The 115,343-nt window shown below is 50.3% G+C and carries 111 protein-coding genes, 3 tRNA genes and 1 riboswitch (1 of these 115 running past the window's edge); of the genes, 58 read left to right on the top strand and 56 right to left on the bottom strand.

Going from position 1 to position 115,343, the window contains the following annotated elements; genetic code table 11:
* Positions 1–222, top strand: partial view of an MFS transporter gene (locus ACP7IZ_RS09380; protein ID WP_426848872.1) — the end only. 1,089 nt of this gene lie to the left of the window's left edge; only the last 222 of its 1,311 coding nucleotides appear in the window; the start codon falls outside the window, past its left edge; the stop codon is at positions 220–222.
* Positions 223–236: 14 nt separating this feature from the next.
* On the opposite strand, the gene cobU is transcribed toward ACP7IZ_RS09380, so the two are convergent.
* On the bottom strand, positions 237–791 hold the full coding sequence (cobU, locus tag ACP7IZ_RS09375; protein WP_426848871.1) for a bifunctional adenosylcobinamide kinase/adenosylcobinamide-phosphate guanylyltransferase: 555 nt from the start codon (positions 789–791) through the stop codon (positions 237–239).
* A gap of 61 nt (positions 792–852) precedes the next feature.
* On the opposite strand from cobU, the gene cobT reads away from it, so the two are divergent.
* Together cobT and cobS are read left to right on the top strand one after the other, a co-directional pair.
* Positions 853–1,902 carry a nicotinate-nucleotide--dimethylbenzimidazole phosphoribosyltransferase gene (gene cobT / locus ACP7IZ_RS09370; RefSeq protein ID WP_426848870.1) on the top strand — a complete coding sequence of 350 codons (1,050 nt, stop codon included), beginning with the start codon at positions 853–855 and terminating at the stop codon, positions 1,900–1,902.
* Positions 1,899–2,732, top strand: a complete 834-nt coding sequence (gene cobS, locus ACP7IZ_RS09365; RefSeq protein ID WP_426848869.1) for an adenosylcobinamide-GDP ribazoletransferase — start codon at positions 1,899–1,901, stop codon at positions 2,730–2,732. Before cobT ends, cobS begins: the two co-directional genes overlap by 4 nt.
* Here cobS and cobD read toward each other — a convergent pair.
* Positions 2,729–3,847 carry a threonine-phosphate decarboxylase CobD gene (gene cobD / locus ACP7IZ_RS09360; RefSeq protein ID WP_426848867.1) on the bottom strand — a complete coding sequence of 373 codons (1,119 nt, stop codon included), beginning with the start codon at positions 3,845–3,847 and terminating at the stop codon, positions 2,729–2,731. The two genes, cobS and cobD, sit on opposite strands and share 4 nt — an antisense overlap.
* Between cobD and cbiB the strand changes: the two genes are divergently transcribed.
* Positions 3,846–4,835, top strand: coding sequence for an adenosylcobinamide-phosphate synthase CbiB (gene cbiB, locus ACP7IZ_RS09355; RefSeq protein ID WP_426848866.1), 990 nt, complete (start codon positions 3,846–3,848; stop codon positions 4,833–4,835). The two genes, cobD and cbiB, sit on opposite strands and share 2 nt — an antisense overlap.
* Positions 4,832–5,470, top strand: a complete 639-nt coding sequence (gene bluB, locus ACP7IZ_RS09350) for a 5,6-dimethylbenzimidazole synthase (RefSeq protein ID WP_426848865.1) — start codon at positions 4,832–4,834, stop codon at positions 5,468–5,470. Before cbiB ends, bluB begins: the two co-directional genes overlap by 4 nt.
* Positions 5,471–5,484: 14 nt before the next feature.
* On the opposite strand, the gene ACP7IZ_RS09345 is transcribed toward bluB, so the two are convergent.
* The 7 genes from ACP7IZ_RS09345 to ACP7IZ_RS09315 form a co-directional block, all read right to left on the bottom strand.
* Entirely contained in the window at positions 5,485–7,005 is a 1,521-nt protein-coding gene (locus ACP7IZ_RS09345; protein ID WP_426848901.1) for a cobyric acid synthase, read from the bottom strand.
* 14 nt (positions 7,006–7,019) lie between these two features.
* A complete protein-coding gene (gene cobO, locus ACP7IZ_RS09340; RefSeq protein ID WP_426848900.1) occupies positions 7,020–7,646 on the bottom strand; it encodes a cob(I)yrinic acid a,c-diamide adenosyltransferase in 627 nt (208 codons plus the stop codon).
* On the bottom strand, positions 7,643–8,257 hold the full coding sequence (locus ACP7IZ_RS09335) for a histidine phosphatase family protein (protein ID WP_426848864.1): 615 nt from the start codon (positions 8,255–8,257) through the stop codon (positions 7,643–7,645). The genes cobO and ACP7IZ_RS09335 overlap by 4 nt, the downstream gene beginning before the upstream one ends.
* Positions 8,258–8,367: 110 nt before the next feature.
* Positions 8,368–9,729 (bottom strand): cobyrinate a,c-diamide synthase, encoded by a 1,362-nt coding sequence (locus ACP7IZ_RS09330; protein WP_426848863.1) that lies wholly within the window; start codon positions 9,727–9,729, stop codon positions 8,368–8,370.
* Positions 9,726–13,190 carry a cobaltochelatase subunit CobN gene (gene cobN, locus ACP7IZ_RS09325; protein ID WP_426848862.1) on the bottom strand — a complete coding sequence of 1,155 codons (3,465 nt, stop codon included), beginning with the start codon at positions 13,188–13,190 and terminating at the stop codon, positions 9,726–9,728. The genes ACP7IZ_RS09330 and cobN overlap by 4 nt, the downstream gene beginning before the upstream one ends.
* Before the next feature lie 19 nt (positions 13,191–13,209).
* Positions 13,210–14,262: a cobalamin biosynthesis protein CobW gene (gene cobW, locus ACP7IZ_RS09320; protein ID WP_426848861.1), complete on the bottom strand. Its 1,053-nt coding sequence runs from the start codon at positions 14,260–14,262 to the stop codon at positions 13,210–13,212.
* On the bottom strand, positions 14,259–14,687 hold the full coding sequence (locus ACP7IZ_RS09315) for a DUF1636 family protein (RefSeq protein ID WP_426848860.1): 429 nt from the start codon (positions 14,685–14,687) through the stop codon (positions 14,259–14,261). The genes cobW and ACP7IZ_RS09315 overlap by 4 nt, the downstream gene beginning before the upstream one ends.
* Before the next feature lie 180 nt (positions 14,688–14,867).
* A riboswitch (cobalamin riboswitch) is annotated at positions 14,868–15,101 on the bottom strand.
* A 154-nt stretch (positions 15,102–15,255) separates the two neighbouring features.
* Here ACP7IZ_RS09315 and ACP7IZ_RS09310 point away from each other — a divergent pair.
* The 3 genes from ACP7IZ_RS09310 (at position 15,256) to ACP7IZ_RS09300 (ending at position 18,780) form a co-directional block, all read left to right on the top strand.
* Complete coding sequence (locus tag ACP7IZ_RS09310) at positions 15,256–15,774, top strand: MarR family winged helix-turn-helix transcriptional regulator (protein WP_426848859.1); 519 nt, start codon at positions 15,256–15,258, stop codon at positions 15,772–15,774.
* On the top strand, positions 15,764–18,019 hold the full coding sequence (locus ACP7IZ_RS09305) for an FUSC family protein (protein WP_426848858.1): 2,256 nt from the start codon (positions 15,764–15,766) through the stop codon (positions 18,017–18,019). The genes ACP7IZ_RS09310 and ACP7IZ_RS09305 overlap by 11 nt, the downstream gene beginning before the upstream one ends.
* A gap of 137 nt (positions 18,020–18,156) precedes the next feature.
* A complete protein-coding gene (locus ACP7IZ_RS09300) occupies positions 18,157–18,780 on the top strand; it encodes an acetate uptake transporter (protein WP_426848857.1) in 624 nt (207 codons plus the stop codon).
* Positions 18,781–18,836: 56 nt separating this feature from the next.
* Here ACP7IZ_RS09300 and ACP7IZ_RS09295 read toward each other — a convergent pair whose 3' ends face one another.
* Positions 18,837–19,856, bottom strand: coding sequence for an enoyl-CoA hydratase/isomerase family protein (locus ACP7IZ_RS09295; protein ID WP_426848855.1), 1,020 nt, complete (start codon positions 19,854–19,856; stop codon positions 18,837–18,839).
* A 65-nt stretch (positions 19,857–19,921) separates the two neighbouring features.
* Here ACP7IZ_RS09295 and ACP7IZ_RS09290 point away from each other — a divergent pair, with 65 nt between their 5' ends.
* Both ACP7IZ_RS09290 and ACP7IZ_RS09285 read left to right on the top strand, forming a co-directional pair.
* A complete protein-coding gene (locus ACP7IZ_RS09290; protein ID WP_006117307.1) occupies positions 19,922–20,425 on the top strand; it encodes a flavin reductase in 504 nt (167 codons plus the stop codon).
* Between the two features lie 40 nt (positions 20,426–20,465).
* Positions 20,466–20,615 carry a hypothetical protein gene (locus ACP7IZ_RS09285; protein WP_162853393.1) on the top strand — a complete coding sequence of 50 codons (150 nt, stop codon included), beginning with the start codon at positions 20,466–20,468 and terminating at the stop codon, positions 20,613–20,615.
* Positions 20,616–20,634: 19 nt separating this feature from the next.
* Here the strand turns inward: ACP7IZ_RS09285 and ACP7IZ_RS09280 are convergent, their stop codons facing one another.
* Genes ACP7IZ_RS09280 through ACP7IZ_RS09270 form a run of 3 tightly spaced genes read right to left on the bottom strand, consistent with a single transcriptional unit; the run spans position 20,635 to position 23,137 of the window.
* Positions 20,635–21,429: a metal ABC transporter permease gene (locus ACP7IZ_RS09280; protein WP_426848854.1), complete on the bottom strand. Its 795-nt coding sequence runs from the start codon at positions 21,427–21,429 to the stop codon at positions 20,635–20,637.
* The gene (locus tag ACP7IZ_RS09275) at positions 21,429–22,235 is read right to left on the bottom strand and encodes a metal ABC transporter ATP-binding protein (protein ID WP_426848853.1); all 807 of its coding nucleotides are present in this window, start codon (positions 22,233–22,235) and stop codon (positions 21,429–21,431) included. The genes ACP7IZ_RS09280 and ACP7IZ_RS09275 overlap by 1 nt, the downstream gene beginning before the upstream one ends.
* Positions 22,235–23,137, bottom strand: coding sequence for a metal ABC transporter solute-binding protein, Zn/Mn family (locus ACP7IZ_RS09270; RefSeq protein WP_426848852.1), 903 nt, complete (start codon positions 23,135–23,137; stop codon positions 22,235–22,237). Before ACP7IZ_RS09270 ends, ACP7IZ_RS09275 begins: the two co-directional genes overlap by 1 nt.
* A 130-nt stretch (positions 23,138–23,267) precedes the next feature.
* Between ACP7IZ_RS09270 and ACP7IZ_RS09265 the strand changes: the two genes are divergently transcribed.
* Both ACP7IZ_RS09265 and ACP7IZ_RS09260 read left to right on the top strand, forming a co-directional pair.
* On the top strand, positions 23,268–23,831 hold the full coding sequence (locus ACP7IZ_RS09265) for a Fur family transcriptional regulator (RefSeq protein ID WP_426848851.1): 564 nt from the start codon (positions 23,268–23,270) through the stop codon (positions 23,829–23,831).
* Between the two features lie 188 nt (positions 23,832–24,019).
* The gene (locus tag ACP7IZ_RS09260; protein ID WP_426848850.1) at positions 24,020–24,373 is read left to right on the top strand and encodes a hypothetical protein; all 354 of its coding nucleotides are present in this window, start codon (positions 24,020–24,022) and stop codon (positions 24,371–24,373) included.
* Positions 24,374–24,534: 161 nt separating this feature from the next.
* On the opposite strand, the gene ACP7IZ_RS09255 is transcribed toward ACP7IZ_RS09260, so the two are convergent.
* Positions 24,535–25,233, bottom strand: a complete 699-nt coding sequence (locus tag ACP7IZ_RS09255) for a histone (RefSeq protein WP_426848849.1) — start codon at positions 25,231–25,233, stop codon at positions 24,535–24,537.
* Positions 25,234–25,551: 318 nt separating this feature from the next.
* Here ACP7IZ_RS09255 and mtnA point away from each other — a divergent pair, with 318 nt between their 5' ends.
* The 4 genes from mtnA (at position 25,552) to ACP7IZ_RS09235 (ending at position 29,508) form a co-directional block, all read left to right on the top strand.
* A complete protein-coding gene (gene mtnA / locus ACP7IZ_RS09250; RefSeq protein WP_426848848.1) occupies positions 25,552–26,649 on the top strand; it encodes an S-methyl-5-thioribose-1-phosphate isomerase in 1,098 nt (365 codons plus the stop codon).
* Between the two features lie 118 nt (positions 26,650–26,767).
* A complete protein-coding gene (gene ybaK / locus ACP7IZ_RS09245) occupies positions 26,768–27,283 on the top strand; it encodes a Cys-tRNA(Pro) deacylase (protein ID WP_332340066.1) in 516 nt (171 codons plus the stop codon).
* A gap of 145 nt (positions 27,284–27,428) precedes the next feature.
* A complete protein-coding gene (locus tag ACP7IZ_RS09240) occupies positions 27,429–28,355 on the top strand; it encodes a DUF2272 domain-containing protein (RefSeq protein WP_035352356.1) in 927 nt (308 codons plus the stop codon).
* 112 nt (positions 28,356–28,467) lie between these two features.
* Positions 28,468–29,508: a cysteine synthase A gene (locus tag ACP7IZ_RS09235; RefSeq protein ID WP_426848847.1), complete on the top strand. Its 1,041-nt coding sequence runs from the start codon at positions 28,468–28,470 to the stop codon at positions 29,506–29,508.
* A gap of 72 nt (positions 29,509–29,580) precedes the next feature.
* On the opposite strand, the gene guaA is transcribed toward ACP7IZ_RS09235, so the two are convergent.
* Complete coding sequence (gene guaA / locus ACP7IZ_RS09230) at positions 29,581–31,182, bottom strand: glutamine-hydrolyzing GMP synthase (protein WP_019087904.1); 1,602 nt, start codon at positions 31,180–31,182, stop codon at positions 29,581–29,583.
* 219 nt (positions 31,183–31,401) lie between these two features.
* On the opposite strand from guaA, the gene ACP7IZ_RS09225 reads away from it, so the two are divergent.
* Together ACP7IZ_RS09225 and ACP7IZ_RS09220 are read left to right on the top strand one after the other, a co-directional pair.
* Complete coding sequence (locus ACP7IZ_RS09225) at positions 31,402–31,854, top strand: hypothetical protein (RefSeq protein ID WP_426848844.1); 453 nt, start codon at positions 31,402–31,404, stop codon at positions 31,852–31,854.
* Between the two features lie 73 nt (positions 31,855–31,927).
* Positions 31,928–32,004: transfer RNA gene (locus tag ACP7IZ_RS09220), tRNA-Arg, on the top strand.
* A gap of 113 nt (positions 32,005–32,117) precedes the next feature.
* On the opposite strand, the gene ACP7IZ_RS09215 is transcribed toward ACP7IZ_RS09220, so the two are convergent.
* Together ACP7IZ_RS09215 and ACP7IZ_RS09210 are read right to left on the bottom strand one after the other, a co-directional pair.
* Positions 32,118–33,518, bottom strand: coding sequence for a sugar porter family MFS transporter (locus ACP7IZ_RS09215; RefSeq protein WP_426848843.1), 1,401 nt, complete (start codon positions 33,516–33,518; stop codon positions 32,118–32,120).
* 80 nt (positions 33,519–33,598) lie between these two features.
* On the bottom strand, positions 33,599–34,846 hold the full coding sequence (locus ACP7IZ_RS09210; protein ID WP_426848841.1) for a transglycosylase SLT domain-containing protein: 1,248 nt from the start codon (positions 34,844–34,846) through the stop codon (positions 33,599–33,601).
* 265 nt (positions 34,847–35,111) lie between these two features.
* Between ACP7IZ_RS09210 and ACP7IZ_RS09205 the strand changes: the two genes are divergently transcribed.
* Complete coding sequence (locus ACP7IZ_RS09205) at positions 35,112–36,707, top strand: L-lactate permease (protein WP_414145083.1); 1,596 nt, start codon at positions 35,112–35,114, stop codon at positions 36,705–36,707.
* An 86-nt stretch (positions 36,708–36,793) separates the two neighbouring features.
* Here ACP7IZ_RS09205 and ACP7IZ_RS09200 read toward each other — a convergent pair whose 3' ends face one another.
* Positions 36,794–37,096 (bottom strand): putative quinol monooxygenase, encoded by a 303-nt coding sequence (locus ACP7IZ_RS09200; RefSeq protein WP_426848840.1) that lies wholly within the window; start codon positions 37,094–37,096, stop codon positions 36,794–36,796.
* 149 nt (positions 37,097–37,245) lie between these two features.
* Between ACP7IZ_RS09200 and rfaD the strand changes: the two genes are divergently transcribed.
* The 5 genes from rfaD to ACP7IZ_RS09175 are packed head-to-tail and all read left to right on the top strand — an operon-like array spanning position 37,246 to position 41,967.
* Positions 37,246–38,226, top strand: a complete 981-nt coding sequence (gene rfaD, locus ACP7IZ_RS09195) for an ADP-glyceromanno-heptose 6-epimerase (RefSeq protein ID WP_089179563.1) — start codon at positions 37,246–37,248, stop codon at positions 38,224–38,226.
* Between the two features lie 24 nt (positions 38,227–38,250).
* Entirely contained in the window at positions 38,251–39,090 is an 840-nt protein-coding gene (gene lgt / locus ACP7IZ_RS09190; RefSeq protein WP_063354605.1) for a prolipoprotein diacylglyceryl transferase, read from the top strand.
* Positions 39,091–39,098: 8 nt separating this feature from the next.
* Positions 39,099–40,127, top strand: coding sequence for a class I SAM-dependent methyltransferase (locus tag ACP7IZ_RS09185; RefSeq protein ID WP_426848837.1), 1,029 nt, complete (start codon positions 39,099–39,101; stop codon positions 40,125–40,127).
* A complete protein-coding gene (gene pgeF / locus ACP7IZ_RS09180; protein ID WP_426848836.1) occupies positions 40,124–40,909 on the top strand; it encodes a peptidoglycan editing factor PgeF in 786 nt (261 codons plus the stop codon). The genes ACP7IZ_RS09185 and pgeF overlap by 4 nt, the downstream gene beginning before the upstream one ends.
* A complete protein-coding gene (locus ACP7IZ_RS09175) occupies positions 40,906–41,967 on the top strand; it encodes a hypothetical protein (protein ID WP_426848835.1) in 1,062 nt (353 codons plus the stop codon). The genes pgeF and ACP7IZ_RS09175 overlap by 4 nt, the downstream gene beginning before the upstream one ends.
* 48 nt (positions 41,968–42,015) lie before the next feature.
* On the opposite strand, the gene ACP7IZ_RS09170 is transcribed toward ACP7IZ_RS09175, so the two are convergent.
* Entirely contained in the window at positions 42,016–43,377 is a 1,362-nt protein-coding gene (locus ACP7IZ_RS09170) for a transglycosylase SLT domain-containing protein (RefSeq protein WP_426848834.1), read from the bottom strand.
* A 189-nt stretch (positions 43,378–43,566) separates the two neighbouring features.
* On the opposite strand from ACP7IZ_RS09170, the gene ACP7IZ_RS09165 reads away from it, so the two are divergent.
* From ACP7IZ_RS09165 to ACP7IZ_RS09155, 3 genes are read left to right on the top strand one after another with little or no spacing between them, the layout of a single operon-like run.
* Positions 43,567–44,430, top strand: a complete 864-nt coding sequence (locus ACP7IZ_RS09165) for an ABC transporter permease (protein ID WP_426848833.1) — start codon at positions 43,567–43,569, stop codon at positions 44,428–44,430.
* Positions 44,427–45,284 carry an ABC transporter ATP-binding protein gene (locus tag ACP7IZ_RS09160; RefSeq protein WP_426848832.1) on the top strand — a complete coding sequence of 286 codons (858 nt, stop codon included), beginning with the start codon at positions 44,427–44,429 and terminating at the stop codon, positions 45,282–45,284. Before ACP7IZ_RS09165 ends, ACP7IZ_RS09160 begins: the two co-directional genes overlap by 4 nt.
* Before the next feature lie 3 nt (positions 45,285–45,287).
* Entirely contained in the window at positions 45,288–45,635 is a 348-nt protein-coding gene (locus tag ACP7IZ_RS09155) for a YnfA family protein (protein ID WP_426848831.1), read from the top strand.
* Positions 45,636–45,639: 4 nt separating this feature from the next.
* Here ACP7IZ_RS09155 and ACP7IZ_RS09150 read toward each other — a convergent pair whose 3' ends face one another.
* The 4 genes from ACP7IZ_RS09150 to ACP7IZ_RS09135 all read right to left on the bottom strand — a co-directional run bounded on the left by ACP7IZ_RS09150 (position 45,640) and on the right by ACP7IZ_RS09135 (position 49,054).
* Positions 45,640–46,701 carry a transporter gene (locus tag ACP7IZ_RS09150; protein ID WP_426848830.1) on the bottom strand — a complete coding sequence of 354 codons (1,062 nt, stop codon included), beginning with the start codon at positions 46,699–46,701 and terminating at the stop codon, positions 45,640–45,642.
* A gap of 145 nt (positions 46,702–46,846) precedes the next feature.
* Complete coding sequence (locus ACP7IZ_RS09145) at positions 46,847–47,134, bottom strand: hypothetical protein (RefSeq protein WP_426848829.1); 288 nt, start codon at positions 47,132–47,134, stop codon at positions 46,847–46,849.
* A 176-nt stretch (positions 47,135–47,310) separates the two neighbouring features.
* Positions 47,311–48,381: a histidinol-phosphate transaminase gene (hisC, locus tag ACP7IZ_RS09140; protein ID WP_426848828.1), complete on the bottom strand. Its 1,071-nt coding sequence runs from the start codon at positions 48,379–48,381 to the stop codon at positions 47,311–47,313.
* Between the two features lie 100 nt (positions 48,382–48,481).
* On the bottom strand, positions 48,482–49,054 hold the full coding sequence (locus ACP7IZ_RS09135) for an ankyrin repeat domain-containing protein (RefSeq protein WP_426848827.1): 573 nt from the start codon (positions 49,052–49,054) through the stop codon (positions 48,482–48,484).
* Between the two features lie 338 nt (positions 49,055–49,392).
* Between ACP7IZ_RS09135 and tkt the strand changes: the two genes are divergently transcribed.
* The 8 genes from tkt (at position 49,393) to ACP7IZ_RS09095 (ending at position 58,693) form a co-directional block, all read left to right on the top strand.
* A complete protein-coding gene (gene tkt, locus ACP7IZ_RS09130) occupies positions 49,393–51,495 on the top strand; it encodes a transketolase (protein WP_426848826.1) in 2,103 nt (700 codons plus the stop codon).
* 84 nt (positions 51,496–51,579) lie between these two features.
* Positions 51,580–54,435 (top strand): bifunctional transaldolase/phosoglucose isomerase, encoded by a 2,856-nt coding sequence (locus tag ACP7IZ_RS09125; RefSeq protein ID WP_426848825.1) that lies wholly within the window; start codon positions 51,580–51,582, stop codon positions 54,433–54,435.
* A 21-nt stretch (positions 54,436–54,456) separates the two neighbouring features.
* Positions 54,457–55,455 carry a phosphogluconate dehydrogenase (NAD(+)-dependent, decarboxylating) gene (gene gnd, locus ACP7IZ_RS09120; RefSeq protein WP_426848824.1) on the top strand — a complete coding sequence of 333 codons (999 nt, stop codon included), beginning with the start codon at positions 54,457–54,459 and terminating at the stop codon, positions 55,453–55,455.
* Between the two features lie 36 nt (positions 55,456–55,491).
* Positions 55,492–56,379, top strand: coding sequence for an HAD family hydrolase (locus ACP7IZ_RS09115; RefSeq protein ID WP_426848823.1), 888 nt, complete (start codon positions 55,492–55,494; stop codon positions 56,377–56,379).
* Positions 56,376–57,122, top strand: coding sequence for a 6-phosphogluconolactonase (gene pgl / locus ACP7IZ_RS09110; RefSeq protein ID WP_426848822.1), 747 nt, complete (start codon positions 56,376–56,378; stop codon positions 57,120–57,122). Before ACP7IZ_RS09115 ends, pgl begins: the two co-directional genes overlap by 4 nt.
* A 16-nt stretch (positions 57,123–57,138) precedes the next feature.
* Positions 57,139–57,852: a ribose-5-phosphate isomerase RpiA gene (rpiA, locus tag ACP7IZ_RS09105; RefSeq protein WP_426848820.1), complete on the top strand. Its 714-nt coding sequence runs from the start codon at positions 57,139–57,141 to the stop codon at positions 57,850–57,852.
* Positions 57,853–57,862: 10 nt separating this feature from the next.
* On the top strand, positions 57,863–58,447 hold the full coding sequence (locus ACP7IZ_RS09100; RefSeq protein WP_426848819.1) for a gluconokinase: 585 nt from the start codon (positions 57,863–57,865) through the stop codon (positions 58,445–58,447).
* An 18-nt stretch (positions 58,448–58,465) separates the two neighbouring features.
* Positions 58,466–58,693 carry a hypothetical protein gene (locus ACP7IZ_RS09095; protein ID WP_006115827.1) on the top strand — a complete coding sequence of 76 codons (228 nt, stop codon included), beginning with the start codon at positions 58,466–58,468 and terminating at the stop codon, positions 58,691–58,693.
* Positions 58,694–58,714: 21 nt separating this feature from the next.
* Here ACP7IZ_RS09095 and ACP7IZ_RS09090 read toward each other — a convergent pair whose 3' ends face one another.
* The gene (locus ACP7IZ_RS09090; RefSeq protein ID WP_426848818.1) at positions 58,715–58,927 is read right to left on the bottom strand and encodes a hypothetical protein; all 213 of its coding nucleotides are present in this window, start codon (positions 58,925–58,927) and stop codon (positions 58,715–58,717) included.
* Positions 58,928–59,023: 96 nt separating this feature from the next.
* Here ACP7IZ_RS09090 and ACP7IZ_RS09085 point away from each other — a divergent pair, with 96 nt between their 5' ends.
* From ACP7IZ_RS09085 to ACP7IZ_RS09045, 9 genes are all read left to right on the top strand, one after another.
* The gene (locus tag ACP7IZ_RS09085) at positions 59,024–60,046 is read left to right on the top strand and encodes an ABC transporter substrate-binding protein (RefSeq protein WP_426848817.1); all 1,023 of its coding nucleotides are present in this window, start codon (positions 59,024–59,026) and stop codon (positions 60,044–60,046) included.
* Between the two features lie 84 nt (positions 60,047–60,130).
* Positions 60,131–61,897 (top strand): chloride channel protein, encoded by a 1,767-nt coding sequence (locus ACP7IZ_RS09080; RefSeq protein ID WP_426848816.1) that lies wholly within the window; start codon positions 60,131–60,133, stop codon positions 61,895–61,897.
* A gap of 125 nt (positions 61,898–62,022) precedes the next feature.
* A complete protein-coding gene (locus ACP7IZ_RS09075) occupies positions 62,023–63,054 on the top strand; it encodes an NAD(P)H-quinone oxidoreductase (protein WP_426848815.1) in 1,032 nt (343 codons plus the stop codon).
* A gap of 145 nt (positions 63,055–63,199) precedes the next feature.
* Positions 63,200–63,898, top strand: coding sequence for a YggS family pyridoxal phosphate-dependent enzyme (locus tag ACP7IZ_RS09070; RefSeq protein ID WP_426848814.1), 699 nt, complete (start codon positions 63,200–63,202; stop codon positions 63,896–63,898).
* Between the two features lie 113 nt (positions 63,899–64,011).
* Positions 64,012–65,994 carry a potassium transporter Kup gene (locus ACP7IZ_RS09065; protein ID WP_426848812.1) on the top strand — a complete coding sequence of 661 codons (1,983 nt, stop codon included), beginning with the start codon at positions 64,012–64,014 and terminating at the stop codon, positions 65,992–65,994.
* Positions 65,995–65,998: 4 nt separating this feature from the next.
* Positions 65,999–67,153, top strand: coding sequence for a radical SAM family heme chaperone HemW (hemW, locus tag ACP7IZ_RS09060; RefSeq protein WP_426848811.1), 1,155 nt, complete (start codon positions 65,999–66,001; stop codon positions 67,151–67,153).
* Positions 67,154–67,197: 44 nt separating this feature from the next.
* Positions 67,198–67,632, top strand: a complete 435-nt coding sequence (locus ACP7IZ_RS09055) for a DUF1489 family protein (protein WP_426848810.1) — start codon at positions 67,198–67,200, stop codon at positions 67,630–67,632.
* 539 nt (positions 67,633–68,171) lie between these two features.
* Positions 68,172–68,247, top strand: a tRNA-Glu gene (locus ACP7IZ_RS09050).
* 144 nt (positions 68,248–68,391) lie between these two features.
* Positions 68,392–68,520, top strand: coding sequence for a hypothetical protein (locus ACP7IZ_RS09045; RefSeq protein WP_426848809.1), 129 nt, complete (start codon positions 68,392–68,394; stop codon positions 68,518–68,520).
* Positions 68,521–68,847: 327 nt separating this feature from the next.
* On the opposite strand, the gene ACP7IZ_RS09040 is transcribed toward ACP7IZ_RS09045, so the two are convergent.
* The 3 genes from ACP7IZ_RS09040 to ACP7IZ_RS09030 all read right to left on the bottom strand — a co-directional run bounded on the left by ACP7IZ_RS09040 (position 68,848) and on the right by ACP7IZ_RS09030 (position 72,004).
* Positions 68,848–69,021, bottom strand: a complete 174-nt coding sequence (locus ACP7IZ_RS09040) for a hypothetical protein (RefSeq protein WP_426848807.1) — start codon at positions 69,019–69,021, stop codon at positions 68,848–68,850.
* Between the two features lie 165 nt (positions 69,022–69,186).
* Entirely contained in the window at positions 69,187–70,944 is a 1,758-nt protein-coding gene (locus ACP7IZ_RS09035; RefSeq protein ID WP_426848805.1) for a Hint domain-containing protein, read from the bottom strand.
* Between the two features lie 853 nt (positions 70,945–71,797).
* The gene (locus ACP7IZ_RS09030) at positions 71,798–72,004 is read right to left on the bottom strand and encodes a hypothetical protein (protein WP_426848804.1); all 207 of its coding nucleotides are present in this window, start codon (positions 72,002–72,004) and stop codon (positions 71,798–71,800) included.
* An 84-nt stretch (positions 72,005–72,088) separates the two neighbouring features.
* On the opposite strand from ACP7IZ_RS09030, the gene ACP7IZ_RS09025 reads away from it, so the two are divergent.
* Both ACP7IZ_RS09025 and ACP7IZ_RS09020 read left to right on the top strand, forming a co-directional pair.
* Positions 72,089–73,090, top strand: a complete 1,002-nt coding sequence (locus tag ACP7IZ_RS09025) for a helix-turn-helix transcriptional regulator (protein ID WP_426848803.1) — start codon at positions 72,089–72,091, stop codon at positions 73,088–73,090.
* Between the two features lie 164 nt (positions 73,091–73,254).
* Positions 73,255–74,280, top strand: coding sequence for a PD-(D/E)XK nuclease family protein (locus ACP7IZ_RS09020; RefSeq protein ID WP_426848802.1), 1,026 nt, complete (start codon positions 73,255–73,257; stop codon positions 74,278–74,280).
* 222 nt (positions 74,281–74,502) lie between these two features.
* Here the strand turns inward: ACP7IZ_RS09020 and urtE are convergent, their stop codons facing one another.
* From urtE to urtA, 5 genes are read right to left on the bottom strand one after another with little or no spacing between them, the layout of a single operon-like run.
* Complete coding sequence (gene urtE / locus ACP7IZ_RS09015) at positions 74,503–75,198, bottom strand: urea ABC transporter ATP-binding subunit UrtE (RefSeq protein WP_426848801.1); 696 nt, start codon at positions 75,196–75,198, stop codon at positions 74,503–74,505.
* A gap of 38 nt (positions 75,199–75,236) precedes the next feature.
* The gene (gene urtD / locus ACP7IZ_RS09010) at positions 75,237–75,977 is read right to left on the bottom strand and encodes an urea ABC transporter ATP-binding protein UrtD (RefSeq protein ID WP_426848800.1); all 741 of its coding nucleotides are present in this window, start codon (positions 75,975–75,977) and stop codon (positions 75,237–75,239) included.
* Positions 75,974–77,113 carry an urea ABC transporter permease subunit UrtC gene (gene urtC, locus ACP7IZ_RS09005; RefSeq protein WP_426848799.1) on the bottom strand — a complete coding sequence of 380 codons (1,140 nt, stop codon included), beginning with the start codon at positions 77,111–77,113 and terminating at the stop codon, positions 75,974–75,976. The genes urtD and urtC overlap by 4 nt, the downstream gene beginning before the upstream one ends.
* Positions 77,110–78,714 (bottom strand): urea ABC transporter permease subunit UrtB, encoded by a 1,605-nt coding sequence (urtB, locus tag ACP7IZ_RS09000; RefSeq protein WP_426848797.1) that lies wholly within the window; start codon positions 78,712–78,714, stop codon positions 77,110–77,112. The genes urtC and urtB overlap by 4 nt, the downstream gene beginning before the upstream one ends.
* The gene (urtA, locus tag ACP7IZ_RS08995) at positions 78,707–80,047 is read right to left on the bottom strand and encodes an urea ABC transporter substrate-binding protein (protein ID WP_426848796.1); all 1,341 of its coding nucleotides are present in this window, start codon (positions 80,045–80,047) and stop codon (positions 78,707–78,709) included. Before urtA ends, urtB begins: the two co-directional genes overlap by 8 nt.
* A gap of 139 nt (positions 80,048–80,186) precedes the next feature.
* Here urtA and ACP7IZ_RS08990 point away from each other — a divergent pair, with 139 nt between their 5' ends.
* Entirely contained in the window at positions 80,187–83,504 is a 3,318-nt protein-coding gene (locus ACP7IZ_RS08990; RefSeq protein ID WP_426848795.1) for a hybrid sensor histidine kinase/response regulator, read from the top strand.
* Entirely contained in the window at positions 83,501–84,388 is an 888-nt protein-coding gene (locus ACP7IZ_RS08985) for a response regulator (RefSeq protein WP_426848793.1), read from the top strand. The genes ACP7IZ_RS08990 and ACP7IZ_RS08985 overlap by 4 nt, the downstream gene beginning before the upstream one ends.
* Before the next feature lie 32 nt (positions 84,389–84,420).
* On the opposite strand, the gene ACP7IZ_RS08980 is transcribed toward ACP7IZ_RS08985, so the two are convergent.
* From ACP7IZ_RS08980 to ACP7IZ_RS08940, 9 genes are all read right to left on the bottom strand, one after another.
* Positions 84,421–84,870 carry a hypothetical protein gene (locus ACP7IZ_RS08980; protein WP_426848792.1) on the bottom strand — a complete coding sequence of 150 codons (450 nt, stop codon included), beginning with the start codon at positions 84,868–84,870 and terminating at the stop codon, positions 84,421–84,423.
* Positions 84,871–84,920: 50 nt separating this feature from the next.
* A complete protein-coding gene (locus ACP7IZ_RS08975) occupies positions 84,921–85,871 on the bottom strand; it encodes a porin (RefSeq protein WP_193561118.1) in 951 nt (316 codons plus the stop codon).
* 527 nt (positions 85,872–86,398) lie between these two features.
* Positions 86,399–87,013 carry an urease accessory protein UreG gene (gene ureG, locus ACP7IZ_RS08970; protein WP_426848791.1) on the bottom strand — a complete coding sequence of 205 codons (615 nt, stop codon included), beginning with the start codon at positions 87,011–87,013 and terminating at the stop codon, positions 86,399–86,401.
* Positions 87,010–87,675 (bottom strand): urease accessory protein UreF, encoded by a 666-nt coding sequence (locus ACP7IZ_RS08965; protein ID WP_426848898.1) that lies wholly within the window; start codon positions 87,673–87,675, stop codon positions 87,010–87,012. The genes ureG and ACP7IZ_RS08965 overlap by 4 nt, the downstream gene beginning before the upstream one ends.
* 10 nt (positions 87,676–87,685) lie before the next feature.
* Positions 87,686–88,171 (bottom strand): urease accessory protein UreE, encoded by a 486-nt coding sequence (locus ACP7IZ_RS08960; RefSeq protein WP_426848790.1) that lies wholly within the window; start codon positions 88,169–88,171, stop codon positions 87,686–87,688.
* The gene (ureC, locus tag ACP7IZ_RS08955) at positions 88,171–89,877 is read right to left on the bottom strand and encodes an urease subunit alpha (protein ID WP_426848789.1); all 1,707 of its coding nucleotides are present in this window, start codon (positions 89,875–89,877) and stop codon (positions 88,171–88,173) included. The genes ACP7IZ_RS08960 and ureC overlap by 1 nt, the downstream gene beginning before the upstream one ends.
* Positions 89,874–90,218 (bottom strand): urease subunit beta, encoded by a 345-nt coding sequence (locus ACP7IZ_RS08950; protein WP_426848788.1) that lies wholly within the window; start codon positions 90,216–90,218, stop codon positions 89,874–89,876. The genes ureC and ACP7IZ_RS08950 overlap by 4 nt, the downstream gene beginning before the upstream one ends.
* The gene (locus ACP7IZ_RS08945) at positions 90,202–90,504 is read right to left on the bottom strand and encodes an urease subunit gamma (RefSeq protein WP_426848787.1); all 303 of its coding nucleotides are present in this window, start codon (positions 90,502–90,504) and stop codon (positions 90,202–90,204) included. The genes ACP7IZ_RS08950 and ACP7IZ_RS08945 overlap by 17 nt, the downstream gene beginning before the upstream one ends.
* Positions 90,505–90,531: 27 nt before the next feature.
* Positions 90,532–91,353: an urease accessory protein UreD gene (locus ACP7IZ_RS08940; protein ID WP_426848786.1), complete on the bottom strand. Its 822-nt coding sequence runs from the start codon at positions 91,351–91,353 to the stop codon at positions 90,532–90,534.
* Between the two features lie 188 nt (positions 91,354–91,541).
* Between ACP7IZ_RS08940 and ACP7IZ_RS08935 the strand changes: the two genes are divergently transcribed.
* Positions 91,542–92,576, top strand: a complete 1,035-nt coding sequence (locus ACP7IZ_RS08935) for a HoxN/HupN/NixA family nickel/cobalt transporter (RefSeq protein ID WP_426848785.1) — start codon at positions 91,542–91,544, stop codon at positions 92,574–92,576.
* 66 nt (positions 92,577–92,642) lie between these two features.
* On the opposite strand, the gene ACP7IZ_RS08930 is transcribed toward ACP7IZ_RS08935, so the two are convergent.
* Together ACP7IZ_RS08930 and ACP7IZ_RS08925 are read right to left on the bottom strand one after the other, a co-directional pair.
* Entirely contained in the window at positions 92,643–94,319 is a 1,677-nt protein-coding gene (locus ACP7IZ_RS08930) for an alpha-keto acid decarboxylase family protein (protein WP_426848784.1), read from the bottom strand.
* Between the two features lie 322 nt (positions 94,320–94,641).
* Positions 94,642–95,235 carry a histidine phosphatase family protein gene (locus ACP7IZ_RS08925; protein ID WP_426848897.1) on the bottom strand — a complete coding sequence of 198 codons (594 nt, stop codon included), beginning with the start codon at positions 95,233–95,235 and terminating at the stop codon, positions 94,642–94,644.
* 116 nt (positions 95,236–95,351) lie between these two features.
* Here ACP7IZ_RS08925 and ACP7IZ_RS08920 point away from each other — a divergent pair, with 116 nt between their 5' ends.
* From ACP7IZ_RS08920 to bfr, 3 genes are all read left to right on the top strand, one after another.
* Positions 95,352–97,316 carry an esterase/lipase family protein gene (locus tag ACP7IZ_RS08920; protein ID WP_426848783.1) on the top strand — a complete coding sequence of 655 codons (1,965 nt, stop codon included), beginning with the start codon at positions 95,352–95,354 and terminating at the stop codon, positions 97,314–97,316.
* Positions 97,313–98,338 (top strand): DUF4105 domain-containing protein, encoded by a 1,026-nt coding sequence (locus ACP7IZ_RS08915; protein ID WP_426848782.1) that lies wholly within the window; start codon positions 97,313–97,315, stop codon positions 98,336–98,338. The genes ACP7IZ_RS08920 and ACP7IZ_RS08915 overlap by 4 nt, the downstream gene beginning before the upstream one ends.
* 182 nt (positions 98,339–98,520) lie before the next feature.
* On the top strand, positions 98,521–99,009 hold the full coding sequence (gene bfr / locus ACP7IZ_RS08910) for a bacterioferritin (protein WP_426848896.1): 489 nt from the start codon (positions 98,521–98,523) through the stop codon (positions 99,007–99,009).
* Positions 99,010–99,061: 52 nt separating this feature from the next.
* Here the strand turns inward: bfr and ACP7IZ_RS08905 are convergent, their stop codons facing one another.
* From ACP7IZ_RS08905 to ACP7IZ_RS08885, 5 genes are all read right to left on the bottom strand, one after another.
* On the bottom strand, positions 99,062–99,421 hold the full coding sequence (locus ACP7IZ_RS08905) for an ArsC family reductase (protein WP_426848781.1): 360 nt from the start codon (positions 99,419–99,421) through the stop codon (positions 99,062–99,064).
* A 29-nt stretch (positions 99,422–99,450) separates the two neighbouring features.
* A complete protein-coding gene (locus tag ACP7IZ_RS08900) occupies positions 99,451–99,897 on the bottom strand; it encodes an HIT family protein (RefSeq protein ID WP_426848780.1) in 447 nt (148 codons plus the stop codon).
* 70 nt (positions 99,898–99,967) lie between these two features.
* Positions 99,968–100,531, bottom strand: a complete 564-nt coding sequence (locus ACP7IZ_RS08895; protein ID WP_426848779.1) for a DNA-3-methyladenine glycosylase I — start codon at positions 100,529–100,531, stop codon at positions 99,968–99,970.
* Positions 100,532–100,545: 14 nt separating this feature from the next.
* Positions 100,546–100,977, bottom strand: a complete 432-nt coding sequence (locus tag ACP7IZ_RS08890) for an ArsR/SmtB family transcription factor (protein WP_426848778.1) — start codon at positions 100,975–100,977, stop codon at positions 100,546–100,548.
* 4 nt (positions 100,978–100,981) lie between these two features.
* Positions 100,982–101,662 (bottom strand): peroxiredoxin, encoded by a 681-nt coding sequence (locus ACP7IZ_RS08885; RefSeq protein ID WP_426848777.1) that lies wholly within the window; start codon positions 101,660–101,662, stop codon positions 100,982–100,984.
* Positions 101,663–101,750: 88 nt separating this feature from the next.
* Between ACP7IZ_RS08885 and ACP7IZ_RS08880 the strand changes: the two genes are divergently transcribed.
* Both ACP7IZ_RS08880 and ACP7IZ_RS08875 read left to right on the top strand, forming a co-directional pair.
* Positions 101,751–102,677 carry an MBL fold metallo-hydrolase gene (locus tag ACP7IZ_RS08880; protein ID WP_426848776.1) on the top strand — a complete coding sequence of 309 codons (927 nt, stop codon included), beginning with the start codon at positions 101,751–101,753 and terminating at the stop codon, positions 102,675–102,677.
* Between the two features lie 28 nt (positions 102,678–102,705).
* Positions 102,706–103,491, top strand: a complete 786-nt coding sequence (locus tag ACP7IZ_RS08875; RefSeq protein ID WP_063354652.1) for a sulfite exporter TauE/SafE family protein — start codon at positions 102,706–102,708, stop codon at positions 103,489–103,491.
* Here ACP7IZ_RS08875 and ACP7IZ_RS08870 read toward each other — a convergent pair.
* Positions 103,486–105,177, bottom strand: coding sequence for a SulP family inorganic anion transporter (locus ACP7IZ_RS08870; RefSeq protein ID WP_426848775.1), 1,692 nt, complete (start codon positions 105,175–105,177; stop codon positions 103,486–103,488). The genes ACP7IZ_RS08875 and ACP7IZ_RS08870 overlap by 6 nt on opposite strands.
* An 80-nt stretch (positions 105,178–105,257) precedes the next feature.
* On the opposite strand from ACP7IZ_RS08870, the gene arsC reads away from it, so the two are divergent.
* Entirely contained in the window at positions 105,258–105,605 is a 348-nt protein-coding gene (arsC, locus tag ACP7IZ_RS08865) for an arsenate reductase (glutaredoxin) (RefSeq protein ID WP_426848773.1), read from the top strand.
* Between the two features lie 104 nt (positions 105,606–105,709).
* On the opposite strand, the gene ACP7IZ_RS08860 is transcribed toward arsC, so the two are convergent.
* The 4 genes from ACP7IZ_RS08860 to ACP7IZ_RS08845 are packed head-to-tail and all read right to left on the bottom strand — an operon-like array spanning position 105,710 to position 110,711.
* Entirely contained in the window at positions 105,710–106,444 is a 735-nt protein-coding gene (locus ACP7IZ_RS08860; protein WP_426848772.1) for a hypothetical protein, read from the bottom strand.
* 9 nt (positions 106,445–106,453) lie between these two features.
* Positions 106,454–107,977 (bottom strand): efflux transporter outer membrane subunit, encoded by a 1,524-nt coding sequence (locus ACP7IZ_RS08855; RefSeq protein ID WP_426848770.1) that lies wholly within the window; start codon positions 107,975–107,977, stop codon positions 106,454–106,456.
* Between the two features lie 4 nt (positions 107,978–107,981).
* Entirely contained in the window at positions 107,982–109,058 is a 1,077-nt protein-coding gene (locus ACP7IZ_RS08850; RefSeq protein WP_426848768.1) for an HlyD family secretion protein, read from the bottom strand.
* A gap of 15 nt (positions 109,059–109,073) precedes the next feature.
* The gene (locus ACP7IZ_RS08845) at positions 109,074–110,711 is read right to left on the bottom strand and encodes an MFS transporter (RefSeq protein ID WP_426848766.1); all 1,638 of its coding nucleotides are present in this window, start codon (positions 110,709–110,711) and stop codon (positions 109,074–109,076) included.
* A 120-nt stretch (positions 110,712–110,831) separates the two neighbouring features.
* Between ACP7IZ_RS08845 and ACP7IZ_RS08840 the strand changes: the two genes are divergently transcribed.
* On the top strand, positions 110,832–111,755 hold the full coding sequence (locus tag ACP7IZ_RS08840) for a LysR family transcriptional regulator (RefSeq protein ID WP_426848765.1): 924 nt from the start codon (positions 110,832–110,834) through the stop codon (positions 111,753–111,755).
* Between the two features lie 31 nt (positions 111,756–111,786).
* On the opposite strand, the gene ACP7IZ_RS08835 is transcribed toward ACP7IZ_RS08840, so the two are convergent.
* The gene (locus ACP7IZ_RS08835) at positions 111,787–112,719 is read right to left on the bottom strand and encodes an SDR family oxidoreductase (RefSeq protein WP_426848764.1); all 933 of its coding nucleotides are present in this window, start codon (positions 112,717–112,719) and stop codon (positions 111,787–111,789) included.
* Between the two features lie 151 nt (positions 112,720–112,870).
* Between ACP7IZ_RS08835 and ACP7IZ_RS08830 the strand changes: the two genes are divergently transcribed.
* Positions 112,871–113,563 (top strand): type 1 glutamine amidotransferase domain-containing protein, encoded by a 693-nt coding sequence (locus ACP7IZ_RS08830; RefSeq protein WP_426848762.1) that lies wholly within the window; start codon positions 112,871–112,873, stop codon positions 113,561–113,563.
* On the opposite strand, the gene ACP7IZ_RS08825 is transcribed toward ACP7IZ_RS08830, so the two are convergent.
* Entirely contained in the window at positions 113,560–114,072 is a 513-nt protein-coding gene (locus ACP7IZ_RS08825) for a MerR family transcriptional regulator (RefSeq protein ID WP_426848761.1), read from the bottom strand. The two genes, ACP7IZ_RS08830 and ACP7IZ_RS08825, sit on opposite strands and share 4 nt — an antisense overlap.
* A gap of 92 nt (positions 114,073–114,164) precedes the next feature.
* On the opposite strand from ACP7IZ_RS08825, the gene ACP7IZ_RS08820 reads away from it, so the two are divergent.
* Complete coding sequence (locus ACP7IZ_RS08820; protein ID WP_426848760.1) at positions 114,165–115,001, top strand: alpha/beta fold hydrolase; 837 nt, start codon at positions 114,165–114,167, stop codon at positions 114,999–115,001.
* Positions 115,002–115,232: 231 nt separating this feature from the next.
* On the opposite strand, the gene ACP7IZ_RS08815 is transcribed toward ACP7IZ_RS08820, so the two are convergent.
* A tRNA-Met gene (locus ACP7IZ_RS08815) sits at positions 115,233–115,309 on the bottom strand.
* Positions 115,310–115,343: the final 34 nt, after the last annotated feature.

The raw sequence follows: 115,343 nt of genomic DNA, 5'->3' as shown, positions 1-115,343 counted from the left end.
CGCGCCACAACGGCTGATATTGCCGGTGCAGCCGTAAACGCCAGCAGCAATGTGGGTATTTTGTTTGGTTCTGCTGCAGGCGGAATGATTTTGAACACAGCTGGACTTTCTGTTTTACCGCCCATGGCTGTTGGTATTGTTATAATGGCTACAGCATTAGGGCTATGCAGCCCCGTTGCCTTCCCCCGCGTGTTGCATGATCATTCAGAATCTGAAAGCTGACACATAGCTGACGGTTATAAAGATTTTCCTTTAAGCACCAGTGGCAGCCCGGCTGCCACAAAAACAACTTGCCCTGCCTGCGCCGCTATCCGCTGGTGCAGGCGCCCTGCCTCATCCCTAAAACGGCGGGCCAAAGCGTTTTCCGGCACAATCCCCAACCCCACTTCATTGCCTACAAGAATGGTGGGGGCCAAGCGCTCCGGCAACACCTCCAGCAGATAGTGTGTTGCCTCCTCAATATTTTGGTCATCCAGCAGCATATTGGTCACCCACAAGGTCAGGCAATCTACCAACACAGGCAGATGTGCGTAGGTTTTTAACACCCATGCAATATCCAGCGGCTCTTCAACCGTTTGCCAACCCTGCTCTGTTCGGCTGGCCTTGTGGTGTTCAATACGCTCCTGCATTTCTGCATCAAATGCCCGACCAGTCGCCAGATAGATCCAAGGAGAAGGCAAGGCTGTCAGCATTGCTTCGGCTAAACCACTCTTTCCTGAACGTGCGCCCCCCAAAATCAGAACAGTGCCCTGCGCCCCTGTTTCTGTTGGATTGAGAGATAGGACACTCATGGTATATGCGCCTCACTATTTTTGTTTGCTTACATCCTTATAACAGCACAAAATCAACGGCATGCCATCATCTCCTTCTTTTTCTAACGCGCCACTCTGCCTTGGTTCCATGCAGGAACTCAGAAGCCTGTGTAGCAACCTGCCGCAGACAGATAAGATGGCCCAAAACGCCATTGCCCAGCGTGAACAACAGCTTACCAAGCCAGAAGGTAGCCTCGGCCGCCTTGAAGAACTTACAAGCTGGCTAGGGGGGTGGCAGAAACGTGCCACACCAAAGCTGGAAAATGTGCAGGTTTTGGTTTTTGCAGGAAACCACGGCGTAACGCAGCAAGGAATCTCCCCTTGGCCTTCTGATGTTACAGCTCAAATGGTCAGCAATTTCCGTAACGGAGGGGCTGCCATCAACCAGATAGCCAAAACAGTTGGCGCATCCTTACACGTTATTCCTGTGCATGATCTGCAACCTACGGCCGATTTTACGCATGCGGCTGCTATGACAGAGCAGAATTTTTTGCAAGCTGTCGCACTTGGCTACAACGCCGTTTCATCCCACTGTGATCTCTTGTGCTTGGGGGAAATGGGTATTGGGAACACCACTGCCGCAGCCACTTTGACAGCAGCTTTGTTTAAGGAACGCGGCATCATCTGGGCCGGACGCGGCACCGGTGCGGATGATGCAGGATTGGAACGTAAAGCAGCAGTTATTGACGCAGCGCTTAGCCTGCATCGGCAAGCATGTTCTGATCCCTTAGAAGCGGCGCGCTGTGTTGGCGGATACGAACTGGCAGCCACATTGGGCGCCACATTGGCTGCCAGGCATAAAAGCGTACCTGTTCTGTTAGATGGCTTTGTTTGCACGGCGGCGGCTGCACCTCTTGCACGCTTGCACCCTGATGGGCTGGCCCATACCTGCCTTTCACATTGCGCGACCACAACAGGACAAACGCATCGCCTTGCCTCTTATGTGAATCTAGAACCTCTTTTGGGATTGGGCCTCAGGTTAGGAGAAGGTTCCGGCGCAGCGCTTGCAGTTTCTATCATACGGGCAGCGCTTGCCTGCCACACAGGTATGGCTACTTTTGCAGAAGCCGCTGTAAGCCAGAAAACATGACCTCTTCTGGCCGCCTTTTCATACCAGATACATTACGCTTACATCTGGCCTGTGGTGTTGGGCTTCTTACCCGCATACCTGTTGGCTGGCTGTTGCCACCTGCTTACAAAAACAGTTCCGCTCCTTGGCCCTTGGCGCAATCCATCTGGTGCTGGCCTCTTATTGGCGCAGGCATTGGAATATGTACCGGTGGCCTGTCCGCAATATTACAATGTAGCCATATTCCGCCCCTGGCAGCCGCAGGCTTAGCTTTAGGGATGCAAATTCTTGTAACAGGCGGCCTACATGAAGATGGCTTGGCCGATACCGCGGATAGCTCCGGCGGCATGACACCTGAACGCAAGCTGGAAATTATGCGTGACAGCCGCATTGGAAGTTACGGTGTTCTGGCTTTATGTTTGGCAATCTTAATACGCGCGGGCGTGCTTTCATCTATACATTCCATCGCACTGGCTTGCCTGATATGTGGCATTGCTGGCTGCCTGGCACGTGGCGCATTTTTGGTTGTTACAAAAACAATTCCACCGGCCCGGCCTGATGGTCTGGCACGATCACTTTACCCTCTGGCGCAGCGCAATCTAACAATTGCTTTGGCGGGAATAATCTGTCTTTGCATTTTACTGACAGTATTTTTAACGCCAGCACCGCTTACGGTAGCAGGTTTGCTGACATTGATAGCTTTTCCTATTCTACTGGCTTTGGCGGTAGCTTTGCTGATAGCCCGATATGCACAACGCAAACTTGGTGGCTACACAGGTGATATTCTGGGTGCCTGCGCCGTTATAACCGAATGTACGATCATGACGGCATTATCTGCGCTTTTTTATTAAAGCGTATGCCAAGCCTGCAAAGCTGCTTCTAACCTGCGCCATTGCACCTCGGAAGCTGGTAACCCCATACGCAGCCAGTGCGCATTATAAGGAAAAATCCGGGTTACGATACCTTGCTGACAAAGATGCTGCCATAAGTCTGCTGCGCGTTCACATTCTACCAACTCAAACAAAACAGCTTGGCCTTTATGGCTTAAGCCCGCTTTAGTCAGCAATTTTTTCAGGCGTGAACTGGCAGCATACAGTTTGCTTGATGTCTGTTTTAACCATTCCTTATCCTGTAAGGCTTGGCACCCAACTGCCAGCGCAATGGTGCTAACGGGCCATGATCCTAACAAATCTCGTGCATATGCAGCCATACTGGGTTGAGCCAACAAAAACCCAAGCCTTACCCCGGGCAATCCATAAGTTTTTCCAAAAGAGCGTAAAACCAACAAAGCTGGATGCGGCAAGGCAGATGCAACACTCTGACCAGTAATATCTGCGAAAGCCTCATCCACCACCAACCAGCTTCCTGCTGCCTGACAGATATTGGCCAGATCCAGCAAGTGCGAGGCCCCTATCAAACGCCCATCAGGGTTATTGGGGTTACAGACAATACATACCGTGTTTTTTAGCTGTGCCGCCAACTGTAGCTGAGCGAAATCAGGCACCTCGGATACCGGAATACCGTTCTGTTTCCATGCCTGCATATGTCCGGAATAAGTGGAGCCTAATATGCACGCTCGTTCTGCCTTTAGCACCCTTGGCAACAAAGCAATCAAGCTCTGGCTTCCTCCACCTGCAACCACCATGCTGGGGTCAGAAACACCATATGCTGTCGCAGCCGCCATCTGTAGCGCAGCTTCTTCTGCCTCCTCCGGTAATGTATGCAAAGCAGATAGATCAGGCAGTTTTGCCGGATAAGCAAAAGGGCTGATACCTGTAGAAAGGTCTACAAATGGTTGCGGTGCGTTTGCAAACATCTGCATAACTTTTTGCACCTGCCCCCCATGTGCAGGAATATGGCTTGATGCTGGTGAAGATTTTGAAGGCAACACAGAAACCGCAGGCGCCTGTTGCGGCGGATACCCCTTGCCTTCTTGCCGCTTTTCCCGCACGCCTGCATCTGCCATGCTGCTTTATCCTTTTTCTATAACCCTGCCCGTTGCCGCCATGGCTGCGGGGCTGGAAGCCTTGTGCGGATATCCTGCACCGCTGTTTGCTGCAATAAGCCACCCTGTTGTGTGGATTGGCTTCTTGATAAACAGGCTGGAGCGGACGTTCAACAGGCCAGAGTGGTCAGATACAGCACGCCGGATATCCGGTTTTTTCGCGCTGTTGCTGCTTGTCGGTATTCCCGTCGGGCTTACGATATTTATACTCCATATCGGTTATATGTTTCTGCCGCCGCTTTTCATGCTTGGTGTGCAAGCTGTAGCGGCCTGTACACTGGTGGCCCAGAAATCTTTGTGGGTGCATGTCAAAGCAGTTGCCACAGCACTTCAACAGGCCGGATTAGAAGGTGGCCGCACAGCTGTAAGCCAAATTGTGGGGCGAGATACATCCGTACTGGATGAAACCGGCGTTGTGCGTGCCGCACTGGAAAGTCTGGCAGAAAACTTCTCCGACGGCATTGTCGCGCCCTTATTTTGGACTGCACTGCTCGGCTTGCCCGGAACTGTATTTTACAAAGCCATCAACACGGCAGACAGCATGATCGGCCATCTTAACCCACGTTATGCTGCATTTGGCATGGCTGCTGCCAAAATGGATGATCTCATTAACCTGCCAGCTTCCCGCTTGGCCGCTTTGTGTATCCTGCTATCCACACGCCCCACCCAGTGGCGCACGATTTGGTCCACTGTGTGGCGAGATGCCAGCCGCCATCGCTCCCCTAATGCTGGATGGCCTGAAACAGCTCTGGCCACTGCCCTTGGCGTAAAGTTTGGGGGCCCCCGCAATTATGCAGGAACTGTGGTTGATGATGGGTGGATTGGAGAAGGCACCACAACTGCCACCCTACATGATCTGGAGCGCGGCCTTATCCTTTACCGCAGGGCTTGTGGTATTCTGATAGGTGGGTTGCTGCTGGCCGCTATTGGCTGCATGATAAAGGCATGACAGCACCTTTTTTCTCACCTTCTTTTCAGAACCAATTAGAGCAACTGCTTATATGGCGGCGGGATGTGCGGCATTTTCGTACAACACCCGTGCCAACACCTGTATTGGATGAACTGCTGGAAACAGCCTGCTTGGCACCCTCAGTCGGGTTAAGCGAGCCATGGCGTTTTGTGCTGGTAAATGATTCCAGCCGCCGCGATGCCATCCGCAAGAACTTTATGCGCAGCAATACGCAAGAACTGGAGGGGCGAGAAGGAAAAGACGCCCAGCGTTATGCGCGGCTAAAACTTGCCGGGCTGGATGATGCCCCTCACCATATAGCTGTATTTTGTGAGACCAATCCTCAACAGGGACGTGGGCTTGGACGGGCTACCATGCCACAAACCACCACATGGTCTGCCGTTATGGCCATTCACACTTTTTGGTTGGCTGCTACGGCCCACGGCGTTGGGGTAGGATGGGTTTCTATCCTTAACCCACAGGAAGCGCATGCGACTTTAAGCGTAGAGCCCAACTGGCAGTTTCTGGCTTACCTATGTGTTGGTTTTCCAGAACAACATGCCAATACACCAGAGCTTGAACGCCGTGGGTGGGAAAAACGTAACCCTGCAAGAAGACGGTGGATTCAGCGTTAAAGTATTTGTCGTTTTTAAATACCAGTCGGCACAGTAGCCAACTGCAACAAGGCATCTAGATCAATGTGCTGTTCCAGATGGTTTGCCAACGCATCCAGCGCTTGTTCTACACTCTGATCATGCCGCGCTGGCAAATCTGCCCCGGCAGCATGCCATATGCCACCTGGTTGAAATGCAGCCCCACCTACACGTGCAAGCAAAGCCATACGCGCAGCCCGGTGGTTAAAAATGCCATGCAGATAAGTGCCCCATACATGCCCATTTGCAGAAACAGCACCTTCGGGATGGTTATCCATGTATATCAAGGGGCTTTGGCAATCAGGCCCTGTTGTTTGGCCCACATGCATTTCGTATCCAGCAACTTTACTGCCTTCTGCCGCCAGTTTTCCTTCCTTGTGTTCCAAACTTTTATCTCGGCTTAAAACTGTATCAATTTTTAACAGCCCCAACCCTGCCGTCTGTCCTACAGCACCTTCTGTTCCATAAGGATCAGCCACCGTAGAACCCAACATCTGATAGCCACCACAAATACCCATCACATAGCCGCCATTGGCTGCATGCTCTGCAATCTGCTTGTCCCATTTCTGTTCTTTCAAACAAGCAAGATCAGATAATGTCGCTTTCGATCCCGGCAATATAATCAGGTCGCATTCAGGCAAAGGCTCGCCACGTTTAACCAAGATAAGGTGCACACCGGGTTCTGCATACAGTGGGTCCAGATCATCAAAATTGGCGATCATCGGCAAATGAGGTACAACAACACGTAGCGGCGCATTCTGATCTAATTTTGCTTTTGAGTGCCTTACTGCATGTGCAAGTTTTTCATCCAGATCTGCGGCATCTTCTGCGGGCAGGGTTCTCACCTCTGGCAAATCCGGCACAAGCCCTAACGGCTGCCACCCTGTACGTTCGGCAATAAACTGCATGCCATCGGCAAACAGTGTTGGATCACCCCGCATACGGTTTACAATAAACCCTTTGATCCGTTGGGCATCTTTCTTACTTGTAACAACTTGTGTGCCCACAAGGCTGGCAATCACTCCGCCTCTATCTATATCTCCCACAAGCACAACCGGAGCGTTTACAGCTTCTGCAAACCCCATATTGGCAATATCATGTGCCCGTAAATTTACTTCAGAAGCAGACCCAGCACCCTCTACCAAAACCAAATCTGCCTTTGCGGCAAGTTTTGCAAAGCTTTGCAAAACGGCTGGCATTAAAAGTGCTTTTCGGTTCTGATAATCCCGCGCTTGCACTGTTTCTTCAATCTGCCCCCGCACAACAAGCTGTGCGCCTGTCTCACCCTGTGGTTTGAGCAAAACTGGGTTCATATCAACACTTGCAGGTACCCCACAGGCACGTGCCTGCAAAGCTTGAGCACGCCCAATTTCACCACCATCCCATGTTACAGCGGCATTATTGGACATATTCTGCGGTTTAAACGGCAAAACCCGCAGCCCACGCCGGGTAAAGGCTCGCGCAAGACCTGCAACGAGTGTTGATTTTCCGACACTAGACCCTGTGCCCTGCACCATCAGAACACGGGCACTCAAAACTCTATGCCTTCCTGCGCTTTTACACCCGCTTTGAAATGATGTTTCACCACTGTCATTTCAGTTACCAAATCAGCCGCTTCCAGCATGGCTTCCTTGGCATTGCGGCCTGTTACGGCAACATGCAAGCCTGCCGGGCGCGCTGCAATATCTGCAAGAACTTGCTCCATAGGTAGGTAATCATACCTTAGTGCGATGTTCAGTTCATCCAAGATCACCAACCCAACATCTGGGTTTCCCAACGCTTGTTGAGCGACATGCCATGCACGTTGGCATGCAGCAATGTCCCGCGCCTTATCCTGCGTTTCCCACGTAAAACCTTCACCCAACGCGTGCCATTCTACCAAAGCCTCAAAGCGTTCCAGCGCTTTGCGTTCTCCCGTATGCCATGCCCCTTTGATAAACTGCACCACAACAACACGCCGGCCATACCCCAACATCCGCAAAGCCAGACCAAACGCCGCAGTAGATTTTCCTTTTCCGGAACCTGTATTTACAATCAACAGGCCTTTTTCCACTGTTTTGCTGGCAACTTCTTTATCCTGCACAGCTTTGCGTTTTTGCATTTTGGTACGATGATGCTCTGCATCCTGTAATAATGCTGGCTTTTGCGGATCTATCATACCTGGCACGGCTCTTCCTTTTTATGATGTGTCAAAAAATCTGTTTGAGTTGAAGCAAGTTCGTTCTTTTCACCCACCATAAACAGGCGCGCAAAGCCTTGCGGCATGGAAGGTGCGAGAAGGTGCGGTTTATACCCACCGGCAAAAGCGCTCAAAAGCCGCAATGGTCCTCCATGCGATAATACGCACACATTTTCTTCACGTTGGCGCACTTCGCGCCAGAAGCTCTGAATCCTCTGGTACAGATCTTGCCCGCTTTCACCTTCTGGCGGTGCAAAACCTTCTGGATTTTGGGCCCATTCATCCAGCAATGTGCGATCTATGTCCTGCCAACGCACACCTTCCCACCGGCCAAAATTCAATTCTGCCAATCGGTGATCCACGCGTAGTTCCATACCAGCACTTTGCGCCAAACGCTGCGCCATCTGCCAGCACCTTTGTGCAGGAGAGCTATATAACACCTGGCAAACAGCACCCTTAGCCAGAACAGAAAGCCCAGAAACAATACTCTCCCACCCTGGGCTAAGGGCAACATCCTGCCTGCCGTAACAAACACCCTGCGCAATCTGAACAGGAGCATGCCTTACCAGCAACACGGGAAAAGATCGCATTTCAATATCTCCTTCTCACCGCCTGCCCCGGCTTTATCAGGACGGCAGAACACTTTGTGCATACCTTGTTATCACACAACTTTCCGCGTTCGTTTTTGCATATGCTCTTTTCATAAAGAGGAAGAGTTCAAAATATTCTGATTGGAACGCCGTGCCAGAACATGAAAGAATGACCCAGAAACCAAGCCACGCTGGCCACCACATGCACCAAGGGACGTACCATCCCCTGCTGCCAGATCTGCCAATGGCGCGTCCTCACCTTTATCCGTGACTGTTGCATAATGGAATTCGTGCCCACGTAAACGTGTGCCTGCGTGGCCCAAAACATTATCTGTCAGCAACGTGGCCTCACGATAGCCTAAGTGCAATTTTCGACGCGCGAAGGACGTTACATGTCCTAGCAAACCTGCCATAGCATGTGTCTGCCCCTGCGCATCTTCCAACGCACAGCCCAAAACCATGTAGCCTCCGCACTCCCCATGTACAGGGTTCTTAAGCGCAAAATCCTGTAAGCCTTTTTTAAAATGCTCTGCTTGCGCAATCTGGCCTGCATAAAGTTCTGGATACCCCCCAGGTAACCAACAGGCATCACAAGAGGCATCTGGCGCCTGATCGGCCAGTGGAGAAAACGGAACCAACTCCGCACCCATTTTTCTCCAAAACAAAGAAAGATGCCCATATAAAAACGAAAAAGCAGCATCATCTGCCACGGCAATACGTTGGCCCGGAGGCGGAATGCATGCTTCTGCCAGAGATACTGGATCAGCCTTCTGTTCCGCCAGAGGGGCTGCTGCTTCCAGAACAGCATCCAGATTCAGTTCACGTTCTGCCTTATCTGCAAGATCTGATAACCACCCTGCCAGATTGCCGTGCTCACGCGCTTGCACCAATCCTAAATGCCGCTCTGGCAGTACCTCACCCTTCTGGCGCATGAGCGCCCCACAAACAGGCAGGTCTGCCATAGCCACGGCAGAGCGCGCCAAACGCTCATGCCGTTCGGATGCCACACGGTTGAGTACAACACCACGCACCTGCACAGCATCAGACCACCGCGCAAAGCCCTGTGCAATCGGCCCAACAGATTGCCCTTGCCCAGAAACATCCAGCACCAGCAAAACAGGAATACCAAATAGTGCTGCAATATCAGAAGGCGCACCGCGTGCACCCTTTGGGGCCATTAATCCATCAAACAACCCCATTGCAGATTCCACCACAACCACGTCTACATCTTTGGCAGCGGCATTCATGATACCAGCCAGCAAATTTGCAGGCATGCACCAGCTATCCAAATTAAGAGGTGGCCGATGTGTGATAGCCGCATGAAAAGCGGGATCTATATAATCTGGGCCAGTTTTAACGGCCCCTACCCGTAATCCTCGGCGTTGAAAAGCCGCCAGCAATGCGAGTGTAACCGTTGTTTTGCCACCGCCAGAACGAGGGGCGGCAACCATAATAACACGAGGGGCTGTCATGCCTCATTTTCCTCATCCAGAACACAGGCCACACTATTCCCCTGTGGGTGCCACAAACCTCGCCGCCATACGTCGGCAAACCGTGCACGCATAGCTTCCCGCGCTGCTGGGTTTTCCTGTTTTAAAAATGCATCACACGCGGCATTTCCCAATGTTTGGGCAAAAACCAGATCGAATTGCCTATCAAACCGTTGGGGCAATGTGGCTGCAAATCCGTGCAATGCATCTAACCCGCGCGCCATTTCTGCCGCACCCGCGTATCCGTGCTGCTGCATACCTTCAATCCATTGCGGGTTAGCCAACCGTCCGCGCACAATACGCGCCACTTCCTGCGCTGCTGTTCGCAACCGTGGCATATCTGGCCGAGATGTATCACCATGCAATACGGTTGGTGTTGCGCCCAATGTAGCGGCCGCAGCAGAAAGGCCACCTTCATGCGCAGCTATATCCGGGCTTTCCAAAATATCGGTTTCAGCATTGTCCTGCACATGCAGCACAGCTTCTGCTTGCCCCACCAAATTGGAAAGAGCCTGCATATCCTGCTGCCCATCTCGTCCACCACCATATGTCCATGATGAACCTTCCAGCCAAGCTGCTCCAAGTTCCTGCGTATGAGCCCAAGATCCCGCATTCAGCCGTTCCTCAACGCCTGTGCCGTAATTACCAACCGCAGCACCAAAAATACGAGCCGTAGCCCGCTTTCGGGCCTCTCCTTTCAGCCCTTTGGCAGATGCCGCCAAAGGATTCCATTCGGCAGGTTCATTCCGCTCCGCAACAGCCGCTACAGCCTGATCAAACAGGGCAATCTGATCTGCAAAAGCATCACGAAATAGGCCAGAAACACGCAACGTTACATCTACTCTTGGCCGGTCCAGCACTGGCAAAGGAATAATCTCAAACCCACAAACATGCCCTGTGCCAGCGGTGCGCTGTACTTCTACTCCCATAAGGCGCAAGGCAAGGGCCATATCCTCTCCGCCGGTGCGCAAACTGGCAGAACCCCACATATCCATAATCATATGTGTTAGATGTTCGCCCTGTTCCTGCAAATGCCTTGTCAGCAAAAGCTTTTCCATTTTCTCGGCCAACACCATGGCAGAAGGTGTAGGCAATGCACGAGGGTCCACCGTAAACAGATTGCGCCCTGTAGGCAGCACATCCACCCGCCCACGGGTTGGCGCACCGGCTGGGCCGGGTGCTACAAAACGTCCATCTAATGCAGCAAGCAGGGCCTGTGCCTCTGCTTGCCCGCTTTGCATGATTTTATGCGCCACTTCAGACGTAAAAGCAGTATCCGCCTGCCGCCCACATGCCTGTGCAATAATCTGCACCAGTTTTTTGGAGTGTGCGGCGGGTTTTCCAAAAACATGCAAACCATCACGAATTTGCAGATCTTTTACATCACACAAATAGGCATCAAGCCGCGCAAGTGCTTCTGCCTCATCCATTTCTCCGGGGCGCACGCCGCTTTCAGCCAACACACCCGTACGCACAGCTTTTTCTAAAATATCAGCGCGTAGCAAAGCGCCTCGGCGGGGGTCCAGACCGTCCGCTTCAGCGTATTCATCAATCAGACGTTCGAGTTCCTGCGCATCTACTGAAAGTTCTGCCTGCATGACAGGAGGCGTCATATGGCCGATAATAACAGCACCCAAACGCCGACGCGCAGCTGCGGCCTCACCCGGATTATTGACAATAAACGGATAAATAACCGGCACATCACCTGTCAGCACAACTGGCCCACAGGATGGAGACAGCGCCACAGCCTTACCGGGCAACCATTCCAGCGTGCCATGCGTGCCCAAATGCACCATGGCATCCAGTTTTTTCACATGTTGCAACCACAAATAAAATGCAACGTATGCATGGCATGGAGGTGTGTCTGGATCATGATACAGCGCTTTACGGTCCGCTACTGCCCCTCTATCTGGCTGCACTGCCAGAGAAATATTGCCCAACTGGATGTAACGCTGACAAAACACGCCATCTTTTACATTGGCGTCGTGTTCGGGGTCACCCCATGCGGCAAAAACAGATTTTACAAAATCCGGATCTAAATCCGCCAGAAACTGACGATACAGTTTTGTATCAAGCACAGGCTTTGAACTGCCACCAACAAGTGCTGCGGCAAGAGCCTTTGCATCAGGAACATTTTCTGCTCCTGTATGATAACCTGCCTTATGCAAGAGCGTGAGAATGGAAGATGTAGATGCAAAACCATCTAACCCCACAGCATGCGCTATATGGGCCCCAGATTTTTCGAGCCCTGCACCTGGGTAGTCAGACAGAATAATAGATATTTTTTTGTCTGATTGCGCAATTTTCCGCAATTTAGCCCATGCAATTGCACGGCCTGCCACCAACTTTATACCCGGTTTATAAGGTTCTCTAAATGCAGGCTGTCCGGGCTGTGCATCTTTTCTGAAAGAAATTGGAAATGTTGCAATTGTGCCGTCCAGTTCTGGCAATACCACTTGCATGGCCATATCCGCCCGCGCCAGACCTCGTGGGCTTTCTTGCCACAAAGCCTGTGTGCACCCCGGCTGCAGAAGCTGCAAAATAGGCGCATCGGCTACATCCAATGGTGAAAAACCATTCTGGCTTCGTGCAGAAAAACACGTTGCATCCAGAACAACATCAGGTTTCACACGTTGTAGATAATAGCTTACATCATCAGAAACGTTAGGATCTTTTAAAGATGTAACATACACAATATCTACAGCACAGCCACGTTGCGCCAGTTCTTCTGCCAAACATTCCGGCCCTGCCACATCTCCTACCAGCAAATGCGCGCGATAAAGAAGTATTACTGCTTTTATCTGCACCTGAACTGGCATGCCGGTAGAAGGATAAGAACGATATACGCCCCATGCAGGCAATGCTTTAGGGTGTGTTCCTTTATCTTCCTGCATCCCTGCCAGTGCAGACATAACTTCCAATGCTGCGCAGATGTTATCCGGCCCTCCTTGTTGGAAAAAACCGTTTAACCGCGCATAATATTCTGCAGAAATAGTGGAAAGTTCTGCCAGCCGTCCATCATCTCCGGTATGTACTGCCTGTTCCAACACATCAGAAACAGAACTTTGTGACGTATCACCGGGTAACAAAGCCAGCGGCACGCCTGTTTCACGGCTCCATGCTGCCAGTTCTTCTGCCCCATAACGCCAGTAATCCAAACCACCCAACAGCCGCACCACAACGCAGCGCGCTTTTTGCAATGTAGTTTCAATGTACAAATCGATCGACATAGGGTGGCGTAATCTTGCCAGGCTTGTGACCTGCAAGGTGGGAAGCACTATGCCTTCTTCAGTTTGAGCACGTAGCAAGGCTTCTGCATGGCGCAGGGCCAGAAGATCACTTTCTGTAAAAGAAAGTACAACAAGATCAGCAGAGGGAAGATTGAGATCCTCTGCCATTTCCTGTTCATCGAGCGTCCGGTTTTCCCGCACCAAAAGATGCATAAGCCTACTCCGTCCTTAATCAGGCCGTTACCAAGGTGCCGCCAAGAGCCTTGGCTATGGATGCAGCATCCAGCCCCTTTTGCCCGATCACAACAATGCGGCCTTCTCGTTTTTCGTTAACGGAAAGAGGACGATCAAATTCGTGCCGGAAACGAGCCCCCACACCCTGCACAGCCAAACGCATGGCCTTGCCTGCTACCGCTGCAAAACCTTTCATGCGCAGCACATCATAACGGCGCGCCGTATCCTGCAAGAGCGTTAAAAACTGCTCGACGCTCTGCTGCTCGGGCACGCGCACCACAAAACTTTCAAAGTCATCATGTTCGTGTTCGCCATCCTCTGCATCATGATGAGAAGGTCGCGCAGCTAAGTCTGCTTCTGCCGCTGCCCCAATCCCAAGCAATATGGCTGGGTCTACCTTGCCTTCTGTGGCACGTACAATCTGAACTGGACGCGGTGCCGTGCGGCGGATTTCATCTTCAACATGTGTCAGCGCATCTGCATCCAGCAGATCTGTCTTGTTCAACACCACAAGATCTGCGGCGTTAATCTGATCTTCAAAAACTTCTGCCAATGGGTTGTCATGATCCAAGGAAGGATCTGCCGCACGCTGCTGGGCAATAGCTTCAGGATCATCTGCAAAACGGCCTGCTGCCACTGCTGGTGCATCTACTACCGTTATCACGCCATCAACTGTCATGCGGTTACGCACCGTTGGCCAACCAAAAGCCTTGAGCAATGGTTTAGGCAGTGCCAAACCAGATGTTTCAATAACCACATGTTCCGGTGGGTCAGCCCGATCTAGCAGAGCTTCCATGGTTGGCAGAAAATCATCTGCTACCGTGCAGCATAGGCAACCGTTGGTCAGCTCTACAATGTCATCTTCCTTGCAGCCTTCCACTCCGCATCCGCGCAGGATTTCTCCATCAATGCCAAGAGAACCAAATTCGTTCACCACCACGGCAATACGGTGCCCTGCTGCACGCTGAAGCAGATTACGCAAAAGGGTTGTTTTACCTGCCCCTAAAAAACCAGTGATAATGGTTACAGGCACGCGAGATGCGATTGTCATGAAGGCTCCTGTTCATCATAAAGTTGTGCGGGAACACGCCCCAACACCATATTGGAAAGAGATGCCGGACGGCGCGAAGGCATGACTGTTCCCCGCGCGGACTTTGCATAGAGTTGGGCATAAGCCAGCAGATCTTCTGCTTTTTCTGCACCCAGATGCCCTAATAACCATGTCCAACGCTCTGGCATAGCAATGGCTGCAGTACATCCGCGATCGCAGGCTGCCAAACACTGAACCTGACGCAGCAGAACCGGAGCTTCCTGCCCAGTAGCTTCTGCTTCCTGCACCAAAGCCTGTAAACGTGCATACAGCTGGGCACCCGGCGGTTGATCCATAGCAGGCCCACCACGCCGACACGTGACACACACATGCAAAACAGGACGGTTCTGAGGTGATTTTTGAGAAGAATCGGGGGCTTCGGCCATGCTGTATCCCTGAAATAACCGCCATCCTCAAAGAACAGCTGCTTGATGGGGTGCAGACACCCGGCGCCCCTGCCTCAGAGATAAGCAGAGGAAATATACCCTATGGTACATCTATGCCTGCCGGGCACCCCGCCAGCAGCAACGCCAGAACTTAATAACTAAGGCCCACCAACATGCTTACGCATACTGGCACCAATGGCAGGTTTCCTGGCTTGTACCCACATATACTCCAGCCTAAAGGCCAGAACATAAAACAGCGCTCCCTACCTTCCCAGCCTGCATGCAGACCAGTGGTTGAGGCCCGAAAGCCCTTACGGAACACTATAGGTAACTTACAGTTGCGGGGGCAGCGACGGCCTTGCACCGTTCTTCCCTTTTCATCCCGTAAAGGACACCATTAGCCGGTGCACAATGCGCATAAGCGGCCTTTGCTTTCAACCCGCAGTTTTATGACCTCACAACTTTAAGGCCTGCCATCCGAAACAGGATTGAGGCTTCACGCTAATGTTCCTGTGCTTTGTCGCTTTATTTCCATTATTGACGCGCAAAACAGCTATGTTATATTCGTATGAATATACTTTATATGTCAAATATTCTTTGGCTAACTAATGAGGATTCCATGACTTCTCCACGCGTTCTGCCCACACTGGATGAAACGCGTTTTTCAGACATGGCACTTACCTTCCGTATTATGCGGTTAGCCACAGTCTGGCGTACGCAACTGGACAGGGCCTTGCGCCCGCATGGCATGACATTAGCCAGCATGCGCCCGATGGCTTATTTGATGATGATGCCCGACGGAGCCACGCAAAGTGATCTTGCAGCCGCCATGAACGTGGATTGTTCTGCACTGGTGCGTATTCTGGATTTGCTGGAAAAACAAAAGCTGATCACACGCCAACAAGATATGCAGGACCGGCGCGCCAAAAAGCTTGTACTCACACCGGCGGGGCAAGAAAGATGTGCACTGTTTCACACCATTTCTGCACAGCTTGAACAGAATGTTCGCCAGAACCTCACGAAAGACCAAGTGCGTAGCTTAATTCATGATCTTTCCTGCATGCTGGAAACGCATCATGAACGCTAGATCCGAGCAAAGCAGTCACACACTATCTTCCTTTAACGCTGTATTCTCCCGCTGCTTACCAGCCTTTTTTTCTGATGAAGTGCAGTGGAATGCCTTTAAGGCTACCGCAGGCTATTCTGCCCGCGTCTTTTTATGCATTGGCATTGCCGTTTTTCTGGCGTTCATGTTCCAGCTTCACTCTCCCCTCAGTGCAGCCACAACTGTTCTTATTGTGGCAAATCCAACTGTAGGGGCTATGGTTTCCAAAAGTGTATGGCGTGTTATCGGCACAGTTATTGGTGCCGTTATCAGCATTGGCATTATGGCTGTATTTGTGCAGTCCCCTGTTCTGTATTTTGCGGCTCTTTCTGTTTTTGTAGGAATAGCCTGCATGGTCGCCACGTTCCTGCGCTTTTTTCGCGCCTATGCCGCTGTGCTAACCGGTTATACAATTGTTATTATTGCTGCACCTGCTTTTGCAGACCCAGACAATATTTTTCTTTCTGCAATGGGGCGACTTTCTGCCGTAGTAACCGGCGTGGTGGTAACGGCTTGTGTATTTATGGTAACTAGCCCCCGCAAACCCAGTGCCGTAATGGAAAAACTGGGCAACGCCTTTCGTGATACCATTCTCCACGCAAAAAACTTTCACGCACAGGAAGGTATTTCCTCTCACCCAGCAGAAGATACGGAAAAAGAAAACAATCCTTCCGAAATAACAGATACCACAACCACAGGCACAGCATTCCGTAGCCTGCCGCAACCTCTTTATGATAGTCGCAGCCGCCTTCTGGCAGGTATGGCAGGATTAACACCAGCCATAGAATTTGCCGCAGCAGATGACCCCGATATGCAGGCCCGTATTTCCAACCTGCGTTTGGCACTTAACCGTTTAACCGGGCTTATTGTCAGCTATCACCCTTATTGGCTCAATCTCTCTTTGGTAGATGTGCAATCACGCCCTGTGCATCAGTATGTTGCTGAAACATTAGAGCAGATTCTGCACCTTACAGAACAACCCGGCTGGCTGGAAAACCCAGCCCCGGTTTCTGCCTGCCTGCATGAATGCCTAAAAAATCTGGAACAACTTTCACGCAACAATCCGGCACCCAGTTTACTGGCCACATTGGATAATACCCGTGATATTCTGGTACAGATAGATCTGGCCCTATACGATCTTACAAGCCTGCGCCGCGATCGTGAATCTTCCCATACACGCCAATATCTGGAATGGCCTGTTGCCTTGCGCAATGGTGTGCGCGGCATGTTCATTGCACTTCTGGCTGGCATGCTGTGGTATGTGTTCCACTGGAGCGCAGGCCCTATGCTGATTTTGTATGTAGTCGCCGCATCAAGCCTGCTTTCAACAGCTCCCTCCGCCGGTAAAGCAAGCCCCATGATGGCAACAGGCACCATGTTGGCTGTGCCTATGGGGTTTTTATGCCATTCCCTGTTTCTGCCCCGTATAGATGGCTACCCGCTTTTATGGCTCACTCTCTGCCTGTTTCTACTGCCCGGTGTATGGTTGCAATTTCACCCGCGCTACAGCATTGGTGCATTTGGATATGCAGTGTTTTTCACCATGCTGCTCTCTATTAACAACCCTATTGTTTATAATGATCTGGCGCTCACCAATAACTGGATAACCATGGTGGCAGCCTGCATACTTCTGGTGTTGGTTTTCCGGGTTATTCTGCCGCCAGACCATCGGTTGGATGCTGCTCGGCTGGTTTCTTCCCTTACACGCAGCCTGCAACAACTCGCTCTTTCCCACAGTAACAAGCCCGTGCAATGGATTGCATGGGAAGGCCTCCAACTTCAAAAAATCACACGGCTGATGATGCGTCTTTCCTTTATTCCTTTCGGAATAGACCGGCAGGGATATACAGATGCGGCCTTTGCAACGCTTTCTCTAGGTCGGCTCATTTTACGCCTGCGCTGGAATGCAGAACATACCAAGCTTAATGCGCAGGCCCACGCTGCTCTTGAAAATGCATTAAAAGCCTTTGCCCTATTGCGGCATACCCCACTGGCTACGGCAGATGCTCTGGAACAGGCTGCGGCAATTCTCCATACCACCGCCACAGATCAGGATGGCGCCTCCCTTATGCGGGATAGAACCATCTCCTGCCTCATGCAGGCAGCGGGCATTATCCGCGCCATTCCAGGGTTTTATGACAAATACGGCCCCATCCATCGCTCTGTGGATGAGGTGGGGGCAAATGCCTCTGTTTCTACACTTATGGAGTCTGCTTCTGTGGGATAAAATAAAGAAAAAAGTTTCCTAAAATAAAAGCCATGATGATGAATTTAATTTTATCTGAATTTTCTTATTTATAGAGAACTTCTGTCCTGCCAGTTGCTTAATGCTTAAGTCATCACTCATAACAAGAAGTATCTGGCATGGCATATTCCGACACCTCGCCTCCGGTGACATACCGAAGAGCCAACCCAGCCCCATTAGGCTTAATGGGCTTTGGGTTAACAACCGTTCTTCTCAATTTACATAATGCAGATCTGGTACCCATGGGTTCTGCCATTCTGGCCATGGGGCTAACATTTGGGGGTGTTGCCCAAATTCTGGCGGGAATGCTGGAATATGGTAATGGCAATACCTTCGGCATGACAGCTTTTAGCGCCTACGGTGCTTTCTGGCTTTCGTTCGTGGCGCTTATTGGCCTACCTCATACTGGCATTGTGGATGCCAGCAGCCCTAACCTTGTAGGAAGTTACCTACTTGCGTGGGGATTGTTCACATTTATCATGTTTATTGCCACGCTGCGTGCCTCACGGGCGCATCAGGTTATTTTTCTAAGCCTGACAGTTCTCTTCGCTCTCCTTGCCACGGGTGATATGCTGGCTATGCCAGTTGTTACACAGTTTGCTGGATATGAAGGACTGTTCTGCGGTTTTTCCGCCATCTATCTCGCTGCGGCAGAAATTCTGGAGGAAGCCTTTGGATATGCAGTACTGCCGATTGGCAAACCTGCACCGGCTTCCATCGCTTTCCGAACCGCAGCCGCCTAAACACCCAAAAACATCCTGCCCCGCAGCACAAAATGCTCCGGGGCGACATGTTTGCATTACTTCTCAAAGCAATTTTGAGCTTCCTGCTTATTCACTTCCGCCAAAGTTGGCGGCATCCACGCAGGCTGGTTATCTTTATCAATCAAACGTGCCCGAATCCCCTCTACAAAATCAGGCCGGGCCACCATATGGCGCACCATATTTTCCTCCAGCACAAAAGCTGCATGTAACGAGGAAGCAGCACGTGCCTGGTGCCATCCATACCATGCTACCTGCACAGAAAACGGACAGGCTCGTGATAAAGCTTCAAGATCCTCTTGCGCCTCTTCTGATCCTTCCGCTTTCAATTTTTCAATAACCTGCAAGATATCTGGCGCATCATAACAGGAATCCAGATTTTGCACGTCCAGACTTTCAGGCTGGGAATGAAGGCGGCTGAATACATGCTCTGCACTTTCAACGCTCAACGTTTCTCTTAAATCTGTAAGAGAGTCCGATGAAACCAGAACATCTGCAAACCCCATGGCTATGGCCTCTGCTCCGTTCATACGCCCACCGGTAACAGCACGCCGTAAACCAGAAAAACCAGGCGCACGGGCTAACAACCAGCTTCCTCCGGCATCGGGGGCCAAACCAATAGCCGTTTCCGGCATAGCCAGCACAGATGCTTCCGTAACCACCCGATACCGCACATGGCCACCTAAGCCGATACCGCCCCCCATAGCTACGCCATCTAAAAAGGAAACAATGGGTTTTTTGTAATCTGCCAATAACAGCATCACATCATATACGCGCTTCATCAGTTCATATGCCGCCAATGCCCCTTGGGCTTTAAGACGATCATAAATGGCGCGTAGGTCTCCCCCTGCGCAAAAGGCACGCGGGCTGCTGCTTTCCAGCAGAATGGTATGGACGGAAGGATCATGCCGCCACATTTCCAAAGCGGCTTTTATGCCGTTGGCCATACTGATATCAACGGCATTCAACCGTTTGGGGCGGTCTAAAATAATACGCCCCAGATGCCCTTCCTGCTGCATTGTTACGCCAGATACGACGGAAAGAGTTTGCTCTGTCATTGCTTTCCTCTTTATTTCGTGCACAAACACGCACGGACCATCTTTGATTGATTTAAGGAGAGCAGATGTTGGCTCCGGAGACCAGCGCCTACCGCGATGCCATGGCCCGACTTGGCGCAGCTGTGAACATTGTTACAACAGGAACGCTGGAAAACCCCGTTGGTTTTACGGCCTCCGCAGTGTGTTCCGTAACAGATACCCCACCTACGCTGTTGGTCTGCCTGAACCGTGGAAGCCGTGCCAGACAGGCTTTTCATGAAGGTAGCGCATTATGCGTAAATGTGCTGGCATCTACCCAGCAGCATCTTTCCAACCTTTTTGCCAGCCCCAACTCCATGCAAGAGCGGTTTGCCACTGGGCATTGGAGCGCCTTGGCAACAGGCGCACCTGTACTGGAAGAAGCTGTGGCCTCGTTTGACTGCAAGATCAGCCAGATTGTAGAAGTTGGCACACACAGCGTAATGTTTGGTATTGTGCAAGCGTTACGCACCCATGCAACCGCACATGGGCTTGTTTATTTTAATAGAATGTATCACGCTCTGCCCCATACCCCAGCCCTAAAGCCCTAAAGCCCTAAGGGCTTTAGGCATACAATCAAGGTGTTGAAACATGTCACAGGATTATCATGATGATTATCCAGTAAAAGGGGATGATGACTATATCCCGTTTATTACTGTTAAAGCCCTGATTATCATGCATGTTGTGCTGCTAGCAGTCGTAGCTTTATGGTCTTGGCTGGATTGGTCCTTGCCGCAATAACAAGGATTAGCCAGATTTTTTAGCTACCCCGCAAGCGGCAAAACAGACTGGCGGTTATAAATACACCGCCACCTAACGCTGCAATCCAAAATGCTGTGGGGCAATTGGTGTACCAAGCCAACACCAAACCCAACCAAGCTTCCAGCAACGCAAGTAACGTTGCAACGCCCATTCCCAATAAGGGTGAAAAACCCATACGCAAACTTGCTGCGGCAGGCGCAATCATAAGCGTAAATACCAGCAAGACACCTGTGATCTGGGCACATTGCGCTGTAGCTACGGCAACAATCATGAGAAAAAGAATATCAAGCAGGCGCATATTCACACCCCGCGCCTCTGCCTGCTCTGGCTGAAGTGATGCAAAAAGAAGCGGCCTTGCCACAAATGCCAGCGCTATCAAACAAACTACGGAAAGAACACCCAGCCAGCCTAACATAGAAGACCCGATACCCAGAATATCGCCAAAAAGCAGTGCTGTGGCTGAACTGGCAGAGTGGGTGAGAAAATGCAGGCACAGCGCCCCAAAGCCCATGGCTACAGAAAGCACTAACCCGATTGTTACGTCTCGGCCTACCAGCCTGTCTCCTACCAACCCTATGGCAACACCACCGCCAACAGCACCCAGCCCAAGCCCAAGCAAAGCGGGCTGACCTAACAGAAGGGCAGCGGCGGCTCCGGCAAATCCTACGTGCGAAAGCGCATGACTGGCAAAGCTTTGCCCACGCAAAACAAGAAACCACCCCACAGGCCCACACACCAGCGCCGCCAAAAACGCCGCCAGAAAAGCGGTGCGCATAAATTCATACTCAAGCATCAAGCACTATGCCCCACGCACATACAGGACTGGAGTGACGCCCCACCACCTTCTGCCACAACAAATAATCTGTTTCCCGCCTTAATCACCTCAACCGGTGCGCCGTAAAGTGCACTGAGTGTTTGGGTTGTCATCACATCTTCCACGCGCCCCAGCACTGCCTTGCCATGCGCCATGTAAAGAACATGGTCCATCAACCCCATAAGAGGGTTAATATCATGGGTAGACATGAGCACCGTCATATTCCTATCTCGTGCCAGTGTATGAATACGTTCTGCTGTTTCACGCATACGAGCTGGGTCTAGGCTGGCCAAAGGCTCATCAAGCAACAAGATATGTGGATCATCCAGCAGCGCTTGCGCCAACATAAGCCGCTGCCTTTCTCCCCCGGAAAGAGAGCCTACCGGTCGCCGCGCCAGATCCTGCGCATCTACTGCGGCCAAAGCTGCATCAATATCTGCTCTAGCCTGTTTGCCGTAAAATGGCAGGCCCCATTTCCAGCCCTGCTGCGCGGCGGCAACTGTGCTCCAGCCGCTAAGTTGTGCAGCCACCATAGCGCGCACCTGAGGCATATACCCTATAGGCATACGGCCCTTTTGCACCGGCTGGCCTTCTATCCATATTTGGCCAGCCGAAAGTTTTTCCAACCCCAGAAGAGTTCTAAACAGGGTTGTCTTTCCAGCCCCATTTCCACCCAAAACAGCCACAAAACTGCCCGCAGGAATTGTAAAACTGATATTATCCAGCACTGTTTTTTTCTGGCGTAACAGAGTTACGCCAGCCACTTGCACAGCAGAAGATGACATTACGGCGTGACACCAAGCAAATGCGCAATTTGCGTAAGAGTTGAACTGATCCATATCTGCCAATGCGTATCCTGCGGCATAATTTCCGCTAGCGGCAGAATAGGCACACCTGCTTTATGGGCCAGATCTATCAAACGTTTGCTGGCTGGTTCTTCCACCTGCACATTATAGGCAAGGAGCTGTAGTTTTTTTTGCGCAAGATCCTGCTCAAATGCAGCCACAGCAACAGGTGGAGGTTCAACATCATTCATGATTGCAATCTGGAAGGCATTTTCCTTCATGTCCAAACCAAGGTAACTGGCCAGCGGGGTAAACAGAGGTTCTGTTGCGGCCACAGCCATACCTTGCACATGCGGGCGTAATGCTGCGGCTTGGGCCTGTACGCTGGCAATATCGGCCCCCAACTTCCGCGCCCGCTCAGCATATGCTTTTGCATGCGCTGGATCTGCTTGCTCGCACGCTTTTCCAAATCTTTGAGCAAAATCTGCCACAGCGTTCAGATCATACCATAAATGGGCATTCCCGCCCTCGTGCCACCCGGACCATGTATCTGCACGTACATACCGTGCCTGCGGCAAAGCAGAAGCCTGCACCAAATGATCCATCCAGGCATCGTATCCCGCACCATTGGCCACAACCAACGTAGCATCTGCCACACGACGCGCATCATCCGGTGTAGGAGCATATAAATGCGGATCAACAGCAGGTGATACAAGTATAGATGTCACGTGCATGTCTGGCTCAGCAATCTGCGCAGCCAGATCCCCCCATGTATTTTCTGCTGCCACAACAGACAAAGGGCGTGCGGCCGCACTACCTGTGCCCATGGTTGCAAAACCAAGCACAGCCACCATGCCAAACAACATCCGGCGTGAAGTGCCTTTTGTTTTCATCAATTCCATATGCGTTATCCTGCCATGCTTGAATGCAATGTAATATTATTACATTTTATCAGCTGCACGTCACCTCCTCACCCGCGCAAATTTGGTCTTCACCTCTCAGATCAGTTACGCTAAGAAATACAGAGAACGGATGATGAACATGCCCCACCCTACGTCTTCTTCCACAGCAACCTCAGCCCATGCCTTTCCTGCGCATATTGAGCATCAACTAGATAAAGCTACTGCTCTATGCACCCAACAAGGTGCGCGAATGACGGCCCAGCGCCGTGATGTGCTCGGGCTTATTCTTATGCATGCACGTCCAGTCGGGGCATATGATCTGCTGGAAGAACTTAAAACAGCAGAACGGCGCCCCGCCCCCCCTACTGTATATCGGGCACTAGATTTTCTACTTGAACACGGCCTGATCCACCGTATTGAACGCTTGTCTGCTTTTATTCCCTGCACCAATTTGCGCCATTGTTCTCATACGCATGAGCACTCGGAAGCCTGCTTGCATACGGCCCAGTTTCTCATCTGCCGCAACTGCAAAACCGTAACGGAAATAGCGGATACAACTGTTCTGGAAACCCTGAAACACATTTGCAAAAACGAGGACTTTGTAATTCAGAGCACCTCGGTTGAAGTGGAAGGGCTATGTGCGGAGTGTGCATCCAAACGGCCCACAAAAGAGATCCCTCATCAAGGTGCATAATGGGTCATCATCACCTGTTTTCATTACAGAATACACTACCGGGGCTGCCTCTGCCTTTTGCGAAAGAAAGGCAACGTACACCCCACTCAAAACCACATCATACTCAACAGAAGCGCCGAACCGACGCAAAAGAAACGCAAACGGACTTATTCTCTCTTCCGCTTCTTCCACCCTTACGCACACATTTTTTGCCAGATGAGATCCGTCTGACACGCATACCTTCCTTGGCAGCCACACACGCCAAGGAAGCAGGCAATTTTCTGTATCATATTACTGATGCCCCCGTGGCATCTCTGTTGTTACAAAAAGGGCTTCCCCTAAATAAGCGGCACCCTCTTATGCTGACAGAGCAGAACGGCATTAGTGCGTGGTTGGCAAAGATATCGGAATACATGCACGGCAATGCTTCCGAAAAAGCCGTTATCCTACGGTTGCGCCGTGTCATGGTAGAAGATGCACTTGAGCCTGATCTTGACCATACGGCAGAATTTGCAAGCAACTGCTATCTGCTAAGCGGCAACTTTAATCGTACAATTAGCTAAAAAGGGAACTCTATTTTCGCATGCCATCTGCATATCTTCACAGATAGATCCAGAATATTTTAATTAAAAAAAAGCCCATTCCGTTTTTACCGGAATGGGCTTTTTCTAAAACAACATTATTTTACTGATAAATCTCTAAACCAGATAAAATACTGTTATTTTTAGGATGCACGGGTGCGACGGGTTGTTCTAGCCTTTGTCTTCCGTGCTGCGGGTGCTTTTGCCGCAGTTTTTTCAGCCTCTGCTGCTGCCAAACGTTCATACCGTTTACGGCGACGTTCTTCCTGCACAATACGCAGCTTTTCCACGGCAGAAAGCTTCTTTTTAGCTACGGGCTCTACAGCACGCACAGCCCGCTTACGGGTTGCTGGAACTGCTGGTTTTGCAACCTTGCTGGCCGCGGTTGTTTTTGGGGTGCGTGTAGCACGTGCAGGTTTAGCTGCTTCAACCTTAGTAGCTGATTTTGCAGTTTTACGCGTTGATGCAGTGGCCGGAGCTTTGGCAGCACGTGTTGCTTTGGTTGCACGCACTGGCTTTTCTACAACCTCTTCCACTTTGGCTTTAGTGCGCCGCGTTGGCTTGGGGGCAACCTTGCTTTCAGCCTTAGCTGCTACTGTTTTTTTACGTGCCGTTGTTTTAGGCGCTACTGTTTTTTCTTCAGCAGGCTTACGGGCAGCAGCTTTACGCACATAAGAACGGCGTGGCTTAGGAGCTTCTGGTTCTACTTCAAAATCAAAAAGCTCTTCTACTTCGACAACTTTTGCGCGAGGTGTACGCTTTTTGGGGGCTACAGCGGCAACCTTGCGCTTGGAAACCGTTTTACCCGCAGCAGGTTTTCGGCGGGTTCTTGTCTCACTCATTTTAACTCCTTCTCAACCCCCTTTAAAAATAAGGAGATATATAAACAAAATTTTTAAACTTCAAAACTTCTTCAACTGAAGCATATACCTACAAGAACAGGTATAGCCTTAGATTTTCATTCTACATAACAAATGCTATAGAAAATGCAAAAAAATACTTTCAGATTTAAAGATATATTTCATTCTTCTGATCTATTTACCTTAAAAATGTTCTAAATACGTTCTCAAAAATTTCATGTGCTTGTACCCTGTTGCCCAAAACAGGTAATCATCCTTATATCCTAAACGCAGACCTCTCCTTCTCACGGAACATGCTTCATGAAAATCAATGGCACCTCTTTCCGCAGTGTATGGGTTGATGAAAAAGACCTGTGGTCTATTCATATTTTCGATCAGACACGCCTTCCCTTTTCACTGGACATCCTGCGGCTTACAACTGTTCAGGATGTAGCCCATGCCATTACCAGTATGCAGGTACGTGGTGCTCCGCTTATCGGTGCTGTTGCCGCATATGGTCTGGCATTGGCATTACGCACAGACAGCAGTGATACCAGTCTGGAACAAAACGCAGCCATGCTTGCGGCAACGCGCCCTACCGCCATAAATTTGCGTTGGGCGCTTGAAAGAATGCTAAATACTCTCCGGCCCATTCCACCAGAAAGCCGGGTATCCGCTGCTTATGCAGAAGCCCTGCGTATTTGCGATGAAGATGCAGCCCAAAATGAAGCTATTGGCAAGCATGGCCTTAAACTTTTGCAGGATCTTGCCGCCAAAAAAGAAAAAGGCCAGCGCCTGAACATTTTAACCCACTGCAATGCTGGATGGATTGCCACAGTAGATTGGGGCACAGCCTTGGCCCCTATTTACATGGCGCATGATCTGGGCCTGAACGTGCATGTGTGGGTAGATGAAACACGCCCACGCAACCAGGGCACTGCCCTTACTGCATGGGAACTCGGCAGTCACGGTGTTCCGCATACTGTTATTACAGATAATGCAGGAGGCCATATGATGCAGCATGGCCAAGTTGATATTGTTATTGTTGGAACAGACCGCGTAACACGCAATGGAGATGTTGCAAATAAAATTGGCACTTATCTGAAAGCTCTAGCCGCGCAGGACAATAAAATACCATTCTGGGTTGCATTACCTTCTACAACCATAGATTGGCGTATTGCCGATGGCATCCGTGATATTCCTATTGAAGAACGTGCAGCATCCGAAGTTACACACGTGCAGGGGCGTATGGCAGACGGAAAAATAGGTTCCGTGCAAATCACTCCAGATCATAGCCCTGCAGCTAATCCCGCCTTTGATGTCACACCCTCCAGGCTTGTAACTGGGTTGATTACAGAAAAAGGCTGCTGCCCTGCTACAGAAAGCGGTCTCCTGGGCCTGTTCCCCAACCATACGTAAAGGCCATTCTGCATACCGCCATGTTGCATGGCGGTATGCAGCCTCCATGACTTGACGCTAAGAGTAACTATTGAATAAGCGAAACCATGTGCATGCCTTGCAAAAGGCACAATGCTTCATGGATTTTCCAGAAAGGGCTACCATGTCAGAAACCATTGAAACACCAACAACGCAGTTTCTGACTGCTCATGGCATTGCCTTTACCCTGCATGATTATGATTATGTATCAGACCCCGGAAAAATTGGCTTACATGCCGCTGCTGGTATTGGTATCGACCAAAACAAGGTTTTTAAAACCCTAATGGTTGAAATTGATAAAAAGCAGATTGTTTGCGTGGCCATTCCTGTTCATAAAAAAATGGACCTGAAAAAAGTGGCTGCCCTGTTTGGGGGGCGCAATGCGCGTATGCTGGGGGCAGAAAAAGCCGAAGCCCTAACCGGGTTTAAGGTCGGTGGCATCAGCCCCTTTGGCGCGCGCACGCAAGTACCGGTTGTATTGGACGAAAGTGTTCTCAAACTGGATACACTTTATATTAATGGCGGCGGCAGAGGTTTGGTGGTGGCACTTAAACCGGCAGACGCCATCCAATGCGTAAATGCCCGCATGGCAGATGTGACCGTGCCTGACGCCTGATAACACAGGCGCAAAAAAGAAACAGACGCCGCACAAAAACACAAACCCTCTTCCACCCAGAACAACAGGCGCTTATTGCTATATCATTCAGACTTCCGACCAATGGTTGTCTCGCGCTCCGGATCTGCCGGAGAGTTGTTCTGGTATGGAGACGAGATTGTCACGCAAGCTTACCGTTGCCCTGCTGGCCCCTTTGTGTCTGGCAGCATGTGCCACACAGCAACCACAGCCAGGTGCACGCCCCACCCCAAGCGCTGCCTCCAGCACAAACGCTTGGAATACAGCCAGTGGTGGCTACGGCTATGGTGGCCATGTGCCGGATTTTGCCACCCGCAATTTTGAGCCCTTTAACCGGCAGGATGTTGTTGGAATTGCCATGCGTGAATGGCGCCTGTTTGGAAGCCCGGTTAATGATGATGACCCGGAGCAGCGCCCAGAACCACAAGTGGCCTCTGTTAAGCCAGAGCGCGCCCCTGGCCTGTGGGAACGCGTAGGAGAATACTGGTGGATTGGCATGGACCCGGACATGACCGAAACATCATGGACCGGTAAACACGATGCCAACGGCCGACTAACCGACTTTGTGCATGACGGATCTTATGCGTGGTCCGCTGCTTTTATTTCCTACGTTATGCGCGTAGCCGGGGCCAACAGCCGTTTCCCCTATTCTCCCAATCATTCTACTTACATCAACGCAGCGGCTTCTGGGCAATCTCCCATTTTGCGGGCGCAGGACCCTGCAAATTACACCCCAAAACCCGGTGATCTGATCTGCGTTGCACGTGGCCGTAGCAAAGACACCATCCGATTTTCCAGCCTACCAACATCTTACGGGTTTCCGGCCCATTGCGGCTTTGTTGTAGCTGTTGGCCAGAATGGACAGCCTTTTGGGCGGCAGATCAGCATTATCGGCGGCAATATTGATGATGCCGTGGCCCTGACACATGTACCAACAGACACCCAAGGGCGCCTCACCTCCCCCGATGGTCAGAGCTATGATTCACGCTATCCGTGGGCGGCGGTGCTGGAAGTGCTGTACGATGCTGAACAGGAACCAACAGCCGGCCAATAAAAAACTACACACGCTGCCATGTTCCATCTGTTTGTCCTTGGGGCAGAATTTTCAGGTGGAGCATGGTAGTCTGATCAACGCATTATAACGTGACAGCATAAGGTGTAACCAAATGACTGAAAACGCCGTTTCCACCCCTCATCCCGGCTGGACCACGCTTTCTGCCGACATGCCGGGTGCTGTGGGCGGAACCCCACTGGTACGCCTACGCAAAGCGTCTGAAGCCACGGGGTGCGATATTTACGGTAAGGCCGAATTCATGAATCCGGGCGGCTCCGTCAAGGATCGTGCGGCGCTGGCTATTATTGAAGATGCAGAACGCCGTGGCGTGCTAAAGCCCGGTGGCACCATTGTTGAAGGTACGGCAGGCAACACAGGCATCGGCCTCACACTGGTTGCCAATGCGCGCGGGTATAAATGCGTTATTGTCATGCCCGAAACTCAGAGTCAGGAAAAAATCGGCTTCCTGCGCATGATTGGGGCAGACCTTCGCCTTGTACCTGCCAAACCTTACCGCGATCCGGGCAACTATGTGCACGTTTCACGCCGTCTTTCCGAAGAAAACGGATGGGTATGGGCCAACCAGTTTGACAACATTGCCAACCGTGAAGGCCACCGCGCCACCACCGCACCAGAAATCTGGCAGCAGATGGGCGGCAAGGTAGATGCCTTTACCTGCGCTTGCGGCACAGGCGGCACGCTGGCTGGCGTAGCCTTGGGCCTGCACGATGCAGCCAAACGCGATGGCGTAGCAGCCCCCCGTATTGTGCTGGCAGACCCAGAGGGCTCTGGCCTGTATGGCTGGGTGAAAAGCAATGACCTGTCTGTTTCTGGTTCTTCCATTACAGAAGGCATTGGCCAGTCCCGTGTGACAGGCAATCTGGAAGGCGCACCGATTGATGATGCCGAGCGGATTCCAGACCCGGAAGCGCTGGACATTATTTATAGTCTGCTAGGTGAAGAAGGCCTTTCCGTTGGTGGGTCTTCTGGCATTAACGTGGCTTCTGCAATCCGCACCGCACGCAAGCTTGGCCCGGGGCATCGGATTGTCACCATTCTTTGCGATGGTGGTGCCCGTTATGAATCCAAACTGTTCAACCCTGAATTTTTGCGAGCAAAAAATTTGCCAATCGCACCTTGGCTGAACAAGTAAGATATTTGGCAAGAAACCAATAAAAAAGGCCGGGGGCTTTACAGCCACCCGGCCTTTTTTACGATAGGAAACTTATTCCCACTCAATCGTGCCCGGCGGCTTGGATGTGATATCATACGTGACGCGGTTGATCCCGCGCACTTCGTTCACAATGCGTCCGGCAACACGGGTGAGGAAGCCCATGTCAAACGGATAAACATCGGCTGTCATGCCATCTGTGCTGGTTACGGCACGCAGGGCGCAGGCCTGATCATACGTGCGGCCATCGCCCATCACACCAACAGTGCGCACAGGCAACAATACAGCAAAAGCCTGCCAAATGGCATCATACAGCCCGGCTGCGCGAATTTCTTCCAGAAACACGGAATCGACCTTACGCAGCAGATCCAGTTTTTCCCGCGTGATATTACCTGGAATACGAATAGCCAGACCCGGCCCCGGGAACGGATGACGCCCGACAATAATTTCGGGAATATCCAGCTCACGCCCCAGATCGCGCACTTCATCCTTGAACAGTTCACGCAGCGGTTCAACCAGCTTCATGTTCATACGGTCTGGCAAGCCGCCAACGTTGTGGTGCGACTTAATGGTAACGGAAGGACCACCCGTAAAGCTGACGCTTTCAATCACATCCGGATAAAGCGTACCCTGAGCAAGGAACTGCGCACCACCCAGCTTGGTTGCTTCTTCTTCAAACACTTCCACAAACAGGCGGCCGATGGTTTTCCGCTTGATTTCCGGATCTGTGACACCTTCCAGCGCTTTCAGGAAGATGTCTGAGGCATCACGGTGCACAAGCTGAATATTGAACTGGCCGCGGAATGTCTTGATAACATCATCTGCTTCCCCAGCACGCAGCATGCCGTGATCAACAAAGATACAGGTCAGCTGATCACCAATGGCTTCATGGATCAGCACCGCAGCCACGGAAGAATCTACACCGCCGGAAAGACCACAGATAACCTTGCCATCACCCACTTGTTCACGAATCCGGGCAATTTCCATTTCACGGAAACCTGCCATCGTCCACGTACCAGAACAGCCCGCTACGTTATGAGTGAAGTTCTTAAGCAATGCTGCGCCATGCGGTGTGTGCACCACTTCCGGGTGGAACTGCACACCATATAAGCGGCGTCCTTCATCTGCGATAACGGCAAACGGTGCACCTTCGCTTACAGCAACTGTGCGGAAACCGGGGGGAAGTTCCACAACACGGTCACCGTGGCTCATCCACACCTGCTCACGCCCACCGCGTGCCCATGCACCACGGAACAGCGCACAATCTTCTACAATATCAACAAAGGCACGGCCGAATTCACGGTGGTCTCCGCTTTCAACCTGTCCGCCAAGCTGTTTGCACATAGCCTGCTGGCCATAGCAAATACCCAGAACAGGCACGGCCATTTCAAACACCACATCTGGCACGCGCGGAGCATCCGGATTGTTCACACTGGCAGGGCCACCAGAAAGAATAATACCACGGGGTGAAAACTGACGAATCCGTTCAGCATCTGCCGTAAACGGCCAGATTTCACAATACACACCACTTTCGCGCACGCGGCGGGCAATAAGCTGCGTAACCTGACTTCCGAAATCCAGAATCAGAATACGGTCATGGTGCAAGGATTCATCCAGCTTGGAAGGCGAAACAGGCGGGGTGGCATCAACAGACATGAACTGCAGGTCTTTCTGATTTCAGTGCCAGAACTGGCTTTTCCTAGGGATGTGCAGCCACATATAGGGCTACACGGGCTCTCTTACAGGCGGATATAAAGCCATGCTGTCATGGCGTCACCCTAAAAACCAGAAAGGTGCGCACCTATCCTGCCTGATACCTGCCTTGCCTGTGCCATACACAAGGTACAGATTGCCAACGAAATCAGGAGTTTTTGCATGAAGCACACACATTTTTCCTGTTGGCTAAAATATGGCGCACTGGCTTTGGCTGGCTTTGGCTTTTTTTGCACATCGGCGCAAGCAGCCAAACAACCCGCCGCTGCCGCAGATGACCCGTATGGGGAATGGATTGGCACACTGGTGCAGGATCAAGGCGAAAACTGCCCCGTTAACGGCACATCACTTATGCAGATTGAACCTAAACGCATGATTTTTGTGCCGGAAATGGGCACACTTATCCTGCGAGGCACGCCCGATAAGAACAAACAGCACTATCATGCCCAGCTTATTCTAAAAGATGCCAAAAACCAGCCGCTCCCCATGGTGTTTGAAGCCCATCCGGCTGGCGAGACGTTTGAAGGCACATACGGAACACCAGAATGTCGGGCGCATGTTACGCTCCACCGCCCGGCAGACCGCGGCTGGAAAAACTTTCTTGGGAATGACTGACAAAAAAAATTCACTTTTTTACATTTTAGGGGTTGCCGACCTCACCGCCCTCGGCTAAATACCCGCTCACGGCGCACCCGTAGCTCAACTGGATAGAGCACCAGACTACGAATCTGGGGGTTAGAGGTTCGAGTCCTTTCGGGTGCGCCAGAATTTTCCAAGAAAATTTAAATTCCTTTTTGCGCAAGATTTTGCGTATGAATTTGCGCTCTTGCCCTTTTAGAATGGACGCATTTTGTCTGCGCCCATTCCTATGCTTTGGTTCAAGAAATCCCGATATCCCGCAATTTTTTGCCAGACATCAGATTCCGTTCAATTTGTTCCAAACTGATGCCTTTGGTTTCTGGCACAAACAAATATGTCAGCCCTAAAAAGCAGGCATTCAATATGGCAATCATTCCAAAGGTGGCAGAACCACCCAACAATGCCAGCACACTTAGAAAAGAAGCGCCAACAATCATGTTGGCAATCCAGTTTGTAAGCGTGGAAAGCATAATACCCAGATCCCTGCCCTGCATCGGCTGAATTTCCGAACACAGCACCCACACAATCGGCCCGGCAGACATGGCATGCGCTACAATAAAAACCATAATCATAAACACACATGCCATGCGGGATGCCTGATCCACCATACTGCCATGCAGCAGAAGGGATAAGCACGCCATGCTCAGCACCATAATGGCAAAGCCACAATACAGAACTGGCCTGCGCCCCCACTTATCAACCAAGCTGATAGCCAGGAATGTTGCCATCACATTCACCAGCCCGATCATGGCGGTACACCACATCTGTGCAGTGCCGACAAAACCTGCGAGCTGAAAAATACGCGGGGCGTAATACATCACCACATTAATACCCGCGAACTGCTGCATAATTTGCAGCAACATGCCCAAACCAACCGAACGGCGAAAATTGCTGTTTGCACGCAATAAGCTCCAGCCGTTTTGCTGTGCCTGTAACTGGTTGTGAATGGCCTTTATTTCTGCTCGTGCTTCCTGCGGTGTTGCGCGCAGGCTGGTTAGCACTTCCAGCGCTTCGTCCCTACGGCCACGCATCATCAGCCAACGCGGGCTATAAGGCAGAAACAAAACACCAATAACGTAAACAACACCGGGAATGGCAATAACGCCAAACATCCACCGCCATTGTCCGTGGTAGCTAAAAAACGTATCGCTTAAAAACGCCAGAAAAATACCTATCGTAATCATAAGCTGATAGGTGGAAATCATGGCGCCACGGCTGGATTGATCTGATACCTCTGAAAGATAAAGAGGCGCAGCAAAAGCCGCCACGCCAATGGCCAGCCCCATAAGCAGACGCCCGACTATAAGCACAGGCACAGACCACGCCAGAGCACAGAGTAAGGACCCGGCAATAAAAACGCCGCCCCCAAAAACCAGAGACCATTTGCGCCCGGTATGCCGGGTAATCCACCCTGCACATACAGCCCCTACGGCAGCGCCTGCCATCATGGCGCTGACAATCCATTCCTGCGCCAGAGTAGAGGCATGAAAATCCTGCGCCAGAAAATCTAACGCTCCGGAAATAACACCAATATCCAAACCGGACATTAAACCAGCTGTTGCAGCCAGAACACCAACAACCACAACCTTTATGGGAAAAGTACTTTCTGTTCCCTTATCAGGCATTGCTGCGTTTTCCATTTATTGTTCCACTTTGTTTTTCTGGAAGACGCAGTGGCTTTACAGGTAATTGGATCAAAAGGGAAAAGACTTTCCTTCTCCTACCCTCCGCGCACCTCAATACAGGGCAAAGAACGTGCCCGTAGCACCTGACAAACATCTGCCGGACCGGTATTTTGGGCCGTAATAAACTGCGCCCGATAATAAGACCGCCCCGCCACAGAAGCTTGTGTAACGGTAGGACGCACAGATAAAGCATGCGCTGTTAACAGACGATGCACCGAGTCTAGCGTGCGCTGGGCCTCGGCATAGGATGCAAAAGCCCCAACCTGTACCGCCCCGGATGATCTTCCAGACAAAGATGATGGAGGCAGCGTGAGAACATGCTCAGGGGTGGAAGGAGCATAACGCCTTTGTGCTGAAGGTAAATTGTAAGCCGCAGTTTGCACTGGTGCACTAGAAGGCGCTACCGCAAGCGGGGTAGCTATTACCGCCTGATCTGGAATACCAACCGGTTGAGCCTGTGCAACTTCTACAGGAGCTGCCTCTTCAACCGGTTGCGGATCAGGATGCGGCGTATCTCTATCCATCAAACAAGGGGTTGAGGGATCATACGCTGCATTGGGGTCTCGCAAACAGCCATCGGCTGTGCGCGAAAGATCCGCCCGCGCATACTCTGCCACAGGAGCAGCCGCCACAGATGGACCTACGCTGGCGACCATGACAGGAGCAGAGGACGGGGAAAAACTGCCTGTTGGTGCCGTTGTTGTGCCTAAATATGGCGTAATGGATGCAACATAATTCACCGTTTCATCCGGCAAAGGCCGCCCGGATGTTAAGTAATCATCCACGCGTTGCGGGCCTGCATTGTAGGCTGCCAAAAATCCTGGTGCGCCATAATGATCATACATCTGGCGGATATAGCCTGCGCCCGCCATGATATTATCATGCGGGTTATACGGATCTCCCCCCAGATTGAACTGGCTTTGCATATCCGCATAAGTAGCGGGCATAAGCTGCATTAGCCCCATTGCGCCAGCAGATGACGTTGTAAGCTGACCATCCAGATACTGATGCCCGCCCGATTCCTGCTGCATCACGGCACGTATCCAGCTTTCCGGTATGGAAAAACGCTGCGATGCTTCTTTTATGTATGGCCCCCAAGGATCTTCTGCCGGACCTACAGGCCTATAGGCAGCAGGATTGGCTTCTGATCTTTCATATGCGGCCTGATAATACGCCTGAGAGGACGCATATCCCCCGGGTCTGACGGCAGGTGTCGCGCACCCCGCCAACCCCAGCATGAGCGCAGCATATACAATTTGCCGTTGCTGAACCCGAAAAGACACCCGCTGTCCCCTTCCGTATGAACTTTTGCCATAAGGCTTGTCCCATAAACTTGCGACAAAAAGCACGGATTACGGGACACCCCCACATCTATTACCAATATGTCATTTTCATGGAAGATGGCTGTTAAGCAGCCTTATCTAAAAGTTCCCTCATCACAACATATTGTTATAACGACATTTTTTCTTGCATCATGCCGCAACCGCCCGCTTAAGATTGCTTTATCCCCCACATAAGAAGGGGAATAACGCCTATTCAGGAACTGCCATGTTCATACAGCCACTTGTTCCGGCGGGGCACAGCCTTGTGCTGTCATTTCTGCTCGCGGCCTCACCTATTATCGTGACACTCTTTGTTATGGGTATTCTACGCCGTCCGGCATGGCAGGCCACTCTGGGCGGCTTGATTGTCGGGTTGCTTGTTGCCACCACCATCTGGGGGCTACCAGCCAAACTGGCAGTCGCCAGCATCAGCAACGGTGTTGTGTTTTCTCTTCTGCCGGTTATGTGGATCGCACTTTCTGCACTCTTTCTGTTCAATGTGGCCGTGCAAAATGGGCGGTTTGATGCCTTCCGAGACTGGATTATCCAACACGTTCCCAATGATAGGCGCATCATGCTGGTGGTGCTGGGCTTCTGTTTTAGTGCCGCATTGGAAGGCGTGGCTGGATTTGGCACACCTGTAGCCATTACCAGCGCTTTACTGATCATGCTGGGCTTTCCGGCACTGGATGCCCTTACTTATGTGCTGATCTTTAACTCCGCACCGGTTGCCTTTGGTGGCTTGGGTATTCCTGTTACCGTTCTGGGCTCTATTACAGGCCTCCCCGCTGATGTGCTGGGGGCAACCATTGGGCGGCAGCTTACCCCCTTTGCACTGCTTATTCCCTTTTACGTTATGGCGCTTTATGGCGGGTGGCGTTCCGTCCGACAGACATGGCCTGTGCTGCTGGTAGCCGGTGGCAGCTTTGCCCTGACACTGCTGGTTATCTCTGGTGCCGGGCTTTACAGCCTCAGCAACGTGCTTTCTTCCAGCGTGGCGCTTGTTGCTACCATTGGCTTCCTGCGTTTTTGGAAACCAGCATCAGACCCACAATACGCTATTGATCTCAGCGGCTTGAACAGTCAGCAAGCTGGCGCAGCTCCTGCTGTTCCCCGCTGGCAAGGATGGATTCCTTGGATCACGGTTATTGCTGTGGTGATTGCGTGGGATGCCCTGCATATTGCTAAAATTGGCACGCTGCCCATTCATTGGCCTGGGCTGGATAATGCGGTGTTTATCTCTCTTTACAAAACGCCTTATGCCGCTGTGTGGAAGTTTGAACCATTGGGCACAGGCACGGCCATTTTGGTTGCTACCATTCTAACAGCTCTGTTCACCCGCACCACGTTGCAACAGTTTGGCGCGGCTGCCCGCACCACACTCAAGCAGGGTTGGCTGGCTGTCGTAACTGTTGCACTCACAATTGGGCTGGCGTTTTTGATGAACTATTCCGGCATGACCTATACTTTAGGGTATGCGGTTTCCTCCGCTGGTATGGTCTTTCCGCTGGTTTCTGTTTTCCTAGGCTGGATTGCCGTGTTCCTGACAGGAAGTGATACCTCCGGCAATGCGCTTTTCGGCAACTTGCAGGTGGCCGCAGCGCATCAGCTTTCGCTGGACCCGGTGCTGTTTGCTTCTGCCAACTCATCCGGCGGTGTCATGGGCAAAATGATCTCCCCCCAGAACATCACTACCGGCGTATCTGTAACGTCCTTGAAAGGTCAGGAAGGCACTGTGCTGGCACGTACCTTTAAGCACAGCCTGTTTTTAACCTTCTGTATCGGACTGGTGGTTGTTTTCCAGCAGTTTGTGCTGCGGTAGCAGCCTTATTTTACCCGATAACTCAAAACAAAAAACGGCCCCATACAAGTGGGGCCGTTTTTTTATGCAGATTTCAGCGTGTGCGTTCAGGCACCGGGCAAAGGCTGCAAAATATGAAGCTGAATGGGCTTATCCAACAGCGTGCTAATTTCTGCTGCAAGTGTTTTAAAATGCGGTGTTTCCATATGATCCTGCAATGCCTTACGGCTTGCCCAGCGTTCTACAAAAACAAATGTCTGCGGATCATCCAGATCACGGTTGGGCACGTACTGGCTGTTGGTGCTTTCTGCACGGGATGGCTTAATGCACGCCACCATAGCCCGCGCTACTTTTTCCTCTGCGCCCGGCTTTGCCTTTAAAAAAGCAACAACTGTAATTTCTTCGCTCATGCTACGGGCCTCTTTCCTGGTAAATTGCAATTACGCGTAAATAGTAGGCAATATATTGCGCTCTGACTACGGGATGAAACACCACCTCTGAGCACATCAGGCATTTGACAGCTTGGAGTGTGCGAAGCCGCCCATTATACTCCCGCACCATGATAGTAATTACAGGGGGAGCCGGTTTTATCGGCTCATGCCTACAGGCAGCGTTGGCCGCCAGAGGGCTGGAAACCATAATTGTTGATTGGCTTGGGCAGGAAGGTAAATGGCGCAATGTGTCCCAACATGCGCCAACACGCCTGATTGCCCCAGAAAACCTGGAAGATTTTCTGGCGACCACCCCCAAAATAGACACCATCTTCCATATGGGCGCTATTAGTGAGACCACCGCAACAGATGGTGATCTGGTATGGCGTACCAATGTGGAACTCTCGCAAACACTATGGGACTGGTGCACACGCAACCGCGCAAGATTTATTTATGCGTCTTCTGCCGCCACATATGGCGCGGCGGATAAACCCGAACTTTTTAATGATGATCCGGGACATCTCTCACAACTGCGGCCACTCAATTTGTACGGCTGGTCCAAACACGTGTTTGATCAACACGTTACCACCACGCTGGATCAGCACACACCGCGCCCGCCACAATGGGCCGGGCTAAAGTTCTTTAACGTTTACGGGCCGAACGAATACCACAAAGGCAAAATGATCTCTGTGGTGAAAGTGAAGTATGATGAGGTTAAATCTGGCCAACCCGCCCGTTTGTTCCGGTCTGATAGGCCAGACATTGCAGATGGCATGCAGGCCCGTGACTTCATATGGGTGGGTGATGTCGTAAACGTTATGCTCTGGCTGTATGATAACCCGGAGGTATCAGACCTGTTTAACTGCGGCACCGGCACAGCACGCACGTATCTGGATCTGGCCCATGCCGTGTGCGATGCCATTGGCTGCGAGCGCCAGATAGAATTTATTGATATGCCCCAAAGCTTGCGCGGGCAGTATCAATCCTACACACAGGCAGATCTTTCCCGCCTGCGGGCCGCTGGTTACACTGGCCAGTTCACATCGCTGGAAGAGGGCGTTAAACGCTACGTGCAAGACTATCTTGCCACGGATAATCCCTATCTCTGACCCAGCCATACCGGATCACCCATCATGCTTCCTGTTCTGATGTTTCCTCAGTTTAACCCGGTGCTGGTGCATGTCGGGCCATTTGCCATACGGTGGTATGCGCTCTCCTATATTATCGGCATTGTGCTGGGTATTACGCTGCTGCGGCGGTTGGTTAACCTTCCTCCGCGTGCTGGCACGCCAGAACTGGCGGATGACTTTCTGGCTTGGGTAACCCTTGGTATTCTAATGGGCGGGCGGCTGGGATACGTGCTGTTTTACCAACCCGGCTATTACATCACGCACCCTCTGGCCATGCTGGAAGTATGGCATGGGGGTATGTCCTTCCATGGCGGCGCGCTTGGCGTCATTATCGCCATGATGCTGTTTACATGGCGCCACAAACTGAACTTTCTGGCCTTTGCAGACCGCGTTACCATTGCCGTGCCTATTGGCTTGGGGCTGGGCCGCATAGCCAATTTTATCAACGGGGAATTATGGGGACGTGAAGCCCCGGCCTCTCTGCCGTGGGCCATGATCTTTCCCGATGGCGGGCCAATCCCGCGGCATCCCTCACAACTTTATGAGGCGCTGACAGAAGGCCTGCTGCTTTTTCTGGTTATGTTTGCGGCATCTCGCAAACTCTCTATCCGTGAACGCCCCGGTTTTCTTGCGGGTCTGTTTTTGGCTGGTTATGCCTGCGCACGCAGCTTTTGCGAGTTTTTCCGTGAACCGGATTCATTCCTTGGGTTTCTGCCCGGCGGCATTACCATGGGGCAACTGCTGTGCTGCCCCATGCTGGCAGCGGGCATTGCGCTTATGGTGTATGCCAACCGCCACCCGGTTTACGAAGGCATTCCCCCAGAAGCAGAAGCCAAGCCGTAAGCACGCGCATGCCTTCCTCTTTGCCTCCACAAGCTGAAAGGCTGGATGTATTTATGGCGCGTGCCAATGCGCGTTATTATGCTACCACGCCTTTGCTTTCAGACTTTATTACCGCGCCCGAAATCTCTCAGGTTTTTGGCGAGCTTCTGGGGGCTTGGGCCGCCACGGTCTGGCAAAGTATGGGTTGCCCTGCACACGTTATCCTTGCAGAAGCCGGGCCGGGGCGTGGCACACTTATGGCAGACGCGCTACGGCTGATTACACGCTGTGCACCAGATTTTGCGCATGCGCTTGATGTGCATCTGATAGAAACCTCTCCCCTTATGCGGCAGGCGCAAAAGCAAGCCCTTACGCCTTACGTGGTACCAACATGGCACAACCGGGTAGAAGACCTTCCCTCTGGCCCGCTTATCCTGCTGGGAAATGAATTTCTGGATGCCCTGCCCATTCGCCAGTTTATGCAAACGCCTTCTGGCTGGCACGAACGCTACATAATGGATCAAGCATTTCATCTTGTTCCATGTGCCGCACCAACATTGCCAGACAGCAGAAAGCTGGAAACGAACACCATTGTAGAACTTTGCGAACCCGCGCTGGAGGTTGCACGCCATCTAGGGCAACGTTTCGCAGCTCAACCCGGTGTGGCGCTGTTTGTTGATTACGGCCACCATTCCACCCTAACGGGAGATTCCCTTCAGGCATTACGCCATGCACGCCCAACACATCCGTTGGAAGCTGCCGGAGAAGCTGATCTGACAGCGCATGTTGACTTCACGGCCTTTGGCGCTACGGCCCAACAGGCTGGAGCCTGTGTTTATGGTACAGAAACACAAGGTGCATTTTTGCGTGCATTAGGTCTTATGGAGCGCACCGAACAACTGGCCACGCGCGCAACAGCAGAAGATGCCGCCATCCTGCGCAGTGCTGCGCATCGTCTGGCCGCCCCAGAGAAAATGGGGCATTTGTTCCGTGTTATGGCTCTTGCCTCTCCCTGCTTGCCCTCACCTCCCGGCTTCATGAAAGGAGCGGACGTATGACTACAACGCTCTCACCTCTCACCAGCCCTTTACTTGGGCATACACGCCACGGATTTTTCACGCGGGAAGGCGGTGTTTCCACCGGCCCGTACGCCAGCCTCAACTGCTCTACAAAATCTGGCGACAACCCACAGAATCTGGCTGAAAATCGCAGACGGGTTGCAACGCATCTGAGTGTGCAGGCAAACCATTTGCTAGGTGTAACACAAGTGCACGGCCGCGCTGTGATAACCGCCACAGCCCCTTGGCCACCCGGCACAGGCGCACCGGCTGATGCGCTTGTAACCAATCAGCCAGATATTGCCATTGGCGTTATTACCGCAGATTGCGCACCCGTTTTGTTTGCCAATGCAGAAGGCACCATTGTTGGCGCCGCCCATGCAGGCTGGCGCGGTGCTTTAGCTGGGATTCTGGAATCCACATTGGAAGCCATGAAGGCCCTTGGCGCTAACATGGAAAGTATGAGCGCTGTTGTTGGGCCCTGCATTGCTCAGGAAAGCTACGAAACAGCCGAAGATATGCATACGGCCATCACTACGGCAGATAAACAGGCTGCTCGCTTTTTTGCTCCGGGCACACGGGCTGGCCATTATCAGTTTGATCTGGCGGGTTGGTGCGTTTTTCGGCTGCAACAAGCCGGAGTGCGTAATGCTGCCGCATTAGGCGTTGATACACTCTCTGACGAAAAACGCTTTTTTAGCCATCGCCGCCGCACTCTGGCAGGTGGTGGACAGATTGGACACCAGATTTCAGCGATTGCTACGGGACTTCAGAACGGATGAACCGCCTTTTACGCCATGCTGCCTTGCCGCTTTCCTCTCTACTGCTCTTGGCAGGGTGTTTGGATGTGCCGCATCCGTTTTCCAACCCCGGCAAAGGTGGGTCAAAACTTGCAGCCAATGCGCCGCCATCCCGATTAGATATTCCTACGCCTACAGATTCTTTGCTGTCTGATGCCTCTGCCCAGATATGGGCCAAAGATGTTGCATCGGAACTTCTACAGCAAACCATTCCAGCCATTGCCCAACCTACAAGGCCCGGAGACTGGTGGCTGAAAATGCGCGCAGAACTGCGCGGCGATCAGGTTGTGCCAATTTACACAATCATGACGCCTAAAAACCAAATTCGCGCTACGCAGGAAGGGCAAGCTGTACCCGCAGCCCAGTGGTCTGCCGGAGATGCACCTTTCTTCACACTGGTTGCGCAGGATGCCGCACCACGTATTTCATCTGTGCTAACGGGTATTCAGGCAGATGATATGGAAAAAGACCCGCACAGCCTCAAGCATCGTGCTGCACGGGTTTATTTTACAGGTGTAACCGGCGCACCGGGCGATGGCGATGTGTCTTTGGCCCGTGCCTTCACAGCCGCTTTCCGAGACAGTGAAGATACAATCCAGAACTCAAAAGAAAATGCTGATTTCACGGTCCGTTCCACCGTTAAACTTACGCCCGGCCCAGTAGGCACGCTGGGGCATCCGCAACAGCATATCGAAATTGTCTGGAGCGTTGTGGACAAGGAAGGCAAGGAAGCCGGAGCTGCAACACAGCTTCATGATATTGATGCACACTCCCTAGATAATTATTGGGGAGATGTTGCCGTTGCTGCTGCGCAAGAAGCTGCCGCAGCCGTTAAACAAATTATCGGCCGCTATTCTGGGCGGGATAATGCGCCATTAGGTGCCCCCGGTGCATCCCAGCCAGCACAGGCACAGGCACAGGCACAGGCACAGGCACAGGCACAGGCACAGGCACAGGCAGCACAAGCGGCTATTACCACAAACGGCAATACAGGTGGCCCGACACAGCAAAACCAACCTGTGGCCCCGGCTCTACCATAAGAAAAATGGACCTGTTTTTGTGCCTATCTCTCTTAATAGGCACAAAAATCAGGAACGCGAACCGGGGGAAATCACCACACAGCCGCTGAGCTTGCGGCAAGCATCCAATGCTTCCTCGTGCGAAAGATTGGTCAGCCTAGCCCGATACAATTTGCCCGTTTTGGCCTGAACACTCGCAATTTGTGCACGTGCGCCAGCAAGAGCTGCCCGATTGCGCGCTTGCCCAGTTGCACTTTGCGCCATGGATTGCGTGCCAAACGCACCCACCTGAATAGCCCATGTTTTGGACTCATCGCCACGTGTACGATGTGTCAGTAATGGCGCAGGTTCTGCGTGTGCAGCAGGAAACATCTGCATGCGCCGTTGAGACGTGCTTCCCAACACAAGGCGGGAAGGTGCTGTAGGTTGTTCTGGCGGGTTAGGAATGGGGTCAGACGCATCTGCCACCTGCACCGGTGCAGTTGAGGCCGCTGTCTCGGAAGATCCTAACCGCTGCGCCCAAGCTGCGCGCACATCTGCTGGGCTTTCTGTCAGCCCGCTAATGCGGCCTTTACGGGCAACAGGCTGCCATTCTGGTGTATAGGATGTGGTTGCGGCATCTCCATCATTCCCCACCACTTCAGCCAGTTGCACCGGCTGTGCACCGCTGTTGCCGCTCCGCTGCGCCCAAGCAGATTTAACGGAGTTCACTTCCCCTACAGATTGAATAGGCTGGTAGGACTGGGCCATGCTATCATGGCTAGCAACCAACAAATCTGCCTGAGAGCGATTGGTCGGAGAAATCCCGACAATCCTGCGCCCGATAGAGGCCACATAATTTCGGGTTTCACGCGGGAGCGTACGGTTACGCGTCAGAAAATCTTCCAGCCTTCCGGGGCCTGCATTGTAAGCCGCCAAAAAGCCCGGAGAACCATACACATCATACAACTGGCGAATATAACCCGTGCCCGCCATAATATTATCATGCGGGTCAAACGCATCATCACCCAAGCTATAGGCTTGGCGCATTTCATCATATGTGGGAGGCATGAGCTGCATCAGCCCCATGGCCCCCGGCCCGGATGTGACAAGCTGCCCATTATGAAAAAGCCTGCCACCCGATTCTTGCTGAATAACCGCGCGTATCCATGCATCTGGCACATCAAACCGCTTTGATGCTTCCTGAATATACGGTCCCCAAGGATCTTGCGCTGTGCCAGGCGGTGCGTAATAGGAACGCGCATGCGCCCGATACCGTGCGGCTTCTTCCGCCACAGGCATGGTAATATCATCCCCACTGGGCTGATTTGCACAGGCAGAAAGTAACGCCAAAAGCCCCAGAATAACTGAACCTTTAGTAGCGCGGGCCAATCTTTTGCCTCGCCATGCCACAGAACACCGCTTATGCTGGCTGGCCTGTTTGGATGTCATGCTGTCTGGTCATCCCATTCATGGAAGGCAAGGCACCGGCTTGTCGGGAAGTTTTCCTGACGATCTGGCATAAAACTCATGCTGGTATTTATACCTCGGAGGTTTCTCATGCAAGAAATCGCTGCTGTTGTTCTTTGCCCATTATACTGCCTGTTGCAGAGACCGAATTGATCGGATAGGCCATAAAGCATGACGGCCACATCTGGTTCTTCCGCGCAGTTTTCTGGGTCTGGGTTACCTACACAACCTAGCCAACCTTCGCGCTCCCGCCTTGTTTCTGCCTGCAATGATATTGCGGGCGGGCTACGCCTGTGGCGACTGGCCCTTTCGTTGGGCTGGTTAGATATCCGGCTGCAATTCAACGGGTCACGCATTGGCCCCTTCTGGCTTACACTTACTACCGGTGTCATGGTTGGCTCCATGGGGCTGATCTATTCTCAGCTCTTCCATCTGGTTCTGCACGATTACCTCCCATACCTGGCAATTTCGCTTATTCTATGGCAGGCGGGGCTTTCCTCTCTTATTCAAGAAAGCTGTTCTACCTTTACGCGGGCGGCAGAAACCCTGCGTTCGGTTAACATGCCGTATTCCGTGCAGGCGTTCCGCACCATGGTACGGTGTGGGATTATGTTTGGTTACAACATCATCGTGCCTATTGTGGTGTTTTTGGTGTTGGGCGTATGGCCGGGCCTTACCATGCTTTTGGCCATACCGGCCATTGCGGTGTGGTTAGCCAACAACGTAGCACTTTGCCTGTTATTGGGCAGTGCTTGCGCCCGTTTTAGAGATATTCCGCCTATTGTGGGCAGTATTCTCCAGATTATGTTTTACATTACCCCTGTTATTTGGGAGCCCAAACAGCTCGGAAACACAACATTCTGGCTGTACTTCAATCCATTTTATGCATTGCTAGAAATTGTCCGCCGCCCGTTTCTGGGGCAGGCTCCAGAACTCACTTTATGGATGATTGCCGGAGGTTTCAGCCTCACTTTATGGATTCTGGCGTTATTCACCTTCTCCCGCTCCCGTAGCAGACTGGCGTTCTGGATATGACGGATTCTTCTACGCTTGCGAGAGCAAAAACCACCGCTGAATCAGCCTCCATCAGCATTACAGATCTTTCGCTTAGCTTTCCCATTTTCCACGGGGGGGCACGTTCACTTAAAAAAATGCTCCTTAAGCGTGGTAAGTCTCTGCTGGCCAGTGCGCGTGGGCTTCAAACTGGGGGCGCTGTTACCCTCGGGCAAGGTGAAACAGGCACAGTTTACGTAGAAGCACTCCGAGATGTTTCTCTCAGTATCAAGGCTGGGGAACGCGTAGGGCTTATTGGGCATAATGGTGCAGGTAAATCCACTTTGCTGCGTGTTATGGCGGGCATTTACATGCCGGAAGCGCCAAACGTGCACATTCATGGCAAAGTGGCCCCGTTGCTGGATCTGCTTTCTGGCATGAACCCGCAGTTAACGGGGCGGGAAAACATCAGCCTGTTTGGCCACCAGAAAGGCTTTCATTCCGCACAGATCAGCCAACTTGAAAAAGACGTAGAAGCTTTTGCCCAGCTAGATGACTTTTTGGATTTACCCGTAAGGCTTTATTCCACTGGTATGACCATTCGGCTGGGTTTTGGCCTTGCAACTTCCATTACCCCACAAATCCTTCTGATGGATGAATGGTTTATGGCTGGAGACTTCCACTTTCAGGAACGCGCTGAAAAGCGCTTGGCCTCTGTAGTGGACTCTACGGATATTCTGGTCATTACTTCACATGCGCTCGGTGTACTGGAAAAATGGTGCACCCGGCTTATCTGGATGGAACATGGGCAGATACGGATGGATGGCTCGGTAAAATCTGTCATGGACGCATACCGTGCGGACTCTGAACAAAGTGCCCAGAAAGACCATTCCTGAACCATGAATGTGCTTGTTTTTCTGCTGCGTTCTTTCGGTATCTATCTTCTTGCCGGTTTTGCCGAAATTGCAGGCTGCTTTGCCGTCTGGCTCTGGATAAAGGAAGGCCGCTCAGCTTGGCTGACTGTCCCCGGCCTGATCAGCCTATGCGTATTTGCCTTTCTGCTCACGCGTATAGATGAAGAAAGCGCAAGCCGGGCCTATGCTGCTTATGGTGGTGTTTATATTACGGCATCACTTATATGGATGCGCTGTGTAGAAGGCCGGACCCCGGATAAATGGGAAATGACCGGCGCGTTAATCTGCCTGCTGGGTGCTGGTGTTATTCTGTTAGCCCCGCGGCACGGATAAAAGCTTAAAGCAGCTTTGTCAGCTTCAGCACAAACCATGTGCCAAGCATGATACCAAAGCACAGAATACCGGCAATAACCGTATCCCACGCACCGCCGGACAAAAACATACCGCCAGTGTTCATGCCGAAAAATCCGGTTACAAACGTGGCTGGCAGCATCAAAGTTGTGCCCACAGAAACGATATACAGCCGGCGGTTGGTTTCTTCCGCCTGATTAGATGTGAGTTCATCCTGCAAAGAGCGCGCCCTGTCCTGCAAGGCCAAAAGGTCATCCAGCGCTGCATGAACCTGCCGTTGGGAGCGATCTCGCAAATCATCCTCAGCCCATTCAGGCAGTTCCAGTTCCTCATCACGAAAAATACGATCTACCGGCGCCAGAACACGTCGCAATTCTGTAGAGCGGCGCCGGGCAACACCCAGCAGGCCACTCATGCGGCCCAGATCCGTATCGCGGTCCAGCATCAGCAGCACATCTTCTGCACGATCCAACTGATCATCCAACCGTGCAAAATCACGCCGCAATGTATCTGCAAATTCCAGCAACGCCCGATCCACCACCTTGGCAGGAGAACGGGGAACAAGCCCTCGCTGTAACTCGTGATACACCACACCCAATGCAGGAATAGGATGCCTGCGCGTGGTTAGCAGCAGGTCTGGTTCCAGAGCAAACCGCCACGTGCTGACATTTCTTTCATCATCAGTGGATGTGTCATCAAATGCTGGCAGGGCACCAAAAACAATATCGCCCTCACTTTCCAGCCGCGTGCTGCGTTCCAGATTGGTCAGAACCTGACGTACCTCTTCTGGTAACGAAGGTATGCTTTCAATCTGTGCGCGAGAAAGAGTATGGACAATATCAAAATGGAACCAAGCCCACCCATCCTCTTTCATGAGTTCCAGGGGGAAGCTACCGGTTGTTAGGCGTTGCGTTACAACATCCCGCCCCAGTTCCACCGGCTCCTTACCCGGACGGCAGAAAATGGCCCACACCAAGCCATCACGCAGCAGGGTACCGCCTTCAGAAAGAAGATCAGGCAGGGCTCCGGCTGATGGTAGGTTGGGCATCACTGGTCTCCCTGCTTTCTTACGGGCATATCCCTAAGCGGGCTGCGTAATAAAACCTGTTTTTGGCGCCAGCGCCAGTCAGGTTGCATAACATGGGCCAGACATTGGCAAAAGGCAGGCAAACCACCTTTTGCCAACACTTAACTTATGATCGCACCCGCAAACCGCCGGAACGACGGCCAGAACCACCCCCTGCAGGGCGAGCAGAGCGCGCGCCATCTTGCTGCTTGCGTGCAGCTTTAAGAACAGGTGCCGCTGTAAGCTCGGCTTCTAGCTGAGCAATACGCTTGCGTATGCTTTCCTTAAGTGCCGGAGAGGTATGAGCCTTCATTGCCCCCAGCGTTTCCTTCAGATCGCGCAGCTGCTTCTGTTTTTCTGGCAGAGAACGACGAATAGGCTGGTTGTCAGACATCTGGCCACGATAAGCACGCATGAGCTGAACCTCATTACAACAAAAGAAGGCACGGCCAGCATTATGGCCGCGCTGCCTGCACAGTGCAGAAATGACCTATTGAGACCTGCGCCAAACGCACATAGCCGTTCACCCACCGCAAAAAGCGGCAGGCAAGCCCTCTATACGCGCAAAGAAAGCAGACTTTTAAGGTCTGATTATAGCGAATTGCTGCACAGAATATCCCGCAGCGTTGAAAGCAAGCTTTCACACTGCTGATCTGTGCCGACCGTAATGCGCAACCACGCAGCGGTGCGCTCACCCCTTAAGTGCCTAACAATAATGGCACGTTCTCTGAGTTGGGTGGCCAGTTCTGCTGCGTTCCGGTTCGGATGTCGAGTGTAAACAAAATTGGCTTTAGACGGCAAGACATCAAAGCCGAGTTTTTGCAGCCCATTTGCCAACGCCGTTCTGCTGGCAATCACCTTCTGCACGCTGGAAGCAAACCATGCCTCATCTTCCACCGCAGCCGTTGCACCCACCTGCGCCAGACGATCCAGCGGGTAGGAATTAAAACTATCCTTAATCCGCACCAGCCCTTCAATAAGTTCAGGCTGCCCAAACGCAAAACCAACTCGCAAGCCAGCAAGTGCGCGGGATTTAGAGAAAGTCTGCACCACCAAGAGGTTGGGGTATTCCTTAATTAAGGAAACAGCACTTTCAGCGCCAAAATCCACATAAGCTTCATCAATCAGCACAACACGGTCTGGCTGAAGTTCCAGAAGTTTACGCACCTCCGCCAGACTAAGGGCAATTCCCGTTGGTGCGTTGGGGTTGGCAACCACCACACCACTGCATGGGCCTGCATAATCTGCAATATTTACCTGCATATCATCCGTAAGTGGAACCGTACGGAATGGTAGGGAATAAAGGCCGCAATACACATGATAAAAGCTGTAGGTTACATCTGGAAACAATAGCGGTGCGCCATGCGCAAAAAATGCCTGAAAAGCATGGGCCAGAACCTCGTCCGAACCATTGCCAACAAACACATATTCCGGCCCCAGCCCAACACGGGCACCTAAAGCTGTGCGCAAAGCCAAGGCTTCAGGATCTGGATACAGGCGCAACGTATCATTATCCGCTGCCTGAATAGCCTCCAACGCACGCGGAGACGGGCCATAAGGCGATTCGTTGGTGTTCAACTTGATCAGATCGGTCATTTTGGGCTGCTCACCGGGAACATACGGTGTCAGCTTATGAACAAGCGGGCTCCAGAAACGACTCATGCTACCTATATCCAAAAAAACAAAAGCAGCCTGATGTTCAGGCCGCCTTATCCCTTCTTATCTGAAGGTGTAAAACCAAAATATTCTGCCAATCCTTTTTTCAGGAAAGGCTGGCAGCCACTGCTTTCAGTGCTTCTTCAAGGGCGGGTTTGCCTTGCCTGTGGGCCAGATCAATAGCGTTCAAGCCTTCGCCATCACGCAATGTCGGGTTCGCCCCGGCTTTCAGCAACAGCAGAGCCATATCATCCCGCCCAAACATCACGGCAAAGATCAGTGGCGTGCGCCCAACAGCATTGGGAATATCCACCGCGGCCCCAGCTTTCAGCAACATGTTAGCAATAGGCATATCGCCTTTAAACGCCACACCTGCCAGCGCCGTGGCTCCTTTTTCATCCTGCAAATCAGGCTTTGCACCATGCGCTAAAAGTACGCTTACGGCATCCTTATGCCCATTGTAAGAAGCCAGAATAAGCGGCGTATATCCTTTTTCAGCCCGCAGATTCGGGTCCATCCCAGCCTGCAAAAAGCGGACCAGCATATCTGCATCCCCTTCCCGCGCAGCGTTTAGGAAAAGTGCTTCAATCTGCTCACGCGTAAAGCCCTGTGCGCTACCACCGGTTGCCGGGGTGGCTGTTCCCTGCTCGGACGGAGTCCGGGAAGAAACTTCTGTCATGACTGACCTCCGGAAAAGAATGGTTTTGCAACAACGGTTATCTTACGCTGCCGCGTTATTTAGAAAAAGAACCATATCAGCCCCTTTGTCCATACCACAAACGCACAAGTGGCACGCCTGCTCCCTACCTTGGCAAAAAGAGCATTTCAGGCCCAAAATCACAGAGTTATGACAGCAGACCTGTTCCACATAAAAAGCTGCCTGCACGTCATCATCTCTTGCCGAAAAACGCCTAACCGTGGAATTGTGCGGAACTCTTACAAGGCACACCGCTTAGGGTGCTCATAACTTTCCGGCCATAATTCGTAATTACGGCCCAGTCTGGAGGATAGGTCTGCATGCGCGTTTCTCTTCCCACCCCTGTTCGCGCACCTGCACAAACGCAGGGCAGTGGCGCATCCAGCCTTGATACGCTGTGCATCAACACCATTCGCGCACTTGTCATGGACACTGTGCAGAAGGCCAATTCTGGCCATCCGGGAGCGGCCATGTCCATGGCGCCGCTGACCTATACTCTATGGCAAAACCTTTTAAACTATGATCCAACCAACCCGCTGTGGCCTAATCGGGATCGGTTTGTGCTGTCCATCGGGCATGCCTCTGCCCTGCTGTACTCCATGATCCATCTGTCTGGCATCCGGCAGGTTACAAACGGCAAGATCACCAATGCTCCCGCTCTTACAACGGCTGATTTAGAGCAGTTCCGCCAGCTTGGCTCCAAAACACCGGGCCACCCGGAACACGGGCATACAACCGGTGTGGAAACCACAACCGGGCCGCTAGGCGCTGGTTGTGGGAACTCTGTTGGCATGGCCATGGCAGAAAAGTGGCTGGCCGCACGCTTCAATAAACCGGGTTTTGACCTGTTTAACCACCATATTTACACCCTGTGTGGTGATGGTGACATGATGGAAGGCGTAAGCAGTGAAGCCGCCTCCCTCGCCGGTCATCTCCAGCTTGGCAACCTGATCTGGATTTACGATTCCAACCGTATTTCTATTGAAGGCGGCACCAACATTGCGTTTACAGAAAATGTGGCAGAACGCTTTGCGGCCTATGGCTGGCAGGTTCTGGAACTGAAGGATGCAAACGATACCGCAGCCTTCACCCAGCTCATTGCCAAAGCCAAGGCTGAAACCAGCCGCCCGAGCATTATTATCGCACATTCGGTTATCGCATGGGGTGCGCCCAATAAAGCTGGTATGGCCTCCGCTCATGGGGAACCTTTGGGCGCAGAAGAAGTGCGTGAAACCAAAAAGTTTTTCGGCTGGCCAGAAGAGAGCAGCTTCTTTGTGCCAGAAGTAGCGCTGCAACATATGCAGGATGGCTTGGGTGCCCGTGGGGCTGCTGCCAGCGCCGCATGGAACAAACTGTTTGCCAATTACCATTCCTCACACCCAGCTTTGGCCGCAGAACTGGATGCCATTTTCAATGGCACGCTACCAGAAGGCTGGGATGCAGATATTCCAGTTTATGAAACCAGCGCCAAAGGTGAGGCCTCCCGCTCCAGCTCTGGCGCGGTGTTAAACGCTGTAGCAGGCCGCCTGCCTTGGCTGCTGGGTGGTTCTGCCGATCTGGCGCCTTCCACCAAAACGCTACTAAAAGGCGAAAAAAGCTTTCAGCCCGCACAATGGGGCGGAAGTTATGCTGGGCGCAATTTCCACTTTGGGGTGCGAGAACACGCCATGGGGGCCATTGTAAATGGTATGGCCCTGTATGGCCTGCGCCCTTATGCGGCTGGTTTTCTGATTTTCTCAGATTACATGAAGGCCCCTATCCGCCTTTCCTCCATTATGGGCGTGCCTGTTACCTATATCTTCACCCATGACTCCATCGGTGTGGGTGAAGATGGCCCAACACATCAGCCTATCGAACAGCTTGTGCAGTTGCGCGCTACGCCGGGCCTGATAACGCTGCGCCCAGCTGATGCCAACGAAGTGGCCGAAGCATGGCGCTTTCTGATCCAGCACCGCACTGGCCCCAGCGCCCTTGCCCTGAGCCGCCAGAATCTGCCCACGCTTGATCGCACCCGCTATGCACCGGCTTCTGGCCTCACCAAAGGTGCTTACGTTCTTGCAAGCAGTGAACAGACACCAAAGGTCATCCTGATTGCATCGGGCAGCGAAGTTTCTTTGGCTGTCGGCGCGTATGAAGCCCTGAGCGCAGAAGGTATTCCGGCCCGCGTTGTTTCCATGCCCAGTTGGGAACTTTTTGAAGCCCAGCCACAATCTTACCGTGAGAGCGTGCTACCCGCCGCTGTAACAGGACGTGTGGTTATAGAAGCAGGCTCACCCATCGGGTGGGATCGCTATGCTGGGCCAACGGGTGAAATCATTGCCATGCGCGGCTTTGGTGCCTCAGCTCCAGCGGGCAAACTGCTTGAAAAATTTGGTTTTACGCCAGAAGCCGTATTGGCAGCAGCCAAACGGCAGGCAGGCTGAACAAACCAGATCTTTCACCGCGCGTTATATTACATCGGCCTGCCCGGTTTTGAATCGGGCAGGATGGAGAAAGGATAACCACCAATGACATCCTCCGCCACGCCAAGCGCCAATCCGTTACGGGCACTCGCAAAAGCCCATCAGTCCCCCTGGCTGGACTTCATCCGTCGCTCCTTTGTGGAGGATGGTTCACTGGCGCGCCTTGTGCAGGATGATGACATTCGTGGTGTCACCTCCAACCCCGCCATCTTCCAAAAAGCGATGGGAGAAGGCACGGAATATGATGCCCAGATGCGTGACATTCTGACGCATGAAATTGTTTCCCCCGGAGTGCTCTACGAAAAACTGGCCGTTACAGACATTAAGGCAGCCGCCCGTGTTCTGGCCCCGGTGTATGAGCAGGCTCGTGGCAAGGATGGTTTTGTAAGCCTAGAGGTTTCTCCGTATCTGGCACGAGATCTGGCAGGCACAACGCATGAAGCCGCCCGCTTGTGGACGGATGTGGCTGAGCCCAACCTGATGGTCAAAATTCCCGCAACGCCTGAAAGCATTCCGGCTATCCGGGCCAGTATTGCCGCGGGCATTAACGTTAACGTCACGCTTATTTTCTCTCTGAATGCTTACAAAGATGTTGTCGATGCGTGGTTGAGTGGTCTGGAAGACCGGAAAGCCAAGGGCGGAGATCTCTCCCACGTTGCCTCGGTTGCCTCCTTCTTTGTCAGCCGGATTGACGGCAAGATTGATGCAGAAATTGATCGGCGCGTTGCTGCTGGGGATAAAGATGCCGCAGCCCTGAAGGCCCTACGCGGCAAAGTTGCCATTGCGAATGCCAAGATGGCCTATGTGTACTGGCAGGAAATTATGCAAACGCCGCGCTGGAAAGCGCTGGAAGATGCAGGTGCGCAAACTCAGCGCCTTCTGTGGGCCTCTACCGGCACCAAAGATAAAGCCTATAGCGATGTGCTGTATGTTGATAGCCTGATCGGCCCGCAAACCGTTAACACCCTGCCGCCTGCCACTATGGATGCCTTCCGTGACCACGGCACTGTGGCTGAAACACTTGGTACAGATATCGCCAATGCCCGACAGGTGATGGAAGATACCCAGCGCCTTGGTCTGGATCTGGAAGGAATTACCAAAACCCTTGTAGATGAAGGCGTGCTATCCTTTGCAGATGCCTTTGATGGGCTACTGGGCTCTGTTGCTGCCAAACAGGCTACCCTTTTGGGCGATAAACTCACCACCCTGAAAACAAGCCTGCCAGCCGATTTTCAGGAAGCAGTTAACAAAGGCCTCACCGCTTGGCGCAAATCTGGCTCTATCCGCCACATCTGGGCCAAAGATGCCGCGGTGTGGACCAATGGGCCAGAAGCCAAATGGCTAAACTGGCTGAATACGGTAGACGACCGCCTGCACCATATTGGGGATCTGGAAGCTTTTCAGGCTGAAGTGAAGGCCCGCGGTTTTCATCAGGTTCTGCTGATGGGCATGGGTGGTTCCAGCCTTGGGCCAGAAGTGCTGGCCATGACCTTTGGCAAGCACGAAGGCTTTGGCCACCTTTACGTGCTGGACAGCACGGACCCGCAGCAGGTTGCCGCTTTTGAAAAGAAGATAGATCCGCACCACACGCTGTTTATTGTGGCCTCCAAATCCGGCAGCACGCTGGAGCCCAATATTATGCTGGCCTATTTTCAGGATCTGGCCAAACGGGCACTGAAAGAAAAAGCAGGTTCACACTTTGTAGCCATTACAGACCCTGGCTCTAAGCTGGAAGCCTTTGCCAAGGCCGAGGGATTCTGGAAGATTTTTGCCGGTGACCCACAGATTGGTGGTCGTTACTCTGTTCTTTCCAACTTTGGCATGGTGCCTGCCGCGGCAGCCGGTGTGCCGCTACGCTTGTTCCTTGAAGATGCACTGCGTGGTGTACGCATGTGCGATGGCAGCGTGCCGCCTGTGTCCAACCCCGGCGTTTTGCTTGGCACCATTATGGGCGTTGCTGCCACACAGTTTGGCCGCGATAAGTTGACGATTATTGCCACGCCACAAATCATGGATTTTGGCGCGTGGATGGAACAGCTTATTGCTGAATCCACCGGCAAACATGGCAAGGGTATCATCCCCATTGACGATGAAACGCTGGGTGGACCCAAGCGCTACGGCAAAGACAGGCTGTTTGTTTATCTGCGCCTCGCCACCGAACATCGGCATGAGCAGGATGAAGCCATTTCAACCCTGATTGATGCCGGGCAGCCTGTCATCACCATCAACTTCCATAACAAACGCCAGATTGCGCAGGAATTCTTCCGTTGGGAGATTGCAACCGCTGTTGCAGGTGCTTTCCTGAACATTGATCCGTTTGATCAGCCGGATGTTGAATCCACCAAGATCGAAACACGCAAGCTGATGGAAGCTTACGAAAAAACCGGCAAACTGCCCGCAGAAGAACCTTTTGCACAGCACGGCCCGCTGGTGTTTTTTGCAGATCAAGCAAATGCGAACGCCCTTAAGGGAGATACAGCAACAGCTATCCTGAAAGCACACTTTGACCGCGTAAAAACCGGAGATTACGTGGGACTTCTGGCTTACATTGAACGCAACCGTGAAACACTGGAATGGATCCAGCATGTGCGCTTGCATGTGCGAGATGCCAAAACCATTGCCACGGCAGCAGAATTTGGCCCGCGCTTTCTACACTCCACCGGTCAGGCTTACAAAGGTGGACCCAACACGGGTGTTTTCCTGCAAATTACTGCGGATGATGCGCGAGACCTACCCGTGCCCGGCACAGGTTATTCCTTTGGTGTTGTCAAAGCCGCTCAGGCACGTGGAGATTTTGACGTGCTGGCCGAACGCAAACGCCGTGCCCTGCGCGTGCATATTAAAGGAAATCTAAAAGAAGGCCTTGCAGCGCTTGCTTCCGCCCTGCATGACGCCCTGTAAAATATCAGACAGGAGAACATTATGCAGATTGGCATTGTTGGACTGGGCAGAATGGGCGGCAACATTGCCGTCCGCCTGACACGGCACGGGCACGACGTTGTTGTTTATGACCGCGATACCGCAATGGTGGAAAAAACCGTTGCCCGCGCAGAAGCCGGTCGTGCTGTTGCCGCCAGCAACCTTGCCGATGTGGTGGAAAAGCTGAGCGGACCCAAAAAAATTGTGTGGTCCATGCTTCCGGCTGGCGCCATTACGGAAGAAACCGTAATGGCTTTGGCTGGCCTGATGCAGAAAGGCGATATCGTTATTGATGGTGGCAACACCTATTACAAAGATGATATCCGCCGCGCCAAAATGCTGGCTGAGAAGGGCATTGATTACATTGATGTCGGCACATCTGGTGGTGTGTGGGGCTTAGACCGTGGCTACTGCATGATGTATGGCGGCCCGCGTGAAGCCGCCGATCATATTGATCCTATTCTGGCCTCTCTGGCCCCGGGCATTGGGGATATCCCACGCACGCCGGGCCGTGATCACGCAGACCTCGACCCCCGTGCGGAACAAGGCTACCTTTACTGCGGCCCTGCCGGATCAGGCCATTTTGTTAAAATGGTTCATAACGGTATTGAATACGGCATGATGCAGGCCTTTGCGGAAGGCTTTGACGTGATGTACCGCAAGGACTCACCACTTCTGGCAGAGGATGAACGCTTCTCTCTCAACATGGCAGATATTGCCGAAGTCTGGCGCCGTGGCAGCGTGGTATCTTCTTGGTTGCTGGATCTTACGGCGCAGGCTCTGGCCAAAAATGGTGAGCTTTCGGAATTCAGTGGTGAAGTGAGTGATTCGGGTGAAGGCCGCTGGACAATCGAAGCCGCTATTGAAGAATCTGTGCCCGTGCCGGTTATGACAGCCGCACTGTTCACACGCTTCCGTTCACGCAGTGGCAATACATTTGCAGAAAAAGTGCTATCTGCCATGCGTTTTGGCTTTGGTGGCCACGTAGAAAACAAGAACTAAAATAATATTTCAAACACAGTGCAGGAGTCGGGAAGTATGACAGATAACGGACAGAACGGACTCAACCCGGGCCGTCCGCCTGCTTCCCGCATCCGCCTTGTTGTGTCTGACATGGATGGCACGCTGCTTACGCCTGAAAAACAGGTTACCCGGCATAGTATTGCCGCTATTCAGGCTCTCCAGCAGGCTGGTGTACCTGTTTGTCTTGTAAGCAGCCGCCCGCCGGGTGGGATGGAAATGTATTTTGATGTGCTGGGCCTGCACACGCCTTATGGCGCGCTGAATGGCGGCACCATTTTTAATGCAGACCGCACAATCCGCTCTCGCCTCTCACTAGACCCCGAAGCTGTTCAGGAAACCTTGGATATGCTGAAGGTGCATGACATTGATGCCTGGCTGTTCCGTGGGCATGAGTGGTTGGTAACCAATGCAACCGGTGCGTATGTAGAACCCGAAGCAAAAGCTGTGCGCATGACCCCTACAGCGGTGCCATCGTTTGATGATTACCAGCAGGATGTTGGCAAGGTGACTGGATCTTCTGCCGATTATGAAGCCCTGATGCGTCAGGAGCTGGAAATCGGGCAGTTGCTAGAAGGCCGCGCCAGTGTAGCCCGCTCCTGCCAATGCTTTTTAGATATCACCCCCAAAGATGCCAACAAAGGCTACGCCCTGCGCCAATTGGCCAATTTGTATAACGTACCCATAGAAGAAGTGGCCTGCATTGGGGATATGAACAACGATGTGCCCATGCTCTCCATTGGTGGGCTTTCTATTGCGATGGGGCAGTCAAAACCAGAAGTGGCGGAAACAGCCCATTTTGTAACGGCCCCCAATTCAGAAGATGGCTGGGCCAAGGCTATGGAACAGTTTGTATTGCCCCGCGTGGCTCCTCTTTCAGACACGGCAGGAAAGACAGTATCGTGACAGAACAGAATACCGCCACCGGCGCCCTGCACATTTCTGCAACACGAGACAGCCTGATGCATGATCTGGCTGACTGGCTTGTTAAGCAGACGCTCCAGCGCCCGGAAGCTCCCTTCCGCATTGCGCTAAGTGGAGGCAGCACGCCGCAACATCTCTACCGCCTGATGACAGAAGAACCCTATGTCAGCCGCTTTCCGTGGCAGCGCATGCAGTTTTTTCTGGGAGATGACAGGTTTGTGCCGCACGATCATGCAGACAGCAATTATGGCATGATGCGCCGCCTGCTGTTTTCCCGCGTGCCTGTGCCCGCAGAAAACATCTTTCCCATGCCGGATAAAGGCACCGCGGAGCAAGCTGCCAAGGAATATGAAGCAACCCTGAAACAGATCTATCACGGAGATGCTCTTCAGGCAGACAAACCCCTTTTTGACGTAAACCTGCTGGGTTTGGGCACAGATGGGCATACGGCCTCGCTTTTCCCCGGTCAGCCGGTGTTACAGGAACGCACCGCATGGGTTGCCCCTTGCGTGCCGCCTGTGGCCCCCCACACGCGACTGACACTGACATACCCGGCTATTCATGCCAGCCGGCACGTTATTTTTCTGGTAGAAGGGGCAGACAAGAAAGAAGCTGTTGCCCGCGTAAGAGCGCAGGACCCTGCCTGCCCCGCCAGTGCCATTACCAGTGCAGGAAATCTGATCTGGTTTTTAGATCAGCCCGCCGCTCCCGCACTGCAGAACTAACAGGATACAAACAGGCATGACCGCAACACCGCCCGACCCCGCTGCAGCCTTCAAACAGCAGGCTGCCATTAAGGCTGCATCTCTTGTGCAGAATGGCATGGCCGTTGGCCTTGGCACGGGTTCTACCGCCAAATTTGTTGTTGCTGAACTTGGCCGCCGTGTGCGGGAGGAAGGGCTGCGTATCCGCGCCATTCCTACATCCAGTGTCACAGAAAAACAGGCCAGAGAAGAAGGTATCCCTCTCACCACTTTTGGGGAACAGCCTGAACTTGATATCGCCATAGATGGAGCGGATGAAATTGAACCACGCACCCTCAACCTTATCAAAGGTTTGGGTGGCGCTCTGTTATGGGAAAAAATAGTAGCCTCTGCCGCCAAGCAGTTTGTGGTGGTGGCCGATGCCACCAAATATGTGGACCATCTGGGTGCAAAATGCCCCCTGCCAGTAGAAGTTATTCCTTTTGGCTGGGAAAACGTTGCACGCCAACTGGGGGCACTGGGCGCGCATGTTACACCACGCCGTAACCGTGATGCCTCTTTCTATCTGACAGATGAGAAGAACCTCATCATGGATTGCGTGTTTGGCCCCATGATGGAACCTGAAAAGCTGGGCCGCTCCATTCTGGAAATTGTTGGTGTGGTTGAACACGGGTTGTTCCTGCATATGGCGCGCCAAACCATTACCGCTGGGCCAGAAGGCATACGCATCCTTACCCCACAGCAGGATTAAAATATCACCCATGCCACAGAATGCTTCTGCCCACCCCACAGACAGCACACTCCCTGCCCAACCAGCGGCACAGGGTATTACCCAGCACCTACTGGTTATTATGGGAGTATGCGGGTCTGGCAAAAGCACTGTGGCTGAAGGGTTGCATAATGAGTTGGGGTGGCCCTGGCTGGATGCAGATAGCCTGCATGCTCCCTCCAGCATTGAAAAAATGGCCCACGGAGTTCCACTGACAGATGAAGACCGCCAAGGCTGGTTAGCCCGCTGCCATGCTTGGTTGGCAGAAAAACAAAAAGCCGGAACGGGCGGTATCCTTGCCTGTTCTGCCCTCCGCCGCGTTTATCGTGATCGACTTCAGCAAGATGGCGTAAAGCCTATATTTATCTATTTAAGCGCAGATACATCTGTTCTGGCACAAAGACTAAAAACCCGGGCCGACCACTTTATGCCTGCCTCTTTATTGCCTAGCCAGTTAGAAACGCTGGAACCGCCACAAGCGGATGAGGAAGCACTTACTTTTTCCGTTCTCCCAGAACCAGCGGAAATTATTGCAGAAATTCTGACACGCTTGAGAACTCTTCCCTTAAACATGTAAACGCTACGGGAGAAGGTAGTGGGACACAATTACGCCAAACCCCTTACATCCGGGCAAAAAATGGAACGCCTGCTAGCACGCATTCCACCGGGTTGGCACATTGCGTTGGAGCGTCAGACTGGTGAGGCCACATGGCGTGCCCTTACGCATGCACCGGATAAAGAAGGAAGCTGGAGCGCACCTTATGCTGATCCAGCAGATGCGCTGGAAGAAGCATGGCGCAACAACCGTTCAGTGCTTGTATAATTTTTGCATGAAGCAGGGCCGTTACCGCACTGCTTTTTCCGATGTCACCTTACGGTAGGGTTTGCCGGTTAGACTATTTATTCTAACCTTACGGGGTCGCTTGGGCGTTTCATCTGGCACAACGTGGCACGGTACACCTTCAGCCTGCCGTGCTTTTGCAAAGCGTTGCGCATGTGAAAGCTGAGATGCCTGGTAAAGCAGCTTATCTCCCAGCATAACCTTGTGCTTACGCACGATATTTTCCTCCAATAGTTCACCATATCCGCACCAACATGGTGCTTGTGGCGCATCTATCTGTATCCTATCGTATATAAAAACAGGATACGCTCCATGCCTTCATTGCTGACACGCCTTTGTTGCTCCACCCTGCTGATTGCGGGATTGGGTTCTTTTGTTGCTTCCTCCGCCATAGCGCGCAGCGTTACGGATATGAGTGGCCATACCGTTGAGATCAAGGACGACCACCCAGCCATTGCAGACCTTTGGTTTGCCCATAACGAAATTTCCGTCATGCTGGGGGCAGCAGACCGTATCCGGGTTTCTGCCGAAAATCCGGTGGATAGCCCGTGGCTGTTCAAGGTGGCGCCTATCATGAAAAACGCCCATACGGGCGTGCGGCCTGATACCGCTAGCGCAGAAAATCTGCTGGCCCTCAATATCGGTCTGGCTTTTGTGCCAACATCTGCAAAGGCAGAAGAACTGCGCAGAATGGGCGTGCCCACTTTATGTGCAGAATATACAACTCTGCCACAGATGCTGAAATCCATGGATATGACAGCCCAAGCGCTGGACACACCGGAAGCCACGCGGGTTGCCCAGTCTTACAAAGAGGACATGGAAGCAACGCTTAAGCAATTAAGTACCCGGTTGGCCAATCTGCCTGCCGCAGAGCGCCCTCGCGTTTTGCATATTGCGCGCCTGAACCCATTGCAGATTGATGGTACAGACACACTGATAGATGCTTGGATACAAACTGCTGGCGGGCACAATGCTGCTACGGTCAGCGGCAACCATCGCCCTGTTTCCTTTGAACAAATTGCTGTGTGGAATCCGGATGTCATTATTATCGGAGCCTCCGCAGGCATGCCGGACGCGGCCTCCCCTCTAAGGTCTCTGGCTGCTTTTAAAAACGGGCGGGCATGGATAAACCCACGAGGCGTATTTGCATGGGACAGATACGGCGCGGAGGAGCTACTTCAACTTCAATGGGTTGCACAAAAACTGCACCCAGATCTTTTTGCTGATACGGATATGCACAAGGCCACACAGGCCTTTTACCGTAAGTTCTTCCATTACCCTTTAACGGATCAGGAAGCTGATCTTATTCTGGCTGGAAAACCACCTGCTCCATAACCAGCATGCATCATATTTCATAAAAGTGCATGACACTTATGTGATGTGTTGGACGTTGGTCAGCCGTCCTGTTATGTCCGATCCATGACAGGACTGCTAGACCACCTGCGCACTCATAAAACACCTGCACGCCTTTTGCTGACCTTACGTGCCTTGGTGCGTACAGATTCTCTGTGGCTTGTTGCTCTGGCTGTTCTTATTGGTCTGCTGGCTGGTGGTGCGGTCAGCCTTATGACCAAAGCAACCTTTCTGGTTCACCAGCTTTTGGCTCCCGGTCATTCTCGGCTTTCTGGCCTTCAACATATTACACCCCTGCATGCCCTGCTGGTTCCCACCTGCGGGGGGTTATTGCTGGGATTATGGAACCTTGCCCTTACCCGCCAGCGCCATCGGCCTGTAGACCCTATTGAAGCCAATGCCTTGCATGGTGGCCGCATGAACCTGAAAGACAGCCTGATTGTTGCGGGGCAAACTGTTCTTTCAAACGGTTGCGGTGCTTCTATTGGGCTGGAAGCCGGTTTCAGCCAGATTGGAGCCGCGTTTGGCTCTCGCATTGGGCGCAACCTCAGCATGCACCGTGCAGATATACGCCTGTTGGTAGGGTGTGGTGCGGCAGGCGCTATTGGTGCTGCGTTTGATGCCCCACTGGCAGGAGCTTTTTACGCATTTGAACTGGTTATTGGTTCCTATGCCTTTCCCCTACTGGCACCTGTGGCCTGTGCATCTCTCTGTGCTTTGGCTGTTGTTCATCTTGCAGGGGCCAGCCTGCCAGAACTTTCTCTTACGCTGCCACAAACAATTCCTTCACTGGCATATCCGTTCCTCATACTGCTTGGCATTGCCACAGCCTTTATCGGCGTTGGGTTGATGAAAAGCGTAACGCTTACGGAATCCCTTTTCCGTCGTATTCTGCCAACCCTTTGGCTGCGCCCGGCAGTGGGGGGATTACTGGTTGGGTTACTGGCCCTTGTTTCTCCATCTGTGCTGTCTTCTGGGCATATGGCCATGCGGGAAGGGTTGATGATGCCTCCGGCATTGTGGCTGGCCATAGGGCTGCTCCTGCTTAAAGCCTTAGCCTCTACTATCTCTATTGGAAGTGGATTTCGTGGTGGGCTCTTTTTTGCATCGCTCTATTTGGGGGTTCTAACCGGTGCAGCCTTTACGGGGCTTACAGCACCTCTTCTGCCTCTGCCCATTACACTTTGCACCGTTGCCGGTATGTGCGCGCTGGCAACAACCATTATTGGGGGGCCCTTCACCATGATTCTGTTGGCGCTGGAAACAACGCACAGCGCCAACATGACAGCCGCAGTGGCACTGGCAGCCATTACATCCTCACTCACCACACGGCGTATTTTTGGCTATTCCTTCACCACCTGGCGCTTTCACCTCCGTGGGGAAAACATTCGCTCTGGCGTGGATGTAGGCTGGATGCGTACGCTGACTGTAGGGCAAATGATGCGCACGCAGGTTGATACCCTCCCTGCTGAAACGTCTGTAGCCCAAGCACGCACGGCATTTACGGGCCGTGCACCACGTTACATCGTTGTGCTGGATAAGCAGCACCACTGCATGGGGTTGGTGGAATATACGCAAATCCAATCCATGATAACGCCTTCCGACCAGCCCTTACAAAACCTTCTGCCACCAGACAGCATGGTTCTGGCTCCGGAAGACAATCTCTCCCGCGCTTTAGCTGCATTTGAACGCACAGGCTTGCCTGCTCTGGCTGTTACAGACACAGATCACAATGTGCTCGGCATACTGAGTGAGCGCTACGTTTTACGCCGCTATGCGGAAGAATTGGAACGCACCCGCCGAGAGCTAGCAGGCGAAAAACACCGGCGCTAACACATCACAAACCAGAGAAAACCGCTCATTATAGCGCGGACGTGAACTTGCATGCGTTATCCATACTGTATGCAGCCACGTTAAACGTTTTTGGGTAACCACAACTACAGACGGCGGAATTCTCTATGCCTGCACCCTCCCTTCTGCCTTCCACCATGAAAGCCATCTGCTTTGCGCAAGCAGGTGCGCCGGACGTTCTGCACCTGGAAACAATTCAGGTTCCGCAACCAGGCCGAGGCGAAGTGCTGGTACGCGTGATGGCTGCTGGCGTAAACCGACCTGATATTATGCAGCGCAAAGGGCTTTATCCACCTCCGCCCGGAGCCTGCCCAAGGCTAGGGTTGGAAATAGCTGGGGAAGTTGTCGCACACGGCCTGCCACAAGATGGTGTCACAATGCCTGCCATAGGGAGCCGCGTATGCGCGTTAGCAAATGGGGGCGGATATGCAGAATATTGCCTTGTACCTGCCGGGCAATGTTTACCTTGGCCAGAAGGCTTTAATGCCATAGAAGCCGCCGCCCTACCGGAAACTTTTTTTACCGTGTGGTCTAACCTTTTTATGCCCACCATGCTGCCCAAAGATGCACGGGTATTGATTCATGGTGGCAGCAGCGGCATTGGCACAACGGCTATACAGCTTGTTAAGGCTTTTGGCGGCACACCTTTTGCAACAGCCGGAACGGATGAAAAATGTGCTCTGTGCGAACAACTGGGCGCACAGGCCATTAACTATAAGACGGAAGACTTTGCCGAACGCATTGCGGAATTTACCAAAGGCAAAGGCGTAAATGTTATTCTTGATATGGTTGGCGGCCCCTATTTTGAACGAAATCTCAAGAGCCTCGCCTTTGATGGAAAGCTGATCATTATCGCACTGCAAGGGGGCGCAAAAGCCGAGCAAGCCAATCTGGTGCGGATTATGACGCACCGGCTTATTGTAACAGGCAGCACATTGCGCCCACGCGATAGCGCCAGCAAAGCCCGCATTGCACAGGACCTAAAGGCAAAAGCCTGGCCTTTGCTGACAAACCGCACAATACGCCCTTTTATCCATCAAACTTTCCCATTGGCACAGGCTGCAGCGGCGCATCAGGCAATGGAAGATGGACACCATTTGGGTAAAATTATCTTAACAGTCGATTCTCTTGCAGTATAAATTTGGTTTTATACTAAGGTATCCCTCAGGCGCTTTAAGCCAAGACCTTCTAGGCGCCTGAAAAGGTTATCTTCCTCTCTCAACATAGGTATGCGGCGTTTGCGGCACTTGACCAAGTGCGCATCTTCAAGAATTTTGACGCCTCATGGAAACACCATCCGCCCTTCCCTCATCTGTTCTAGCGGACCGGCTTGCGGCCGTTCGCCAGAATATTGACGCAGCAGCACACGCAGCAGGCCGGAATCCCGCCTCTGTCACGCTGGTTGCCGTTTCCAAATTTCATCCGCTTTCCAGCGTGCAGGAAGCCCTTGCCGCAGGCCAGCGTGTGTTTGGAGAAAACCGTGTGCAGGAAGCCGCCAGCAAGTTTCCCACCCTGCGGGCAACTTACCCTGACCTGCGGCTGCACCTGATTGGTGGCCTGCAAACAAACAAAGCGCGTGATGCAGTGCGCATTGCCGATGTTATAGAAAGCCTGGACCGGCCGGAACTGGCAGAAGCTCTGGCCAAAGCAGCAGATAAAGAAGGCCGCCTGCCTGAGCTGCTCATTGAGGTCAACACAGGCGATGAGCCCCAAAAATTTGGCGTCCCGCGTGAAAAAGCAGATAGCTTTATCCGCACCTGTCGCCAACAGTTTGGGGCAAAGTTGCAAGGGCTGATGTGCATTCCCCCCGCCATGCAAGACCCTGTGCCGCATTTTAGGCTGCTGCGCAGCATGGCGCAGGAACATGGGCTCCCTGTTATTTCCATGGGGATGTCTGCCGATTACCCACAAGCCATTGCCGAAGGGGCAACTCTTGTGCGTGTTGGCACCGCAATTTTCGGGCCGCGGCCACCTTCCCCCTGATTTTCATTTTCTGGGTGGAGGCCAGTATGCCTTGCTTCCACCTATCTGCGCCCTTTATGCAGGGCGAACGGGGCAACGTGCCCCTGTAAGACTGACGTGGAGCCAGAGACACCATGACTGACCCCGCCAACAAACCGGCTGGTTCTCCTCCTACAGGAGATCAGCCGCATGTGGCTTCAGCGCCGGAACCGCGGCGCATTACGGAATTTGACGCCGACCAACCGCAGCACGCTGCCGCCCCTGTTGGCTTTGCCGCTCTGCTGGGTGTGTTGGGCGTTGTGTATGGTGATATCGGCACCAGCCCACTTTACGCCTTCCGCTCTACTGTAGAAGTTATTTCGGGCCATCATCAGGTTGCTCCGTGGGAAATTCTGGGCGTTGCCAGCCTGATTTTCTGGACACTAATCCTGATTGTCACGGTCAAATACGTCATCCTGATCATGCGGGCTGACCATAATGGCGAGGGCGGTATCCTTGCTATTATGTCCCTTGCCCAACGTGTGGTGGTCAACCAGAAAACCCGATGGATATTAGGGTTAGTTGGTATTGTAGGCGCCTGTCTGTTTTTTGGTGATGGCATTATTACCCCTGCCATTTCCGTGCTTTCCGCCATTGAAGGCGTGGAAGTGAGCGTGCCCGCCGCGCATGACTTTGTGATACCCGTAGCCATATTGGTGATTATCAGCCTGTTCAGCGTACAGTGGATTGGCACAGGCAAAGTTGGCACCATATTTGGGCCAATCATGCTGCTGTGGTTTGGCACGCTAGGTGCGCTGGGGCTGATCGAAATTCTACATCACCCAGCTATTCTCATGGCGCTTTCGCCTACCTATGCGCTGGAGTTCATCTTCTACCACGGCAAGCTTTCCTTCCTTGCCCTTGGCTCTGTTGTGTTGTGCGTAACCGGGGCCGAGGCTCTGTATGCCGATATGGGCCATTTTGGCCGTGCCCCCATCCGTTATGCATGGCTCTTTTTTGTGCTGCCCATGCTGGTGCTCAACTATTTTGGTCAGGCTGCTCTGGTTATTTCTGACCCCAAAGCTCTGGCAAACCCCTTCTTCCTGCTGTGCCCACACTGGATGCAGGGGCCAATGGTGGTGCTTTCCACTTTTGCAACCGTTATTGCCAGTCAGGCCGGCATTTCCGGCGGCTTTTCCATCTGCCGCCAGTTGATCCAGCTTGGCTATATGCCCCGGCTGCGCATTACCCACACCAATGCGGAAGAAGAAGGCCAGATTTATCTGCCAGACTTCAACCGCTTTCTGGCTGTGGGCGCTGTGTTGCTGGTGGTGGCCTTCCGCAGTTCTGATGCCTTGGCGTCTGCCTATGGCATTGCGGTTACGGGTACATTTATCTGCACCTCTGTTCTGGCCATTGTCGTTTTCCGGCGCCACTTTGATTGGCCGGCATGGAAAGTAGGCGCTGTGTTTGGTGGCTTCCTGCTGCTGGACAGCACGTTCTTTGCCGCCAACGCCCTTAAAATTCCTGATGGCGGCTGGGTGCCTGTGTTACTTGGCTGTGTGTTAACGCTGATGATGACCACATGGAAAAAGGGCCGCAGCCTTATTATTGCGCGCCAGCGGCAGGATAGCCTGCCCATGGGGTCCTTTATCGCGCGGCTTCCGCAGTCCCGCATTATTCGCGTGCCCGGCATGGCTGTGTTTATGACCAGTACACCAGACTTTGTGCCCCCGTGCCTGCTGCATAATTTGCGGCATAACAAGATTTTGCATGACCACGTGCTCTTCGTAACCGTGCAGAACCTTGATCAGCCAGAGGCAGAACGCGGCCACCGCGTAGCTGTGGAGGAACTGGCCCCAGATATCTACCGCATTGTGCTGCGCTACGGGTTTATGGAAATGCCCAATATCCCCCGCGCACTGGAAGAACTGAAAGCCAACGGTGTTGATTTTGATGCCCTTCAGGCATCCTATTTCACATCCCGCGAGCTGATTACCCGGTCTTCTGTGCCGCGTATGTCACGCTGGAGGATGTCTATCTTCCTGTTCATGCTCCGCAACTCTACCTCCAGCATGGAATTCTTCCGTATTCCGCCGGATCGTGTTGTGGAACTGGGCGTGAAAGTGGCTATCTAATACTGTGGAACAGGACGCACTCGCCCTTTATATCCACTGGCCATTCTGTTTGGCCAAATGCCCGTACTGTGACTTTAACTCACACGTGCGGGCAGAAATTCCACAGGCGCGCTTTGCACAGGCGCTCCGTACAGAACTTGCACACGAGGCAAACCGTTTGGGCCGCCGCCGCCTGACATCCATCTTTTTTGGTGGCGGCACGCCTTCACTTATGGCCCCACAAACAGTCGCAAGTTTGATAGATGATGCCACATCTCTGTTTGATGCGGCCCCCAACCTTGAAATTACGCTGGAAGCCAACCCAACCAGCGTAGAAGCTGAAAGGCTGAAAGATTTTAGGCAGGCCGGGATAAACCGTGTCTCCCTCGGCATTCAGGCCCTTAATGATGAGGCATTGCATTTTCTGGGCCGTCAGCATTCCGCCACGCAAGCGCTGGCTGCACTGGAACTTGCCCGCTCATTGTTCCCCCGCATTACGTTTGACCTGATTTACGCCCGCCCCAACCAGAGCGTGGCCGCATGGAAAACTGAGCTGGAAACAGCGCTGCAACTGGTAGCAGACCATGTCTCGCTCTATCAGTTGACCATTGAACCCGGTACCAAATTTGAAGCTCTTTATCGGCAGGGCAGCTTCAGCCTGCCTGATGAAGAAACAGCCGCTGAACTTTATGAAACAACAACAGCCATCACCCATGCGCATGGGCTGAATGCTTACGAAGTTTCCAACTACGCCAAACCGGGTAGTGAAAGCCGCCATAATCTGACCTACTGGCATTACGGTGATTATCTGGGCCTTGGCCCCGGCGCACACGGGCGCATTACACTGGACGGCCAACTGTATGCTACGCGCAGGCACCGTGCGCCTGAGCCATGGGCCGAACTGGTGGAACGCACAGGTTCTGGTCAGACAACTCAGGAAGCACTTGTACCGCAGGAACGTGCGCGAGAAATGCTCTTGATGGGTCTGCGTTTACAGGAAGGCATTGCGCTCAAACATTTTGAGGCCCGCACAGGCCTACACCTATCAGAAACCCTAGACCCGGTTATTCTGGCGGCTGCGGTGGAAGAAGGTTACCTTGTGCAAACCTCCACCCATTTACACGCCACAGAAGAAGGCCGATTGCGGCTGGAAGCCCTGCTACATGCGCTGGTGTTTTAAAAATAGAACCTTGCCTGATGTAAGTGACGCACTACATTGGAAAAATGCTTAATCTGATCAAGCTGGCTGTGGGTGTTGAATCACTCGAAGATCTGACTGAACGGCTGAAACAGCCGTTCAATACCTATGCTCATCCAGATTATGATGTTCCTTTGCCCGTAGTGCACACACGCTCTTTTCCCAAACAAAAAGATGCCCTTCTGGATGGTGGTTCATTGTACCGCGTCATCAACGGGCTTATTCTGTGCCGACAGCCCATTATGGATATTCAAACCACAACACGGGCGGATGGCACACAAGGCACGCTTATCTTGCTTTCCCCCAAGATTATTCCCGTACAACCCCGGGCCATACGACCATTTCAGGGATGGCGCTATCTGCAAAGCCAAGATGCCCCCGCTGATTTGCAGGGCACTCCTACGCACGCCGGAGGCCTGCCTCTTTCTCTACAGAAAAAACTGTTAGAGCTTGGCCTCTAAAATATTCCCTACCAACCGCGAATAACAGCACGGCCAGTATAGGGAAAACTACAAAATTTCACCTCCCCCAATTCAATCAGGCAAGATGCATACAGACCATTGAGCTGTTGAACCACGGCTTGGCCTGTATAGGGCTCCTTACAGAATGTGGCGTTCCCTCCTGTAACTAAACATCTATAATATCTGCCGTTTTCCGACGTTAAAGGCAGCACAGCGTCCCCTGTAAAGGGCAGGCCACAAAATACAGGATGACCACCAGAAAGCTGACAAGCCGCAATATTATGTGCGATGCTTTGCGCCAATACAGCTGTGGGCAACCCAAGACAGAAAACCATAAGACCTTTTATAAAATGCTTGGCTTGCACGTGTTTACTATCCTGAATTGGTACTTATGCATGCCAATTGAACTGGAATGACCCTTTGGCAATATGCCGACATATTATGGAATGATGTTTTTTTCAAAAACCTCCGTAAAAGTCTATTTCCTGCCTTGACGCTCCTCAGCAATATCTCTACAAAGCGCCTCAACACAGCCTCTTGTCCCGTTCGTCTAGAGGCCTAGGACACCGCCCTTTCACGGCGGCAACACGGGTTCGAATCCCGTACGGGACGCCAATCTTTCCAATGACTTATGAGTTTTGGTCACGGAATGATTGACTGTTTTTAGGCCAACCTTAGGCCTGTTACCAAAAAAGATAATAAGTACATTGTCTCATCAGGCCTATGAAAAGGCTATGCTGGGGTTGAGCGCGACTCACCATGAAAGATCGCATCACTTCCGGCAAAACTTTTCTGGCCACAGGCCGCCCGCTCCCTGCCGGGGTTGAGCGCGGCAAGGGCCAGTATCGGGCCCGCAAACGCATCGTGGACGGAAAGAAGATCCACTAGATCTTTTCCTCAGCCAAACTAACACGACGTTGGCTGGAGAGAACGCCTGCCAAGCTGGAGCTTGGCCAGTTCCAAGATACGCGACCGCTGCGACGCCAGACCGTCCGTGAACTGGTCGACCGCTATGTGCGCAAGGACATGCAGACCCGGGATAATGATCGCAAAGGTCACATCCCCGCCATTCTTCAGGGCAAGATCACACGGCTGGCGCTGGTCGATTTGACCGCAACGGCAACCTGTGGCGGACAAACTACCAAAATCCATGGAACGTGATGCCCGAGCAAAGGACGGACATCACTGAAGCAATTCAGAGGCGTAGCGACATGCCTAGAGTAATGCTACCGCCGTTTGAACTTCAATTATACCACTTACACCAGAGGTGGTTTCTGTGAGTGTCGCATCGGTCAGCGTCCCTGAAACAACCACGCGATCATAAGAATTATAATACTGGTTTGCTGATGTTGTACCATCAGGAGTGGTTGTAAAGATTGTATCAACCACAATAACCGTAACTTTCTTTGCATGTTCATGAATGACGCAAAGTCGTGAAAAAAACCGGTTTCAATGAAATATTAAGATATTACAAATAGGCAGCATAAAAATAGTGAACTGGAAATCTATAGTAGACTCTCTCCGCCAGAATAGCGGAGAGAGAGATACGTAAATTTAAGCAGAGCGAGTATCTGCTGGAACAGATTCTGCATTTTGCACAGTGTACGGACCAGCAGCCCGGATGCTCAGTGCAAGAATACCCATGCAGCCCCGCGTTAGATCACCCAAAGGCAGAACAGCATCCCCATTTGTCCATGCACAATCAGTCCAATCTGTATCATGCCAGCCAATTGGCTTTTCTGACTGCAGGTGAGCCGTTACAGCAACTTGCTCCTTGGCTGTAACAAAACACACATCCGCAACAGCTACGCCCATCATGCGGCGGTCATCCACGAATGGACCAATCACATCAGCCGGACGGCTGGCGCGAGAGACAATGCGCACGGCGCTTGTGTTGGCTGGCAGCATAAAGCTGTAGCGCTGCCCACCATGCCGGATAGGACGAATAATGGCGCCATTTTCCGTAACAAGATGCAGATTAGGATCCTGTATCAGTTCAGCTGAAACCTGAGAACTGATAAACTCTTTGTTTCGTGCTTCCAGTTTACGGAACAGTGGTTCAACAAATGCACGGTCTACACATAGAGGTGCCCCGGCATCATTTTCCCAAGTTTTTGCAGTATTCCGCAAACTTGCAATTTTACCTTCCTGACGGAAAGAGGAACGATTACCCGTATCCAGATAACTTTCTGTCAGCATACCATCCGCTGTGATGACGGAGTGCTGCTCCGCTTCTAGGTGGTAGTATTCATAAGAAACGATGGTTTTATCGTAGAAAATCGAAACCCCATTTACCAGCATACGTGCAGGCACAAATTTGCCTTCAAAAAACAGGCAATGTTCTGGCGTGATCAGCATATCCTTGTAGGGCACGCCATCAGCAATGGCGTCTTTCAGAACCCGAACGGGGTATCCTGCCTCATCATCCGGCATATTTGCATATGCGAAAGCATGCGATTTACCAGCCCATACAACCGGCTGGGTCACTTCCTTGTTGCTCTTCCAGTCGAAAGCGACAATTTCATCACCAATTTTGATGTCTTCAACTGCCACATCACCTTCTGGCGTACGGATCATGCTGCCAGACAGGAAGCAGGTATAGGATGTGCTGCCACCGTTAACTTTATAGCTGCCATCTGCCAGTTTTGTATAAGACAGAACGACCGCATTGTAAGGGTTGCCCTCATTATAAGGGCTTGGAACCAAAACGTTGACGCCGTAATGAACACCAGTTGCCGTGTCATTGCTTCCCGCAGGAATAGGATTACTGCTGCTCGCAGATTCAACAACCAATGTCGAACCGGAGGCATCATACTGGCCATAAATACCAATCTTTCCCGATGCTCCACCAAAGGTGCCCGGAATACCATTCATGACAAAAGAAACGTTACTATTAGCGGTACCATTACTGTTGAGTAGCCCGCTGACAACAGCGTTCTGCAGAGCAGGATAACCGTACGTTTCACCACCAACGGAACTATGCCCCGGCAAATTGGTTTGAAGGACCCAGCTGCTAGGCGTATCCATCATAACACTGGAACCAGAGGCACTTAAATCAAGTGTGCCGTTAATTTGTGATCCATCCTGTACTTCAAGGCTGGCACCATTAACAACAATTCCCCCAGTGGAAGCAGATGTGCCTGCACCTGATGTATTTTCGGTACTTCCTTCTTTTGTACCAATAGTTGTCCCACTTTCTAGAACGTAAAATTTTCCAGCTTCCAGAGTGACTGTTCCGGAATTGCTTTCGAGAACATATGGGTCTGTTTGAGTGCCGGTACCACTAGCCACATCGCTGGGTAAAGAAGACATAAATTAAGTCCTTTTCTTAAATTCTAAAATGACACAAGAACAAACCCAAGCCCCTGCATCGTGCACGTAACGTGTTAAGTAATCGCATAACAAAAATGTTAAATCAACAAAAACACAATGATATTTTTTGCATAAATTTTTTATTAAATCAAAAAATTTCCCTTATTTTCAGTAACTTATGCACATCCTATAAAATAAGTATTTATAGTATATTCATTTTAAGTATGTATATAATGCAATCAATAATAACATATATCCTAAAAATTGATATTATATAATTAAATTAAGAATAGATTGTATTTTCACAAATATTAAAATTTATATTAACTTTCGCTGCACTCTATGCTCTGATAGCCCGTAGAAGGTTGGGCTGATTGTAAAGACGCTTTCCGTAGCATCAGCTCCCCATTTTTCTCAAAAGAATATATATAATCTGCATGTACTATCGTTGCAGGACGATGGGATACGATTGGACTTGTAACGATTTAGCGGATTGCAGCCGATCTTAGCATTAGCAAATCCACCTAGGATAAATGGATAGTGGGGTACCGTCCGACCAAGCCAACATCCGAACATCAGGCTGATCTGGCTCGCGAGAATGAACGTCTTCGTCTGAAGAGCAGTATTCTGCGGAACGAGAGAGAAACTGTTTTGACAATGTTGCTGTCAAAACAGTTTTCAAAAGTCTGAAAAGCAGAACAACAAACTTTTCTTTTCGACCACATAGAAACCTGATCGACTAAAAACACTATCCTTCCGTTTTCTTTAACGGCCTAAAAAATTCCAATGGTAAGTTCATTCGATAAATCACTCACAAAACGCGCTATACTACTTCAAATATTTAGATCATGCTTTAACGCGCAGAAATACAAGATTTCTGACGACCTTTCTCATCATAAACATAAATAAAACTTCCTTTTTTTATGCTAACTGTACTACTTGTATAGCCTTGCAACCCATCGGTAGGCTGCCCTCCTGCCCCAATACAAGATAATTGTTGCCCTTTTTCATTATATACATATACAAAACGTCCTTTTTGGATCGCACTTCCTATAGCCATGACATATAGTTCCTTTTTCTTAACCATTCATGATAATAGCAATTATCTACGTCAGTAACGGACGTAGTTAATTATGGTGACGTGATGCGATTTGAAAAAGCCAATATAATTATAAAACTCGCACGGCTATTAGCCGGAACAGCTGAAGGTCTGACCCTTGATGAAATAGCTATTGCTTGCCATGTCAGTCGCCGTACAGCAGAAAGACTAAAAGCCACTATTGAGGCAATTTTTCCTCAACTAGAAGCCATTACAGATGGTCGTAAATTACGGTTCCGCATCAGTGGTGGACTAGATCGATTTCTACAGGCCCCAACATCTGACGAACTTGCTGAACTTTATAGTGCAGCCAAAGCTTTGGAGATGAGCGGAAGTTCCTTGCGAGCCAATCTACTCAATTCATTAGGCGAAAAATTAAAATCTTCGCTTCGCCCTTCAGACAAACACAAGTTAGCTCCGGATATAGATGCTCTTACCATAACTGCTGGTTACGTCACTCCGATTGGGCCTCAACCTCTTGCCGATCCAAATGTTTTAGAAACAGTGCGTTCAGCCATTAAAAGTGGAAGCTGCTTAACTTTCGTTTATGGGAAAAATGCCAATTCTCGTCGCACAGTCTCTCCTTGGGGGATACTGTATGGGCGCTCCTATTATCTGGTTGGACCTATCATAGGAAAGCAACACCCTGCTCTGTGGCGCTTTGATAAGCTTCATCTTGTAGAAATAGGGGGGCAATCAGTTTTACCACCTGCTGGCTGGTCAATTGCAAAGTTTACGGCTCAATCTTTTGGGGTTTTCCAGGAGAAACCTCAAAAAATTATACTCCGTTTTAAACCCCAAGCTGCTTATGATGCTTCCCGTTTTCTGTTTCACCACAATCAAACAACCACGTTGCAATCTGATGGAAGTGTCGTCATTCAGTTCGTGGCAAGCGGATCACTTGAGATAGCAAATCACCTTTTTACTTGGGGCAACACAGTCGAAATTGTTGAACCCCACTCTCTACGAGAAAAACTTTGTGAAATGCTAGAAGCAGCATTCCAACATCACAAAGCTACGACCATTTCTGACGCATTAAACCATTAAACGCTTTTTTTATGAGCTCATTTAGGAGAGTAAAAAACAAAGAGGAAAAGAATAATATTCTGCTACCGCATGTTCACCAAAAACGATAGAACACCATAAAATGTAAACATGCATTACTTATTGCATTTACACAAAATGAACACCTTTACGAGGATGAATACCCTATGTTTGATAATACTAATTTATTCCGCTGGGCAACATCAGAGTTATCGCAAGATGCTTTTATTTGCTGGCTGTTAAGCTGGGCTGACAGCTCATGTGCAAGCAAAGACCTTAAAATGCATACTGCAGGAAAAATATTTGTTAATTACTTACTTGAATTGAGCAAAGAGAATCCGATTTCAAGCGAAAATATTGTTGTTAAAAAACAACTTGATTCAGCGGACATTGTTGCTGAAATTGGCAAAAATCTCATTCTTCTTATCGAAGATAAAACTGATACTTCCGAACATGGTAACCAATTAGATCGCTATAAAACTGCAATCCAAGCTCGCTATCCCAACCGGAAAATCTTACCGATTTTTTGCAAAACAGGAAATCAATCGAATTATAAAAAAGCAAAAAAGTCTGGATACAACCTTCTTTTGAGAAGGGATTTTTTGAACGTTTTAATAAAAATCAAAGAAAGTGGATTAGAAAACAATATATTCAATGATTTTTTATCGTTGCTTGATTTTCGTGAAAAAGAAACGCAAAGCTTTCTCCACCTTCATCCTAACGACTGGTCTCGTTATTCTTGGCAAGGTTTTTTTCTCTCTCTTCAAGAAGTTTTTCCGGATCTTAATTGGGGATATGTTGCCAATGCACAAGGCGGATTTATGGGGGCTTGGTGGCATTTCGGGGCTTGGTCTGGCTGGCAAACCTACTTGCAAATAGAAGAAAAATCTCTTGTTATGAAATTGGGTTGCTGGACAGAAAAACACCTACCATCCGCCCGAGCGTCTGTCAGAAACAGATGGTTAAAAACGCTTAAAGCCGCAAACAAAGAAAGCGATATAACAATAACTCCTCCAGTAAGGCGCGGAAACGGACGTTCTATGACAGCGGCCCTTGTAAGTTCGGGAAACAACTGGATACAACTCGATAAAAATCAGCTCATTGATTTTGATGCCACGGTAACTTTCCTACGCAAAGCAATGGCAGTAATTGATAAGGCCCGTAGTGATTTAACTTTTGCTGACGATAAGTAAGAAAAATATTCTATTTATCTTTTTTAAAAATCAGAAATTTACAGGGGGCTATTTTCTGCCTCCTGTGAAATCTCAGAATAATTTAACGAATGATCTTGATTACCCCACGGATTTACCCACGAAGTGAACCCACAACCACTTAAGGCAAACGGGTTCGAAGCCCGTGCGGGACGCCAAGTTTTTCGTAAGACTTGCAGAAGATTTTCTTAAAGCCCCACTCTCTCAAATCGCAATGTTGGCGCGCACTACTTCTGCATCCATTTCTGCAACTTGCCCAGAAAGTATAATTTTGCCTCTGTCCATAACTTCTACGGTATCAGCAAGATTAAATGCAAAATCAAAGTATTGTTCCACCAACACAATGGCCATATCTCCACGGTCTCGCAACATAGAGATAATAGTGCCAATGTCCTTAATGATATTGGGTTGAATGCCTTCTGTTGGTTCATCCAACACCAAAAGCCGAGGACGGATAATAAGGGCACGCGCAATAGCCAACTGCTGTTGCTGCCCGCCCGAGAGGTCACCTCCACGTCGATCAAGCATTTTCCCTAAAACAGGGAACAGTTCAAAAACTTCATCTGGTATTTTTCTGTCTCGCCGCTTTAAAAGGCCAAACCCGGTTTCAAGATTTTCACGCACACTCAGCAAAGGAAAAATATCGCGCCCCTGCGGCACTGTCGCGATGCCCCGCCTTGCACGCTCATAAGCGGAAAGGCTTGTAATATCCTCTCCCTCCCATACAATCTTACCTGAACTGACAGCATGCATACCTGTAATAGCACGCATAAGGCTGGTTTTACCAACCCCGTTACGCCCCAGCACACATGTAACCTTGCCTGCGCATGCTTCTAACGAAACACCTCGCAAAGCAATGGCAGCCCCATAATGCAGATGCACATCCTCAACCCTAAGCATAAGGACATTCTCCTTTTCTGCATTTACGGTTCAGCATTTTAGCGTCCAAGATAAACCTCGATAACTCTTGGATCATGACTGACATCTTCCAAATTACCTTCCGCCAGAACAGATCCTTCATGCAACACCGTTACTGTCACCCCTAATGCACGCACAAAATCCATGTCATGTTCTACAACCACCACACTACGCGTCTGATTGATCTCTCGGAGCAACTCTGCGGTTGCCATGGTTTCTGCATCTGTCATGCCCGCTACGGGTTCATCCACCAAAAGCAAATCTGGCTCCTGCCCTAACAGCATGCCTATTTCCAGCCACTGCTTCTGCCCGTGGCTCATCCCGCCAGCCTGCCGAGCAGCATGATCTTTCAAACGGGTAGTTTCCAGAATCTGGTCTATGCGCTCCTGCTCTTTACCTGAAAACCGCGCAAGCAAAACAGAAAATGGTGCACGAATACCACTCAAAGAAAGCAATAGGTTTTCTTGCACAGTTAACGCTTCGAACACTGTTGGTTTTTGAAATTTGCGGCCAATTCCCAACCGAGCGATTGCTGGTTCATCCAGCTTGGTCAAATCATCTCCACAAAACCGAACTGTGCCTGTATCTGGGCGCGTCTTTCCTGTGATGATATCCATCATCGTCGTTTTACCTGCACCATTTGGGCCAATAATTGCCCGCATTTCCCCTGGGTGCAGCGTAAGGTTCAATCCATTGATAGCCCGGAAACCATCAAAAGTTACGCTAACATCACGCATTTCCAGCAAAGGTGCTTCACTCATGCCTCTTCTCCTTCCGGGTTAGAGACTTCAGGCGTAACTTCCTCTGGCTGCTTTTTGGCAAAATGATGCCGCAACCCCATAAGGCCCTGAGGAAGAAAAAGGGTGGTAACAAGAAAGAGCAAACCAAGCCCATAAAGCCAAAACTCTGGCAACCATGCGGTAAAAAGTGTTTTACCGCAATTTACCAATACGGCCCCAAGCACAGACCCGGACAACGTACCACGCCCACCCACGGCAACCCAGATAACAGACTCAATAGAATTAGCAGGAGCAAACTCACCGGGGTTGATAATACCCACCTGCGTTACATAAAGAGCGCCACCAATGCCAGCTACCATGGCCGAAAAAACCCATATCAGCAGCTTGGCCTGCTCTGGACGGTATCCTAAAAAGCGCGTGCGGCTTTCTGCATCTCTTACAGCCACCAGCAAATAACCAAATCTGCCCGATACAAGCCACCGAGAGAGCAACAAACACCCTGCCAACACAGCCCCAGTAACCACTAAAAGTACTGCCCGTGTAAGAGGTGAATGCAAATCAGCCCCTAAAATATCCTTAAAGTCTGTTAGGCCATTATTGCCGCCAAAGCCTAAGCCATTCTGAAAAAATGCCAACATCAAAGCATATGTCAGAGCCTGCGTGATAATGGAAAGATAAACACCCGAAACACGAGAGCGAAAGGCTAACCAGCCAAACACACCAGCCAGAATACCCGGCACTATCAGTACCAGTAACATCGCCCATGCAAAATGATCACTCCCCCACCAGTACCATGGAAGTGACTTCCATGATAAAAAGATCATAAAATCTGGCAAATTGGGATTGCCATAAACGCCACGGGCACCAATTTCCCGCATGAGGTACATGCCCATGGCATAGCCACCCAATGCAAAAAATGCTGCATGCCCCAATGTCAGAATACCTGCAAAACCCCATACAAGATCAACAGATAAAGCAAGAATAGCATATGCCAGATACTTGCCTGCCAATGAAACAACAAAGGCTGAAACATGGAGTGGATTTGCTTCTGGAAGCAAACTTGCACCCGCCAACACAATCGTAACCGCAAATGCCACTGCAGCCATACGTATGGCGCCGGGGAAAGGCTTTGTGGTTGAAGGGGACAGCACGTTCATGACTCTACCCCCCGACCACGCACAGGGAACATACCTCTCGGATGCCGCTGAATATAGAGAATAACCAGTACAAGAATGGCAATTTTAGCTGATACAGCCCCAATAGTGGGTTCCAGTATTTTTCCGCCCATACCAAGCGTCATGGCCGCAGCTAATGTGCCCCACAGGTTACCAACACCACCAAATACCACCACCATAAAGCTATCGATAATGTAGGATTGCCCCAAATTAGGGCTCACATTATCAATCTGGCTTACAGCTACCCCGGCTAACCCAGCCAGCCCGGCCCCCAGCCCAAAAGCCAGCGCATCTACACGCGGTGTACGTATCCCCATCAACGCCGCCATACGGCGGTTTTGTGTAACGGCACGCATTTCCAAACCAAGTGATGTTTTACGCATAACCAGCATAAGCGCGCCCAGAACCAAAAAGGCAAAAACAAAAATTGCCAATCTGTTTAAGGTAATATCCACACTCCCAAGCATCCATGATCCAGAAAGCCACGCAGGTGTTACAACCGCGATATTGGTAGGCCCGAAAATAGACCGGATAGCCTGCTGAAGAATGAGAGAAAGCCCCCACGTTGCCAACAGAGTTTCCAGCGGTCTGCCATACAAAAAGCGGATCAGACCGCGTTCGATAAGAATACCCAGAAAACCACACACAAAAAACGCAACAGGAATTGCCACTAAAAGGGAAACAGGCTCTAGCCACGGAACGGTTGCCCGAATACCTTGCTGCACCAGCCATGTTGTATAGGCGCCAATCATCATCAGCTCACCATGAGCCATGTTGATCACACCCATAACACCAAATGTAATGGCAAGCCCTGTTGCAGCCAGAAGCAATACAGACCCATAGCTCAGCCCATAAAAGGCATTTTGCAATACGCTCCATACACGTTGTTTTAAATCTATGCTGGAAACAGTTTTTGCCGCTGCCTTTCGCACTTCCGCTGTTTCATGATCAGATGCAGCTACAACAGCAAGTAAGCCGCGTGCTTCCAGATCTCCTGCTGAACCAAGCGTTTTTACAGCGGCCAAACGCGTGGCCTCCTGTCCCGGTTGCACGGGTTGTGCCAGCATTGTTGCTGCATTTGCCTGTTCAAGTTTCAACCGAACATGACTGTTCTTTTCACGCTCCAGAGCATGATGAATAACCGGCAGCATGGCAGGATTATGCTGCGCATACATTTGAGTTGCAGCTTTTAAACGCACCGCATCTTCTGGAGAAAGCAATTCCAGTTCTGCAGTTGCGCTCGCCAAAACCTGGCGGACATGATTATTCATCCGCACAGGTTTAAGATCGGCTGGTATATTTTGTACAGACTGACCAGTTCGGGCATCAACATAGGTTGTGCCAGCCCGAATAAAAATTCCACCCGCAGGAGAATAAACTAGATGCCGTTTTTCCAAGGCATCTATAACCGCTCCAGCTTGCGGATTGCCAGAAGCCACCAAAGCCGAAACCGTATCGGCTATGGTATTAAACTGGCCACTTTCCAAACCTGAAAATTCGTCTGCTGCTGCCACTCGCATTCCTGAAAATGCAAGCAGCAAACAGACAACACCAGCCCACAGAAACTGGCTGAACCTACGCATGCTTTTTACCAATACACGTTTTAGTGGCTGTATTATAATTCCCACACGAAATTGGCTTGCTCCAGTCTCCGATCAGATTTTTAGTTTCTGGCACCCACGGTGACCAAGCCTGCCCAGCTATTGTGCTGGGTGTTTTCCAAACAACACTGAACTGACCATCTTCCTGAATTTCACCAATATATACAGGTTTTGTGAGATGATGATTAGGTAGCATTTGCGCTACACCACCCGTAAGATTAGGTTGGCGGATACCTATCATGGTATCTATAACTTTATCATGATCTGTAGTGCCTGCTTTAGTTACAGCCTGCACCCACATATTAAAGCCAATATAATGGGCTTCCATTGGATCATTTGTTGTGCGTTTTGGATTTTTTGTAAATTCATGCCATTGCTTGATGAATAACTTATTTTCTGGCGTATCAATGCTTTCAAAATAGTTCCATGCAGCAAGTTGCCCAACCAATGAGGCTGTGTCCATACCTGCCAGCTCTTCCTCACCTACGCTAAATGCCATTACCGGAATATCTGTGGCAGACACACCTTGGTTACCAAGCTCCTTATAAAAAGGAACGTTGGCATCACCATTGATAGTGGACACAACAGCAGTTTTTTTGCCCGCCGCCCCAAACGCCTTAATTTGCGAAACAATGGTCTGCCAATCAGATTGTCCGAATGGTGTATAATTCACCATAATATCTTCGTCCTTAATGCCTTTGGACTTCAGATAATTGGCCAGAATCTGGTTTGTGGTCCGAGGGTAAACGTAATCTGTGCCAACTAAAGCAAAACGTTTGGCGTTGCCGCCCTCTTCGCTCAACAGATAATCTACCGCCGGAATAGCCTGCTGATTAGGCGCTGCACCTGTGTAGAAAATATTACGGCTACATTCCTGCCCTTCATACTGCACCGGATAGAACAGAATACCGTTGAGTTCTTCAAACACCGGCAACACAGATTTACGGGAAACACTGGTCCAGCACCCAAACACTGCATCCACTTTATCAACAGAAAGAAGCTGACGGGCCTTTTCAGCAAATAGAGGCCAGTTTGATGCCGGATCTACTATCACTGGCTCCAAAGGACGCCCCAGCAAGCCACCTTTGCGGTTTTGCTCCGCAATCAGCATGAGCATGACATCTTTTAGTGTTGTTTCACTAATAGCCATTGTCCCGGAAAGGGAATGCAAAATACCCACTTTGATGGGTTGCCCGGTAGGAGCTGCTGCCAAGGCCTGGCCTGGCCGATACGCTGCGCCTATGGCTGCAACTGATGATGCTAGGGCTAGGCGCCCAAACGCACGACGGGAAAGTTTTGGCAAGATGTCGGACATAAGAAAGCACTCCAGTTGCTGCTAGATCCTACGTCAGCGCATCATGGTGTATTTTCCTATACGCATGATTGCGTATAGCCCCATACGGCCCTATGTTACGATACTATAACAAGATATCCAGAAGATCAGGAATCCGCTTTTGCCTCATGATGCCAGCCACCTGCGTATCGTGCGTACTCGCAGGGCATATAATCGCTGGGCAGCAGACCAGACTTTTGAAGATTATGCACTGCGCTTTACAGCCCGAAGCGCCCGAACCGCCACCCCCATGCGCGCAGCTTTTACTGCCTTGGGGTCTATCTCATTTCTGGCATTAGAAGCTATCGGGGGCACGCTTACACTCGCTTTTGGCTTCACCAATACAGCTATTGCCATTGCATTTGTAACGGTTCTTATTTTTTGCATCACCCTACCGTTATGTGCGACGGCAGCAAAGGCTGGTTTAGATGTAGACCTTTTAACGCGCGGAACAGGCTTTGGTTATATTGGATCAACTGTTACATCGTTAATTTACGCCAGTTTTACATTTATCTTTTTCGGCTTAGAAGCCGCCATTCTGGCGGGTACCTTACACATTCTTCTCAATATTCCGTTATGGCTTGCCTATCTTGCATGTGCGGTAGTTATCATTCCGCTGGTTGCGCGAGGCATAACATTTATTACAAAATTTCAGATTATTACATTTCCTATCTGGTTTTTTCTTAATCTTCTACCGTTATCCATACTTATTATACAACACCCAGTTTGGTTAGCTGAGTGGACACATTTTTCTGGGCTGGTGCAACACACATCAGGAATTGATACTCTCGCTATTGGCAGTGCAGCTTCTGTTATGATCGTTCTTGTTTGCCAAAGTGCAGAACAGATTGATTTCCTGCGCTTTCTTCCCCCACTTACGGCACAGAACAAACGGCAATGGTGGAGTGCTCTGATTTTAGGTGGCCCAGCTTGGATTGTTCTGGATGCAGCCAAGCTTCTTGCCGGATCTTTTCTTGGATGGGTTGCTTTACGCGCAGGTTTTGCACCTTTGCAGGCCACACAACCTGGCTTGATGTATCATTTAGCATGGAGCAGTTTTACGTCCCCAGCGCTTGCTACAGCTCTTACAATTGCTTTGGTGGCTGTGTCTCAAATCAAAATCAATATTACAAATGCGTATGCAGGATCCCTCGCTTGGTCGAACTTTTTCTCCCGACTTACACATTCTCATCCTGGGCGGGTCTTTTACGTTCTTTTTAATATTACCATTGCCCTGATTCTTATGGAAGCTGGATTGGTAAACACAATCCAGACAGGCATTATCTTTTATGCCGTTCTGGCATGCGCATGGATTGGTGTTATCCTTGGGGATGTGACCATTTGCAAACCTTTAAAGCTTTGCCCATCAGAAATAGAATTTAAGCGCTCACTGCTGCCTGATCTCAACATTGTTGGCATTGGTGCTTGGGCTTTAGGAGCAGGAATTGGCACCCTTGCCATGTCTGGTTTACTAGGCGTGCATGCCGCTGCTTTTGCTCCATTTCTAACACTCTTTGTTGCCTGTAGCACAACGCCTCTTCTGGCTTATCTCACCCATGGGCACACTTACACGGCACGCAAACAGCCCGCAGAATGGAATACCCAGCCGGTTATGCGCTGCGTGATCTGTGAGCATGAGTTTGAAGCCGAAGACATGACATCCTGCCCTGCATATGGGGGTACCATTTGTTCCCTATGCTGCTCACTTGACGGACGATGTCATGATCGTTGCAAACCTATTGCAACCCACCTTTCATACCAACTCACTGCCCCATTGCGTACCTTACCTTCTAAACTTAGGCGTATTCTTGTTTCTCCCGGTGGGCGGTTTGTATGCCTTCTTATCTGTATTATTTTTGTGCTTGGGTTTCTTGCGCACAAAACGGGGCTGCCGTTTGATGGCACGTTGCTCATTGTGTTTCTGGCCTGCGTTATAGGCGCATGGCTTTTAGTCATGGCGCAGGAAGGCCGTAAAACGGCAACACGGGAAACACTACATCAAACACGCCTGTTGATGAACGAGATACGTGCACGTATGCGCATGGATCAGGCATTACAAAATGCACGTGAAAAAGCAGAAGCTGCCAGCTTGGCAAAAACGCGCTACATTAGCGGTATCAGCCACGAAATCCGCTCTCCTTTAAATGCAATCATGGGGTATATTCAGCTTTTACAGCATGATGCACGCATGCCCCCAGAACGGCAGAAAACACTTAGTATTATGCGGGAAAGTGGTGACCATATCACAAGCATTCTTTCCGGCCTGCTGGATATTTCGCGGATTGAAGCAGGACGCATTGAATTACATTCCGACACAATCCCGCTTGCAACTTTTTTAGAATCTGTCGCTCAGATGATGCGCCCACAAGCACAGGCAAAAGGGCTAAAATTTTACTGGAAGCCCCAGTTTTTACCATCTGTTGTAACATGTGATGAGCATCGCCTCAGGCAAGTTCTGCTCAACCTGCTTTCAAATGCAATTAAATATACACAACAGGGTTCTGTTACTTTTTCTGCCCGCTGGCATGCACAAATTGCTGAATTTACCGTAGAAGATACAGGGCCCGGAATTGCCATAGAAGATCAAGAACGTATTTTTGATCCTTTTGAACGGGCTGCCGCAACAGCCAATATTCCCGGCACTGGGCTTGGGCTGACTATCACTAAACTTTTAACAGAAGTGATGGGGGGAGAATTAACCTTTACCAGCACAATGGGCAAAGGGTCCTGCTTTAAATTACGCCTTATGCTGCCAGATAAAGATATTCAACTTTCACCTACCCTACCGGCTTTTCCCATTGGATATGACGGGCCAAAACGTACAATCGGTATTGTCGATGATAGCTCCAGCCACCGCCAGATTATGCGAGAACTGCTTGAGCGCTGCGGCTTCAATGTACGAGATTTTGAAAATGGACGGGAATGTCTAGACTGTCTTGATCTTGCATGCCCAGATTTATTGTTGCTTGACCTGACTATGCCTGAAATGGATGGGCGCGAACTTGCGTTGCGTATTCGACAAACTTCTTCAACCCATATTCCGATCATGTTTCTAACTGGCAACCTTGTAGAAAGTGCCAACCGGCATGTGGCGTCCTTGGAGGATTGTCCTGTTATTGGAAAACCGGTTAATCTTTCAATCCTTATTCAGGAAGTCGGAAAGATTCTTTCTTTATCATGGATCTTTCCAGATTCTGAGATAACCACCCAAACAGAACAAGCTGAATTTCAGGAACCTGCTGGCCATTTACCAGAAAAAGAACGTCTTTATTTGCTAGCCGCTTTGAATGGAGGCAACCTGAAACAGTTGCGCGAAAGATTAGCCTCTCTGCAATCAGAAAAACCTATGTTACGGGATATTATTGCCCCACTGGCAAAAATGGCTGCCACCTATCAACTGGAAGCTCTCCGCATCCAACTGGAGCAGGACGAGGCATGAAAATCTCATCCACCCAACGTCGCACCATTCTAATCGTTGATGATGATCCATCTGTTCTGGGCATGATGGATGAAACACTCTCTGATAATGGGTATTCTGTACTTTTGGCACAATCTGGAACTTCTGCCCTAGAAGTTGTGGCACGCACAGTGCCTGATCTTATCCTTGTGGATGCCCTTATGCCCGGCATGACAGGGTGGGAAGTATGCGAAACACTGCATCAGGACTATCGCCTTTCATCTATCCCACTAATATTCATGACGGGCTTAACAGAAACAGAACACGTGCTTCGGGCTTTTGAAGCTGGAGCAGTTGATTACGTTACAAAGCCTTTAAGACTAGAAGAAACTCTCGCGCGTATCAGCGTGCATATAGAAGCAGCAGCTCGTATTCGAACCGCTCAAACTGCACTGGATAGTGCTGGTCGCTTTCTGTTCGCAGCAACTTCAGCAGGCGCTCTATTATGGCGCACACCCCAAGCGGCAGATCTTTTAGATAAAGATGAGCTTGATTTACCTACCATCCTAAGACGCTTTTCCACGCTTCCACCACCTGGGCAGGTGATTGACCAAAAGCAGGTAGGAGAAAATGAAGTTCTGATCACCTTTGTTGGTGTTTCATCTACAGATGAACTGTTGTTCCGAATTTCTTCTCGTGCGCTTTTGCCGGAAAAAACCTTGCAGGAAGCACTCAATATAAGCGCCCGGGAAGCAGAAGTACTGCTATGGATTTCTCGTGGCAAAACAAGCCGTGATATTGCAGATATTTTGCTGGTAAGCCCCAGAACTATAGATAAACATATTGAACAGATTTATAATAAAACAGGTTTAAGCACCCGTTCTGCTGCGGCCGCAACTGCATCCAGGATCCTGCAGGAACAATAAGCAGGATCCTCAGGTTTTTTTAATGTAGAAGCCTATCGTGCCTGTTCATCCAACAAGCGTTCATCATCTGCGTCTGGCAGCGTCATCGCCGGGCACACTTTGTGTTCCTGCGCCTTTCTGATATCTGCAAGCTGTAATTCCAGCTTATTTATACGTTCATCAGAAATATCTTCCTTTAAAGGCTTACCTTCTGGCGTCAGTGTCATGCCATTCATCACACCAATACCCGGAATAGGATCTAGTTTGACGTAAAATCCGCTGTTATCCGTATCAGTACCTTTCTTTTCTGCAGCAGCCTTTTTCTTCTTTAGCGCGGATACCTGGTCTGAAACCCTAACCTCTTCCGCAAAAAGATGTCGGCAATCAAGGCTCTGAATATTTGAATCTGCGTATGCAGCCCCGGCAAAAAGACCACAGAATACTGCAAATGTTCCCTTCAGACCTCGGCACATCATGATCTGCATTTTGTTATCTCCTGGCATCCCTTAAACACCCAATTTTTCAGAAAATGATAAGTTATACAGATATGATTTTAGTATTGAAGCTGCATACCTAACAGAAAGGCATTCGAGGCTTTTGTTTTGGCTTCGTGATACCTCACATAGTCCAACGTAAACCGTAGATTATGACCATCTAATACATAGTTTGCACCAGCATCAAACTGTGTCGTTTTAGGATGCCCTGATCCATACAAATCTTTTTTGAAGCGGAATTCCTGATACCTTACGAGCGGCTGCAAACGCCCCCAGCCCAATGTGTACGGAATAAGGTAAGCTGTACTGGCAAGAAAAGCCGTGCCATCACTAATTCCACCAACATTCCCGTATTCTGCCGCTCTTTGGCGATAGCCAGAAGCAATATCCTGCACGCCACCAGTATAATACTGATAATAAGCACCTTCTAGCGTATACACACCATGCTTTGCATTTTTCCCGATCTTTTTTTCAAAAAGACCGTCAATATTCCATGCCTTGTAATCACCTTTATCCTGCGCTGTGCCAACGCCATCAGTTTCGTACTGACCCGCCAAACCAATAGCGAGAATATCGGCTTTGCCGTAATAAGTGCTGGCGGTATAATAAGCTGGTGATGGTTCTGGATCCAGAAAGTTATATTCCAACCGTGCAGCAAACAAAGGATGCTCACCATAGTTTGAGCCCCCTTGTACCCAGTTGTGGCCTCGGTACACACCTGCCATATACCGGAAATGGTCTTTCACCAGCTTGCCCCACACTGTAATACCATCATCACGGCCGGACCATGCCCCTGGATATTGTGAAACAAAGGGAAAAGCATAAGTGCTCAGGAAATATGGGCCATCTAGGTTGGATCGATCACTTGGGGTCAACATCCGACCCATCCAAACATTAAAGAACTTCCAGGGTTCAACCTGAAGAATACCGTCCAAAACGTTCCAGTTGCCATCTCGCAAACGCTCAAGATTAAGCGTGCTTTTTACATACTTATGGAACTGTGCGCCCATATAAATACGTAAATCATTAGCACTGGCAGCTCCGGAATGTGCCGGGGTGGCGTTAGGATCATTAGATAGGTACTGCCCACGCACACCAACACCCAAGGTAAAAAACTGATCCTTACCAAAGTTAAAAGTTGCCGCCGCATGGGATGATTGCGGCAATGCTGCGCTGACCACGGCACAAAGAGACAGAATTGTTGTTCCATACTGAAACAATTTTGTTTTACGACTTAATGAAAACCGCGATAGCAACGCGACCATGACCTTCTCCCCTGTAGCCATAATTGCCAAATGGCCATGTCGTTACATTACGATAACGAATCTTTTTGGGGGTATGGGTGAAATTACCTAGATCGGATTAGAAAGAGAAAATCCAAATATGAATCTACAAAAATGATATATATTGGTTACAGGAGATACGATTTTATTTAATATTTTCTGCAATGAAATCACAATACCTATGAGAAACACTGTAAAATCTATATAAAATGATAACTCATAGGTATATTAAATTAAGAATGTTATTTTCTTTTCTAGAGTGCTCCACGTTCAATAATAAACTGAGCAATATCTTCCACACCTTCACCTGCTCGAATATTTGTAAAAACAAAAGGCCGTTGACCACGCATTTTGCGGCTATCCCGATCCATAACGCCTAAATCTGCCCCTACATATGGTGCGAGATCAATTTTATTAATGACCAATAGATCGCTACGCGTAATACCCGGACCACCTTTACGAGGAATTTTATCTCCAGCAGAAACATCAATGACATAAATGGTTAAATCAGCCAATTCTGGGCTAAAAGTTGCCGCCAGATTATCTCCACCACTTTCCACCAAAATGAGATCAAGCTTTTCAAAGCGTTCTGATAATTCAGCAATACCAGCAAGATTAATACTTGCATCTTCTCGTATTGCTGTGTGCGGGCACCCCCCTGTTTCTATCCCCATAATACGTTCTGATGGCAAAGAACCCGCTCTGGTCAGAAACTCAGCATCTTCACGCGTGTAAATATCGTTTGTTATGGCCGCAATATTATATACATCTCTAAACCGGCGGCATAATGCATCCATTAATGCTGTTTTACCCGTTCCTACTGGGCCACCAATACCTACACGTAGCGGGCCATATTTTATGTCTGTCATGTTCTGAATAGCCTTGTAACCTGGGTTTCATGGTGCATGGCAGCAAGATCTGCACAAAAGCATGCTCCACCAATATCTTCGAGTGTGAGGTTTTGGGTTTTCTGATGAGCTTTCTGCAACGTATCTTCCAAACCAGCCAATGCCCGCAGTCCATCTGTTTGCCCTAAAGGCACCAAACGCACAGCGGCAGAAACTAACGCAGCAATAGCAGCATACCCACCCGCCAAAGCTGCTTGCTGGCGTGATACGCCGCCATATCGAAACACAACGCCTTGCGCGACTGGTAAGGGCCAACGGACATGAGACGGAATAATATCTTGTGGAACAACATTCCAGACTGCAGCGGCTTTCTGAAAAGCCTCTCCTTGATACACTGTTTCTTCATAACGCTCACGCGATGAAGCACAGGCACAGGCAAACTCAGCAACCTCATATAACTGTGTTTGATTATATGCGGCATCCCAAGCGGCCTGCAAAATTATCAGATCATTTTGCAAACTTCCGTAATGAAGAAGAGCTTCTATCCATTGGCATAACGATGCGACATTATGCACATCACCATTCTCCACAGCCCATTCCAAGCCATGACTATAAGCATAGGCTCCTGTTGGAAATGCTGGTGAAACCCATGAAAGAAGACGCAAAAAATCCTTACCTTCCACGCTCTCTTCATTAATCATGGGAGTGGTGGGTATGTCCGTTTTCATGCTGATGTGCACCTATACGCCCTGCATACGCACCACTTTCGGGATCAAATGCAGCCATGACCATATGCACATGGCCACCAAGGCCACGAATCATATCTGCAATGACATGATCACGCCGTATAAGAATACGATGTTCCTCAATAGTTGCAGGAAGATGCCGGTTTCCTATATGCCATGCCAAACGTAACAAATGTAAGCCGTTTGTTGCCGTGACTTCCATAAGCTCTTCCGGAAGTGATTTTACCAGAATAATGCGCCCATCCTGCAGTTTCAGGCCATCACCAGCCCGCAACAAACGTGCATGTTCCAGATCAAGAAGGATTTTTTCTCCAGATTGCAGGCAAACAACCATACGGCGGCGATGGCGTCCCTCATAATCAGCCGCAAAAATTTCGGTTGCTGTTGTTTCTGGCCAACTTCCTGCTGGAAGAATTTCGATTATGCGTTGCATCAGAACAGAAAATACCTTTGCGCCATAGGAAGAACTTCTGCGGGTTCGCATGTCAGCAACACACCATCGGCGCGCACTTCATATGTTTCGGGGTCTACTTCGATATGTGGCATGGCATCATTATGAATCATGCTGCGTTTACCGATACCTTCCCGTGTATTGGACACTGCGGAAAGTTTACGTTGCAGCTTAAGTTTATGTCCTAAATCATCTTCCAGTGCAGCGTGAGAAACAAATGTAAGGCTTGTATGTGTCAGCGCGCTACCGTATCCGCCAAACATCATACGGCCATGAACGGGTTGCGGCGTAGGGATAGAAGCGTTGGGGTCACCCATCATTGCATAAACAATCGCACCACCTTTAATCACCATTTCTGGCTTTACACCAAAAAAAGCAGGTTCCCACAAAACAAGATCTGCCAATTTTCCAACAGCAATAGATCCAACCTCATGCGCCAAACCATGCGCAATGGCCGGGTTTATGGTGTATTTGGCAATATAGCGTTTAACCCGGTTGTTATCTGCCACACTATCTCCGAGCAGCGCACCACGCTGTAACTTCATTTTATGCGCTGTTTGCCATGTTCTTAACGGCACTTCCCCCACACGCCCCATGGCCTGACTGTCGGACGACATCATGGAAAGCACGCCCATATCTTGAAAGATATCTTCAGCTGCAATGGTCTCACGCCGAATGCGACTTTCCGCAAAAGCAATGTCTTCTGGAATTTGCGGATCAAGATGATGGCATACCATCAGCATATCCAAATGCTCATCCAGCGTGTTGACTGTGTATGGACGCGTTGGATTGGTAGAAGATGGTAAAACATTCGGCAAACCAGCTACACGTATAATATCTGGCGCATGCCCCCCACCTGCACCTTCTGTATGAAAAGCATGAATGGTTCGCCCTTTAAATGCGGCAATTGTATCTTCCACAAACCCGCTTTCATTCAGCGTGTCTGTATGGATCATCACCTGAACGTCCATGCGGTCAGCCACGCTCAAGCAACAATCAATAGCCGCTGGCGTTGATCCCCAATCCTCGTGCAATTTCAGACAACACGCCCCTGCCCTTACCATTTCCTCCAAGGCTTCTGGGCGTGATGCATTACCCTTACCTGCAAAAGCCAGATTAACCGGAAACGCATCTGCAGCCTGCAGCATACGCGCCAAATGCCAAGGCCCCGGTGTGCATGTTGTAGCCGCTGTACCTGTGGCTGGCCCGGTGCCTCCTCCCAGCATAGTCGTTATGCCAGAAGATAAAGCCTCTTCTATTTGTTGTGGGCAAATGTAGTGGATATGACTATCAATTCCACCAGCAGTCAGTATTTTACCCTCTGCTGCAATTATTTCTGTGCCCGGACCAATAATAATATCTACGCCCGGCTGAATATCTGGATTTCCTGCCTTACCAATTGCTGCAATACGTCCATCTCGCAAGGCAACGTCTGCCTTCACAATACCCCAATGATCAACAATTAGCGCGTTTGTGATAACCGTATCTGCTGCACCTTGTGCGCGAGACAATTGTGATTGTCCCATACCATCACGAATAGTTTTTCCACCACCAAACCGCGCTTCTTCTCCATAAATTGTAAAATCTTTTTCTACTTCCACAAGCAAAGCTGTATCTGCCAGCCGAACACGATCCCCTGTAGTGGGGCCAAACTGGCCTGCATATTCGTAACGGGAAAGACGCGTCATTTATCTATACCTCCCATCACGTCCCCTCGAAAGCCAAACACTTGTCGCAAGCCGCGTAATGGAACCAGTGTTACTTCTCGTATCTGGCCCGGCTCAAAGCGAATGGCGCCGCCAGAAGGTACGTTTAGCCGCCAACCTTTGGCTTGTTCGCGCTCAAACAGCAAAGCAGGATTTACTTCATAAAAATGATAATGGCTTCCCACCTGTATGGGGCGATCTCCTGTATTGGAAACCATCAACTTGCGTTGGGGCTGCCCCTCATTCAGAACAATATCACCTTCTGCAACCAGAATTTCTCCTGGCAAGGCATCTGCAGGCAAAGCATCAACGTATCGGGGCATGAACCGTCACCAATTTTGTTCCGTCAGGAAAGGTTGCTTCCACTTGCACGTCGTGAATCATTTCTGGCACGCCAACCATAACCTGATCACGCGTTAACACACGGCCACCACTTGCCATAAGCGCTGAAACACTCTGACCATCCCGCGCACCTTCCACCACATGATCTGTTATAAGAGCTACAGCTTCGGGGTAATTTAAACGCACCCCACGCTCCAATCTGCGCCGCGCCACCATTGCTGCCATGGCAATAAGCAATTTATCTTTTTCTCGGGGTGTCAGTTTCATAGCTTATGTTTTCTCTACTTTTCCACTTCATGAACGCCAGGTGGTTGGCATAGATTGTCCATCCCGCAAGATTGGTAAAATACGTTGCAATATAACCTCTAACTGCCAATTATCCTGCGCCATGCCACGCACAATCAGCATGCCGTTCCATGCTGAGGCCGCGAACCCTTTGCATTCTTCTGCTGCTAACACATTACGTAACGGTTCAAGGCGACTGGATACATCGGATGCAACTAAAACAAGCGTTGTAACGGCACGATACCCGGCTGCCACAGCAGGATTCTTCAAAAGAACATTTACAGAATCACTTTCCAGTTTCAGGGTATCTTCCAAAATGCGCCGCCCACCCCGCCGAACGGAGAGACCATCTCTGACATGCAGTTGCTCAACACATTCACCCGAAGCAACGCGACCAAAAAAACGGCTTTCAAGAAACAGAAATCGCGCATTATCCGCCATCTCTACAGTCATTTTGCGCTGTAAACGGCTACCATCAAAAAAAATCGTGCCGTGCGGCAACCATTCCAAACATGCATCTTCCGCGATATGGCAGGAAACATTTATTTGGGCTGCCGGATCATTCGAACGCGCTCGATAAATACGTTCAGCCGCTTGAGATGTGACAAGAAGATTTGTGTGCGGGTTACACCTCAAATCTCCCTCAATACGGTCTCCTGCCGCTATACCACCTGAAATATTTACCGTGACAACTTCCATCTGTTGGCCTGCAACACGAGGAAATAACAAGCGGCAGCATCCCTCCTGCTCTAACCCGTAACATTGGGTCTGAGAACGATCATTTCGGACTTCCAACCCAAAACGACCGTAAGCACGTTGCAGAAGAGGCACTTAATTGTATCCAATTCCTGTAAGAACTATTTTTAAATAGATACGGTATTATGCTTCCGTCAATAAGGGTGGGATATACGCATATTTGCGTATAAGAAATAAGGTTATAAATTATAAAATATACCGTAATTATTGAACGAAAGCTGTTTTCAGAAAATATCGAACTTCCCATACCCCTTAGGTTACACATGAGAAGAATACTTTGTTATAACTTCAATGCCATTGCAGAAAATGTAACATGGAAAGCGATAGGACTGTTTGCCATATTGGGTGGTTTTAACATCGCAACTTGGCTTTGGGCCTTCATTGCTTTCCGCTATTCTCCAAGCTTATTAAGTATGGCGTTTGTTGCATATAGTCTGGGCCTGCGTCATGCTGTAGATGCTGATCATATTGCTGCTATTGATAATATAACACGCAAATTGATGCAGGAAGGCAAACAACCCCTTTCTGTAGGGCTTTTCTTTTCCCTGGGTCATTCCAGTGTAGTGGTTATAGCATCCATCTTAGTTGCTGCCACAGCGACAACTTTTACACAAAAGCTTCATGTTATTCAAAAATTTGGTGCAATTATCGGACCAATGACTTCTATTGTTTTTCTAATATTTGTTGCCATCATGAATATTATGATTTTTTATAATCTTTATCAAAACTTTTGTTGTGCCAAATCTGGCAACATATCTCACCAAGAAGATATCCATATTTTTCTTAATAAAGGAGGGCCACTCACTCGTTTTCTTAAACCATTATTCGGTCTTATTCGTAAAACTTGGCATATGTACCCACTTGGTTTCCTATTTGGCTTGGGGTTTGATACCGCAACAGAAGTTGGATTACTCAGCTTATCGGCCACCCAAGCATCCCATGGCATGACGCTCTGCTCTATCTTGATCTTTCCTGCGCTCTTTACTGCGGGCATGTCTCTTGTAGATACACTAGATGGCGTTTTAATGCTTCGTGCTTATGGTTGGGCTTTTGTAGAACCCATTCGAAAATTTTATTATAATATGACGCTTACTGTCGTTTCTATCGTCATTGCTCTGCTCATAAGCGCCATTGAAGCACTTGAACTTATACGGAACCATCTCGGCCCTGAATATGCTTTATGGAGCTGGAGTGAAACTTTAAACGAAAACTTTAGCATTTTAGGTTGCGTGATTATTGCCATATTCATGACGTGCTGGGGTGTATCTGCTATCATCATCAATCATAAAAGAATATAAAAATACCCCCTTCCACAATTTGGAAGGAGGTATTCTGCAACACACTAGATTTTAAATATCAGACTTTCAGGATACCTGTGGTTTTCTGGAGTTAGCTGCTGCAACCTTTTTGCCCCATTCCACCAACGTTTTGGTGCAATCAGAACGTTCAATCTGACATTCAATAATGGTGGGCCCTTCATGGTTTGCTTTAGCTTTTTTGATAGCCTCTGCCAGTTCACCTGCTGTGGTGGCTTTTAGGCCCAGACCATGACCATCTTCCGCATTGAACACTTCCATCAAGCCTGCGTAATCCCAGTTCTTGATGTAATTGTAAGGGCCATCGTGAATAGCAATTTCAATAACATAGCCACGATTATTCACGAGGAAGATAATAACTGGCAGCTTATAACGCACCATCTGCGCCATTTCCTGCGCAGTAAGCTGGAACGAGCCATCACCTACCATAAGAATATGCTGGCGCTCTTGAGAACCCATGGCGTTCCCGAAAGCAGAGGGTACAGACCAACCAATATGCCCCCACTGCATTTCCAGCTCAACACGTGCACCGCGCGGTAAATCCATACGTGTGGCGTTGAACCAAGAATCCCCTGTTTCAGCAACCAAGGTAGTATCTGATGTCAGCATGGCGTTGATCTGACGAGTCATTTCATCATTTGTCAGACGCGCATCTGCCTTAGATGCCTCAATAACAGGTGTATGTTTTTTACTTTCCTGCGCCGTTAACGGACGGCTAGGAGCTTTTTTTGCCAGCTCTTCAAGGAATTCACGCAACGTGAAACCTTCGTATGTCTTGCCGCCCACAGTGACACGGTTAGGTTCTGCCAACAAAACATTGTCACCCTTGGGCCATGCGGTCCAACCCACTGTAGAATAGTCATTAAAGACGGGGGCCACACAAATAAGGGCGTCAGACTTTTCAACCAACTCCTGCGCGCCAGGAGAAGAAACATCTCCCCAATAAAGACCACGGAAACCTTTGTGATCTTCCGGAAAAAAGCTTTTTGCTGCCGCCATAATCGTAACAGCACACCCTAGCTTATCAGCCAGATGTTCTGTTTGTGTTTGTGCGTGTGCCGCACGCACTTTGCTACCTACAATCATGGTAACACGCTGAGATTTTTCCAGCAGAGCGACAGAGGCTTCAACGGCCGCTTTTAGACTGACATCATCTACCCGCAATTCTGCCAGCAAGGACGAGACCGGACCAGGGCGAACACATTCTGCATCAGATACGTTACAGGCAATTTCAACATATGCCGGCTTGCGTTCACGCAGGGCTGTGCGAATTACATGATCAATTTTGGCTGGAGCAGACGCTGCATCTGTAATGCTTTCTGACGCGCATGTCACATGCCGCATCATTTCCAATTGGTAGGTATAATCGTTCGTGCCCAGCGTATGATGCAGAATATGGCCTGTTCCGTAATCATTGCTATTAGGTGAACCAGAAATTAAAATAACAGGCAGGTTTTCTGCATAAGCGCCAGCAATAGCGTTCATGGCAGAAATGGCCCCCACACTAAAGGTAACCACAGCCGCTGCTGCGCCATGAGCACGTGCATAGCCTTCTGCACTAAAACCACAATTCAGCTCATTACAGCAGTAAACCTGTTCCATTTCCTTATTTGCCAGTAACTGGTCCAGAAGAACCAGATTAAAATCTCCGGCTACGGCAAAGTGGTGCTTTAATCCGATCTGAGAAAGACGCTCAGCAAGATACATGCCGACTGTATATGTCATGGTTTAATCACTCCTATCGGAATAGCCTCAAAAAAACGGCTTTTAGCTAAAACCCTCAATCAGACAAATGTCCAATATATGAAACCGATGGTTGTCATATAAAAAACATATCTCCCAACCAAGAAAATATCCTATTTTGCCTTCCATAAATGCAAGACAACCTATTGATATTAAGTATTTATTTTTGATATATGTGAGCTTTTATGTCGGTTACGTAAGTATATATTTATATAATAGATCACAAAATGTCACCATATCGTGAATGATTATTCTTACTAAACAAAATTTTTACGACTCTTTGCAACACTTTAACTTTAATGCCTTAAAAAGGTGCGGAAAGTGTGAGAATGCGCCAATTCCCAGATCTTCCCGAAAAAACACTCCAACTTTCTGGATAGACATCTAATTTATTTAGAATATGAAAAGAATTTTTTATACCATCTGCTATAATACATGCGCTTAATGCACGTATGATGATAGGAGAAGCTATTATCAAGAATGTCTCTTGATTTTTGGCGTTATCAAAAAGACCATCCAGCCATGCTTTTAACCTAGCATGAAATGCATACATGCTTTCTCCACCAACTGGAGAGTGCGCAGGATTCATAAATTGCTCCTGCTCTTCTACCGATAAACCTTTCAAATTCCGCCCTGCCAAAGCTCCGTAATTTCTATTCCTTAGCTTCGGCTCCAAAACAATATTTTGCCCTAAAAGAAGACGATCTGAATCTATAAAAATATCAGATGCACAAAAAATGCGCGAAATATTATGTTGTTCCAAAAATTCTTCTTGGATTATTTTAGAAAATAGAAATTTTATTATTTTGTTTTGCTCTGGTATGTAACCTTTACGTACATCATCAGGTATCAAACTTCCTACCAAGATAACGCGTACTACTGGTAGATTGGGCATAATTTCTTCCAAGATTTTAGATAAGTCTCATTCTTTCATTACTGTTTGCCACATTGTCGTGAACATCGTAAGTTCCGCCGCATATTTTAACGCTTGAGTGTGTTCTTCCGGAAAGCATAATGTCTGTTTTTTCTATAAGATTTATCAATAAATTGAATCGCAAGACTTGCTACATTGCTGCTTTTCTGGCCCTTACAGGATGCACCCCTCCTGTTTCTGTTAAGCAACTTAGCCTGACAGAGGCTTATCAAGATCGCACTCATACCGCTCTTAACGGAGCAATCCTAAGCAACACCACCCGTATTGTGCTGGAACGCCAAAATTTGCTGGGCATATGGCAGGCACACCCAATTGCCGCCATTGAAATCCTGCGTAAAAGCACGCAAGACCAATTTTACACTCCAGATCTGAATGACCAACTTTTTGCGTTGGCAGAACTCAGCTACCTACGGGGCAAAAAACATAAATCCCGCACAGATTTCATGGCGGCTGCCATGTATGCATATGCCTATCTCAATCCTGCCGATAAAACGACTGAACATCCAGACCCATATGATCCACATTTTCGGCAAGCATGTGATATTTATATGCTCAGCCTGACAGAGGCTTTAGGTTCTCCTGCAAATGTCAACTCTCAACACTGGGTGCTGCCATTTGGCGATCTGGATCTTTCATCTGAGCCATCAGAACATATATGGCATGGCTATGAGCTTACTGATTTCCGCCCCACTGCGCGCCTTACTGTAAAAGGCGTTAAAAACATTTACAGCCACATGGGGCTGGGCGAACCTCTTGCAGCCATTCCACATGTAAGTGGCCGTGCACCATCCTCTTTTACAGTTACAGATAAACTACGCATTCCTGTCAGCCTGTTTATGGAAATACCAGACCCACGCAGACAAGTTCTCTCCGATCATATTACCGGCCATCTAACCCTTACAGCTTTAGATGACCGTGGGCACATTCTCACAGCCAACAATACACCTATACCTCTACAGTACGATCAAACAGCCTCACGCGCACTTAGCCTCAGCAATGCTGTAGATTGGTCTAGCGAATACAAAGGTTTTCTGGATGGTCGTTTTTTTGATAATGGCCGTAAACCTCAACTTATTGCCATAGAACCGCACCGCTACGGGTGTATTCCCGTTGTGCTTGTTCACGGCACAGCATCCAGCCCAGGGCGATGGGCAGATATGGTGAACGATCTTCTGGAAGATCCTCAAATTCGCGCCCATTTTGAATTTTGGTTTTTTTCTTACGCTACGGGAAATCCCATCCCATACTCGGCTTTTCAACTCCGTGAAGCCTTGGAATCCGCTATTCAAAACAATGGTGGCACGCAAGCAGATCCTGCACTTGGGCATATGGTGCTTATTGGCCATAGCCAAGGTGGGCTTTTGGCAAAAATGCAGGTGATAGACCCTAAAGATAAACTCTGGAATGGTCTGACACACCACCCTTTCAACAGTTTACATCTTACCCCAAAAGCTCATAGCTTTTTGCAAGAAACTCTGTTTCCAAAACCGTTGCCTGAGGTGCAACAGGTTGTGTTTATCTCTACACCACAACATGGAAGTTATCTGGCGGCACTTTCTTTAGCGCACCTTGTCGGCCGTATGGTGACATTTCCTGTCAGCCTAACTGAAGTGATGCAGCAAGTTGTCATTGGAGAATCTGGTTCAATACGTGTCAACATGAGCCCATGGCGTATGGGCAGTGTATATGGCATGACACCCCATAGTGCCTTTATCCGCTCTCTAGCATCCATACCGGTTGTGCCAGAAGTGCGTACGCACTCTATTATTCCCGTTCTAGGGGATGGCCCATTAGCAACTGCAGATGATGGCGTGGTAAAATACCGAAGTGCGCACATACCTTATGCTGATTCTGAACTGGTTGTGCGGCATTCTGGCCATTCCACGCAATCCAACCCGATCACTATTGCAGAGGTGCGCCGTATTTTGCTGGAACATCTCGCCCACCTTACACCGGGAGTTTCAGAAACAGGGGATATGAGCAAACAAAATATCACACGTATTGGCGGTGAATATCAGCCAACAACACCCCCGGTGCATCCATGAGCAAGTTCCAGCATAATTCTTCCACACATGGCTGGGTTTTCTGGGTAAAAGCTGCTGGTGCTTTCTTATTCAGCCTTTATTCTGCGGCTGCGTTTTATTATTCCACCTTAACGCCAGATATGCTGCGTTTAGGCCTGAGTATTATTTTTCCGTTGCTTATTTTGGGGATGTTCTTTTTTGCCCCAGCCCGGCTTAGCCGCACCACCATTCCAGTTTTATGTGCTGTTTTTATAATATGGTATTTAACGGATCCACCGCGCAATCATCGTGATTGGGCTGGAGAGTATGCCTTGCCAGCAGATGCCGTTTTGACTGGTCGGACGGTGCATATTCAAAATATACGCAATTTTAAATACAAAACAGAAACAGATTATACACCACACTATTATGATGCCACATATAATCTGGATGACCTTTCATCCGTAGATATGATTACATCTTATTGGGCTGGAGAAAGTATTGCACATGTTTTTCTTACCTTTGGATTCAAAGATGGGCGCCACCTAGCCATATCTATTGAAACGCGCAGGCAAAAGCGCTTTCCGTATTCAGCGATTGCTGGCTTTTTCCATCATTATGAAATGTTTTATGTTACCGCAGATGAACAGGATTTAATTGGTGTTCGGACAGATATCCGCAAAGAACGCGTTTACCTTTATCGGCTTTTTATTGCACCGCAAACACGTGAACGCCTATTTAAAAGCTACCTTTCAGAAATTCATTTTCTGCATACTCACCCGCGCTGGTACAATACGCTCGCAGATAACTGCACAACAGAAATTCTCTCCCGCGCTGGCGCTCAACTGCATTATCGGCTGGATTGGCGCGTTTTGCTAAGCGGCTACACGGCCTCTTTGGCATATGATCTGGGGCTGCTGAACACACAGTATGATTTTCCCACCCTCAAACGCCTTAGCCGTATTCAGCGGCCGGACGGAGCAATGCCAGATGCACACTATTCGCAAGAAATCCGGGCTCATTTACCTTTAGATAAGCCCCCTACACTTTCACAAACCAAATAACAGAAATGTTATAAATGCTGTTACATGCTTAAGATGCTGTTTCGACAACAAAAAACATAAATAAGACTTGCGAATAAGAATTACTTATTAAAACTCGTTGATATTTAACGATTTTCTGTTTGCATTATGCCAAAAATATCCGTAAAAAGACTTCACAAACTCCACCAAAATCTGGAAATCGTATCATGGTAAAAGATCCTAAAGTTATCGAACATCTGAACGTTCAGCTTACAAATGAGCTGACAGCTATCAACCAGTACTTCCTGCACGCACGCACACTGCGCCACTGGGGCGTTACCCTGCTGGGTAAAAAAGAGTACGAAGAATCCATTGAAGAAATGCGTCATGCTGACTGGCTGATTGAACGCATTCTGTATCTGGGTGGGCTGCCCAACGTCCAGCGCCTGAACACCATCCTGATTGGTCAGGACGTGAAGGAAATTCTGGAATGCGACCTGAAGCTGGAAGAAAAAGCTCTGGGTGATCTGCGCGAAGGCATTGCCTATTGCGAAAGCGTGCGTGACTTTGTTTCCCGTGATCTGCTGCTAAAGATCCTTGAAAACGAAGAAGAACACGAAGACTTCCTGGATCGTCAGTTTGATCTGATCAAGCAGATTGGCATCGAACGCTATATCCAGCTGAACTCTGCAGCGGCTCCTGATCAGGAATAATTACTGATCAAAGGCTATGGGGCGTATAAGCGCCCCATAGTCACCCTGCCATTTAATTTGCAGCAAATAAATCCGCATAAACTTCTGGCTTAAAGCCAACCGTAATTTCCCCTTCCCGGTCTAAAACGGGCCTTTTTATAAGGGATGGATAAGCAACCATAAGTGCTAATGCGCGTGATTCATCAATATTTTCTTTTTCAGAATCAGGCAATTTACGAAACGTGGTGCCAGCTTTATTCAACAGCTTTTCCCACCCAACATTTTGCACCCACTGTTTGAGTGTTGCTGTATCTATTCCCTGTTTTTTATAATCATGGAAACTATACGCCACACTATGCGCCTCTAGCCATTTCATGGCTTTACGCATCGTATCGCAGGATTTAATTCCGTATATCGTTATTGTTGCGCTCATAACCTCTCCCTTGAGCAAACCAACTTTTTCTATGGTTGGATATTCAAAAGTTTCCGCATTTCTTCCATAAAAGCCGCATCCTGCTCCAAATCAAACGTGCGCGCAAAAACACCCGCATAACCCACACAAACAGGCTTGGTTTTTACGGCGTCTGCTTCTGTTAAGTAACGCGGCACAATATGGGTATGGAGAGAGGGTTCCTGATTACACCATGTTTCATAATTAATTCTGGCGGCACTTGTTGCCTTTAACAGGGCATCACCTACCGTTACGCAATCTGCCAAATATTGCATACGCTCCTGCCCGTGCAGATCATTCAGGCTCGGTACAATCGGGTCTGACAGAAGCTGGCAATAACCTTGTACTGGTTGTGTATCTGCAACAATAAGCCAACCCGAAGGCATGCGCCCAATAACCTGAGGGAACTTCCCTTCTCTCGCCCATTCAACACGTTGTTGAATTACATTTTTTGCCATGCTCAGCCTCAGTCATAATTTTGCTTTCTGCAACACGCCTGAGAACAACCATTTCGCGTGGCTTATCGAATCAATCGCAGGCGTAATACCGAAAGCAGTCTGGTTCATGTCCGTTTACCATGCCTGCGGCTTGCATCCATGCATAAACAATAACCGGGCCAACAAAGCAAAAACCGCGTTTCTTCAATTCCTTGGAAAGAACCTGTGAAGCGTGCGTTTGCGCAAGCGTATGAGGCTGTTTCGTCTTTACAGAATTTTGCTGCGCCACATCCCACGCAAAACCTGCAAAATCCTCTCCTTTTGCCTGCATCTGCAAATAGGCATGAGCATTTTTAACAGTCGCTTCTATTTTTAAACGTGCGCGAATAATTCCGGCATCCTGCATCAGCCTTTGCACATCTTGCTCTGTAAACTGCGCTACTTTTTCTGGATCAAACCCAGCAAAAGCCCTCCGAAAATTTTCACGCTTCTGCAGCACCGTATTCCATGAAAGCCCGGCCTGAAAACTTTCCAGCACCAGCATTTCCCATAAGGTGCGCGCATCCTTAATGGGCACACCCCATTCAGCATCATGGTAAGCGCGCAAAATCATGTTCCCACATGCCCATTTGCAACGGTGCTTATGAGAATCCATATAATTTTTCGGCTTTAGAAGCGGCGCTGAGGCTGTGTTGTCTGCACAAAGGCAAACTGTGCGCCTTCTTCCCGAAGGATTTGATCTTTCCTTTTGGTAGATTTTGTTCCGAGTTTATCAGCAATCTCGTGCGTGGCAGATAGCAGGCCTTTGTCACCTTTTAAAAGACCAATCAAAATCCTTACCCGCAAGGCTTCATCTTCACTCTGCAAGCTGTAGTAAATCGTGCGCGATTCGCGACGTGGTACAATGAGGTTAGAACGCCTTAACGTGCCTAACTGCTGGCTGAGAGTCGGCTGCCCAATCCCGGTTTTGCTTTCCAGCTCCCCCACTGCCAGCGCCCCGTGCTGCAAAAGTGCATCCAGAATCATGAGGCGCTGCGGCTGAGCAAACAGCTTGAGTTGCTCCACCAACTGTTTTGCTTCGTCTAAAGACATTTCCACCATGAGCTTACGGCCCCTGATCAGGCTTTAAACACATAAACCACGATGGCCCTGCCTGCATAACAGCATCTTGGGTTTGCGCCGTAGGCAGCACCACATTCCCTCCGGGTGTCCAACCTTCGGGGGTGAGAACATCGCCCTCATCCACCCGTTGAAGGGCAGCAAGCAAACGTAGTAATTCCGCCACAGATCGGCCAACAGTCATGGGGTAGCATGTTGTGGCCCGCACAATACCTTGCGGGTCAATCATGTACACACTGCGCACGGTTGCGCTATTCCGGGCTGTTGCATCCAGCATACCATACGCACGTGCAATGGCCATGGATGGATCTTCTACCACCGGGAAAGGAATCCGAACGTCAAACCTCTCCCGTATGGCTTCAATCCATGCAAGATGGGCGGGCAGGCTATCTACGGAAAGGCCTACCAATGCACAGTTCATAGCTGCAAATTGCGCAGCAGCCTGTGCAAACGCAATAAATTCACTTGTGCAAACTGGTGTAAAATCTGCTGGATGCGAAAACAGCAGCACCCACTGCCCACGCAAAGCACTTAACGTAAGCATGCCTTGGGTTGTCCGCGCCATAAAATCTGGAGCCATGTCTCCAATTCTGGGTGCGGCCACTACCGGCTCCAACTGACTGGTATCTATGATGCGGTCATTCATAGCAGCAGTGTTTACGCGCATTCTTTCACTTGACGCAAGATGCTTTCATTCTTAATTAAAGTGTATATTCATGTTTACTTAAAATAATAAACTGTTGGGAGTTTCCCTTATGTCAGATCCAGCTATCGCCACAGCCACCCAGCAGATTTTAATGGCTGTGCAGCACCCCGAACAACAGCCTGTTGTAAAAACCTTTTTTGATGAAAAAACCTTCACAGCCAGCCATGTGGTGCATGACCCACAAACTCTAACGGCCGCCGTTATTGATAGCGTGCTGGATTATGATCAGGCTTCTGGCCGTATTAAATACGATTCTGCCCAAAAAATTGTCGATTATGTGCGCGCTGAAAAATTGCAGGTTGCATGGCAACTAGAAACACATGCGCATGCTGATCATCTTTCCGCCGCACCATGGTTGCAGGAGCAACTGGGGGGCAAGCTGGGTATTGGTGCCAACATTGTGCAGGTGCAGGAAGTTTTTGGCAAAATCTTTAATGCCGATACCAGATTTGCGCGTGATGGATCTCAGTTTGATCATCTTTTTACAGATGGCGAACAGTTCAAGCTGGGCAACCTGAACGCCATAGCATTACACGTGCCAGGCCATACCCCCGCAGATATGGCTTTTATTATCGGTGATGCAGCCTTTATTGGCGATACACTGTTCATGCCAGATTATGGCACTGCCCGTGCAGACTTCCCCGGTGGAGATGCCCGGATGCTGTATCGCTCTATCCGCCGCCTTCTCACCTTACCAGCGGAAACGCGCCTTTTCCTCTGCCACGATTACAAGGCTCCACACCGTGATACCTATGCGTGGGAAACCACTGTAGGTGCAGAGCGCGCGCATAATGTGCATGTACATGAAGGCGTAAGTGAGGATGAGTTTGTAAATATGCGCACATCACGAGATGCAACACTTGCCCTACCCAACCTGATTATGCCTTCCGTACAGATCAATATCCGTGGGGGGCATATGCCAGAGCCCGAAGATAACGGCACAAGTTACATCAAGATCCCCATCAACAAGCTCTAAAATTTACTGACCTTTCTGGATACCCCATATGCTTTCCTTATCTGTTCCCCATCTCCTGCTAGAACTTATGTCTGGCGTACTGGTCGGTTTTACTTTGGGATTAATTGGTGGCGGGGGGTCCATTCTGGCAGTACCGCTTATGGTGTATCTGGTAGGTGTAAAAAACCCTCATGTGGCTATTGGCACCAGTGCATTGGCTGTAGCTATCAACGCATTGGTGGGGCTGGCACAACATGCACGTAACCATACGGTCAAATGGCGCTGCGCAGGTATCTTTGCATCGTGTGGGGTGGCGGGGGCATTTATTGGGGCCGCTATTGGCAAAACAGTTGATGGCAAAAAGCTCCTTTTGTTTTTTGCCCTGTTAATGATTGGGGTGGGTATTCTTATGCTCCGCGGGCGGCACAACGTTGGTTGTCCGGGGGCAAGCTGTAATAGACATAATGCCCCCAAAGTTATGGGCTACGGCCTTGGCACGGGCCTGCTTTCCGGCTTTTTTGGCATTGGTGGCGGTTTTCTAATTGTGCCCGGCCTTATTGCATCTACCGGCATGCCTATTCTCAATGCAGTTGGCACGTCTCTGGTTGCCGTTTCCGCTTTTGGGTTTAGCACTGCTTTAAGCTACATGCTGTCCGGCTATATTGATTGGCAGTTGGCGGCTCTTTTCATTTTAGGTGGGGCCATTGGTTGCCTGTTTGGCACCCGCACAGCCCGCCGCATGGCAAAATCTTCTAGTCATCTTACAACACTTTTTGCCTGCATTATTTTTATCGTGGCAGTTTACATGATCTGGCAAAGTGTACAAAAATTATAAAGCTTGCGTGCTACCACACAGCTTACGAGCACTCGCCAACGCTGTGTGAAGCTGCATGTAAATATTATCCTTTCCAAGCACTGCGATAATATGGTGGCGCTCCATATCTTTTAGAAAAAATGGCGCAACACGACCAAACAACACGGTAATCCCACGTGCATGTAGCCTTTGCAAAACATCCCGCACAACTTGCGCTGCTGAATAATCAATATCGGTAATTGCACTGCAATCTACCACAACACATTTTACCGGATCCGGCGCGGATGAAATCAGCGTCATGATATCATCCGTAAACAAATTGCAATTTGCATAAAATAAATCTGCACAAAACCGATAAATGATAATACCCGGCATACTTTGCTCTCCGGGTGCCACCGCTTCTGCTTCTAACATTCCTGTCGTGGCTTCTGGGGCCATTATCAACGTATGTGGCATATAGCTATGCCGAACGTGCCGAAATAAAGAAAGCGCAATAGCAATAAAGATACCCTGTTCTACCCCTACACTTACAACCGTAGCGGCTGTTACCAGTGCTAAACGAAATTCTCCGGGGCTTTCATTGCGAATGCCATTAAGCGCCTGAATATCTATCATTCGCACGGCCACACAAAACACAATGGCACCGAGCACACAACGGGGAAGATACTGCAACGGTGCAGGAAAAAACAAAAGCACACAGGCTGTTACAGCGGCAAAAACAAGCTGTGCTTTTTGTGATCTTGCGCCTGCCTGCACAGCCATAGCTGTTTGCGTGGGGCTGCCATTTACCGTAAACGTGCCTGTTAAGGCAGCCGCAGCATTGGCAGCACACAGGCCCACAATATCTGCATTTTCATCAACATGTTCATGAAACATGTTTGCAAAAGCACGTGAAGTTGCAGCACTTTGCGCAATAATAACAAAAACACAGGACGCCGAAATGGGTAGCAGAGCCAGTATATCATGCCAGCCGGGCAGAGGTATGGAAAACGCAGGCAAACCACCACGTATGCTGCCCAGAATGGCAACATCGTAATGTTGTAAGTCTAACTTCCAGCTACAAAAAATACTGATAACCACAACACACAAGCCCACTGGCCAATGAGGCTTCTGCCTTGCTCCTGCCAACAGCACAACACAGCTCAAGCTGGCAATGGCCATGCTTAACCCTTGCATCTGCCCGAAACCTTGGAACAGCCCTATCGCCTGGACCAGTGTATTGTGAGAGGATGAGACCAGGCCTGTCATGTCATACAACATGCTTAAGCCCACTTGTACACCCACGCCTGCCAAAAAGCCCACCAGCACAGTGCGAGACAGAAAATCCGCCAAAAACCCCAACCGAAATAAGCGGGCAACCAATAAAAATCCTGCATTAAGGAGAGCAACTGCGCTAACCAGCTCCATGTATCTAGCGCTGCCGGGGGAAACTATTTCTGACAGGCCACTGGAAAAGATGGCAGCCGTAGCGGAATCTGCCGCCACTACCAGATGGCGTGAGGACCCAAACAGGGCAAACGCCACCAACGGGAACAACACTGTATATAGCCCGCACACAGCAGGCATTTCAGCAATACGGGCATACCCCAGAACCTGTGGAATGTTCATGGAGGCCAAAGAAAGCCCTGCCAGCATATCCGACCATGACCCGGATTTTTTGGTTATCCGTTGGCCGAGCCAATTTTTTATGCCTAACAAGGGCGACATACTCTCTCCATCCCATTCTATTTGCGTGCCATGATACCCTCAAATATCATAATTGAGGCCTCACTCTTTAGGATGCACCTATGTCAGTTACTCTCTACCACAATCCTTCCTGCGGCACTTCACGCACAGTTCTGGGCCTTATTCGAGATGCGGGAATTGAACCGGAAATTATCCTTTATCTGAAGGCGCCCCCAACTCGTGCGGAATTGGAAAACATTCTGGCCAAAGGAAAGTTGAGCGCACGCGACATTTTGCGCAGCAAGGAAGCATTATGTAAGGAACTGGGGCTTGATGCACCCGACATCAGCGATGATCAGATTCTTGATGCCATTGCAGAATACCCCAAACTTCTCAATCGTCCTGTTGTGGTCACACCCAAAGGTGCAAAAGCCTGTCGTCCGGCGAATGTTGTGTTGGAGCTGTTATAAATTTTTCCACAGCCATACGCCTATCTCCTTAACCAAGGGTGGACGTATGGTGTTACACAAATGAACTCAATTATCATGATACGGATACTTGAGTTCATTTATATTTACTTAGCCGACACATCGGCTAAAAGAAGCTCTGCTTTTTCCTGCGCAATCACAACCACATCCTGCTGATCCGTTATTGCCGCAGCATCACCACAATGCAGAACATTTCCGTTTATAGTTACAATGCCAGATACAACCAGCAGATAAAGATCACGCCCTAACGTGGTGCTGTAAGCCGCGCCCTCCGCCGCGGGTATCACCGCATGTAACAAGCGTGCACGCGCAGTTAAAGCAACAGGGGCACCATCTGTAATCTGACCTTCTTCTTCTGGGTCATCTTCTGGAAAGCCTGACGCAAGAATTCTAAAACCACCGTCTTCCAATTGGGGAAAACTTGCACGAATTTCTTGCGCAGGCGGCACGCCTTCTACATCCGCCATAAACCAGAACTGAATAAACGCAGCGCCAGCTAGACCGGCACTCCATTCTAGCCTTTTGCACCCTGTGCCTGTGCTTAAAAGATGCAGCCCTCCGGGCCCAATGTTTTCCTGCTCAAAACCATCTGCATTGCTGATCAGATTTCCTGCGGAGAGCCATGTTAGAATATCCACATTGGTTTCAGGCCCCAGATGATATGTTTGGGCCGGCGCAAGCTTGCCCAGATTAAGCACACGTAAGCGTCCATCATGCGTGTATGCTGGATCTTTATAATCAGCGAATGCAAAATGACAGCGTAGTATAAGCGTATCTGAATGTGCGTTACCCAGAGTTGCCGCACGTCTGATTGTTATCATGCGCTAATCTCACACATGTTTTTTTGCTTTCGTTTTTTCTGGGTAAATACCTTCCCAGCCGCCACCAACTGCACGGTAAAGGTGCGTGACAGACCCTGCCACGCGCGCCGTGGCATCTGCCAATGCGCTTTGAGAAGACAAAAGCGCATTCTGCAATGTCAGCACATTTAAAAAGTCGGATGAACCCTGCACATATTGGGCCTTGGCTGTATCCACTGCAATTTCGTTTTCATGCACGGCTTCAGCCAATTCATCACGCCGCCGCTGAGCAGCCGTAAAATCGGCCATGGCATCATCAATTTCCTGCCACGCCTTTAAAACCGTGCGCTGGAACATGGTTGCTGCTTCTTTCTGCTGCGCCTTACGCAAATGCAGCTGGCCTGTTAGCCTTCCACCTTCAAACAAAGGTAGCGTTGCGGTAGGGCCAAAACCATACTGCCGTGATGCCCATGAGCCCAAACCACTAAACTGAAGGGCCTGCACATCCAAACTGCCAGATAGTGTGACGCGCGGAAAAAAATCTGCAATGGCTACACCAATACTGGCCGTGGCAGCATGCAAATGATCTGCCGCCATACGAATATCTGGCCGGCGCTCTGCCAGTTCAGATGGCAAGCCCACCGGCACCAAGGTAGGCACCAGAGGGATTGGGCCTGGCGCCCCAAGTTCTGCATCCAACGCCCCTGGTTCGCGCGCAACCAGAAAGCTCAAGGCATTTAGCATATGCGTTGCTTGCGCTTGCAAAGGCGGTAAGCGTGCCTCAAATGTATGAAGCTGGCCTGTAGCTTCTGCCACATCCAAACGTGTTGCGGCCCCTTGCTCGAACCGCAATGTGGTGAGTTTTACACTATCTTTTGCAACCTGAATATTATGCTGCAAAATGCCAATCTGCGTTTGTGTTGCACGTAAATCAATATAATCCTGCGCTGTTTCTGCCATAAGAGATACCAGAATATCTCGTCGCATTTCCTCCGTTTCGTGCATGGCTGCTGTAGCGGCTTCCACCTGCCGCCGCACGTGCCCCCAAAAATCCACTTCCCACGATGCGTTCATACCGTATTGAGGCAAGTTGAATGAGGGATTCCCCACACTTCCGGGCAATGCTGTAGGCCCAAATCCTTGAGAGCCAGATGCAATAGACCCCGCCTGTTCACGCTCCATGGTGCCCAGCAAACCCAGAACACCATTGGTGCTGGCCCGTTCACGCCCATAAGATGCATTGGCTTCTGCATGAGGAAACTGTGCAGCACTGGCAATCCGCCGTTCTGCCTGGCTTTGCATCAAACGCAGGCTCGCCGCTTTAAGATCCAGATTGGACGCTGCAACCTCATTTTCCAGCTTAGTCAGCACTGGATCATGAAACAGTGTCCACCACTGCGGATCTGTTGAAGCCGTTGTAATCTGGCTTTCTGCTGGCGGTTGGGTTGTGCGCCAATCTGCTGGCGCTTTAACCTGCGGCTTGTGATAATTCGGCCCAACAGTGCAACCAGAAAGCACCAGCACGGATAAGCCGGAAAAGAAAAGACGCTTCATGAAACTACTGCCAGATATAACGTGAGTTATTGGCGTGCGGGCCTTCTGGCTTGGAAGCCGTATCAATATTCACTTCAACAGACATGCCAACACGCACCTTTGCCGCAAGCGGCTGGTCTGGATCAAACGTAAGCTTAACGGGAATACGCTGCACCACCTTGGTAAAGTTACCCGTCGCATTATCTGGCTGAATAGGTGCAAAAGCGACACCGGTGGCAGGCGCCAATGAATCCACATGCGCCTTGAGGGGATGACCGGGAAATGTATCTACCCAAACAGTCGCACTCTGGCCGGTTTGCACTTTTGTAAGCTGTGTTTCCTGAAAGTTAGCCAGCACATAGGCTTCATGAACAGGTACAACAGCCAAAATACCCGTGCCGGGGTGCACATAATTCCCGATACGCACACCACGCTCACCCACTACCCCATCCATTGGAGCAGGAATGGAGCAGTAAGACAGGTTCAGTTCTGCCTGTTTTTCATCCCCCTGCATGCGCAATAAAACACCACGTGCACGCTGAAGCTGGGCTTTTAAAACTGCAACCTGCCGAATGGCGGCATCCACCCCAGCTTGGTCTCGTGCTATGGCTGCCGCTGCTTCTTTTTCCTGCGCTTCCGATGATTGCTTTTGTTCAATCGTGCCCGCACCACCAGAGGAAAGATTGCGATACCGGGTTGCGTTCTGCCGGGCAAACATCAATGCGGCCTGATCTGCCAAGACGGCTGCACGTGCTTGCGCAATAACGGCATCCTGCCGACCAAGCTCGGCTTCCAAATTGGCAACATCGCCTTGGGCGGCTAGCACATTGCCTTTTGCTACCTCCAAGGCTGCACGGTAATCATCATCCTCAATATGGGCCAGTTCCTCACCCGCATGCACAAGCTGGTTATCCTGTGCAATAACCCGATCAATACGGCCTGAAACCTTGGGCGCAACCGTGGGAAAATCTGCTGTTACGTAGGCATCATTGGTATATTGGTTCACACCATCACCATTGATCAGCCGCGAACCACCCCATGCAACAAGGGCAAGCACAGCAGCGGCACAGCCAGCATAAAGCAGCGGTTTTTTGTAGATCATAATCTGTATTCCGGATTAGCGGGCTGGAGTGTTGGGAGAAGGCGCGCGCGGCGGATACACCCGGCGCGGCAGAATAAGGTTCATGCAAGCGTACCCAAGGCAGACCCATATCAGCACATAATAGATATCGTTCAGCGCCAGAACGAGCGCTTGCTCATGCACATAGGTATGGAAAACCTGAAGGGAATTACGGGCAACATGCACACTATCTGGCGATGTAACCGAAAGCTGCTGCGTGATGGGGTTACCCATACCCTGCAGGGCTAAACCATGCGTGCCATGATGATCGAGCAACATGGTGGAATGATATTGCTCTCGCCTACGGGTTAAAGCAGCAAACAGCGCATAGGCCACTGCATTGGCCAGCCCTTTAAGCATATTGACCATGCCAGAAATAAACGGACCATCGGCAGGCCCCATAGCAAGGGTTGCCAGCATGAGGGTGGGAATAACCGTCATGGGTTGTCCAAAAACCTGGAGAATTTGCAGCGGGTAAAAATTATCCCGCACCCAATCCACCGTCAGCCATGTGCCCAACCATGCAGAAGCGGCCAGACACAACATGCCGCCCGCCAGTACAAAGCGGCAATCAACCTTACGACTGTTACAAAAAGCGGCAATCAACGGCAGCATGATAAGCTGCGGCAACGCAACAACCAGTGATACCGGAGCTGTTTGAATAGGCCGATACCCACGCACAGCAGATAGATAGGTTGCAGGAATATCCCCCATAATCGCACAGATGGCGAGAATACCCACCAATGAGAGCAAAGACGCCTGAATATTACGGGATCGCCAGTACTGAATACGAAAATAAGGGCTGGGATGAAACGCCTCGTTAATTACAAAGACAATAAAGGCTGCCCCACCCCAGAATGTTAGATCCGTAATCACGGGGGAACGGAACCAATCCAGCCTATCCCCCTGATACAATACGATCACCAAGGAACAAATTGCCGGCAGCCCTACCAGCAATCCAAGCCAGTTAAACTTTTCAAATCTCTCAAAATGCATTGGGTCTTTCGGCAAGCCATAGGCCATCATCGCAATGGCCAACGCTGCTGTTGGAATAATTTCCCAATACAGCCAATGCCAGCCCATACGTTCGAACCAGAATGCTTCCAGCGGCAAACCCAGATTAGGCCCAAAAGTAGCGCTCATGGCGTACCCGCCAATGCCAAATACCCGAATTTCTGGAGGGAGGTATTTCAGCATCACAGTCATAAGCACGGGCGGCAAACACCCTGCCGTTAACCCTTGAAAAGCACGCAGAATGCAAAGTGAAGTCACATCCGGCATAAAGGGCGCTGGAATGGAAAGCAGTGCCAAAGCTGCTGTCATGAAAATGGAAAAGCGATAGATCGAGAACGTCATATAAAACCACGGCGTAAACGCCATGGCTGCAATATTGAACGCCTCATAAATCGCAATAACCCACGTGCCCTCATCGTGGCCAATGTGCATGGCGCCCCGAATATCGGAAAGACCGATCTCGGTCACATGCTCATTAAATCCTGCAACATGCACGGCCAGCAGCATACCCAAACAGCCAACAACAGTGCGTAGGCCAAAGGGGGGAATATAAGAAGGGCGTGGTGGCGCGGCATGAATAACCGGTGCACCAACCCCTTGTGCAGGAGCAGCGTTGGTCATAAGCGCACTTCAAACGGTCCGTTGCGCCTTCGACAACCCCTATTTCTGATAAGTGACGAATTCGATTTTCGGAATAGAAAACTCTAGTCATTCCATAAATCAACATCTATTTCTGGAAGGATGAAAGGTTATGATCTCGACCTACTCCGCTACCTTCAGGTGCTTATCGAAGAAGAAAGCGTCTCTCTTGCCGCACGTCGGCTAAAAATCAGCGAACCGGCTATGAGCCGTCAGCTTGCTAAATTACGCAAAGCATTTGCTGACCCCATTCTTGTGCAATCTGGCCGACGCATGACCCCATCGGCCTTTGCTGCTGGCATACTCAATCGGGTACAGAATGTTGTTGTTGCCGCAGATAGCCTTATAGAAACACGCGCACTTGCCAATCTGGCAAACATGGCGCCTACCTTTACCCTTCGGGCTAATGATCTGGTTGTAGCAGCGCTGGCTCTTCCACTCTTGGAAGCCCTGAAAAAGGATTGCCCTCGGTGTGAAGTGATCTGGGCTCCCGAACTCGATGCGGCTGCATCTGTCCCGCTGCGTGATGGCAGTGTAGATTTGTACATCGGCGCAACGGAAATGATGAAGCCCGAAATACGCCGCCAAACCATTTTCCGAGACTATATGCGGGGCCTTGTACGTAAAGGGCACCCAATTCTGGCAGAGCCCATCACACCGGAAAGCATGGTACGTTACGATTATATCAGTGTTTCACGCAGAGGGCGCGCACAAGGCCCGATTGATTGGATGCTGCGCAATCAACATGGGCTGACACGTAGAATTGCAATGGTCGTGCCCAATTACCATGCAATGATAGAAAGTATGAAAAATACAGATCTCATTCTGCCTTTACCAGGCATTGTGATTGATCATATCTCTCAAGAAGCCCTTGGGCTGACATCTTTTGAATTTCCGCTCTCACTTCCATCCGTGGAAGCTTTTCAAGCGTGGCATCCACGCCGTGACATGGACCCCGTACATCGCTGGTTAAGAGAAACCCTTTTCCGTGTTTCTCGACAAGTATTAGTAAAGTTCCCTCCTTGATGCGATAAGGAGATAAGGAAACCGGAAAGCATCATCCCGCTTTCCATTCCTTTCTGATCAGTTCCAGCCCCTCCTGATATGTCGTGACCGAAAACTCGGGGAAACGGCGTTTGAATTTCGTTGAGTCGAAGATATTGTCCTGCTCGTAGCGAGGCAACAGCTCCCTGATCTCCCGCACCTTTTTTGAGAAAATGCCTGCAATAATCAGTGGCCATTTGCCTATGACCGAATAGGAAGGCGTGCGTCCAAAAATCCTGCCCGCCATGGTAACGAATGTTTTATAGGTCGGCCGATCATCACAACACGGCAGGTGCCAAGTCTGGCCATAAGCATCCGGCGTATTGCCCAGCGTTGCCAGCCCGCGGCTCGCATCCGGCGTCCAAATAAGGGTCCGGCGTGTATCGTCACGGATAGGAACCAGAGGTCTTTTGCCTGCTTTCAGCCTGTCAATAATCAGGGTGTTGGTGAAGCTCTGCGTTTTCCCCGGACCGTAAAATTCGGGTGCACGAGCGATCAGCACGGGAATGTCTCCCCGCGCCATTTCTTCCAGCACCATGGAGGCCATTGCGGCACGCACCCGCCCTTTCCGGCCAACCGGAGCGAAGCGCGTTTCCTCCGTCTGGATCTGATTGTTCTGCGGATACATGTAAGTATTATCGAAATAGGCAAAACTGGCACGCGCCGACCGGCAAGCCTGCAAGACGTTTTTCAGCATAACCGGAAACTGCTCTTCCCAAAGCGTGCTATCTGGAGGCAGACCGGCTGTGAAATACACGATCCGACTGCCTTTCACCGCCCCTGTTGTCTGCACTGCATCCAGCAGGTTTGCAGCCATGAGAGTATCGTCTTCGTTAACCTTGCGGGGATTGCGGCTCACGAGCCGCAGGGCACCCGTATGACGCTGATGCAATGTCCGCGCCAGTTCCGTAGCGATCTGGCCATTTGCGCCCAGAATTGTCTGCATGTGGGGTTGCTTCCATAACGTCGGATAGATTTGTCCTTACAACGCTAACGTTAAAGCCAGGTTTAATGTCAAACGACAGATTGACCTTCAACCGGACTTGAACGTTACAAAACGGTCGTCCAACTACCCTGCTGCATAAAAGGGGCCAGCCATGAGCCGTCACATCCTTCACGTTGCCACCAACATCGCGCATTTTGACAATCCGATGCACCCGACCGGATTATGGCTATCGGAACTCACGCATGCCTGGGACATGTTTGCCGCCAAAGGTTATGAACAGCGCATTGTCAGCCCTAAGGGGGGCAAGGTTCCGCTTGACCCGCGTGCGTTGAAATGGCCAATGCGCGATGCCTCCTCCAAAGCATGGCTGGCCGATCCGGCAAAGATGGCCCTGCTATCTGCAACAGCCTGCCCCGCAGACATCAATCCGCAGGATTATGATGCAATCTACTTTACCGGCGGTCATGGCGTGATGTGGGACTTTCCGAATAGTGAAAGCCTTCAAGCCATGACACGCGCATTATGGGAAAAGGGCGGTATTGTTTCCGCTGTCTGCCATGGATATTGCGGGCTTTTGAACACCCGGCTTGCAGACGGTTCTTTTCTGGTGTCCGGGCACAAAATCACCGGATTTTCGTGGACCGAAGAAAAGCTGGCAGGCGTATCTGGAGAAATCCCCTACAACGCGGAAGCTGAAATGAAAGAACGGGGCGCGCTTTACGAAAAAGCTCTTTTGCCGTTTCTCTCCCATGTGGTGGCAGATGGAAAACTGGTGACGGGCCAGAACCCTTTTTCCGCCAGGGCAACCGCAAGAAAAGTCGTGTCTCTGCTAGAAGGGCTTTAACGGGAGGTAGGTTTTTTGTTGTTGCTCGCGCTCACAGAGAGACGACGATCCGTTCTGTCTAGCAGGCGCACATCATCAGGCGTGATATTCGAATTTTCGGAAGACTCCGTAAGCACATTCGCCAGGACACGCCGGGCATTGGCCGCACAATCCATGTCGTCGGGACGTGCCTGAATGTCCTGAACCAGACGAAGGAGGTGTGCTTTGCTCTGGGCCAAGCGCGCTTGCAGCGCCTCAATATCCGCAATCTTGCGTGTGAGTGCGTCCATAAGGGCATCATGGTCCCAGTGCTGCAGATCAGAGGGCAGCAGGGTACGGATTTCATCCAGCGTAAATCCGGCCCGCTGCGCCGTTGTGATGATTCCCAAAATCAGCACGGCCTGTGCCGGATAGGTTCGGTATCCGTTGGAACGACGATCAACCGTTTTCAGCAGTCCGATGCGCTCATAAAACCGGATTTTGGACGTTGTAAGACCGGTTTGCTGGGCCAGTTCTCCAATCTTCATCATCTGTCTTCTGTTACAAATTCATCTTGACGTTGAACTTATGTTCAACGTTAGCGTCTGAGCACTATCAGTTCTGAATGCTCAGGAGAAGTATCATGTCATTCGTCATGACATCCGATGGCGTAGAGATTTTTTACAAGGACTGGGGCTCGAAGGATGACCAGCCGATCGTCTTCCATCATGGCTGGCCACTCAGCGCCGATGACTGGGACACGCAGATGCTGTTTTTCCTGAGCAAGGGATTTCGCGTCATTGCGCATGACCGCCGCGGTCATGGACGTTCGGCACAGGTGAGTGACGGTCATGACATGGACCATTACGCGGCTGATGCATCGGCGGTTGTCGAACATCTCAATCTGAAAAATGCCATCCATATCGGGCATTCAACAGGCGGCGGACAAGTTGCCCGCTATATCGCGAAATATGGTCAGCCTCAGGGACGTGTTGCCAAAACCGTGCTCATTAGTTCAGTGCCGCCTTTGATGGTCCAGACGGATCGCAGTCCGGAAGGCGCACCGATCAAAGTGCTGGATAAACTACGTGCCGGCCTGGCGGCCAACCGCGCGCAGTTCTTTCTGGATATCGCGAGCGGCCCGTTTTACGGTTTCAACCGTCCCGGAGCGGACGTTTCAGAAGGGACGATCCGCAACTGGTGGCGTCAGGGCATGATGGGGAGTGCAAAAGCCCATTATGAAGGGATCAAGGCCTTCTCTGAAACCGACCAAACCGAAGACCTAAAGACCATCACTGTTCCTGTGCTTGTGCTGCAAGGCGATGATGATCAGGTCGTGCCTTACAAAAACGCGGCTATTCTTCAGGATAGGTTGCTTCAGAATAGCACATTGAAGATTTATTCTGGTTATCCGCACGGCATGCACACAACACATGCCGACATCATCAATGCCGATATCCTGGCGTTCATTACCGGATAAAGATAACGCCATAACGATATGACGTTTTCACACCGGCAGGTGACGGTTTTATCTCTTTATCTGCCTTGTTGCGAAATAAGCCCCGCGAGACCACCCGGCCCTCTTTCGAAGGTCGGGACATGCATAAGTATCTGACAAACTAGCCTTATGTGCATCCTGCGCCGCGTTTCAGGCACAAAAAAACCCGCCTGATGAGGGCGGGTTTATCGTGTCCGATCGAGGACTTATATTTGGTTGCGGGGGCAGGATTTGAACCTGCGGCCTTCAGGTTATGAGCCTGACGAGCTACCGGGCTGCTCCACCCCGCGGTTGTGATTGTGTTGAAATTTGTGGGGTATTGAG

It is taken from the genome of Acetobacter sp. AAB5 (assembly GCF_050106715.1).
In the GTDB taxonomy this organism is placed as follows: domain Bacteria; phylum Pseudomonadota; class Alphaproteobacteria; order Acetobacterales; family Acetobacteraceae; genus Acetobacter; species Acetobacter oryzifermentans.
The sequence above is the reverse complement of the archived record's forward strand: the minus strand, read 5'-3'. Positions and strand labels throughout refer to the sequence as shown.

Coding starts and splice junctions, on each gene's coding strand:
- ACP7IZ_RS08875 (WP_063354652.1), top strand. CDS start 102,706: ATGCTTTCCTTATCTGTTCCCCATCTCCTGCTAGAACTTATGTCTGGC.
- ACP7IZ_RS08860 (WP_426848772.1), bottom strand. CDS start 106,444: ATGATAACAATCAGACGTGCGGCAACTCTGGGTAACGCACATTCAGAT.
- bluB (WP_426848865.1), top strand. CDS start 4,832: ATGACAGCACCTTTTTTCTCACCTTCTTTTCAGAACCAATTAGAGCAA.
- cobT (WP_426848870.1), top strand. CDS start 853: ATGCCATCATCTCCTTCTTTTTCTAACGCGCCACTCTGCCTTGGTTCC.
- ACP7IZ_RS08985 (WP_426848793.1), top strand. CDS start 83,501: ATGAAAATCTCATCCACCCAACGTCGCACCATTCTAATCGTTGATGAT.
- gnd (WP_426848824.1), top strand. CDS start 54,457: ATGCAGATTGGCATTGTTGGACTGGGCAGAATGGGCGGCAACATTGCC.
- ACP7IZ_RS09285 (WP_162853393.1), top strand. CDS start 20,466: ATGTCACAGGATTATCATGATGATTATCCAGTAAAAGGGGATGATGAC.
- ACP7IZ_RS08945 (WP_426848787.1), bottom strand. CDS start 90,504: ATGAAACTGACACCCCGAGAAAAAGATAAATTGCTTATTGCCATGGCA.
- cobN (WP_426848862.1), bottom strand. CDS start 13,190: ATGCATCTTTTGGTGCGGGAAAACCGGACGCTCGATGAACAGGAAATG.
- urtC (WP_426848799.1), bottom strand. CDS start 77,113: ATGAACGTGCTGTCCCCTTCAACCACAAAGCCTTTCCCCGGCGCCATA.
- urtD (WP_426848800.1), bottom strand. CDS start 75,977: ATGAGTGAAGCACCTTTGCTGGAAATGCGTGATGTTAGCGTAACTTTT.
- ACP7IZ_RS09045 (WP_426848809.1), top strand. CDS start 68,392: ATGAAAGATCGCATCACTTCCGGCAAAACTTTTCTGGCCACAGGCCGC.
- ACP7IZ_RS08975 (WP_193561118.1), bottom strand. CDS start 85,871: ATGGGCGCACAGTTCCATAAGTATGTAAAAAGCACGCTTAATCTTGAG.
- urtB (WP_426848797.1), bottom strand. CDS start 78,714: ATGCGTAGGTTCAGCCAGTTTCTGTGGGCTGGTGTTGTCTGTTTGCTG.
- ACP7IZ_RS08900 (WP_426848780.1), bottom strand. CDS start 99,897: ATGGCAAAAAATGTAATTCAACAACGTGTTGAATGGGCGAGAGAAGGG.
- tkt (WP_426848826.1), top strand. CDS start 49,393: ATGCGCGTTTCTCTTCCCACCCCTGTTCGCGCACCTGCACAAACGCAG.
- ACP7IZ_RS08870 (WP_426848775.1), bottom strand. CDS start 105,177: ATGTCGCCCTTGTTAGGCATAAAAAATTGGCTCGGCCAACGGATAACC.
- ACP7IZ_RS09150 (WP_426848830.1), bottom strand. CDS start 46,701: ATGCCCAACCTACCATCAGCCGGAGCCCTGCCTGATCTTCTTTCTGAA.
- ACP7IZ_RS09295 (WP_426848855.1), bottom strand. CDS start 19,856: ATGACAGAGCAAACTCTTTCCGTCGTATCTGGCGTAACAATGCAGCAG.
- ACP7IZ_RS09215 (WP_426848843.1), bottom strand. CDS start 33,518: ATGGAAAACGCAGCAATGCCTGATAAGGGAACAGAAAGTACTTTTCCC.
- cobU (WP_426848871.1), bottom strand. CDS start 791: ATGAGTGTCCTATCTCTCAATCCAACAGAAACAGGGGCGCAGGGCACT.
- urtA (WP_426848796.1), bottom strand. CDS start 80,047: ATGTCCGACATCTTGCCAAAACTTTCCCGTCGTGCGTTTGGGCGCCTA.
- urtE (WP_426848801.1), bottom strand. CDS start 75,198: ATGCTTAGGGTTGAGGATGTGCATCTGCATTATGGGGCTGCCATTGCT.
- ACP7IZ_RS09025 (WP_426848803.1), top strand. CDS start 72,089: ATGCGATTTGAAAAAGCCAATATAATTATAAAACTCGCACGGCTATTA.
- ACP7IZ_RS09065 (WP_426848812.1), top strand. CDS start 64,012: ATGACTGACCCCGCCAACAAACCGGCTGGTTCTCCTCCTACAGGAGAT.
- ACP7IZ_RS08930 (WP_426848784.1), bottom strand. CDS start 94,319: ATGACATATACAGTCGGCATGTATCTTGCTGAGCGTCTTTCTCAGATC.
- ACP7IZ_RS09290 (WP_006117307.1), top strand. CDS start 19,922: ATGTTGGCTCCGGAGACCAGCGCCTACCGCGATGCCATGGCCCGACTT.
- ACP7IZ_RS09255 (WP_426848849.1), bottom strand. CDS start 25,233: ATGAGTGAGACAAGAACCCGCCGAAAACCTGCTGCGGGTAAAACGGTT.
- ACP7IZ_RS09070 (WP_426848814.1), top strand. CDS start 63,200: ATGGAAACACCATCCGCCCTTCCCTCATCTGTTCTAGCGGACCGGCTT.
- ACP7IZ_RS08915 (WP_426848782.1), top strand. CDS start 97,313: ATGAGCAAGTTCCAGCATAATTCTTCCACACATGGCTGGGTTTTCTGG.
- ACP7IZ_RS09115 (WP_426848823.1), top strand. CDS start 55,492: ATGACAGATAACGGACAGAACGGACTCAACCCGGGCCGTCCGCCTGCT.
- ACP7IZ_RS08880 (WP_426848776.1), top strand. CDS start 101,751: ATGTCAGATCCAGCTATCGCCACAGCCACCCAGCAGATTTTAATGGCT.
- ACP7IZ_RS09240 (WP_035352356.1), top strand. CDS start 27,429: ATGGAGACGAGATTGTCACGCAAGCTTACCGTTGCCCTGCTGGCCCCT.
- ACP7IZ_RS09275 (WP_426848853.1), bottom strand. CDS start 22,235: ATGTCATCTTCTGCTGTGCAAGTGGCTGGCGTAACTCTGTTACGCCAG.
- ACP7IZ_RS09315 (WP_426848860.1), bottom strand. CDS start 14,687: ATGGCCGAAGCCCCCGATTCTTCTCAAAAATCACCTCAGAACCGTCCT.
- ACP7IZ_RS09305 (WP_426848858.1), top strand. CDS start 15,764: ATGAACGCTAGATCCGAGCAAAGCAGTCACACACTATCTTCCTTTAAC.
- mtnA (WP_426848848.1), top strand. CDS start 25,552: ATGAAAATCAATGGCACCTCTTTCCGCAGTGTATGGGTTGATGAAAAA.
- ACP7IZ_RS08830 (WP_426848762.1), top strand. CDS start 112,871: ATGAGCCGTCACATCCTTCACGTTGCCACCAACATCGCGCATTTTGAC.
- ACP7IZ_RS08895 (WP_426848779.1), bottom strand. CDS start 100,531: ATGGATTCTCATAAGCACCGTTGCAAATGGGCATGTGGGAACATGATT.
- pgeF (WP_426848836.1), top strand. CDS start 40,124: ATGACTACAACGCTCTCACCTCTCACCAGCCCTTTACTTGGGCATACA.
- ACP7IZ_RS09280 (WP_426848854.1), bottom strand. CDS start 21,429: ATGCTTGAGTATGAATTTATGCGCACCGCTTTTCTGGCGGCGTTTTTG.
- ACP7IZ_RS09205 (WP_414145083.1), top strand. CDS start 35,112: ATGTTCATACAGCCACTTGTTCCGGCGGGGCACAGCCTTGTGCTGTCA.
- cbiB (WP_426848866.1), top strand. CDS start 3,846: ATGCTGCTTTATCCTTTTTCTATAACCCTGCCCGTTGCCGCCATGGCT.
- ACP7IZ_RS08840 (WP_426848765.1), top strand. CDS start 110,832: ATGAAAGGTTATGATCTCGACCTACTCCGCTACCTTCAGGTGCTTATC.
- ACP7IZ_RS09310 (WP_426848859.1), top strand. CDS start 15,256: ATGAATATACTTTATATGTCAAATATTCTTTGGCTAACTAATGAGGAT.
- cobO (WP_426848900.1), bottom strand. CDS start 7,646: ATGATAGATCCGCAAAAGCCAGCATTATTACAGGATGCAGAGCATCAT.
- guaA (WP_019087904.1), bottom strand. CDS start 31,182: ATGTCTGTTGATGCCACCCCGCCTGTTTCGCCTTCCAAGCTGGATGAA.
- ACP7IZ_RS09020 (WP_426848802.1), top strand. CDS start 73,255: ATGTTTGATAATACTAATTTATTCCGCTGGGCAACATCAGAGTTATCG.
- ACP7IZ_RS08855 (WP_426848770.1), bottom strand. CDS start 107,977: ATGAAGCGTCTTTTCTTTTCCGGCTTATCCGTGCTGGTGCTTTCTGGT.
- ACP7IZ_RS09175 (WP_426848835.1), top strand. CDS start 40,906: ATGAACCGCCTTTTACGCCATGCTGCCTTGCCGCTTTCCTCTCTACTG.
- ACP7IZ_RS09125 (WP_426848825.1), top strand. CDS start 51,580: ATGACATCCTCCGCCACGCCAAGCGCCAATCCGTTACGGGCACTCGCA.
- ACP7IZ_RS09155 (WP_426848831.1), top strand. CDS start 45,288: ATGAATGTGCTTGTTTTTCTGCTGCGTTCTTTCGGTATCTATCTTCTT.
- cobD (WP_426848867.1), bottom strand. CDS start 3,847: ATGGCAGATGCAGGCGTGCGGGAAAAGCGGCAAGAAGGCAAGGGGTAT.
- ACP7IZ_RS08890 (WP_426848778.1), bottom strand. CDS start 100,977: ATGGTGGAAATGTCTTTAGACGAAGCAAAACAGTTGGTGGAGCAACTC.
- ACP7IZ_RS09335 (WP_426848864.1), bottom strand. CDS start 8,257: ATGCGATCTTTTCCCGTGTTGCTGGTAAGGCATGCTCCTGTTCAGATT.
- ACP7IZ_RS09170 (WP_426848834.1), bottom strand. CDS start 43,377: ATGACATCCAAACAGGCCAGCCAGCATAAGCGGTGTTCTGTGGCATGG.
- ACP7IZ_RS08850 (WP_426848768.1), bottom strand. CDS start 109,058: ATGATCTACAAAAAACCGCTGCTTTATGCTGGCTGTGCCGCTGCTGTG.
- ACP7IZ_RS08820 (WP_426848760.1), top strand. CDS start 114,165: ATGTCATTCGTCATGACATCCGATGGCGTAGAGATTTTTTACAAGGAC.
- ACP7IZ_RS09265 (WP_426848851.1), top strand. CDS start 23,268: ATGATGAACATGCCCCACCCTACGTCTTCTTCCACAGCAACCTCAGCC.
- lgt (WP_063354605.1), top strand. CDS start 38,251: ATGCTTCCTGTTCTGATGTTTCCTCAGTTTAACCCGGTGCTGGTGCAT.
- ACP7IZ_RS09080 (WP_426848816.1), top strand. CDS start 60,131: ATGACAGGACTGCTAGACCACCTGCGCACTCATAAAACACCTGCACGC.
- ACP7IZ_RS09100 (WP_426848819.1), top strand. CDS start 57,863: ATGCCACAGAATGCTTCTGCCCACCCCACAGACAGCACACTCCCTGCC.
- rpiA (WP_426848820.1), top strand. CDS start 57,139: ATGACCGCAACACCGCCCGACCCCGCTGCAGCCTTCAAACAGCAGGCT.
- ACP7IZ_RS09300 (WP_426848857.1), top strand. CDS start 18,157: ATGGCATATTCCGACACCTCGCCTCCGGTGACATACCGAAGAGCCAAC.
- ACP7IZ_RS09030 (WP_426848804.1), bottom strand. CDS start 72,004: ATGGCTATAGGAAGTGCGATCCAAAAAGGACGTTTTGTATATGTATAT.
- ACP7IZ_RS08825 (WP_426848761.1), bottom strand. CDS start 114,072: ATGATGAAGATTGGAGAACTGGCCCAGCAAACCGGTCTTACAACGTCC.
- ACP7IZ_RS09330 (WP_426848863.1), bottom strand. CDS start 9,729: ATGACAGCCCCTCGTGTTATTATGGTTGCCGCCCCTCGTTCTGGCGGT.
- ACP7IZ_RS09165 (WP_426848833.1), top strand. CDS start 43,567: ATGACGGCCACATCTGGTTCTTCCGCGCAGTTTTCTGGGTCTGGGTTA.
- ACP7IZ_RS08885 (WP_426848777.1), bottom strand. CDS start 101,662: ATGCGCGTAAACACTGCTGCTATGAATGACCGCATCATAGATACCAGT.
- ACP7IZ_RS08905 (WP_426848781.1), bottom strand. CDS start 99,421: ATGAGCGCAACAATAACGATATACGGAATTAAATCCTGCGATACGATG.
- ACP7IZ_RS09075 (WP_426848815.1), top strand. CDS start 62,023: ATGCCTGCACCCTCCCTTCTGCCTTCCACCATGAAAGCCATCTGCTTT.
- ACP7IZ_RS09235 (WP_426848847.1), top strand. CDS start 28,468: ATGACTGAAAACGCCGTTTCCACCCCTCATCCCGGCTGGACCACGCTT.
- ACP7IZ_RS09055 (WP_426848810.1), top strand. CDS start 67,198: ATGCTTAATCTGATCAAGCTGGCTGTGGGTGTTGAATCACTCGAAGAT.
- ACP7IZ_RS08950 (WP_426848788.1), bottom strand. CDS start 90,218: ATGCCCCGATACGTTGATGCTTTGCCTGCAGATGCCTTGCCAGGAGAA.
- ureG (WP_426848791.1), bottom strand. CDS start 87,013: ATGACAGACATAAAATATGGCCCGCTACGTGTAGGTATTGGTGGCCCA.
- ACP7IZ_RS09225 (WP_426848844.1), top strand. CDS start 31,402: ATGAAGCACACACATTTTTCCTGTTGGCTAAAATATGGCGCACTGGCT.
- ACP7IZ_RS09345 (WP_426848901.1), bottom strand. CDS start 7,005: ATGGTGCAGGGCACAGGGTCTAGTGTCGGAAAATCAACACTCGTTGCA.
- arsC (WP_426848773.1), top strand. CDS start 105,258: ATGTCAGTTACTCTCTACCACAATCCTTCCTGCGGCACTTCACGCACA.
- ACP7IZ_RS08920 (WP_426848783.1), top strand. CDS start 95,352: ATGTCTGTTTTTTCTATAAGATTTATCAATAAATTGAATCGCAAGACT.
- hisC (WP_426848828.1), bottom strand. CDS start 48,381: ATGAGTCGTTTCTGGAGCCCGCTTGTTCATAAGCTGACACCGTATGTT.
- rfaD (WP_089179563.1), top strand. CDS start 37,246: ATGATAGTAATTACAGGGGGAGCCGGTTTTATCGGCTCATGCCTACAG.
- ACP7IZ_RS08960 (WP_426848790.1), bottom strand. CDS start 88,171: ATGCAACGCATAATCGAAATTCTTCCAGCAGGAAGTTGGCCAGAAACA.
- ybaK (WP_332340066.1), top strand. CDS start 26,768: ATGGATTTTCCAGAAAGGGCTACCATGTCAGAAACCATTGAAACACCA.
- ACP7IZ_RS09185 (WP_426848837.1), top strand. CDS start 39,099: ATGCCTTCCTCTTTGCCTCCACAAGCTGAAAGGCTGGATGTATTTATG.
- ureC (WP_426848789.1), bottom strand. CDS start 89,877: ATGACGCGTCTTTCCCGTTACGAATATGCAGGCCAGTTTGGCCCCACT.
- ACP7IZ_RS09085 (WP_426848817.1), top strand. CDS start 59,024: ATGCCTTCATTGCTGACACGCCTTTGTTGCTCCACCCTGCTGATTGCG.
- ACP7IZ_RS08845 (WP_426848766.1), bottom strand. CDS start 110,711: ATGACCAACGCTGCTCCTGCACAAGGGGTTGGTGCACCGGTTATTCAT.
- ACP7IZ_RS08980 (WP_426848792.1), bottom strand. CDS start 84,870: ATGCCAGGAGATAACAAAATGCAGATCATGATGTGCCGAGGTCTGAAG.
- ACP7IZ_RS09160 (WP_426848832.1), top strand. CDS start 44,427: ATGACGGATTCTTCTACGCTTGCGAGAGCAAAAACCACCGCTGAATCA.
- ACP7IZ_RS09035 (WP_426848805.1), bottom strand. CDS start 70,944: ATGTCTTCTTTACCCAGCGATGTGGCTAGTGGTACCGGCACTCAAACA.
- cobS (WP_426848869.1), top strand. CDS start 1,899: ATGACCTCTTCTGGCCGCCTTTTCATACCAGATACATTACGCTTACAT.
- ACP7IZ_RS08835 (WP_426848764.1), bottom strand. CDS start 112,719: ATGCAGACAATTCTGGGCGCAAATGGCCAGATCGCTACGGAACTGGCG.
- cobW (WP_426848861.1), bottom strand. CDS start 14,262: ATGACAATCGCATCTCGCGTGCCTGTAACCATTATCACTGGTTTTTTA.
- ACP7IZ_RS09200 (WP_426848840.1), bottom strand. CDS start 37,096: ATGAGCGAAGAAATTACAGTTGTTGCTTTTTTAAAGGCAAAGCCGGGC.
- ACP7IZ_RS09145 (WP_426848829.1), bottom strand. CDS start 47,134: ATGCGTGCTTATCGTGGCCAGATGTCTGACAACCAGCCTATTCGTCGT.
- ACP7IZ_RS08935 (WP_426848785.1), top strand. CDS start 91,542: ATGAGAAGAATACTTTGTTATAACTTCAATGCCATTGCAGAAAATGTA.
- ACP7IZ_RS09270 (WP_426848852.1), bottom strand. CDS start 23,137: ATGGAATTGATGAAAACAAAAGGCACTTCACGCCGGATGTTGTTTGGC.
- ACP7IZ_RS09135 (WP_426848827.1), bottom strand. CDS start 49,054: ATGACAGAAGTTTCTTCCCGGACTCCGTCCGAGCAGGGAACAGCCACC.